Origin of the sequence: Bradyrhizobium zhengyangense (assembly GCF_022012435.1) — a bacterium.
GTDB lineage: Bacteria > Pseudomonadota > Alphaproteobacteria > Rhizobiales > Xanthobacteraceae > Bradyrhizobium > Bradyrhizobium zhengyangense.
In genome coordinates this window covers 733,274-843,878 of record NZ_JAKLUA010000001.1, presented here as the reverse complement: position 1 = coordinate 843,878, position 110,605 = coordinate 733,274, and the positions used below count along the sequence as shown (strand labels likewise).

The following is a 110,605-nucleotide window of genomic DNA, read 5'->3' as shown; positions in this document are numbered from 1 at the left end:
CCATTAACCATATCGACGGCATCGTTAACCATTCAATAACAGGGAACGAGTCGGCCGCTATGGAGGCTGCAGCAAAAGTCCAACGCCAAATGGTGCGCCTGCGCGGTCGCTCCTACGTGGCCTTCGTGTTCGTGCCGACGGTTCCGATCCAGGACTGGCTCCAGGAGATCGACACCACCATCGCGCGCTCGCCGGGCTTCTTCGCCGGACGGCCTGTGGTGATCGACCTGTCCTCGGTCGATCTCAGCCAAGCCGGCATCGGCCATCTGCTCACCAGCCTGCAGGACCGCAACATCCGCGTGCTCGGCATCGAGGGCGTGGACGAGGGCAGGCTGACCCCGTCGATGCCGCCGCTGCTGTCGGGCGGGCGCAGCTGCGTGATCGAACCGACGGCCCCGAAGAAGCCGGAGGCCAAGGCCGAGAGCAGGCCGACCTCGCTGCTGCTTGAGAGCCCCGTGCGCTCCGGCCAGACCGTGATATTTCCGGAAGGCGACGTCACTATTCTGGGCTCGGTCGGCTCCGGCGCCGAGGTCGTCGCCGGCGGATCCATCCATATCTACGGCGCGCTGCGCGGCCGCGCCATGGCGGGCGTTAACGGACACACGAGCGCGCGCATCTATTGCCAGAAGATCGAGGCCGAACTGCTTGCAATTGATGGATTTTATCAAACTGCGGACGACATCGACAGCGCCTTGCGCGGCAAGCCGGCCCAGGCCTGGCTGCAAGGCAACACCATGCGAATTACTGCGCTGAACTGACCAGAAGGAGATATTTGAAATGGCCAAGGTACTGGTCGTGACATCAGGCAAGGGCGGCGTCGGCAAGACGACCACGACCGCCGCGTTGGGAGCTGCGCTGGCGCAACGCGGCGACAAGGTCGTCGTCGTCGATTTCGACGTCGGCTTGCGCAACCTCGACCTCGTGATGGGCGCCGAACGCCGCGTGGTGTTCGACCTCATCAACGTGGTGCAGGGCGTGGCAAAGCTGCCGCAGGCGCTGATCAAGGACAAGCGGCTGGAGAATCTCTGGTTGCTGCCGGCCTCGCAAACCCGCGACAAGGATGCGCTCACGGAAGAGGGGGTCGGCAAGGTCATCGCCGATTTGCGCAGCCGCTTCGACTGGGTAATCTGCGACAGCCCGGCCGGCATCGAGCGCGGCGCCTCCATGGCGATGCGCTTTGCCGATGAGGCCGTGATCGTCACCAATCCGGAAGTGTCCTCGGTGCGCGATTCCGATCGCATCATCGGCATGCTGGATTCCAAGACCGTGCGGGCCGAGAAGGGCGAACGGGTCGAGAAGCACATTCTCATCACCCGCTACGATCCCTCGCGCGCGGCGCGCGGCGAGATGCTGACCATCGACGACATCCTGGAAATCCTCGCAACGCCCTTGCTCGGCATCATCCCGGAGAGCCAGGACGTGCTGCGCGCCTCCAATGTCGGCACGCCAGTGACGCTGTCGAACGCCGAAGGCGCACCCGCGCGAGCCTATATCGACGCGGCGCGCAGGCTGTGCGGCGAGACCATCGCCATGCAGGTGCCTGTTGAGCGCAAGGGCTTCATGGATCGATTGCTGCGACGGAGGGCTGCATGAGCATGGGTCTGCTCCGGCTTCTCCGCGGCAACAAGGCATCCGCACCCGTCGCTCGCGAACGGCTGCAGATTCTGCTTGCCCATGAACGCGGAATGCGCGGCCAACCCGATCTGCTCGGTGTGCTGCGTGAGGAAATTTTGGCCGTCGTCTCCAAGCACGTGATGCTGGATCCGACCAAAGTGATCGTACGGCTCGAGCGCGGCGACGAGGTCTCGACCCTCGAGGTCGACATTGAGGTGCCCAACGATTTCGAGCGCAAGAAAGTGGCGGTCGGGTAGGGGTGCCCGGCCGACGCCGCTCCCGATTTGGGGTGGGTGATAAGGCGGTCCGCTGGGCACAGCGGGCCGCCTTCGTCGTTTGCAGATGAGCGGAACGAGACGCGCTATTCGGTCGTTGTCACCAAACCGCGGAGCGCCGAGCCGGGCGCTGCGGTGTCCTCATAACGGGAGAACGCCCATGATGTCCGAGGTCCAGGTTCACACCGTCGCCCGGCAGATGCTGGAACAGCATGGTTTCGCGGCGATTGCCAAGGCTGCCGAACAGGCGCAGGCCTGCGAGGGGCGTGGGGAGGCTGACGAGGCCAAGGAATGGCGTCACATCGCCGATGCCATGAAGATCATGCGGGGCCCGGCCCACAGCTGAGCGCCGTCAGGTCTTTCCGGTTCCGTCCTTGATCATGTCGAGGACGCGGCTCGCCAGCGCCTCGACCACGAATGGCTTTGTCAGCACCTGCATGCCGGGCGCGAGCTGTCCGTTGCCGATGATGGCGTTCTCCGCATAGCCGGTGATGAACAGAACTTTCAGCTCCGGACGCGTGAGACGCGCCGCATCCGCGAGCTGGCGGCCGTTCATGCCGCCGGGAAGGCCGACATCGGTGACGAGCAGGTCGATCGTCGCATCCGATTGCAGCATCCTTAGTCCGGTCGGGCCGTCATGGGCCTCGATCACGCTGAAACCGATCTCCTCCAGCGCGTCCGTCAGCAGCATCCGGATCGACGGCTCGTCGTCGACGATCAGGATGGTGTGGCTCGCCTGCGGGCGCTCTGAGGTCTTGCTGGCGAGCAGAGACGGTTTGTCATCGTCCTTGCCGTAATGCCGTGGCAGATAGAGGCACATGGTCGTGCCCTGGCCGACCTCGGAATAGATCCGCACCTGTCCGCCGGACTGGCGCACGAAGCCGTAGACCATGGAGAGGCCGAGGCCGGTGCCCTGGCCGATCGGCTTGGTGGTGAAGAACGGATCGAAAGCGCGCTCGATCACCTCGGCGGGCATGCCGATGCCGGTGTCGGTGACGCAGAGCGAGACATATTGCCCGGGCTCGAGATCGCGCTCGCCCGCGCCATGTTCGTCGAGCCAGCGATTGGCGGTCTCGATGGTGATGCGGCCGCCGCCCGGCATGGCATCACGGGCATTGATACAGAGATTCAGGAGCGCGTTCTCGAGCTGCGAGGCATCGATCAACGTGGCCCACAATCCGCCTGATGTGACGACCTCCAAGGCGATCTCGGGACCGACGGTGCGGCGGATCAATTCCTCCATACCCATCACGAGCCGGTTCAGGTCCGTCGGCCTCGGATCGAGCGTCTGCCGACGCGAAAAGGCGAGCAGGCGGTGGGTCAGCGCGGCCGCGCGCTTGGCGGCGCCTTGCGCTGCGTTCACATAGCGGTCGATCTCCTTAATGCGGCCCTGGCCGATCCGTGTCTGAAGCAGTTCGAGCGAGCCGGTGATGCCGGTGAGCAGATTGTTGAAGTCGTGGGCGATGCCGCCGGTGAGCTGGCCGACAGCTTCCATCTTCTGCGACTGGCGCAACGCCTCCTCGGCCTGACGCAATCGCTCCTGCTCCCGCAGGCGTTCGGTGACGTCATAGACAAACTGGTAGGCACCGATCAGCTGACCGTCGCCATCGCGCAGGCAATTGAAACGCATCTCGTAGGATCTGCGGGCGCGGCCCGGGTCGCCGAACTCGCCGATTTCGACGAATTCCTCGCCCGCAAGGGCCCTGGACCAGACGGCCTTGATAGCTTTGCAGTGCTCCGGTTGATCCTCAAGCAGTTGAAGCATGTTATCACCGACCTTCGGCATGGTACCGAAAATACGGTGAAATTCGTGGGCAGAGGCGCTGTTGATCGCAAGCCAGCGGAAGTTGGGGTCGACGACCTGCACGAAGGCGTTGGTGCCCTCGACGATGTCGGCCATGAGCTTGCGTTCGGCCAGCGCCGCGACCACCCGCGCCTCCAGCGTTTCGTTGAGCTGCTGCAGCGCCTCTTCGGCGCGCTTGCGCTTGGTGATGTCCTGGAAAAGCACGGCGACCTGCTTGCGGCTGGCTGGTTCAACCCGGAAGGCGGCGAGCTCGAGGTGGCGGCCGGTCGCGACCAGCTCGCGCTCGAAGCGGATCGGGAGGCCGGTACGCAGGACGCCGCCGTAAAGCTCGACCCAGCCGTCGGCTTCATCCGGGACCATCTCGCGGACCTTCTGGCCGACCACGTTGGGAATGCCCGCATGCTGGGTGTAGGCGGGATTGGCCTCGACATGGACGTAATCGCTGAGCGGACCATGAGGACCGTCGAAGAACTCGATGATGCAAAAGCCTTCGTCGATCGAGTTGAACAGCGTTCGATAGCGCTCCTCGCTTTCGGCGAGGGCGGATTCGACCTTCTGGCGCTCGCTGACCACGGCGATCCGCTGGGCCTTGAGGCGTGTGTTTTCCTCCTCAAGCGCCTTCAGGCGGCGTTGCAGGTCCTCAAACTCGATCGAATCCACAAGCGCTCGCGGGGTTGGCGTTTCCAGGACAGCTCTCCAGCCTGTCCACGCATTCTATTGGGCGGGGGCCCCGCGGCAAGCCGTCCACCTTAACCCGACCGGAACCGGCCGGGTTCCCCTAGGATCGGCAGCTCAGCGCTCGCCCTGCTCGGCGCCTTGCGGCAACGGCTTGTGCTGGGTCTGCGGCTGCGCCCGCTCGCCGGTCTCCTTGCAGGGAAGCTGCTCCCAGGATCCATCCGGCCCCTGCTGATAGGCGCTGCAGGACGAAGAGGCCGCCTTGTCCTCGCCCTTCTGGGCGTCGGCATTTCTCGCCAGCGCTGGCGCTGCCAGCACGGCGCTCACCGCGAGCGCACCGGCGAAGACAAGATGAGGTATCCGCATGGGGTTCTCCGGGTTGAATACGACCCGCATGCTGGCCAGGAATGTGACGATTATGGGCCGGAGCGTCGGTTCCGCCGCGGCGTGCTTAACGGCCAAGCTAGGCCTAGCCGCCCTTGCTGCGGATCAGACCGGCGAGGCTGGTCTTCTGCTTTTCGCACCAATTGCTCATGCCGAGCCGGCGCTGGTCGAGGTCGGTCGTCTGGGTTGCGACCGCGACCTCCGCCATGATGTCGTCGGCCTGCTTCTCGCCCATCTTGCCGCCGGTGTGCATCCAGGCAATGGCCTTGCGCACCTGCTCGGTGGTGCCGTCGGGCAGTTGCATCTGCTGAGCCTTCTGCACCAGATCCTGATAGACCACGTCCGTACCAGGGCACTCGACCTTGGCGGCGAAGGCCTGCAAGACCATCGTCACATAGTTCGAGCGGGTGTGGTCGTCAGCCGCCTGGGCTGGAGCTGCGATCAGCAACAGGCCTGCCATCAGAAAAGGGGCGCGCATCCCTAGGTCCTCCTCGTTTTTTGAGGAGGCTAGCGTCCTGAGGGCCGCTCCGCAATGGTGGCGGGGCGCGATTGTTGCCTGTTCGTGCGGTGCAGGCGCTTAGCGCCGCCAGGCCGGCACGGGATCGAGCGGCGTGCGATAGACCTCTTTATGATCGCGATCGGTGACGCGCACCGAGCAACCTTTCCGCTGCAGCTCAGGCTTCACCTGCGACAGCTCGCTTGCGAGTTGAACGGCACGATCAGAGGCGACCTCGATGTCCTCGAGGATGATTCCGCCCTGGTTCTTGAACTCTTCACCGTCAACGAGATCGAAGGAATAGTAAGGCATCCGAATTCCCCGGTGTGACGACCCAGATCTTCACAGGAAGGCTTCAACGGAAGTCTTCGACACATGCTGGATCGTAGCACTGAGTCGATCTCCAACCGATGAACGGAGCGCGCAATCTCTGTGCGTATGGCGCAGAAATGATGTGCAACGTTCGGGTGCTTTAAGATTTTATTAAATATAACAGCCTGATCATAAGGCATAGAATTGCAGCAGAACCGGGCTCCGGGAACCGGCAGCTGCAAGAGAAGGCCGGCGGCATAAATCCCGACGGCCTTTTCTCTTTGCGCACGTTCGCGCATCACCGTAGTCGCACGGACTCACATCGTCACGTCGAGTCGGACAGCTTGCGTCGTCGATGGATGCGGCTCTAGCGCAGCGGCATCGGCGGACGCACGACGGGTCCGTCATCATCAGCAACAGCTTGTGTCGTCGCGACCGGCGGCGCGACCGGTGGCGGCGGCACCGCGGCAGCCTGCGAAGGCGGCGGAGGTGCTAAGGGCGCGGGCGCGTAAGCCGGCGCGTAGGTGTGCGACACCACGGGCTTCGGTTTGCGAACAGGCATCGGCGCCGGAGCGCGCGGCGGCAGCGCCGACACGCGTGCGGGCGGATTGACCGGTGATTTCGCCTCGGCGATCGGCTTGGGCGCTGGCGACTTCGCCATCTCGCGCACCATCTGTTCCTGACCAGCCTTCAACTCGGCGATGTTGGCCTTGAGCTGCTCGATCTGCTGCGCCATCGCGGCGATGTCGCGCGTCATCGATTCCACTGCAGGCGCAGCATCGGTTTGTGTAGCTGCAGGCGCGGCGGGCGCGGCAGCGGCCGTGGCAACTGGCGGGGCGGGCGGTAGCACCGTTTGATCAGCGGTCTGATCCTGCGCGACGGGCGGTGCCGCCTGCGCGGCTGCAACCGGTGCTGTCTGCGACGTCGAAGGTAGCAGCGACGCCAGGGTCGGCGTCCATTCGGCGAGCATCTGCGTCGCAGTGTCGCCGTGCTTCTCCCAGGCGATCGTCGCGGCGGCACTGCCGCCCGCAAACAGGAACGTGAGGAAGGCGCCGCGGAGCCATTTGCCTGCGGCCGATCGCTTCGGCTCGATGCGATCGTCGCTTGCGGTGACGCGGACGGCGGTGTCGACCGAAGGTGCAACTGCTTGGGGCGCGGCTGCTTGCGGCTCCGATACGGGACTGAACTTCGGCTCGATCGTGAATTTCCGCTCCAGCGGGAATTTTGGCTCGGGACGCGCCGTGAACTCCGGTGCCAGCGTCGGCGCCTCGCTGCCCACGCGCGACGCTTTGATCACGTCAGGCGAAATCTGTACCGCGTCATGCGGATCGTTGTCCTTGACCGTGTCCTTCACGATCTCATCGACGATCTGGCGGCTGTTCAACGTCGCGAGCATTGCAGCTCCTTATGACCCCATGGTCGTCCGCATTGGCGCGAGCCGATCTGTTGCTTGAGCCCATCCGAACTCTTTGCCCCACGAGTCCAGCCGGATTTGACCAAAGCAAGGCGAGGCGGTGGAGACATCGCGACCGTCTTCTGCCAGATGTGGTGATGGAACCTGATGTGCGGAACACAGGCATGTGTTCCGCATTGCCTTGTTTTCAGCACGATTTGGGCAGCATCTGCGCCTGCTGGGGGTGCTGCTATCCGCTATCGGGGGGCCGGTGGTGCCAAGATATCTCCTCGTTTTGTTCGTTGCTGCGTTGCTGCCGCTCGGCGGCTGCATGCAGACGACTCTCTCGCCATCGACGGATGCGAGCATGACGGCGCGCGACCGTCAGCTGCTCGCGCACACGCCTTACGCCCAGGCGAATGTGCCCGAGCAATATCTCCGTCACATCGTCGATTATCCGCGCAAGGAGCAGCCGGGCACCATCCTGGTCGATACCGATGCACGCTACCTCTATTACGTGCTGCCCGACGGCAAGGCGATCCGCTATGGCGTCGCGGTCGGCGAGGAGGCGATGGCCTTCTCGGGTGTGGCGCGCGTCGGCCGGCTGGCGGAATGGCCGGACTGGGTGCCGACCCCCGAGATCCAGGCGCGATTGGGGCCCTATCCGGCGCGCGTGCCCGGCGGCCCCGCCAATCCGCTGGGTGCGCGTGGCATCTATCTCTATGTCGGCAACAAGGACACGCTCTACCGCATCCACGGAACCAACCAGCCGGAATATATCGGGCAGGCGATCTCGTCGGGCTGCATCCGGATGCGCAACGAGGATGTGATCGATCTGTTCGACCGGGTGAAGCTCAACGCGACTGTCGTGGTGCTGCCGCCAGGACAAAACGCGCAGATCGAGTCGAGGTCGAGCTGGCGCGGATAAGGCAACCGATCTGACCTGTCACGTCGGTCGCTTCACCGAAGCTTGATGGCGCGGCCGGCGACGGGATCGCCGCAAAGGTGAATTGCTTCACAGGCGTTTTGCTGCAGTTGCGCTATGCCTCCATGGCTCGTTGCCATTGGAGGCATCATGCAAAATTTCATTGAACAATTTGATGAGAACGATCGCCGCATCGTGCGCCGGTGGCGTTTGGCCACGCTCGGTTTCTATGGATCGATCCTGGCCGGACTGGTCGTCTACGCAGCGCTGCACTGGACGCCCGAGGTGAATTACGCCTCGGTCGATTCGGTGGCCCACGCCAAGCTTGCGGGCGCGTCGAGTGGCGGCGGACCCACGCCGTTCGCGCCCTAATTGTCGGGACGGGCGATACGCCATTGCAGCGTCGTGGCGTTGCCGTTGGCATCGCCCGGCGCCTTGTCGGCCGGTGAGGTGTAGAGCGGGCGATAGCGGTACGCCCACATCTTGCTGCCGTCCTCACGGTTGATAACGGTAAAGTCGCCGATGGGCTTGGCTTCGGCGGTTGCTGCGAGTGGCACCCAGTTTTCGGTGCACTTGCCGTTGCAATTCGACGTCTTGCCGGTGGTGTCGCGCTCGTAAGTGTAGAGGGTCATGCCCTTGAGATCGACGAGCTTGGGGCCCTGCTTGGTCAGGATCACCCTCGCGGGCGCGGTCGTCGCGTCGGGCTTCGGCGGAGGAGGGGCTTCGCCGCCGCCGTGCCCGTTCGCGAGCGCATGGCCGGCGGACAGCGCGATGACTGCGATCGCAAGGACGAACCTGAACATCCGAAACTCCAACCCGGCAAAGTTAATCGCGCGTTAAGCGCCGAATTGGCAGCGACGGTAGCAGCCGAAGGTTAGTTCCTGGTTTCACCGGCCTGCGACATCTACGTATCCGGGAACCGGTCATGCCTTGATATCGCGCAACGGGGCGCGGCTGAGGTCATTGCCGGCGGCGATGGCCTTGCGCAGCAGCCTCATCAGTTCCTCGCCTTCCCTCGCGCTGAGGCCGCGGAGCATGATCGCTTGGGCGGATTCAACCGCCGGCGTGATCTTGCGCAGCGTGCGACGGCCCTCGTCGGTGATCTCGAGCTCGCGGGCGCGACGGTCGCGGGGGCTGGCGCGGCGCTCGGCAAGTCCCTTCTGCACCAGCCGATCGACCACGCCGGTGATGGTGGTGCGGTCATAGGCGATCAGGCCGGCGAGCGTGACCTGGTCGAGCCCCGGATTGGCCTTGATGGTCGCGAGCGCCGCGTACTGCACCGGGGTGAGGTCGAAGCCGGCTTCGCCGACCTCGGCCAAAAATACCGCCACCGCGATCTGTTGAAATCGCCGCGCCAGATGGCCGGGCATGTCGTTGTTGTCTTTCACCGAATTCTCCATGAGGGCAGGGACGGCGGCGGATCATTGACGAGTATACTGATAGTCAGTATACTGATCAATATCGAATAACTCGTCAACGGGAGAGGTGCGCATGCAATTCCATCTCAACGGATTCCAGCCGGGCGACCCTGAAATCGCCGATCCCGCAGAGCGCGTGCAGGTCCCAGGGGCCGCAGGCGCCGTGCCTGGCGAGGTCGATGTCCTCATCGTCGGCTGTGGCCCTGCGGGCCTGACGCTCGCGGCGCAGCTCGCCCAATTCGGCGACATCAAGACCTGCATCGTCGAGCAGAAGCCGGGCCGACTCGCGGTCGGCCAGGCCGACGGCATCGCCTGCCGCACCATGGAGATGTTCCACGCCTTCGGCTTCAGCGAGCGCGTGCTGAAGGAAGCCTATTGGGTCAACGAGACGACGTTCTGGAAGCCGGACGAGCAGGCAGCGGAGAAGATCGTCCGCAGCGGTCGTGTGCAGGACGTCGAGGACGGGCTGTCGGAATTCCCGCACGTCATTCTCAACCAGGCGCGCATTCATGACGGCTTTCTCGACGTCATGCGCAAATCACCGGCCAAGCTCGAACCCTATTACGACAGGCGTCTGCTCGACCTCCAGATCGATCCGGCCGCAGGTCCCGACGATCACGCGGTGACCGTGCGCCTTGAACGTAGCGACGCGGCGAATGAAGGCAAGGTCGAGACCATCAAGGCGCGCTACGTCGTCGGCTGCGACGGCGCGCGCAGCACGGTGCGCAAATCGATCGGCCGCGAGCTGCATGGCGATTCCGCCAACCACGCCTGGGGCGTGATGGATGTGCTGGCGGTCACCGATTTCCCTGATATCCGCTTCAAGACCCTGATCCAGTCGGCGACGGATGGCAGCCTTCTCATCATTCCGCGCGAGGGCGGTTATATGGTTCGCATCTATGTCGAGCTGGCAAAACTCGATGTCGGCGAGCGCGTCGCCAATCGCAACATCACGGCTGAAGACGTGATTGCGAAGGCGCAGCGAATCCTGAAGCCGCATACGCTCGAGGTGAAGGAGATCGCCTGGTGGTCGGTCTACGAGATCGGCCAGCGCCTGACCGACAAGTTCGACGACGTGCCTGAGGCCGAGATCGCGACGCGTCAGCCGCGCATCTTCATTGCGGGGGACGCCTGCCACACCCATAGCCCGAAGGCCGGGCAGGGCATGAACGTTTCGATGCAGGACGCCTTCAATCTCGGCTGGAAGCTTGCGGCGGTGCTGCGGAAGCAGAGCGCACCAAGCCTGCTGCATTCCTATTCGGCCGAGCGGCAAGCAGTGGCGAAGGAGCTGATCGACTTCGATCGTGAATGGGCCGGGATCTTGGCCTCGGCGGCGAAGGCCGGCGGCGCCGATGCAGCGAAGACACAGGATTATTTCGTCAGGCATGGCCGCTACACGGCGGGCACGGCGACGCATTACGCGCCGTCGATCCTCACTGCCGCGCCCTCGCATCAGCATCTCGCGAAAGGCTTCGTCATCGGCAAGCGCTTCCATTCCGCGCCTGTCATCCGGCTTGGCGATGCCAAGCCGGTGCATCTTGGCCACGCAGGGCAGGCGGACGGACGCTTCCGCATCTATGCGTTCTCGGGCGCGGAAGATCCGAGCGCGGCCGGTTCCGCCATTCGCGCGCTTTGCAGTTTCCTTGCCGAAGCCAGGCAATCGCCGGTGAAGCGATACACGCCTGCCGGCGCCGACATCGATGCCGTGATCGATCTGCGGGCGGTGTTTCAGCAGGACCATCGCGAGCTTGCGATCCAAGCGATGCCCGCGCTGTTGCTGCCACGCAAGGGGCGCTACGGTCTGCTCGACTACGAAAAGATGTTCTGTCCCGATCTCAAAAGCGGCCACGACGTCTTCGCCATGCGCGGCATCGACCGGAAGGCCGGCTGCATGATCGTGGTGCGCCCGGATCAGTACGTTGCGCAGGTGGTGCCGCTCGATGATTTTGCTGCGCTGTCAGCATATTTCGACGGCTTCATGTTGCAGAAGACCTGACGCATGCTCCGCCGATGAACGGCGGATGAATATCGAACTCAGTGCAAGGTGCGCATCTCACTCTTTTGGCGGATGCGACGCTTGCGAGCGGAACGCTTTCTTCCGCTCGCGCGTTCCGCCTCTCAGAGGAGGACTTCGCCATGAGACTGAGAACCGCTTTAGTTGCCGCATTGCTGCTTGCACCGACGGCCGCACTGGCTGCCCCTGGGATCGTCACCGTCTCGACCGGCTTGCGCGCCGGCCCGGGTGCGGGCTTTCCGCTGGTTGATCGCGTCCCCGAAGGCGCCCGCGTCAACATCCATGGTTGCCTGCGCGGCAACGCCTGGTGTGACGTGAGCTTCTCCGACGACCGTGGCTGGGTATCGTCGCAATATCTCGAATATCTCTACCGCAATCACTACGTCTATCTCCCCGACTATGTCGACGAGGTCGACGTGCCGGTCGTTCCCTTCGTGCTGAGCTCGTACTGGTCGAGCTATTACGAGGGACGTCCCTGGTATCGTCGCCATGCCTACTGGAATAGCTACTGGACTTCGCATGAGCGCTTCGCGACGCGGATGACGATCGATCCGCACGCCGCCCGTATCGGCCGTGCGGCGACGCGCGACGCTGCGGTCGCGTTGGGCCGCGATGCGCACGCCAAAGACAACATCAAGGGCAATGTCGCGGTCTCCGGGCGCGACGCCGTGACGGCGCGGCATGATGCGGCCATCGCCAAGCGCGATGCTGCGGTTGGCATCGATCGGAATCGCGCCGAACGAAGCCAGCGCTTTGTCAATGAGCGCACCGCCGTGCAGGCGCGCAATCCCCGCGATGCGCAGGCGCGCATGATGCACCAACAGGCGGCAAGCCGTGCCGCGCTACGCGCGCAGCCCACGGCGCGTGTCCATGAAGCACCGCGCATGTCGGCCGCACCCGCTGCCCGACCCGCAATGCCGCATATGGCTCAGCCCAATGTGAGCCACGGCGCGCCGATGAATGCCCATGCGCAGATGCCGGCGCCGCGTCCGGCTGCGCCTGCGCCGGCAGCCGCGATGCCGCATCCGGGCGGCGGCGGCGCTCCGCACGTCAACGCCGCTCCGCATGGTGGCGGGGCGCCCGGCGGCCATGAAAAGCACTAAGCTCGCCAACGAAAGCCCGGCGCTCACGCCGGGCTTCTTGTTTGGGTTGGCGCGAGTTCCGTGCGCGTACAATTTAAGACGGTTCTTCGCGGGCAGATTTCATCGAACGTAAGATGTGTATCCAAAGATGTAAGCATCCACTCGGGGCAGCGGGGCTACGGGAGGATGATGACGATGAGACAGAACCAGGCGGAGTCGCGCCGTCAAAGTGTCGCGAAGCGGTCGATGACGAGAGAGGCCAAGCAACTGGCCGGCCTGATTGCCGGCTTGCGCAAATCCCTCGACGGCATCCACAAGGAGCGGGCGAGCACAAAACTCTCCGGAGCCGAGATGGGAATGCTCGACGAGCGCCGCAACAATTTGTTGCTCACCATTGCTGCCCTGGACGACCGTTTGTCGGCGGTGCAGGGTCTGATAGATCTCGGCCGGCCGCATGTGATCCGCGTCCACTAGAGCGGATCCCGGGCGCTATCGGTTCTGTCGCGGCGGCGATAGGCCGGAGCCTGGCTGGCAGCCCTGCACCTGCGCAATCGCAGGCGAGCCCTTCAACCAGCTCCAGGCAAGCAAAATCACATTCAAGATGCGGTCCATGACGAGGCGCAACCGCTCCGAAGGGGCGGGTGCCGGCTCACAATGCTGCCGCGGACGGCACCAAATTGCCACGCTCCCGGCGAATTGCCGCCAAAGGCCGCTGCCACGACGAGATCGGGTGCAGGGCAACGCAAGGGGATGCGCATTGGCCTACAAGATGATCGCAGAACGCGACAATGAGAAGTACAGTTTTGCCCGCGAGAGCCGATTGCTCATCGTGGCGAAGGCGAAGGTTTGGGCAAGCGAGGGGTGGCGGGTCGTCATCACCGATCAGGACGGCAAGGACTACGCGCCGCCGGAATTCGATCAGTTGCTGGCGGCTTGACCGCAGGACGGGCTAGGGGACGACATTGAGATCGCCATTTCGACCGGGGCGCGAGGTCATCGCGCCTCTGATGTTTCTTGGGACCGTTGCTGCGGCTGCCGCAGTGCTGACGACGCCGTTCGTCTCCGCGCAAAATCTCGACGCGGGCAAACCGCCCGAGAAGCTCTTCGCCGACGGCTGCTCGGCCTGCCATCGCAGCCCGCGCGGGCTTGCCAAGGGGCGCTATGCTCTGACGCTGTCCTGGTTCCTCCAGGATCATTACTCGGCCGGCCCGGATACGGCGAAGGCGCTCGCGGCCTATCTGGTATCGGTCGACACCCCGCCTCCGGGCCCTGCGGCGAAGCCCGGACCCAAGTCAGCGAAATCCAAACCGCGTCCGCCCAAGCCTGCTGTGCAGGGCCAATAGTCGCCCGACTACTGGCGCTGATAGCTCTGCGCGATCAGGCGGTCATGCACGGCGCGCAGGTCGGCGTTCATGCGGGTCTGTCCCGTCGTGACGAAGGACAGCCAGGCGCCATCGGCGGCGAGACGGACGATCTGGAGCCCCAGTGTTGCGTCCGTGGCGCGATGCCGTTTCAGGCGCGCTTTCATCCACTCGTTCCAGAGCCGGCGCAAAGACGGATCGGTGACGGCCACCATGCTCAGCGTCGCCCAGGGCGTTGTGAAGCCAAAGGCCTTTCCGGTGAAGACGGCATTCACATAGGCGCGCGTAAAACTGCCACGCGGATTCGGATCCGCCTCGATGGCGGCGTCGATCTCGGCATCGACGCGGCCGAGCAGATCGGCGAACAGGCCTTCGATCAGCGCCTGCTTACTGCCAAAATGGTGAAACAGCCCGCCCTTGGTGACGCCGGCAGCGGCCGCCACCGCCTGGACCGTGATGCCGGAGACGCCGTGGTCCGTGGCGATATCAGCCGCGCAGTCGAGCAAAGCGCGCCGCACCTGCTCGGGCTGCTTGGTGCGGGTGTAGGCGCTTGCAGGCATCAATGCGCCGTGGTCTGCGAGAACAGGTTGATGACGACGACGCCCGACACGATCAGGGCAATGCCGGCGAAGGCTGCGGCGTCCAGCATCTGGCGGAACAGCACGAAGGAGACGGTGGCGGTCAGGATGATGCCGACCCCGCCCCAGATCGCATAGGCGATGCTCAAGGGGATCACCCGGATCGCGACCGACAGCGCATAGAACGAGGCGACATAGAACAGCACCATCGCCAGCGTCGGCCAGGGCCGCGTGAACTGCGCGGACTGCTGCAAAAAGGCCGATGCCGTCACCTCGAACACGATGGCGAGAGCTAGTGCGGCATAGGAGGTGAAAGCAGACGTCATGGCGATCTCGAGCGCGCGGAAAGATACCGCGCGGTAGGTATGTTCAGCATGCGCAACGTGGCTTTTGTCGGGAGCAAATATCACGTGTGAGTGACGGGCCTGCGACAAGGCAAAACCTGAGGGATTTGCGCGGTCGACGGCACAAAACCGCCGCACGACGGATCGTCCGGCGGCTTCGGGATGCGCGATATGTTCGATCCGGCCCTAACGGATCCGCACGGACAGCTCGACATCCTCTGCGAAGGGTGTGGACATGTAGCCGCTGCCGGGCGCGCGCACGCGCGCCAAATAGTCGGGGCTGTCGTCGGCGTTGTCGGCCACGATGATTGCGCCCGGCCTCAAACGGTCTTCGACCAGATCGAGGATATCAGGATAGAGCGCCTTGGCGCCGTCGAGCAGCACGAGGTCGATCTGATCTGGTAGATCGACGCACAGCGTCTTCAGCGCATCGCCTTCGCGGATTTCGACGAGATCAATCAGCCCGCCGTCCCTGAGGTTCTCGCGGGCCCGCGCGGCCTTGGATGGTTCGAATTCGCTGGTGACGAGGCGCCCGCCACCATTGTCGCGCAAGGCTGCAGCCAGATGCAGGGCCGAGATGCCGAACGAGGTGCCGAACTCGACGATCGCCTGGGCGCGCGAACTGCGCGCCAGCATGTACAGCAGGCTGCCGGTCTCGCGCGAGACGGCGAGCGGCGCGTCCTTTAGGCGTGCGTAGAGGTCGCGGTAACCGGTCTTGCTTCGCATCATCCTGACGCGGTCGGCGTCGGTCACATCGGCGAAGGCGGCTTGCAGGTCGCCGCGAGCTGCTTCGTCCTGGTCGAACAGACGATCCAGCAGCGGTGCAAGCGATGTGATTGTTGGGGTGGTCATTTGGTCTCTCCGAGGTTCACGGCTGAGCGCGTGCTTGCGTGCGAATTGAAATACGACTAATTCGTCGCATTTCCTATTCGCATTCCCCGGGCGCTCCATGGCTGGTCGTCGAAGTCGTTCAGTTTCTTCACGAAAACAGCCGCAACAGGCGCGCTCCAACGAGCTCGTTGCGGCCATTCTCGACGCCGCGGTTCAGGTTCTGACGAAGGAGGGCGCACAACGCTTCACCACCGCGCGGGTGGCTGAGCGGGCCGGGGTGAGCGTCGGCTCGCTCTATCAATATTTTCCGAACAAGGCGGCGATCCTGTTCCGCCTGCAAAGCGACGAATGGCGCAGCACGAGCGAGCTTCTGCGCGGCATTTTGGCTGACAGGACGCAGCCGCCTCCGGCGCGGCTGCGCGCGCTGGTGCATGCCTTCATTCGCTCGGAATGCGAGGAGGCCGCGATCCGCGGCGCCCTCAGCGATGCCGCGCCACTTTATCGCGATGCGCCCGAGGCGCAGGAGGCGCGCGCGGCGGGCGAGGGCATTATCGCGGCTTTCATGCGCGAAGCGCTGCCAAAGGCCTCGGAGGCTACGCGCGAACTCGCCGGGGAGCTGATCAAGACGACGTTGGCTGAGGTTGGCAAACGGTTTTCGGAAACACCGCGCGGCGAGGCGGAGATCACTCGTCGCGCTGATGCGCTGGCCGACATGTTCTGTGCCTATCTCGGTGAGCTGGCGTACCGCGGAAGTCATCCCTGACATCTGCGTTTGCGGGCCAATATCGTTCGAGATCGCGGGGATGTTGGGATAGCCTCGCGCACCGTCCTTTCAGATCGAGTCCGCGCCAGGCTTGCCACTACAGGTTTTTGATCCTACGGACTCCTCGCATGCTCGTCATTTCGATTCAAAGCCAGGTCGTCCACGGCCATGTTGGCAACAGCGCGGCGGTTCACGCCATGCAGGCGGAGGGCGTCAACGTGGCCGCCGTGCCGACGACGCTGCTCTCGAACCATCCGCGCTATCCGACCTTGCGCGGGCGGGTGCTCGACGCCGAGCTGATCGCCGATCTGCTGAGAGGCGTCGAGGAACGATGCCTCGTCGATGAGGCCGCTGTGCTCGTCACCGGCTATCTTGGCTCATCCGACAATGCCGTTGTCGTCGCCGATTTCGTCGAGCGGGCGCTGTCGCGCAATTCCAAGCTCCTCTATCTCTGCGATCCCGTGATCGGCGACGACGGTCGCGTCTATGTCGCCGACGGAATTCTGGATGTGGTCCGGCGCCGGCTGGTGCCGGCGGCGCACGTGATTACGCCGAACCAGTTCGAGCTCGAGCTGCTCGCCGGCGTCAAATCTGCTGATACCGAGGGCCTGCGCGCCGCGGCGGCCGCGCTTGCCGGGCAACGCCGGATCGATGTCGTCGTCACCGGCTGCACGCTCGCGGACACGCTGGCGGGGCAGGTGGAGACGATCCTGTGTGCTGACGGCCAATTGTCGCGCTTCGCAACGCCGCGCTTGCCGATCCGACCCTATGGCACCGGCGATCTCCTGACCGGCCTGATCGCGGCGCATCTTGCCAAGGGCACGGCGATCGAGGCGGCGGTGCGGCTTGCTGTCCGGACTATTTTCGCCGTGCTCGTTCGTACGCAAGCAGCAGGATCAGCCGAGATGCGTCTCGTGCCGCTGCCTACGTCAGGCACTTAAGATCGGGATCAGGTCGTCCGCTTCGCGGACGATTGCGCCGACTTTTGCGATTTTGCGGAGCTCTTCTCGCGTGCAACCTGCGCCTTCGATGGCTTGGCCGATGACTTGACTGATGACTTGGCGCTGGCCACAACGCGCGCCTTTTTAGATTTGGTGTTGGCGGCTTCCTTGCGGTCGGTCGAGATGCCGCGCTTCGAAATATATTCCGGACCATCGATCGGGCCGACATGCGGCGGATCGTGGTCGAGATAGGGCCGGCCGATGCCGAGCGCCTTGCCGTTGGTGTCGACCCATTTCCACAGCACTTCCGTCGAGGCCCAGCGCTGGGCACGGTTGTTGCCCTGGGTGCTGACGATGTCAGCCGCGAGGCCGTGGCCGTAGCCGCCGCGCAGGCTGCCGCCGTGATAGGAGCGGTTGGACGCCGCCTTCAGGCCGCTCGCAATCTCCTGGCGATAGTCGTCACGGAACGCGCTTGTGATTCCGGGTGAGAGTCCGGCGGCTTCCGCCGCGAGCAGCATGCGGAACAGCTTCTGCTTGAAGCTCTTGTCCATGCCGCCGATGACGTAATCCATCAGCGGCATGTTAACGTGCTCGGCAGCCTTCGGGTCTTTCCAGGCAAAATCCTCGTCGACGAGTTTTGTGAAGCTGCGCATCACCGTGACCATCTTGCCCTTGCGCTTGATGGTGACGGCACGGCGGTCCTGGACCTTGATCGAGTCTTCCTTCGGTGTGCGCTGATAGAGCGCCCAGAGATAGCGATCGACGCAGGCATCCATCGAGAAGCATTCATCGAGCACGGCCACCGTGTCGGCCGGCGGCGAGGCCTTGCTCTCGGCCACGGGCCCGCTCGCGATCGCGGCGGGCGACAGCGCGTCCTGTGGGACGACGTCGCCGGGATCGGCGGAGGCGAGCTTGATTGTGGGCTCCGCTGCGGGCGCAGCCTCACTCACGGCAGGCGCGGCTTCGTTGGTGACGGCCGCAGCTTCGCTCGCGGCGGGGGCCGGTTCGGGCGCGACCTGAGGCGCGGGCGACGCTACAGGCAGCACTTCGGTCGGATCGGCCGAGGCGAGTTGGACGGCGGGAGCGGGGGCTTCGGGCGGCGGCGCTTCGACCAGCGCTACGCTCGGTGTCGCGGCCGCGGCGGCGGCGATGTCGGCGGTCAGCGCGATACCATCGTCGATCGTTGCGGCACGCGGGATGTCGGCAAGTTCGAGGCGGGTGAGATCTTTCGCGTGGGAAACTGCGGCTGCATTAGCGCCGCTGTTCTCGATCAAGGCCGGGGCATAAGCAGAAAGGGACAGAGCCAGCCAGCCGACCATCACGGCCGAGGGGCACGCAACAGCAACAAGAAGAGACCGCCGATCATTCATGATCCCTGCCTCCAAGGTTCGCGAACGAACCAGATTGCATAGCCAAGCACGCGGCGCGTCAATTGTTTGAGGGATGATGTGGCGGCGCAATGGCGCAAATCTCCCAAATCAGGCTTTTCAAGCCGGTGTTGCGCAAATGCAACTCGGGTTCCCGGAGGTTCCCATCGCGCCGGGGGCGGAAAAACCAGAAAATTCGGCTTCATTTGCCTATCAAATTGGATGGTGCAGATTTACTCAATCTTGGATTGTGACGATGCATTCCTCCCGTGCCGGCAACGTCCGGTTGATCTGGGAAGGACATGCTTGTGAAATTGAAATGCCTGTTGATTGAATTTGCGGCCGATGAATCCGGCGCCACCGCGATCGAATACGGCCTGATTGCAGCGGGCATCGCGCTTGCGATCATCGAGGTGATTTATGCGCTCGGCACCAATCTCGTCGCAAAGTTGCAATCCCTGGCGACGGCATTGAAATAGACCGTTCGCGTTAAGCATACCGGTATGCAAAGCTGGTGATGTTGCGTTGCGGTAAAGCATGTCGCAATGCAGCAAATGTGGCTTACATGGGCTCCGAACTTCTCTTTGGAGCATCACCATGAACAAGAAAACGATGTCGATCGCAGTTGCTGTCCTCGCTCTTGCGGGCTCGACTGCCACCTTCGCTGCCGAGTTGCCGTCTTACGAGGCTAACGGCATTCCAGCGTCCCCCGTGCAGGTCCGCGTGCTCGGTGCCACCCATGTCGAGCAGCAGGTGACGGCGCCTGCCACCAGCATGACGGCGCTCCAGGCCAGTGTGCTGACGCCGCGCAAGCAGAAGACTGCGAATGTGACCACGGGTTCCGCCCGGTAAGCTGACATTACGCTGGGCTAAAAGCTCGGTGGCAAAGCGTTCACGACGTCAATGGCCGGGCTTGTCCCGGCCATTTTTTTGCGTCGTCTCTTCTCCGTCGTCGACAGCGTGATCAATCACACTGCGCGCGATCCGGCTCAGTTTGCCTATCGATGCGCTGACTGAGAATTCTTCAGTAAAAAATTGTCTCGCATCGCGCGACTTGTGTACCGCGGTTCAAAACGAGTGTGATCTGCTTAATAGTTGTTTTGCTGGTCGCGGCGCTTGATGCGGGCGCCGCATATTGGCGGCCAAGAATTGTTTTTGATAATGGAGCCGTCATGCCCGTTGCACAGAAAGCCGTTGTTACCGCCACTTCGCCGCGTGAGTTCATTGTTCGCCATCTCGCGATGTTCGCAGCCGCCGCGCTGTTCGTATTCGTGCTCAGCCTGACCTATGGGCTCGATCTCAGCCCCGGCTTCTTCTGAACGGCTCCACGCTCCGCTTGCGCGTTGCGCGCAGGCTCGACGGCGAACGGCCATAGAGCTCGGCGAAAGCGGCGTTGAAGCGGCGCAGGCTACCGAAGCCCGACTGAAACGCAATGTCCGTCATGGTGTGATCGCCGCTGTCGAGCAGGCGCTTGGCGCGCTGGACGCGGAGCGTTTTGGCAAGCTGCTGCGGTGTTGCGCCGATATGGCGCTCGAACAGCCGTGCGAGATGGCGCGATGAGATGCCGAGCCGTGTCGCGAGCGTCACCACGTTATCCTCGTCGAGCGCCCCCTCATTGATGAGCTTGACCGCGCGCGCGACCGTCGCGCGGGTGCCGTTCCAGGCCGGGCAGAACGGCGCGGTCTCGGGGCGGCAGCGCAGGCAGGGGCGGTAGCCGGCAGCCTCGGCCGCCGCCGCTGTCGGATAATATGCGACGTTGCGCGTCAGCGGGTGCTTGGCCGGACAGACCGGACGGCAATAGATTCCCGTTGTCTTCACCGCGGTGAAGAAACAGCCGTCATATTTGGGATCGCGGCGCAGCCGCGCGGCGTTGCAGGTCTCGAAACTCAGCATGAGCGCATGATAACGCATGCCGGCACAGACGAAAGCGCCGCGGGATGACCGAGTCCGATTGTGGCGAGCCGCGGCCCAGGTCCCGGCCTAGAACGCGCCCCTCACGCCAACACAAGCGAGGAAGCGCATCGTGACCAGCCCGAAGGACATCGTTCTCAACGCCTGGAAAACCTTTTCTTCACGCGATGCGGATCGCATTGTGGCGCTGTTCACCGAGGATGCCGAGTGGATCGCGCCGAAAGGCAATGCCACGGCGGTTGCGCTCGACCACACCGACCACATGGTCGGCGCCAGGCAGATCGCGCGCTTCATTGCGGGGGAGATGCACAGGATGTTCTCCGCAATCGATATCGCCTTTCGCGGCGTGTACGCCGATGGCGATGTCGTGATCGTGGAGGAGCGGATGCGCGCGACGCTTGCAGACGGCAAGCCGTACGAGAACGAATATTGTTTTGTGTTCACCCTGGCCGGCGACCGCATCCGCGAGGTGCGGGAATACATGGACACGCGCAAGGGATGGCGCATGGTGTTTGGCGAGGAGCCGCGATGATCGGGCCATCGCGTGCCAGCCCTGCAGTCGCGTGGGTTGAGCCGATGCGCGCACTGACATAAGGCTGCCCCATGGATCAGCGGACGAGCGGCGCTGACGCTCTCACTCAGACGAACGATCGGACGCCGGCGCTGCTTGGCGTTGTCTGCGGGCTGTCGGCCGCGCTGTTCTGGGCGCTCGGCTTTGCCGGCACGCGGCATGGTCTGAAGGTCGGATTCACGCCGGTCGATCTCCTGGTGCATCGCTACGTCTGGTCCGGCATCGCCTTCCTGCCGCTGGTCTTGCGCGCAGGCATCTCGGACCTCTGCGGCATCGGCTGGGGCAGGGGACTTGCGCTGATGGTGCTCGGCGGCCCCGTGATGTCGCTGATCTCCTACACCGGGTTCCTGTTCGTGCCGCTCGGCCATGGCAGCGTGATCCAGCCGTCCTGCGCGACCCTCGGCGGCCTGTTGCTGGCTGCGCTGTTCCTCAAAGAACGGATCTCCGTCTCACGCCTGACAGGTGCGATCGTCATCGTTGGCGGCCTCGGCGTGATCGGCGCGGAATCGATCGGCCATATCGGCATCGACGGCGTGCAGGGCGATCTGATCTTCGTGCTGACCGGTTTGATGTTCGCCGGCTTCGGGGCGCTGCTGCGGCACTGGCGCGTTTCGGCGGTGTCGGCCGCGCTCGTCATCAACGTGCTGTCGTTGCTGCTGCTGCCGATCTACATCGCGACGGTCGGTCCTGCCCATATTGCCGCGATCGGCCTCACCGAGAACGCGATCCAGGCGCTGGCGCAGGGCGTGCTTGCGGGCCCTGCGGCGCTTTATCTCTTTGCCGTCTCGGTCCAGCGCCTCGGCGTCGCCCGCGCGGCCGTGTTTCCGGCCTGTGTGCCGGCGCTCACGCTGCTCACGGGATGGCTGCTGCTCGGCGAGCCGCCGACGATGCTGCAGGCCGCAGGTCTCGTGATTGTGCTGTGCGGATTCTACCTCGCGCAGAGGCAGAGGTAGCGCGGGCGGCGACTAACCGCTCTTCGGGGGGCTGCAGGTGACGGTGCAGCTGTTGAAATCACAGACGAGGAGCTGCTTCTTCGCCGGACAGGCCTTCAGGCTGCTGATCGGTTTGGGGGAGCCGCCGGGGACGACCATTTCAAGCGTGGTGCAGTTGCCATAGCGGGAGCAGGAGCCGCTCGGGAAGAGAATGTCGGTGCAGCGACAGGTCTGCGCCGCGTTCACCGGTGTGCTGCCGATGAATGCGATGGGTGCGACGACGAGCGACGCGGCCAGGACGAACTGACGGAATTGCATGACGGCCTCCCTATGATTGTAAAGTACGCGGCAAGTTACCACAGGGAAGGTTCCGCGCTTGTGAAGCGCCTCACAAGGCTGCGCGCGCGACGCCGCGCGTCAGAGCCAGTCCTTCACCCTTGGAGAGCAGGCCTTCTTGCGCGGGTTCCAGACATAGTCCGGTCCGCCGCAGGGCGGGCGGGGGCGCGTCGTGACCGGACATTCATTCCAGACCCGCGCGCCGGATTCCCAGCCATCGACGACGCAAGCGCCGAAAATGCTGGTGTGGCAACCGGGACCGCAGAGGCCGTCGGCGTTCGCCGCGGTGACCGCGCCAAGCAGCAGCACCGGTGTCGCAAACGTCAGCAGGATTCGTGGAAAGATCTTCATGATGCGCTCCTCCGCCAGCCGCGCGGAGCATAGCACCAAATCCGCCGGCCGAGAACGGCACCCGCGGCCCGCCTGCATGCGAGCGCCGCCTCAGGCCTTCTTCACGAACTCCGACTTCAGGTTCATGGCGCCGATGCCGTCGATCTTGCAGGCGATGTTGTGCCCGTCCGTGGCGTCCTGGAGACGGATGTTGCGGACCTTGGTGCCGCCCTTGACGACCGAGGACGAGCCCTTGACCTTGAGGTCCTTCATCACGATGACGCTGTCGCCATCGGCCAGAACATTGCCGTGCGCATCGCGCACGCCGGCCTCGACAGGCGCATCCAAGGTCGCGCCGGCGACCGCGCTCCACTCATGGCCGCACTCCGGGCAGATCCAGAGGTCGCGATCCTGATAGGCGTGTTCGGAGCGGCAGTGCGGGCATTGGGTGGCGTCGGTCATGATGGTCTCGGTCTCGGAGCTTGGGAGTGGAAGGTGGCGGGCCGTCAGCGAAACAACGCGACGAAGATCACGTAGAGCCAGCCCAGGATCCCGTGGATGATCGCCCACAGGATCGAGTGATTGTTGGTGTAGGAGATCGCGATGGCGAGCGCCGAGCCGAAGCCTACACCGTATTTCGCGCCCTCGACGCGGACGCCGTAATAGCGATTGCCGTTCATGCTGGTCTTTCCCGCAAGATTGCGCTGCCATCTCTTCCTATGCGCATTGCAGCCGCCCCTTGACGCAGATCAATTGGCCGCCGCGCGCGCCGACTTAGGCTTATCAAGTCACCGCAGCGAAGGCGAGGTCGGAGCAATGTCGCGCAGCGTTCGAATTTATGTCGGCCTTGCCGTCCTGATCGCGTTGTCGGTGCTGTTTCTCCTGGGCGTCGTCCACACCGCGGCCGGCGCATCCGGGCTTTCCCCGCGCAAGGTCGCTGAAGGACATCGCCTCGCGCAGGCCTGGTGTCAATCATGTCATGCCGTCGAGCCTGACATGGCCGGGTTCTTCGACCTGGCCCCGAGCTTCCAGGCCGTCGCCGACCGCAAGGGCACCACCGCGCTCTCGCTCAAGGTGTTCTGGCGGACTAGCCACCACGACATGCCGAACCTCGTGATCGCCCCCGATCAGGCCGATGCATTGTCGGAGTATATCCTGAGCTTGAGAGGCAATTGACGGCGGTGATCGATGCAGATCGATCTTCGCGAAAACAACCCCATGCACAGTAGAAATGCCTGCGCTTTTCGGATTTCGGCGATCCCGAATAATCCTTGACCCGTCGGGCAAAACAGGCGCATGATGGCAGGGTGGGCCAGTGCGATGGTGCTGCTCCATCCGGGCTACAAATTGCTGCTCAGGACTCCATGAACCGCGCCGTGCCTGATACCCGGATCGAGCTGCCTTTGGCCGGACCGATCTCGGCGCGGATCAGCGAGCGTGCGCCCATGTCTTCGCCCTGGACGATGTCGATGGCGCCGCCATGCGGCCAGCCGATGTCGCGCAGATGGCCGGCGAACGCGGCGGCGGCCGCGCCGGTGGCGGGATCCTCGACGACGCCGCCGGCGGCAAAGGCATTGCGCACATGGAACAGGCGCGGCGTCTCCACGCTCACCAGCGCGATGGTGATGAGGCCTTCGCGCGCCATCAGCGCGCGGCCGCGTTCGAAATCATAGGCCATGCGCGCCAGCGCCTCGCGCGATCGCAGGGCCAGCAGGACATGATCGGCCCCGCCGTGAATCTTCGCCGGCGGAAGTTTTGGGTCGAGATCGCTGCTGGCATAGCCGAACAGGCTCAGCAATTCGTCCCGCAGCGAGGCATCGAGCGGTGCGCTGCGCGTCGACGGCGACTGCAATGCGGCCGCGATGGTGCTGCCGTCGCGCCGGCCAGACACGGAGATGACGGCATCGTTCAGATGCAGCTCGAAAGTCCGCTCGCCAAAGCGATGTGCGAGCGCGGCGCCGAGCGCGATGGTGGCATGGCCGCAGAACGGCACCTCCATCGTTGGCGAGAAATAGCGGACACGCCAGGCTTCGCCTTCGGGCGCGACAAAGGCGGTCTCGGAGAAGCCGACCTCAGTCGCGATCGCCTGCATCTCAGCGGCATCGGGCAGGGCATCGCCGATCCAGACCCCGGCGGGATTGCCGCCCCTGATGCCGTCGGAGAAGGCGGAGATGCGGAGGACGTTGGTCATGAGATGATCCTGTTGGCGGGGCGGCAGCCTTCGGCGATTTGGGCTACGAAGGCAAGGCTACTGTTCAAGGCTACTGTTCGCGGGCGTTGCGCGTAAAGTAGGCGTGAATTCTGACGGCTTGCCGAACAGGCCAGTTCGGCTTTGCCCCGACGAGCTGGCGAGTGACCGCTTCGCGCAGCGCATGCAGGTCGAAATGAAGACCCGCCCAGCCAAATGCAATCGCGATGGAAAAGAGGCCGTAAAAAAACTCGGCAGTTGTGACCGGCTGGTGGGTCAGCAGCTTCGCAAACGGCGTTGCGCTTTGAATGCCGGCCAGGGCTGCAATGAACTTGATCAGGCTCCAGACCACGAACTGCTCGATATGCCAGACGTATTTTGGTGCAATGGCGGCGCCGAATATGCCGGCAAGCAGGTAGGTCAGCAGTTGGGGGCCCACACAGACGCCCACGATTGCGCCGATGAGAAGGAGCTCCTCCCTGGTGCCGGTGAGATAGCCGTAAATCGAGGTGCATATGCTCTCGTAGTCGCTGCAAACCTTTGTGAGACGATCGTGGTTTGGGGCTGCAACGATTTCCAAGGCAAGGAAAAGCAGGAAGAAAAGCGAGTTGATGTACCAGATCAAATAGAGTTCGCGGGCGTGCCGCTTTCTCAGGCGGCTCGCTGTGCATAGCGCGGCGATGGCTGCAGCGATGACGGAGACCAGGCCCCAGCCGCCCCAATCCGCCATTTCAACATCTCCGGCAGCAAGAGATCGTCATGAGATACGTTCGATCGCCGACCTTGTGCTTAGCGCCGTCCCGCACAGTAGCCCAAACCCATGCAGGTCGTCCCGCCGATCGTAAGGGCGCCACTGCCCAGCGCACCCGCGGTTCCTTTCCAGTTGCTGGTTTGGTCGTCTGGGCTGGACAATCCAGAATTCTCGATCGGCATCAGCCGATTGGGCATTTGGGGAGGTCTGTCGGCGTCAAAGAGGTGGGATGGCCATTCATCCTGCAGCCTTGGAGCCGGCGTCGGGATTATCCTCTCATAGATGTAGGGGTGCTCGATCGGCCGAACCACCGGGCTGGTCTCCAGCTTCCAGAAGTTCTGCATCGCCCTTGTCGACGCCTTGCCCGCTTGGACAAGCAATCCGGTCATTTCGGCGATTTCCGCAGGGGGAGGAAGTTTCCCCGCATAGGCCCCGGTGCCGGGTGCACAAACAATGAGAATTGCAGAAGCAGCAAGTATTTTCGCACGCATGGCGGTCCCTCCATGAGCAAATGACTTTGACTGCAAATTATTCGCCAGCTCGGATGGACGCCCGCTGCAGGGCTACCATGCTTGTAATGTTGCTTCTGCAATCCGCGGGGCAAAACGCCCCGGAGAAGCAATATGTCCACCTGCATCTTTGGCGTGTGACGGGGATGATCGGTTCATAACGCCGTTCGAATTGGTCTTCACGGTTGCGCGATTATCCGAAGAGGATGTCCGGTACAGGCTTATTGCGCTGCGCAATTCTGCTGCTCGTTGAGGTTACGCGCTACCCCCGCAACCGTTACCGGGAGCAAGCCTCGCATAAGCGCCCCTTGCGATAACGGCATCCACTTTAATCTCGAGGAGATTCTGCAATGCCGATCGCGGGGCAAAAGCTGGCCTTTGTCATGGCCTCGTCCAACCATGGCACCATGATCGTCAACCGCTTCGACTATCGCATGGTCGGCCCTGACCGCGGCTACGGTGTCGGCTATCAGATCCTGGAAGCGGCGGCTTTCGATCCCGGCGAGGTCAAGATCGCGCTGGAATTGCTGGCCTTGCGGCGCAAGCACCATGGCGACGGCATCATCGCCATCGATTGCGGCGCCAATATCGGCGTGCACACGATCGAATGGGCGTCGGCCATGACCGGCTGGGGCTCGGTGATCGCGGTCGAGGCGCAGGAGCGGATCTACTATGCGCTGGCCGGCAACATCGCCATCAACAACTGCTTCAATGCGCTCGCCGTGCACGCGGCCGTGTCGTCGGAGCCGGGCACGATGCAGGTGCCGAACCCGAACTACTTTACTCCGTCGAGCTTCGGCAGCCTGGAGCTGCGCCCGCGCCCCAGCAACGAATTCATCGGCCAAGAGATTGACTACACCAACAACACGGTGCTCGTGCGCAAGATGACGCTGGACGAGCTCAATCTGCCGCGCGTCGATTTCATCAAGATCGACATCGAGGGCATGGAGATGGAGGCGCTCACCGGGGCGCGCGAGACGGTCAGGGCGCATCGCCCGATCCTGCTGATCGAGAAGATCAAGACGGATCTGCGCCAGCTCGAGCAATGGCTTGATGACAACGGCTACCGGTTGATGACGCTCGGCATCAACATTCTCGCCATTCACCAGAGCGATGCGTGCCTGAAGGAGATCAATGCAGCGCAAGGTGCCGGCCGGCAGCCACACGCGGCTTAAGGGAGGGCGGAGGTCTGGGTGAACTGCCGTAGAGTGGGCAAAAGCGCAAAGCGCCGTGCCCACGATCTCTCTCGGTCACAAACAAGGCGAGACTGTTCGCGCGGCGGCCTACCACCAATACGGCCAGCGCCATCCCTCATAGCGAATATAAGACGGCACGAACGGCGGGCCATAGGGATCGACGCGGTCGTCTTCGGGCCGATAGCGATAGCGTGGCACGACGTTGTAGTCCCACGGCGTCGGCCTGAGCACGGGTGCCGTCACGATGAGCCGCTCCTGGGGCGCGCGCACGACGACGGCCTTCCGCGGACGTGCCTCGGCAGCGGACGTGCCAAGCAACACCAGGGCCGTTCCGAGAGCGCAGGCGATTGTTTTGATCTGCATGTGTTGGCCTCCTTGCTGGAAGAGTGCAAAAGGACGCCCGGCAAGGCAAGCTAATTCCTCCGCTGAACCTTTTGGGCCGCCGGCCGTTCTCTGTGTCAATGGAGAACGAATACAATGATGTTTGATTTGCGGGCCATGGCGATCGCGGCAAGTTTCATTCTGGCGCCCATCGCGGTGGCGGCGGCCGAGGGTCCGCAGGATCAGCCTGCAAAGCCGGCCACGAGCGCGGCCGACCATGCCGGTCCGGCCCATCCGATCCGCGTTATCCTTGCGGCTCCCTGGGAGACAGCCCCGTCCTCGTCAGGCGCACAGGTCACGGTGCAGAAATAGTGCCGTAGGGTGGGCAAAGGCGCCCTTGCGCCGTGCCCACGGTCTCTCTCGGGTACAAGCAATGCGTGGGCATGCTTCCGCCTTCGCTCTGCGAGCTACGGCGGCCGCTTTGCCCGCCCTACGACACCGAGATCGCCGTTTTCGCGTTAACCCCCGCGACAGCTGTTGCCATCACCGCGCTTCCACGGGTTGCCCTGGATATCGGGCCTCTGTACCTTCTCGTTGCAGATGAGCTGATGTTGCATCCATGGATTGGCTGAAATGACCGTCGTTGAGGGCGTGGTTGCAGAGGAGGGATCCGGCCGGAACAAGGCGCCGAAAATGCCGCCCGGCGTGCTGGTCGAAGGCCCTGTCGTCGACGCCAAGTTTCGCGATTCCTACATCTCGTTCGCCCTGATGATCGCGGGCTCGATCGGGGCGCTGATCTGGGCTTTCACCTACGGCCTTGGACGCGTGGAGATCTCGGTCTTCCTCGGCATGTTCATGCTGACGACGATGGGAATCGGCTTCATGCATCGCTACTTCGTCCACCGCAGCTATCGCTGCGGTCCTGTGATGCGGACGATCCTGGCTGCGATTGCCACAATGGCGGTGCAGGGCTCGATCCTGAAATGGGTGAGCAACCACCGGCGGCACCATCTTCACTCCGACAAGCCCGGCGACGTTCACAGCCCTTACTATGACGGCTTCGGCCACCGCATCGAAGGCTTCGCCAAGGGGATGGGGCATGCGCAGGGCGGCTGGGTGTGGGACCAGGCAACCACCGATGCCGAATACTACGCAAGGGATATCCTGGCCGATCCTATCGCGATGTTCTTCACCAGGACGCGCTGGTACTGGTACGCGCTGTCGGCGCTGATCATTCCCGGCGGCATCGGCTATGCGGCCGGCGGCGTGCACACGATGATCGGCTGCGTGCTGTTCTCCGGCCTGTTCCGCAGCTACATGATGACGATGGCGACCTCGCTGGTGAATTCGGTCTGCCACAGCGACGGCCGCTGGGGCTATCGCCGCTACGAGCTCGACGACGGCACCACCAACGAACTGGTCACGACGCTCATCACCTTCGGCGAGGGCCTTCACAACAACCATCACCGCTTTCCGCGCGATGCGTATCTCTCGCACGCCTGGTACGAAATCGACATCAACGGGCTGATCATTTTGGGATTGGGGAAGCTCGGGCTGGTGACCGATATTTTCATTCACCCGGAGAACGAGCGGCGGCGGGACTGAGCGGGTGGCCGGCAATCAATAGCGGCCGCCGCTGCCTTTTTGCTGCGTGATCCAGTCCGACAATGTTTTCGGGGACGATTTCGCAGGCCGGCCCGGTGATGCCTTCGGATTGTCGCGGACGCCTTTCGTCGGACGGGTACGCGGCACTTCGGTTGCGTTGACGCCCCTCAAGACAGCCGTCGATGCCTCTGCGGCTTCCTTCTCGAGGCGCAACTGTTTCAATCGCGCCATCTTGATGCGCTCTGCCTCGACCTCGGGCCCCTCGGACAGGAACTTTCTGTGCTGCGCAAGCTCGGCCGGAACCACGACACCGAGAATGGTGGTCTCGCCGAGCGCCTTGCAGGCTTCGAGCCGCTGCAATCCCTCGACCAGGACGAGGCGGTCTCCCTCGGTTCGGACGGAGATGGGGGCCTGTTGCCCGATGTCCAACATGCTTTCCGCGATCTCTTCCACGATCTCGGGCTTGATGTCCTTCTTTCTCTTCGTCGGAACGAAGATTTTCTCGATCGGGAAGCTTTCCGGCTTGGACATCGCTTGTCCTCCGCGTCTAACCGGTTCCGTTGCAAACCCGGTGGGGTGGGAAGTGTAGGGGTGAAAGGCGCGGTCGCAAAGGTATTTCGGGCGGCGTGGCTGGGGGACTAAGGATCGAGCGGACCTGGCTGATTTGGGAGCCGGCTGCGCAGCAAGTTCACCAGCTCGGCGATCTTGAATGGTTTGGTCAGGATGTAGTCGAATCCGACGCGCTTCATGTTGTTCATGTTGGCTTGCATAGCATCCGCAGTCAGCGCGACGACCGGAATGTGCGCGGTGGAAGGATCTTCGCGCAGGCTCTGCAGAACGTCGAATCCCTTGCCGTCGGACAGGTGAATGTCAGTGATGACGAGATCGGGCTTCACCGATCGCGCAATGGCGATCCCGTCCTTGACGGTCTGCGCATCGAGCAAGCGGATGCCTCCCGCATTTTCGACGACGCCACGCATCAATTCGAGATTCGGGATCTTGTCCTCGATATAGAGAACCGTATTCCGCGCAAGTGGGGTGGCTGCAGGCAATGGCGTCGCAACCTTCGCTGACGTCGTGGCGCCCTCATCGGCGGCCGGCAGGTCGACCCAGAATTTGCTGCCTTCTCCTTCGGTGCTATCGAAGTCGATGCGACCGTTCATTGCCAGCACCAGCCGGCGAGTGAGAGCAAGACCGATGCCGGTCCCCTCGACCTGGGTGAGTTCGGCGCCGAGGCGATTGAACGGCTGGAAAATCTGGTCGCGAAGCGCCGGACGGATGCCCGGTCCGGTATCCCGGACGATGAAGCGGACCATGCTGCCGACCGGGATCGCCGACAGCTGAACCCAGCCGCCCGGGATGTTGTACTTGATGGCGTTGCTTCCGAGATTGAGCAGGACCTGGATCAGACGGGTCCGGTCGGCGGTGACGAGCGGAAGGTTTGCCGAGGTGTCCACCGTGAAGACAATGCCGCGCTTGCGGGCCTGGAGCTCCAGCGTGCGGCTCGCTTCGGTCATGATTTCCAGGCAATCGAGCGTCTCGAGGTCGAGCTTGACGTGTCCGGCCTCGAGGCGGGCCATGTCCAATATATCATTGATGACATTTTCGAGATGCTCGCTCGCCGTCATGATGTTCTCCGTGTAACGAATCCGGCGATCGCGCGCGAGCGCATCTCCCGCCCCGTGCAGCAATTGGGCGAAGCCGGAAATGGCGCCGAGTGGCGTTCGCAACTCGTGGCTCATCGACGCCAGAAATTCCGATTTCGCGCGATTGGCTTGTTCGGCCACCTGCTTTGCGACCACTGCCTCGCGCGTCTCCGCTTCTCTCTGGAGGCGTTCGCGCTCGCGCAGCGCAATCAGGTGCGAGGCTCTGACCAGCGCCTGGCCGACCTCGTCGATCTCGATGATGTCGGTGACGGGAATCGACGGCAGTCCCGGTGACCCCAGTGCAAGGGCCGGGGCGCTGAGCCTCCTGATCGAACGGCTGATGCGGGCACCGAAGATCGCGGCCGCGAGGCAGCCCATCGCAAGCATGGTGCCGGCAATTGCAGCGTTGAACGCGATCGATTGCCGGGCATCCGCAGTCAGATCGGCGAGCGGTATGCCCATGCCGACCGTCCAGCCGGATCGGGGGGAGCGGCTGAAGCTGCTGAAAATCGGGATGCCTTCGACCGTCGTGGTTTCGATGCTGGCCTCGGCGACTTCCGTGAAGCGCCGGACGAATTCAGCCGCGCCCTTCTTGCCGATGAACTGGTCCGGGGCATGCGTGCGCGCGACGATGATGCCGGTGCCATCGAAAATCGCAGCGACCCAGCTCGGCGGAATATTCTGCCTGCGCAGGATCCCGCTCAGGCGATCGGGGGTGATGCCCATGGCCAGCGTGTAGATGATCTTGCCGTTCGCGAGCACCGGCACCTCGACCACGAACACCCAATTGTCGACGACGGGACCGAGGAAAAGATCGGAAACGACGGGTTCGCCGGTTTCGAGGATCCGCCGCACGACGTCGGGCTGTCCATGCCGGGGCAGGGGAGCGCCAAACGGCCGCAGCGTATTGAGGACCTGCTGCGCCGCGGGATCGGTGAGGACGATGTTGGTGCCGGTCAGAACGGTCAGCGCCTCGCGCGCCTGGCCATAGAAGCCCTCGAGGTTGCCGGAGGAGAGATGAGGCGATGTTGCGAGCGCCTGCAGCGCGGATTGCACCCCGTACAACTCGGCATCGACGGCCTGGATCAGCGCGCGGGTGGTGGCAACCGTGCTCTGACCGACAGAAGCGGTATTTTGCCGGTAGGAATGCACGATCATGAAGCCCGCCGCCAGCGTCACTGGCAGAACGCAGGCGATGACCAGGCAGATCAGCCAGAAGCGAATGGTCCTCTGATGCCACATGACGCTCTCGCGCCGGCGCGCAACGATGCAACGTCGTTGCGCGCCGGTGGTCCCACTTGGGAGATTCGACCGTCACTGACGATCGAAACAGAGTTGTCATGACCGTTAGCGACTCACTGGGTCTTGATCCAGCGCAAGATATGTCCGATCGGTCGGAAAGAGTGCTACGAGCGCCAGCGTCCGCGCGCGGCAATCCTCGGGGGATCAACCGTGCGCGACACAACCATTGCGATAGATCGCAGCGCGCAGCGTGGATTGAGCTCTTTGCGAAACCCATCATCTCTCGCCCACGCCCCCAAAAGTCAGACCGCAGATGTGAATTACGCCACAGACGGCGGCCATCCAGTCTGCTTATCTGTCGCCATCACGCCTCTCATGCGCGCGCTTGGCATTGCGCATCGGGCGCCATCGCATTTCGAAACTGTTGGGTGATCGCTATGGGCGTTTTTCATCGCACAGCCATGCTTTGCAGCTGGTTCATCGAGTCCACCATGAGCGGGTGTACCGAGAGATTTCGCGTGCGCTGAACAAGCGCACAGAGAGTTTCCCGAGGCCCCGCCGGTGACGGACGGGGCCTTTTCATGTTCGCAATCTGCCCATTCCGGATCGGCGGCGCCTTCGCGAGAAGGAGGCAGGGTCATGTGGAAGTATGTTGGACCCGATTTCGCTTTCGACGTGGTGAAAGGAATGGTCGCCGGAATAGCCTCAATGGCCTTTCAGGTCGTGGCGCCGCGAACCTTTCGTGCCGCAAAGCAGTTTCGCGCGCGCTGGGCTGCGAGGAGGGCGGCGAGGCGGGCCGCGAGGCAGGCGCGTCGAGATGCGGTGGCGGATGACGAGCGGTGAGGGGCTGATGGTCCGGATGGAGCGCGTAGGGTGAGTTGGGCGTAGCGAATCCCATCAACAGTCGGGGTGGCGTGATGGGTTTCGCAATGGCTCAAGCCATCCTTCGGGCTTTTGCCCGAGAGAGGTTCACCTATGCTGCATGTTCCGGGGATCGCGTCACGTCGCCACGTCCGGCAAGGAGGCCTGCAACGGATATGTCCTCGTCAAGCGCTTCCCAATGCAAACCGACGCGGCTGAGTTCGACCTGCTCGCGTTCGGCGGGCGTCGCATGCAGCAGACGCGGAAACCATGCGAGCGGTATGCCGAGTGTCCGGCCGTCGGACAGTTCGACCCACATCGTGTGCTCGTCGAAGCGAACGCTAGTTGCCGAAATGGTCATGCCAAGCCTTCAGAAGAAGATCGCGGTTGTCTTCTACCACGCGCAGGATATTCGAAAGTTCCCGCGGATTGAAGCCATAACTGTCGGCGATTGATATGGCGGGCTCAAGCCAGATCTTGGCGTCCCGGCCGCCGCCTTTGACGTGGACATGCGGCGGCTCGGGTGGCTGGCCTTCGTTGGAGAAGAAGTAGTAGCGCAAGCCGCCCTGGCGCAATGCAACTGGCATCTTGGCCTCCGGGCGGCTTGCGCTATTGGTCTTAGCTGCACCCCGTCGTGCTGCCGCACGTATCGCACTTCATGCAGGTGCCATTCCGCACCAGCGTGAAGTTGCCGCACTCTGAGCACATCTCGCCCTCGTAGCCCTTGGCCTTGGCTTCCGCGCGGCGCTCGGCCTTGCTGGGAGCCGCGACCGTTGCGGCGCTGCCGGCCTTGCTCCACTGGAGCGCCTCGAGCTTCTCGGTTGGCGAGAGGTCGTGGGCCACTTCCTGCTTCAGCGCGACTGCGCCTTCGAGGACATCGCCGACCCGCGCGCTCGCGCCGTGTGAGGCCAGCGCCGTGACCTTGCTGCCGCCTGACGGAGCGTTGTCGCTGCCGGAGACGACCGCAGCCGAGCCGCCGCGCATCACCACAAGATTGTCGGTGCGGGAGCGGGTGAGGCCGCGCGACACCAGCTTGGAGGCGTGGTGGCCCGTGTTCTCATCAGGCTCCTTGCCTTCCTCGACGCCCTTGCCGAGCGCGTCGAAATTCGACTCGGTCGGATCGACATGGGCGAGATCGAAGCGCGACATGTAGCTCACCGCCAGTTCGCGGAAGACGTAGTCGAGGATCGAGGTCGCGTACTTGATGCTGTCGTTGCCCTGCACGGGGCCCGCCGGCTCGAAGCGGGTGAAGGTGAAGGCGTCGACATATTCGTCCAGCGGCACGCCGTATTGCAGACCGAGGGAGACCGCGATCGCAAAATTGTTGATGAAGGAGCGGAGCGCTGCGCCTTCCTTGTGCATGTCAATGAAGATCTCGCCGAGACGGCCGTCGTCATATTCGCCGGTGCGCAAATACACCTTGTGGCCGCCGACGACCGCCTTCTGGGTGTAGCCCTTGCGACGATCCGGCATCTTCTCGCGCTCGCGCATCACGATGATGCGCTCGACCAGCTTCTCGACGACCTTCTCCGCAACTTGCGCGGTGCGCGCCGCCATCGGCTTCTCGTGCAGCATCTCGACTGCATCGTCCTCGTCCTCGTCATCGCTGATGAGCTGCGAGTTGAGCGGCTGGCTGAGCTTGGAGCCGTCGCGATAGAGCGCGTTGGCCTTCAGCGCGAGCTTCCACGACAGCATGTAGGCGGACTTGCAGTCCTCCACCGTGGCGTCGTTCGGCATGTTGATGGTCTTGGAGATCGCACCCGAGATGAAGGGCTGGGCAGCGGCCATCATGCGGATGTGGCTCTCGACCGACAGGTAACGCTTGCCGATCTTGCCGCAGGGATTGGCGCAGTCGAACACCGGATAGTGCTCGGCCTTGAGGTGGGGGGCACCTTCCACCGTCATCGCGCCGCAGATGTGGACGTTGGCCGCCTCGATCTCGCGCTTGGTGAAGCCGACGGCCTGGAGCAGGTCGAAGCCCGGAGCCGCAATGGCTTCAGCGCCGATGCCGAGCTGGTCGCGGATGAAATCTTCGCCAAAGGTCCACTTGTTGAAGGCGAACTTGATGTCGAAGGCGGTCGGCAGCGCCTTCTCGACCTTGGCGATGGCTTCATCGGTAAAGCCTTTGGCCTTAAGGGTCGAGGCGTTGATGCCGGGCGCGTTGGAGAGCGAGCCGTGGCCGACGGCGTAGGCTTCGATCTCCGCGATCTCGCTCTCGCGATAGCCGAGCGCGCGCAGCGCCGCGGGGACCGCGCGGTTGATGATCTTGAAGTAGCCGCCGCCGGCGAGCTTCTTGAACTTCACCAGCGCGAAATCAGGCTCGATGCCGGTGGTGTCGCAGTCCATGACGAGGCCAATCGTGCCCGTGGGCGCGATGACCGTGGTCTGGGCGTTGCGATAGCCATGCTTTTCGCCAAGCTCGAGCGCCGCATCCCAGGCCGCCTGCGCGTGGGCAACGAGGTCGGCTTGCGGGCAGGAGACGAGGTCGAGCGGGACCGGGTTGACGCTGAGCGCCTCATAGCCGTTGGATTGGCCATGGGCAGCGCGGCGGTGGTTGCGGATCACGCGCAGCATGTGCGCGGCGTTCTTCTTGTAGCCGGGGAAGGTGCCGAGCTCGGCCGCGATCTCGGCCGAGGTCTTGTAGGTGATGCCGGTCATCACAGCGGTCAGCGCGCCGCAGAGCGCACGGCCTTCCTTGCTGTCATAGGACAGGCCCATGGTCATCAAGAGGCCGCCGATATTGGCGTAGCCGAGGCCGAGCGTGCGGAACTCGTAGGAGAGCTCGGCGATCGCCTTCGACGGGAACTGCGCCATCATCACGGAGATTTCGAGCACGATGGTCCAGAGCTGGCAGAGGTGCTCGTAACCCCCAACGTCGAACTGCTTGGTCTCGGTGTTGTAGAAGGTCAGCAGGTTGGCCGAGGCCAGGTTGCAGGCGGTGTCATCCAGGAACATGTACTCGGAGCACGGGTTCGACGCGCGGATGTCGCCGGACGCCTTGCAGGTGTGCCAGTCGTTCATGGTGGTGTTGAAGTGCAGGCCCGGGTCGGCCGACGCCCAGGCGGCGTAGCCGATCTTCTCCCAGAGGTCGCGCGCCTTCAGCGTCTTCGTCACCTTCTTGGAGGTGCGGGCGTTCAGATTCCAGTCGCCGTCGGTCTCGACAGCGCGGAGGAAGTCGTCCCGGAGCGAGACCGAGTTGTTGGAGTTCTGGCCGGAGACCGTGAGATAGGCTTCGCTGTCCCAGTCGGTGTCGTAGGTGTCGAACTGGATGTCCTTGTAGCCTTGCTTCGCAAACTGGATCACACGCTTGATGTAGTTGTCAGGCACGAGGCTGCGGCGCGCGAGCTTGATCTCGCGGCGGAGCGCTGGGTTCTTCTCGGGGTCGAAGCAATCGTCGCCCGAGCCTTCGCAGTTCACGCAGGCCTTCAGCACCGCTTTCAGATGCTTCTGGTTGATCTTGGAGCCGGTGACGAGGGCGGCGACCTTCTGCTCCTCCTTCACCTTCCAGTCGATATAGGTCTCGATATCGGGGTGATCGACGTCGACGACGACCATCTTGGCCGCGCGGCGCGTGGTGCCGCCCGACTTGATCGCGCCGGCAGCGCGGTCGCCGATCTTGAGGAAGCTCATCAGGCCGGACGAGCGGCCGCCGCCGGACAGCTTCTCGCCTTCGCCGCGCAGGCGGGAGAAGTTGGAACCGGTGCCGGAGCCGTATTTGAACAGGCGGGCTTCGCGGACCCAGAGATCCATGATGCCGCCCTCGTTGACGAGGTCGTCACCGACGCCCTGGATGAAGCAGGCGTGCGGCTGCGGATGCTCATAGGCCGACTTGGACTTGGTCAGCTTGCCGGTGAAGGGGTCGACGTAATAGTGGCCCTGGCCGGGGCCGTCGATGCCATAGGCCCAATGAAGACCGGTGTTGAACCATTGCGGCGAGTTCGGCGCGACCATCTGCATGGCGAGCATGTAGCGGAGCTCGTCATAGAACGCCTGCGCGTCCTCGTCGGAGGAGAAATACTTGCCCTTCCAGCCCCAATAGGTCCAGCAGCCGGCAAGGCGGTCGAACACCTGCTTTGACGAGAGCTCGCTGACATAGCGCTCCTTCTCAGGCAGAGCGGCCAGCGCCTCGGTGTCGGGCACGGAGCGCCACAGGAAGGAGGGGACGGATTCCTCCTCGACCTTCTTCAGGCGCGCGGCAACGCCGGCCTTGCGAAAGTACTTCTGGGCGAGCACGTCGGAGGCGACCTGCGACCATTCGGCCGGGACCTCGACGCCGTCCATTTTGAACACGACCGAGCCGTCGGGATTCCTGATCTCCGACGTGGTCAGGCGGAATTCGATTCCCGCATAAGGTGACTGTCCCGAAGTGGTGTGGCGCCGCTCAATCCGCATGGTCTTGCCCCGTCCTTATCTTTGACCGGATACGCCCCTCGTTGAAGGCGTCCGGGTCGACATTTCGTTTCGCGTTTCCTTCAGGGCCTTGTCAGGCCCTTGAGCACCGCAGTTCAGCCGGTGGATCCGGCCCAGTTTCTCCCGACGTGATTGATCGATGCGCGCACCGATCATCCGCCGGCATGTCCAGACACATCCGCCCCCAAGGGGATGAGCCCGACATGCGTTCAAACGCCCCACAACGTCACAACGCCACTAGATGCCATCCGAGCCTGTTGCCGGCCCGTTCTGGCGCCCGAAAAATCCGCCTGCCGAGGGCAGACAAGCCCTCATCCCGCTGCCTTCGTCTGGCCTGGCGGAGTGCAGTTATGCGGACCCTTTGGGGGAGTGCCGGCGGGACGCAAACTCACTCGCGCCGAACGGTCCGAAAGCTAGGACTCTCCAAAGCGCCCGTCAAGAACTAGTGCGAGTTCCTGAATCAAATACTAAATATGGTGGATTGCGGGGGATAACAGGGGGCAATGCCCGCACCTGTCTGGACCCAAGTATCAGTGAGTCCTCAGGGATTCCCAACCGAAAAAATTTGCATCCCGTGATGATCCGGACCCTTCATCCCGCTGTTCACAGGGCAGGTATATTTTTGGCCGATGGGATTGCGTCAGGCAGACTCACGTAATGGTACGGAAGCTGAGGGCAGGCATGCCCCCCGAGGTGGTGGTCGGCCGCACGAATCCGCGCCAAGCTGACCTCTGATTTTGCCGGACTGCCCCCATGCTTGATTCGACTCGCCCGGTGATGCGGCCACGCATCGCTCCGGCCGGCCTGATGTTCCTCGCCATCACCTCGATCGGCTGGGGATTCAATTGGCCGGTCACCAAATTCCTGATCGGAGAGCTGCCGCCGCTCACCTTGCGGGGCGTCACCGGCGTGCTTGGGGCGATTCTGCTCGCCGCGCTGGCGCTGGTGCGCGGCGACAGTCTGAAGGTTGCCGTCGCGATCTGGCCGCGGCTGCTGACGGCGGCCGTCCTCAACGTCACCGGCTGGATGGTGCTGATGGGACTGGCGCTGCTCTGGCTGCCGGCCAGCGAGGCGGCGCTGATCGCCTACACCATGCCGGTCTGGGCCTCGCTGATCGCCTGGCCCGTGCTCGGCGAGCGGCCGACCGTGCTGCGCACGCTGGGCCTGGTGATGGCCTTTGCGGGCCTGGCCTCGATCATGGGCGGCAACGGCATTGCCGCCAGCGCCGAGAAGGCCCCTGGTATCATCATGGCGCTGTGCGGCGCGCTCGGCTTTGCCGTCGGCACGGTATTCTCGAAGAAATACCCGATCCACCTGCCGCCGGTCACGGCCGCCGCCTGGCAGATCGGCATCGGCTGCCTGCCGATCTCGATCGTGGGCCTTCTGGTCGAGACCTCGCATCTGGACAAGGTGACGCCGACAGGCTGGTGGCTGCTGATCTATTCGACCGTGGTGCAGTTCTGCATCGCCTATGTCAGCTGGTTCGCAGCACTCGCCCGCCTGCCGGCTTCGGTGGCGGCGATCGGGACGATGGCGGTGCCTGTCATCGGCGTCGTCGCATCCGCGATCGCGCTGCACGAGCCGCTCGGACCGGGCCAGATCGCTTCGCTGATCTTCACGCTGGCGGCCGTGGTGCTGGCGACGCGCTAGCCCGCCGGCATCCCGCTGCCGCCGCCCAGCGCCTTCCGGATCATCTCGGCGAGCTGGTTGCGACGATACGGCTTGGTCAGCAGCATCACGCCGTCATCGAGCTTGCCGTGATGGACGATGGCGTTATCGGTGTAGCCGGAGGTGTAGAGCACCCGCACACCCGGCCGGCGTTTTGCCACTTCGTCGGCGAGCTCGCGGCCGCTCATGCCGCCGGGAATGACGACGTCGGTGAAGAGCAGGTCGAAGGCCTGGCCGGCGTCGATCAACTGCAGCGCCGTCTTGCTGTCGGCGGCGGCGACGGTCTTGTAGCCGAGGCTCTGGAGCTGGGCGGTGACGAAGGTGCGCACCAGATTGTCGTCCTCGACGACAAAGATGGTCTCGGCGCCGCCTTCGGCCTGCGGCCCAATCGGGCTTGTTGCTTCCACTACGCCCTGGCCCGGCGGCAGATAGAGCTTGATCGTGGTGCCGTGGCCTTCCTCACTGTAGATCTTGATGTGGCCGCCTGACTGCTTGACGAAGCCGTAGACCATGGAGAGGCCGAGACCGGAGCCTTTGCCGACCTCCTTGGTGGTGAAGAACGGCTCGAACGCGTTGTCCTGCACGCTCTGCGGCATGCCGGTGCCGGTGTCGCTGACGGCGAGCATGACGTAGGGGCCGGGCGTGACGTCCGCATTGGCCTGCGCATAAGCCTCGTCCAGCACGACGTGATGGGTCTCGAGCAGCAGCTTGCCGCCGTTCGGCATGGCATCGCGGGCGTTGATCGCCATGTTCAGCACGGCATTGGTGAGGCGGGACGGATCGATGTGCGAGGTCATCGGTCCCTTTTCGAGCACGGTCTCGATCTGGATCTGCTCGCCGAGCGTCGGGCGCAGCAGTTTTGCGATGTCGGCAATGGCGGCGTTGATCTCGACGTCGCGCGGCTGCAGCGGCTGCTTGCGCGCGAAGGCCAGCAAGTGCTGGATCAGGTCGGCGCAGCGCGCGGCGGCATCGTCGATCAGGCGCGCGGTGCGCTGCAGCTCGGGCTGATCCTTCAGCCCCGCCACCAGCGTCTCGGTATTGCCCGAGATCACGGTCAGCATGTTGTTGAAGTCGTGCGCGACGCCGCCGGTCAGCTTGCCGATCGAGTCGAGCTTCTGCGACTGATACAGCTGCCGCTCGGTTTCACGCGAGGCGGTCGCGTCGTGATAGACCAGCACCGCGCCGGAAACGTTGCCTTGCCCGTCGCGCATCGGCCGGCCGCTGATCATCAGATGGCGCGTGCCGTTGCCGCTGTGCGGGCGGACGATCATCTCGAGCGCTTCGAACTCGTCGCCGCGCAGCACGCGCGCGGAAGGCAGCTCGTCGGATTTGAGCGGCGTGACGCCGTCGCCGTGGAAGACGTCGGACAGCACGCGCAGATTGCCAAGGCTCATGCCAGCCCGATGCAGCAGCATGCGCTCGGCCGCCGGATTGGACAGCAGCACGGTGCCTTCCTTGTCGATCACCAGCACGGCCTCCGCCATGCTGCGGAACGTGCTCTGCAGCACGTTGACCGACAGGCGCAGTTCGTCATGGGCGGTGACGAGGTGCTCGGTGCGTTCGGCAACGGCGGCCTCGAGCGCCACCTTGGCCGCCTGCGTCTGCTCGAGGGAGCTTTGAAGCTGCACGGTGGCACGCTGGCTCTCGCGCATCACCATCACGACCAGCAACAGGATCACCAGGGCGCCGGCGACGTCGATGCCGAGCAGCACGATGCTGGTGCGGCGGGAATCTTGCGATCGCGCGCTGAGCAACCGTTCTTCCCCCGAGCTCAGGCGGTCGAGGTTACCTATCACCGTGTCCATCAGGCTGCGGCCTTCGCCCTTGCCATTGAGCGCGGCAATGGCCGCCTCATCGTTCGCCGCGCGCATGCGCATCGCTTCGGCGGCGACTTCGACCCGGCGCAGCACCAGCGGCTCGGTGGCATCGAGCAGCGCGATCTGATCAGGATTGTCGCGCAAGCCGCGCTTGAGGTCGGCGAGGGCGGGCGCGATCTGGGCGTGCGCCGCCTGGAATTCGTCATTGAAGCTCGAGCTGCGGTAGATCTCGTACCCGCGCGCGGCGCTTTCGGCGTGGCGGATCAGGGCGCGGAGATCCGAGATCTTCTTCAGCACCTGGACGGTGTGGCTGACCCAGGCGGTGTCCGACCGCGACTTGACGTCGAGACCGATCGAGGCCGCGGTGATGAGCAGGAGAACGGCAAGTCCAGCACCGAGAATGACGCGCTGCGAGGGGATCAAGGGGCCTCTTTCTGGTCCTTCGGCGGCGCGCTCTCGCCGAGGCATTCCCGGATCGTGGTCAGCAGCGTTTCGGGCGTGAAGGGCTTGCGCAGGCAGCGCGCCGCGCCGAGCTCCAGCGCCATGCGCAGGAAGTCCGGGGAGGGCGAGGCGGACGAGGCGAAGGCGTAGCCCGACATGGCGATCAGCGGAATCGCCGGTGCGCGTTCGTGAAAGATGCGGATCGATTCAAAGCCGCGCATGTGCGGCATGAAGATATCGACCAGCATTACGTCAAACGGCTGCGCTTCCAGCGCAGCAAGCCCGGTTTCGCCGCCGTCAGTCAGCGTGACGTCGAAGCCCTGGCGCAGAAGGAGGACCTCGATGGTCGCGCCGACCATCGGATCGTCATCGACCACGAGAATACGCGGCATGACCTTTCCCAGTAGATCGAAGTCCCCACAGCGATTGGTGATATAGGCGAATCGTGTGCCGGGTCAATTTTGGATTGGGCCGAAATGGATATGCACGGAGCAATGCATAGCGCCTTTGCGAGTTCCTGATTATCCGCGGTCGGTGAGGCAGGCGAATTCCGTCGGATTTCAATGACAGGTTGAGGCAAATGCGCGCAATCGGCGAAGGCTGTCCCGTGAGATCGTCATTCGCCCAGCCTACGCGATCGATGGTGGTCGTCCTTGTTGCCCAGCAAATCAAGGGCGGCACCGATGATCCGGCGCCGCCCTTGAATGATGAGCGTCAGGTCGCCTTACGGGCAGGGATGGCGTAGGCCGTCATAGCCGAGATAGGTGCCCGAGGCCGGGTCATAGGACCGATAGCGCTGGGCGCAATAGGCCGACGAATCGCCTCCTGTATCGGGCACCACGGCGACGGACGCGCTGTCGTCATAATAGCCGTCGTCATAGTAGTTATCGCCGTAATACGGGCCGCCGCCATAATAGGCGTATGAGCCGAGGCCGCCGATTGCTGCGCCTGCCGCGAAGCCCGGCCAGAAGCCGCCACGGTGGTGCCAGCCGTTGCCATGCCAGTTGCCGCCGCCATTCCAATGTCCGCCTGATGCCGCGAAGTTGCGGCCACCGCCGTTGAATGCGACTCCGCCGTTCGGGCGCGCGGCCGCTGCGAAGCCACCGCCGCCCCCACCGAAGTGGGCGCCGCCGGAGAAGCCGCCCATGCGGGCACCGCCGCCACCGAAATGTGCTCCACCGCCGCCGCCGGCAAAATGACCGCCTCCACCACCGTGGCCACCATGGCCTTGGGCGAAGCTCGGTGTCGCCATCGGAAGGACCAGCGCCAGTGCTGCGGCAGCGCTCAAAACTCTCAGACTTCTCATGTTCAACTCCTTTTCCAGCAAGCAAACCCGCGGAAAGGGCCGTTGTTCCTGGGTTCACGCCGCTGTGCGCGTAATGTCCAGATTTTCACGCGGCGGCTGTACCTGGCATGAACCGATTGTGCGCGCTCTGCGGCAGCGGTGCGCGCCGGGGGCACCGCGCGTGGCGTAGAGCATGGCCGCACTGGGCGAACTGGACATTTGGCCGTCCGGATGGCATCAGGACCCCACGAAGCAGGGCCCTTGCCGCATGAAACAATTCTTCCTGAAGCTCTTCACCTGGTGGAACGGCCAGACCTTTGGCACCCAACTCTGGACCTCCAGGTTCGGGGAGCTGGTCGGCCAGGACGAGCAGGGCAACCGCTACTACCGCACCGCCGGCGGCAAGATCGATCCGACGCTCGGTTTCGAGCGGCGCTGGGTGATCTACAACGGCTATGCGGAAGCAAGCCGGATCCCGACAGGCTGGCACGGCTGGATGCATCACGTCGTCGACACCCCGCCGACCGAGGAGAACTACCAGCCGCGTGAATGGCAGAAGCCGCACCAGCCGAATCCGACAGGTACGGCCAAGGCCTACCGTCCGGCTGGATCGACGCTCGCCAGCGGCAAGCGCCCGAAGGCGACCGGCGACTACCAGCCCTGGACGCCCAGCTAGCTCAGGCCATCTCCATCTCCGGATTGGATGCACTCGCATCCTGACGACATCGCTGTGGACAACGGGATCAGCGGGGATGCCGGCTGACGGGCCGTTGCGTCCGCAGGTGCGATGCGGCTCAATGAACCCATCTTACGGAGATGGGAGACCATCGCGTTCGGTTCGGGCAACAGTTCGCGACTGTCCCGAAATGCAGCGGCCGCCGAGGAAGGACTCGATCGGGAGATAGGCCCCCGGTTTGGAAGCTCCGACATCGCCCGATGAGAATGTGCGCCGCCGTGAGACAGGAAAGGCCGCTTGGGAAACCAGGCGGCCTTTTTCTGTTGGGCGCTCGCAATGACGACGTGATGCAGCTGTGCGCCGAAACTCCAGTCGCGTGCCCCGGACGCAGCGAAGCGCTTCTTCAGCGGTGCAGCGTTGCACGCTGCACCGCGTCCGTGACACGAGAGCCGCGTTTACACCAACCGCTCAGCCGCCCGCTTGGCGGCATCGAGGCGGCGCGCCTGGAACGGCGCGACGCGCTCCTTCATCAGCGCAAGGACCTCGGCCGGGGCCGTATCCGGCGAGCCGGCATTGAAGGGCGGAGCGGGATTGTATTCGAGGCGGAGCTGGATGGCCTCGGCGGTGGTGCGGTCGACCAGCAGGGACACCAGCGTGAGCGCGAAATCGATTCCCGCGGTGACGCCGCCGCCGGTGACGCGGTTGCGATCGACGCAGACGCGCGTCTTCGTCGGTGTCGCGCCGAACAGCGCCAGCATCTCCATCGCGCTCCAATGAGTGGCGGCGTTGTAGCCTTTGAGAAGCCCGGCCGCGCCCAGCACCAGCGATCCCGTGCACACCGAGGTGACGAATTTGGCGCTGGAAGCCTGCCTGCGCACGAAGTCGAGAGTTTCCTCGTCGTTGAGGAGAGCATCGGTCCCGAAGCCGCCGGGGATGCAGATCACATCCAGTTGCGGGCAGTCGGCGAAGGTGATGGTCGGCGTCAGCATCAGCACGGAATCGCTCGGCACCGGATCCAGCGTCTTCCAGATCAGGTGCACGGTCGCGCCGGGGACAGATGAAAACACCTGCAGTGGCCCGGTGAAGTCGAGCTGGGTGACGCGCGGAAACACCAGAAGACCGATCTGGAGCGATGCCGACATGAGAGCCTCCGAAGAAGAGCTTGACGGGCGCAAGATGGCATGCTGCCCTCCTGTCCAAAATGGCGTATTTCCCTCGCTTTCGGACATAACCATGATCGGCATCCTGATCTTCCCGGATTTCCAGCTGCTCGATGCGGCAGGTCCCATCTCGGTGTTCGAGATCGCGGCGCGCGCCAGTGGAAAGCCGCTTGCGCTGCGGGTGCTGGCGCTGAACGCCGGCGCCGTGCGCTCGTCCTCCGGCGTCGAGATGATGGCGCGCGATTTCAAATCGGCGAACGCGATCACGACGCTGGTCGTGGCCGGCGGCGCCGGCGTGTCGGCGCCGGCGCGATGTCCTGTGACCCTCGCTTTCGTGCAGCGGCTGGCCAGGCGCGGCGTGCGGATCGCCAGCGTCTGCTCGGGCGCCTATGTGCTGGCGGAAGCCGGCCTGCTCGACGGCCGCCGCGCCACCACGCATTGGGGCCGCACCCGCGAATTCGTCGCGCGCTATCCCAAGGTGAAGTTCGAGCCGGACCAGATCTTCACCCGTGACGGCAATGTGTGGACGTCGGCGGGTATCAGCGCCGGCATCGATCTCGCGCTGGCGATGGTCACCGAGGATCATGGCGAGGAGATCGCGCAGGCGACCGCGCGCCAGCTCGTGCTCTATCATCGCCGCAGCGGCGGCCAGTCGCAGTTCTCATCGCTCCTGGAATTGAAGACGCCGAACGGCCGTTTCGGCGCATTGCTCTCCTGGGCTCGCGAAAATCTCGATGCGCCGCTCACCGTGGAGAATCTCGCCGATCGCGCCGGCATGAGCGCGCGGCATTTCGCCCGCGCCTTTGCCGCGGAGACCGGCACGACACCTTCGAAGGCGATCGAGCGGTTGCGGATCGAGGTCGCGCGCGAGCGCGTGCAGTCCTCGCGCGAGGCGATCGAGCGCGTGGCGGAGACGACCGGCTTCGGCGATCCCGAGCGCATGCGCCGCGCCTTCATCCGCGCCTTCGGCCAGCCGCCGCAGGCGCTGCGGCGCGCGGCGCGGGCGGGGTAAGGGGCATCGCATCATGTGGACGAAATCGATCGGCTTGGTCTTGTTCGTCACACTTGCGATGACTGCATTTTGCCTTGGGCAAGTCGCGAGGCGGCGCTTTCCAAGAACCTACAATACTATCGACAAAGCCCTGTCCGGCGTCGAACTGGTGTTTATGGTCGTCGTGTTTTTCGGACTATTTTACTTCGCGCGCTGAAGGTCACGGCCGGGCCTCCAGCTTTTCGGCCACAACCGCGGGGGCTGAGATGTCCGTCCGCGTCAGCCGCCGCGCGATCGGCGTCAGCAAGTACGGCGACAGGTGGATCGGAAACTGCGTCATCGCGAAATAGAGCCAGGTCGTCGGCGGCAGCGCGCCTGATGTCGCCGCCAGCATCAGGCCGAGATTGCGCTGTGACACCATCAGGCCGAGCGCCAACGCGCGCTCAGTGCCAATGCGGCGGAACAGCACCGTCGTGACCGCGAGCAGCGTGAAATAGATCGCGAAGGACAGGGCTGCGAGGCTGATGGTGAAGACCGGTTGTGCCATCAGATCGCCGACGACGTCGCCCATGATCGCTGACGCGAAGACGAAGAGGATGATGATGTTGAAGCCGTCGATCGGCTGCTTGTGGCGCTGGATCGCCTCCGTGCCGAACAGCCGGCGGATGATCGTCGCTGCCAGCAGCGATGCTGCGAGGACGCCGAGTAATTTCAGTCCGAGCGTGAGCGGGGAGATGCTGAGCATGCCACCGAGAAACAGGCTTGCAAACAGCGAGGCGGTGAACGGCACGATCGCGGTTGCGGTCACCAGCGTGACCAGCACCAGCGTCGCGTCGAGGCCCATCAGGGCTGCGAGCGCCGGAGAGGCCATCATCGGCGAGGCCATGCTCTGCAGCATCAGCGCCAGCGCCAGGCCGGGCGCGCGGTCGGTGAGACCGGTTGCGTGTGCGACGAGGCCAACGATGACAGGCACGCCGATCGTGGTCCAGGCGGTGGCCGTCGCCACCAGCGCCGGCCGGCGCAGATGGCCATAGAGCGCCGTGAGATCGACCCGCATGAAGGAAATGCAGAGCAGGACGAGGATTGCCTCGGTGACGTAGGGACGCAGCAACGCGCCGAGCGGCGGCACGGCTGCGGCGATGAACACGATTGCAGCGACGGCGCGCGTACCCTGACTGCCGAGCCAGCTCAGGCTGCGCAGCGGAAGGGTGAAGATGGATCGAAGCGCTGAAGACATCAGGATGATGGCTTTGTCAGCCCAATGTCTTCAACCATGCGCCGATCTCGCTCACGGCAACATTGGCCTGTTGCAGCAATTTGCCCATGGTGAAGAAGCCGTGGAACTGGCCGGGGAAGTGCCTGGTGGTCACGGGCACGCCGGCCTGCTTCAGGCGCGCGGCGTATTCGTCGCCTTCGTCGCGCAGGGGATCGGCACCGGCGGTGAGCACATAGGCCGGCGGCAGGCCGGCAAGGTTTTCGGCGCGCGCAGGCGAGGCGCGCCAGTCATGGATGTCGGCGGCCCCGTTGAGATAATGGTCGCGGAACCAGCGGATCACCGAATGCGTCAGCAGCACGCTGGTCTCGGGCTCGCTGTGCGAGCCGTGCGTCATGGCGAAGTCGACGGCGGGATAGATCAGCACCTGGCCCGCGAGCTTGGGGCCGTTGCCGTCGCGCGCGGCCAGCGCGACGACGGCTGCGAGATTGCCGCCGGCGCTGTCGCCGCCGATCGAAAGCCGCGCTGGGTCGATGTCGAGCTCGCGCGCATTCGCGGCGATCCATTTGGTCGCGGCAACCGCATCATCGGCGGCGGCCGGAAATTTATGCTCGGGCGCGAGGCGGTAGTCGATCGCGATCACGATCAGCGCGCCTGCATCAGCAAGCTGCCGGCAGGCCACGTCGTGGCTGTCGAGGTCGCCGATCACCCAGCCGCCGCCATGGAAGAACACCAGCGCGGGCGCCAGGCCGTTCTGGAGCCGCGGCTGCTTCGGGACGTAGATGCGTGCGGGGATCGTGCCATGGGGAGCCGGGATCGACAGCGGCGCGACGCGGGCCAGCTCGGGCGGCTCGGGATTGGTGACCAGGCGGGCCTGGAGGTAATAGGCGCGCGCCTCTGCTGCGGTCAGCGTCTCGTAGGCGGGGCGGCCGGCGTCCTGGAACGCTTTGTAGACGGCGGCGGCATCGGGATCGAGCACGATGGGCATGGGGGAACCTGAGGTTTCTGGTTATCGTTGGACGTCGTTTCCGGGACGATGCCCGCTTCGGCCCCGGGGAGAGGCCTCCAACTATCCCATCGGTGGACCGGGATGGCCAGCCGGCGGCGGGCGGGGCAGGAATGCCGCCCTTTCCCCGCCGTATTCGCCGTGTTAACCGGTTGGCCTGCGAGCGGCGGTATCCCCTGTAGAATGTCCAACAAGCCCGATTCGCTGTTGAAGCCGCGCGAGATGTTCAAAACCTTTACCCTGACAGGCCTTGCGGCGCTGCTGGCTGCCACCGCGCTGACGGTTGCAACGCCGGTGCAGGCGCAGATCGGCACGATCTTCTCCGATCCGCCGCCGCTGCGGCCGCCGGGGACCATTCCCCGTGGCGGGCAGCCGCAACCGGCGCCGACCCCCGACGACGACGAAGAGGTGCCCGAGCTGCCGCCGCAGGGCCGCGTGCTGCCGTCGCGCCCGATGCCGCGCCAGGGCAATGCCATGCCCGGACCAGTCGAGACCCAGCCGCTGGCGCCGCCGCCGGGCACGACCGTTGCGCCCCAGAACCAGCCGCCGGCCGTGGCGGTCGCTCCCCCTGGCGGACCTGCCCAGCCGGGCGCGGCTCCCGGCCAGCGCCAACCGCAGCAGAAGGGCGCGACCCAGCAGGGCGCCGTGCCGCAGGCGCCGGCGAGCCTGCAGCCGGGCGACGAGGTCGTCACCGAGCCGCCGGCCCAGAAGATCGTGAACAAGAAGGCGACCTTCTCCGGCCTCGACAAGATCACCGGGCGCATCATCAATTTCGACGAGGATATCGGCGAGACCGTGCAGTTCGGCGCGCTGCGGGTGAAGACGGATGCCTGCTACACACGGCCCGCGACCGAAGCCGCCAACACCGATGCGTTCGTCGAGGTCGACGAGATCACCTTGCAGGGCGAGGTGAAGCGAATTTTCTCCGGCTGGATGTATGCTGCGAGCCCCGGCCTGCACGGCGTCGAGCACCCGATCTACGACATCTGGCTGACCGACTGCAAAGAGCCGCAGCAGACCATTGCGACCGCGGCGCCTGATCCCGCGACCAAGCCGGCCGCGCCGCCGCCTCCGCCTGCCGCGCAGAAGAGGTCCGCGCCCAAGCAGGCCGTGCAGCAGCGTCCACCGCAGCCTCTGCCACCGCCGCAGCCAGCCCCGCCGCCACCTCCGCCGCCGGAGCAGCGGCCTGGCCTGTTCGGTATTCCCGGGTTTGGCAGCCGGTAGGGCTGATTTACTGCCGCGAGGCGATGATCTCGAGTGCGCGCGCGCCCGGGATCGCAGCACCGCCAGACAGTCTCAGGAAATCGCCGGGCTCGCCGGCGAGCGCCTTGTCGAGCAGCGCGGTGTAGCGCCGCCGCGAGATTTCGACCGCACCAAAACTCTTCAGATGCTCGGTGACATATTGCGTGTCGAGCAGTTCGAAGCCGCCATGGATCAGCCGCGCGACCAGATGCACCAGCGCGACCTTGGAGGCATCGCGCGCTGTGTGGAACATGCTCTCGCCGAAGAAGGCGCGCCCCAGGCTCACGCCATAGAGACCGCCGACGAGATCGTCGCCCTGCCAGGCCTCGACGCTGTGGCAATGGCCGAGCTCGTAGAGGCCGCCATAGAGGTCGCGGATGCGCTTGTTGATCCAGGTGTCCTCGCGGCCCGCTTGCGGCGCGGCGCAGCCGGCGATGGTTGCCTTGAACGCGGTGTTGACGGTGACGCGGAACGCATCCGAGCGCACGGTGCGCGCCAGGCGCGAGGCGACGCGAAACCCATCGAGCGGGATCACGCCGCGCATTTCCGGCTCGACCCAGAACAGGGTCGGATCCTCGGCGCTCTCGGCCATCGGAAAGATGCCGCAGGCATAGGCCCGCAGCAGCACGGCCGGCGTGATTTCAGACGAGGCGGAGTCGCGCGAAGTCATGATTACGACAATAGCAGGATCGCAACGCCGGTGCGACGGGCGCGGACGGGCGCATCAGCCCGCCGCAGCGGTGTTCGCTTTGCCGGGAGCTTCGGGCGTGCGGCGGAACCGCAGGATGATGCGGGTTCCGGAATGGTTGGGATCGCGCTCGACGTTGGCGTCGAGCTTGGAAGCCATGGCCGCGACGATGCGCTGGCCCATGCCGGTGGAGCGCGGATCGGCCTTGACGGCATCGCCGACGCCGTCGTCGCTGATCGACAGCACCAGATCCTCGCCCTTCGAGGTCAGCTCGACATGAATGGGGCCTGCGCCATCGGGATAGGCGTATTTCACCGCGTTCATCACCAGCTCGTTGACGATGATGCCGACGGCGACGGCGCGATCGGGGTCGATCTCGATCGGCTCGGCCTTCACCGTCAGGCGCGACATCCGGTTGCCCTCGGCGGAGCGGCGGAGGTCCTCGAGCAGGGAGTCCAGATACTGGTTGAGCATCACGCTCTTCAGATCCTGCGAGGTGTAGAGGCGGCGGTGCACCTGGGCGACGGCGGCGACGCGGCCCATCGCGTTGGTGAGCGCGGCCTTGACCTCGTCCTGTGCGGCGGAGCTGGCCTGAAGATGCAGCAGCGAAGCGATGATCTGGAGCGAATTGCCGACGCGGTGATTGACCTCGCGCAAGAGCAGCTCGCGTTCGGCGGCAAGCGCGGCGTAGCGGTCGCGCGAGGCGTGGATCTCGGCCTCGGCTTCCTCACGCGCGCGTTGCAACTCGGCCTGGCGCAGCGCGCCTTCGGCCGCGACATGCAGCAGCGGAATGAAGTCGCCCTTGACGTCCTTGACCAGATAGTCCGCCGCGCCCGCTTTCAGCGCGGTGACGGCGATGCTGGAATCCTGCGAGGCCGTGACGAAGACCACGGGCGGGGCGTCCGGGATCGCCATGATCTGCTCGAGCGTATCGAGCCCGTCGAGACCCGGCATGTACTGGTCGAGCGCCACGACATCGATGCAGCCCTGTACTGCCGCGTTGCGGATGCGCTCGAGGCCTTCCTCGCCGCTCGCGGCATGAACGACCTTGTAGCCGCGCCGCGTCAGGCCGCGGTCGACCAGGCGCGCCAGCGCGTCGTCGTCGTCGATGTAGAGCAGGGTTGGCGTGCGCTGGGTCATGTGGCGGCGGGCGGGACCTGGATGACCGAGAAGAACAGGCCGAGCTGCCGGATGGCGTTGGCGAAATTCTCGTAGTTGACGGGTTTGGTGATGTAGACGTTGCAGCCGAGCTCGTAGCAGCGCTTGATCTCCTGGCTGTCGTCGGTGGTGGTCAGCACCACCACGGGCGAGGCCTTGAGATATTTGTTTTCCTTGATCTGCTTCAGGATATCGATGCCGCTCATGTCGGGAAGGTTGAGGTCGAGCAGGATCAGGAGCGCGTTGCCCTTCTGGGCGAGCCCGGTGCCGTCGGGGCCGAACAGATGCTTCATCGCCGAGGTGCCGTTGGTGAAGGAGAGGATCTCGTTGTTGACGCCGGAGCGGCGGATATTGCGCTCGATCAGCCTGGCGTGGCCCTCGTCGTCCTCGATCATGATGATGGTGACTGGCAATGTCATCGATCCGCGTTCCGGTTGCTCGCATTCCAATTGATGGGCAGCGTGATCGTGAACGTGCTGCCCGCGTTCAGTTCCGACGATACCGACATGGTGCCGCCGAGGCGGCGCACAAGTGCACGTACATGGGCAAGACCGATGCCCTGACCGGGCTTGTCCTGGGTTCCCGCCCGCCGGAATAGGTCGAAAATCCGCTGATGATCCCTAGGATCGATACCGCGGCCGTTATCGCTGATTTCGAAGATAGCGTAGCCGAGTTTGGTCCGCCCGCGAATTCTGATCTCGCCGGGAACCCCGTTCTTGAGGTACTTGATCGCGTTATCGATCAGATTGGAGAAGATCTGTTCCAGCGCAAGGCGGTCACTGACAATATTCGGCAGCGGCTCGATGTGGATCTCGGCCTGGGCTTCGGCCGCCTGGTGCGCCAGCGAGGAGACGATGGCCTCGATGAAATCGCGCGTGTCGATGCGTTCCGGCTGAAACTCGCGCCGGCCCTCGCGGGTGAGGTTGAGGATCGCCGAGATCAGCCGATCCATCCGGGCGATCGAGGATTTGATGAAGCCGAGCGCTTCGGAAAAGTCCGCCGACATCTGCTTGTCAGCGTCCTCAAGGGGGACCTCTGCAACATCGAGCGGCGGGCCGCCTGCCGGCACGCCCGTGAGCCCTCCGATCCGTCGGAAGATGTCCTTGCCCAATTCCTCGAGCTCGCTGGTGAAGCCCATGATGTTGACCAGCGGCGAGCGCAGGTCATGGCTGACGATATAGGCAAAGCGCTGGATCTCGTCGTTGGCTTCACGCAGGTCTGCGGTGCGCTCGTCGACAGTGGCTTCCAGGTTGACGTTGGAATCGCGCAGCCGTGCCTCGGCCTCGTCGCGGCTGCGCGCCGAACGCCGCACCAGCCAGATCGAGACCAATGCCAGGACGACGACGAGGCCGGAGCCGATGCCGGTGAGCGATGCAGCGAGCGTCTGGCTGTTATCGGCGTTGACCGAGCGGAGGCGGAACAGGCGCTCCTCCTCGCGGATCATCGCGTTTGCCTCGCGGCTGATCGTGCTCGTAGTATTGGCAGCGGCGGCCTCGCGCACCAGCGCGGCGGCTTTGTCGAGCTGGCCCTGCCGGACGAACTCCATCTCCTGAGCGAACTGACCAAGCCGGGTCTCGATTGCCGCGCTGAGCTTCTCGATGCTCTCGCGCTGAGCCGGATTGTCTCCGGTCAAGCGCGTGATCCTGTCCAGCGCGGGCACGATTTCCGCGACAGCCTTTTCGTGGTCGGCCTTGAAGTTCTCGCCCTGAGTCAGGAGATAGCCGCGCGCGCCGCTCTCGGCCCGCCGCAATTCGAGCAGCAGCGCGTTCAGCTGGTTCTCCACCTCCAAGGTATGAACGACCCATTTATTGTCGCCGCGGGCCTTGTTGACGAGATAGACCGACCCTGCACTGATCGCGGTCAGCACGACGAGGCCGGCTGCGAACAGCAGGATCTGCCAAAATGCGCGACGTCGCTGCCCCTCGGCGGTCACGACAATCTCGCTCGATCATATCTGGAAATCAAAACGCCCCCTTGGAACTAGCCCACCGTCCAAAACGCGATGGGGGCCAAGGGGTTCCCTGAAGGCCAACGATTATTTCCCGGCCGGTTCCGTCTTGCCGGCGAGGTACTGTTCCAGCCAGTGGATGTGGTAGTCGCCGTTGATGATGTCGTCCTGGCGGACCAGGTCGCGGAATAGCGGCAGCGTGGTCTCGATCCCTTCCACCACCATCTCGTCCAGCGCCCGGCGCAGGCGCATCAGGCATTCGGCGCGGGTCTTGCCGTGGACGATCAGCTTGCCGACCAGCGAGTCGTAATAGGGCGGGATCGTGTAGCCCTGATAGACCGCCGAATCGATGCGGACGCCCAGCCCCCCGGGCGGGTGATATTGCGTGATGCGGCCCGGCGAGGGACGGAAAGTCTCCGGGTTCTCGGCGTTGATGCGGCACTCGATGGCGTGGCCGATGATCTGGATCTCGTCCTGCCTGGCCGGCAGCTCGCCGCCTGCGGCGATGCGGATCTGCTCCAGCACGAGGTCGATGTCGGTGATGCTCTCGGTGACGGGATGCTCGACCTGGATGCGCGTGTTCATCTCGATGAAATAGAACTCCCCGTCCTCGTAGAGGAACTCGATGGTGCCGACGCCGAGATATTTCATCTCACGCATCGCCTTGGCGCAGGTCTCGCCGATCTTGGCGCGCGCGGCCGCAGCCAGCACGGGCGAGGGGCCTTCCTCCCAGACCTTCTGGTGACGGCGCTGCAGCGAGCAGTCGCGCTCGCCGAGATGGATCGCGCCGCCGCGGCCGTCGCCGAGGATCTGAATCTCGATGTGACGCGGCTTCTGCAGGTACTTTTCCAGGTAGACGGAGGCGTCGCCGAAGGCGGATTTCGCCTCGTTGGCCGCCGTCGAGAGCGCAATCTGCAGATCCGCCTCGCTCTGTGCGACCTTCATGCCGCGGCCACCGCCGCCGGCGGCCGCCTTCACCAGCACGGGAAAGCCGATCTTCTTCGCGATCGCCATCGCGTCGTCGTTGGGACCGACCGCACCGTCGGAGCCGGGCACCACGGGGATGCCAAGCCGCTTGGCGGTCTTCTTGGCCTCGATCTTGTCGCCCATCAGGCGAATGTGCTCGGCCTTGGGGCCGATGAATTGCAGATTGTGCTCGCCGAGAATCTCGGCGAAGCGCGCGTTCTCCGACAGGAAGCCGTAGCCGGGATGCACGGCGTCCGCGCCTGTTATCTCGCAGGCCGCAAGCAGCGCGGGAACGTTGAGATAGCTGTCCTTTGACGGCGGCGGCCCGATGCAGACGCTCTCGTCCGACAGGCGCACATGCATGGCGTCGGCGTCGGCGGTGGAGTGCACGGCGACGGTTGCAATCCCGAGCTCCTTGCAGGCCCGCAGGATGCGAAGGGCGATCTCGCCGCGATTGGCTATGAGGATCTTGTCGAACATGGTGCCTCAGCGGGCGAAAGTCGCCACTCGCTTATTCAATGATGACCAGCGGCTCGCCGAACTCGACCGGCTGGCCGTCTTCGACTAGGATCTGCGTCACGGTGCCGGCTCGGGTCGAGGGGATCTGATTCATGGTCTTCATCGCTTCGATGATCAGCAGGGTCTGGCCGACCGAGACCTTGGAGCCGACCTCGACGAACGGCTTGGCGCCTGGCTCCGGCGCCCAATAGGCAGTGCCGACCATCGGAGAAGTCACGGCGCCCGGATGTTTCGACATGTCCGCGCCAGAAGGAGCAGGCGCAGCGGCCGGTGCTGCGACGAGCGCGGGCGCAGCGGCTGCGACCGGCATCGGCATGGTCGCGGCGACGCTGATGTTGCGGGCAACGCGCAGGCGCAGGCCGGCGCGCTCGATCTCGATCTCGGTGAGGCTGGTCTCGTCGAGCAGCAAAGCGAGCTCGCGGACGAGCGCGGAATCGTCACTGGAAAACTTTGCGGCTGCTTTGTCGTCTGGCTGGCGCGCCATGTTCTTTGATCCGAATGTTCTGGGTGAAGAGGGGGCGTCAGGCTTTGGGCTTGATGCCGAGCTTGGCGGCAAGGCCCTGGATGGCGAGGCGGTAGCCCTCGATGCCGAAGCCGCAGAGCGAGGCGAAGGCCGCGCGCGCGGTGTAGGAGTGGTGACGGAAGCTCTCGCGGGCGTGGATGTTGGTCACGTGCACTTCGACCGTCGGGATCTGTACCGCGAGCAGCGCGTCGTGCAGCGCGATCGAGGTGTGCGAATAGCCGCCGGCGTTGATGATGATGCCCTTCATCTTGCGCCCATGTGCCTCGTGGATGAAGTCGATCAGCTCGCCTTCGCGGTTGGACTGCCGGCAGTCGGCCTTGAGGCCGAAGCTCGCCGCGGTCTCACGGCACAGTTTCTCGACGTCGGCCAGCGTGGCATGGCCATACTTCTCCGGCTCCCGTGTCCCCAACATGTTGAGGTTCGGTCCGTTGAGAACGAGGATCGTGTCGGTTGCTGGTTCGGCCATTCCAATCCCGGAAAGGTGTTTCGGCGTGGCGGGGGTTATAGGTAACAAAGTGACCTAGGGGAAGCCTTGAAGGGCCTCGGCGAGGACTTCAGGCACCTCATCCAGCGTGCAAAAATCTGTGCGGAAACTACGGAAATTGCTTGTTAACCAGTTCCAATCGTGGCTGCGGTCCCAGGCGGGTGGGGACGGATGCCCCATAGGCCAAAAGCCCCTGCCGATGGCTCGGCAGGGGCTCATTTGGGCATCGGCGAAGCTGGTTAGCCTTCGATGATGTAGACGATCTCGCGCGTCTGCGGACGGACAATAATGTACTGGCCGTGCACGAAGATCACGTCATAGCCGCGCCATTCCGGGTAGATTTCGACAATCCGCTGCGGGAGCGGGTGGAAGTGGACGGACGCCGGAATCGTCGTGCCGACCGCAATATTGAAGTTGACGTTCGTCGTCTCTTCAATCTTCTCGGACTTGATCGCCGAGACGATCTGGGTGCGCTTCTCCGCCGGCGGCGCAGCGGTCGCCGAGGTGGCGGCGTTGCCGGTCGTCGTCTGCGACTTGCTGTCGGTCGTAGCCGGACGGTTCTCGGCATTGTTGCTCTTGGCGGCAGTGCCGGCCTTGTTGTCCTCAGCCTTCATGTTCTTGCTGTCGGACTTGGTGGTCGAGTCAGAGCTCATGCTCTTGGACTTGTCCTGCGTCGACTTGTCCTGTGCGCTCTGGGCGTGTTCACCCTTCGCCGCGCCGGCCTTTTCTTCAGCCGCGTTCTTGTTCATTGCGCCGGACTTTTCCATCCCGCCGGATTTCTCCGCGGTGCCGGATTTCTCCATCGCACCAGACGACTTCTCTTCGCCTTGCTTCATGGAGCCGCCGGCCTGACCCACCGTGCCCTTCTGCGGGCTTGCGGATTCCTTGCCCATGGTGCCGTGCTCGGCGCCGCCCGATGGCTGCGAGTGCTGCGTCGGCTGCGCGCCGGCGCCGGTGTCGTTCTTCATCGTGCCTTGTGCGTTCGCCAGACCCGTGCCTGCGATCAGCGCGAGTGCGGCAACCGAGATCATAAAGCGGTTCGACATCGAATTTCTCCTCACGTGTTTCTTTGCGTCATTGCCCGCGCCGACAACGGGAGGAGGTGTCACTTGTTCCGGAACATCTGCTGTTCCCCGGCATTTGTTTCCTAAATGCGGGATGAACGTTCGCGCCGGATTCACGCCAGGATACGTGCTGAGCTTGGCCAACGAAAAAGGCCGGCTTCTCAGCCGGCCTCGTTGCGCGCGTGAATTGTAGAATACGTGATCAGCAGGTCGCCTGTCAGCAAGTCGCTTTGCCGCAGCGGGCGACGCCGATCTTTTCCTTGAGGCCGTCGAGGCCGACGGCGCCGACCACGATCTGCTTGCCGATCACGTAGCTCGGCGTGCCGTTCATGCCCATCGCTTCGGCCAGCTTGAAGTTCTCCTCGATGGTGGCGCGCACCTCGGGGCTTTGGATGTCCTTCTCGATCCTCGCGGTGTCGAGGCCGGCTTCCTTGGCCGCCTGCATGGCGCGCGCCTTGTCGGCCGCACCGCGACCGCCGAGCAGCTTCTGGTGGAAATCGAGATACTTCTTGCCGGAGGGATCCTGCATGCGCACTGCAACCGCGACCTGCGCGGCTTCGACCGAACCCTGGCTCAGGACCGGAAATTCCTTGAGCACGACCTTCAGCTTGGGATCGGACTTCATCAGGTCGAGCATGTCGCTCATCGCGCGCTTGCAGTAGCCGCAATTGTAATCGAAGAACTCGACGAAGGTGACGTCGCCGTCCTTGTTGCCGAGCACGACCTGGCGCGGCGAGTTGAAGATCGCATCCGAGTTCTGGGCGATGCTGGCTTCGTGCTTCTCGCTCTCTGCCGCGGCCTGCCGCTTGCTGAGCTCGGTCATGGCCTCCTCGAGCACCTCGGGGTGGGTGACGAGGTAGTTCTTGATGATCGCCTCTATGTCGGTGCGCTGGGCATCCGAGAAGCTCTCGGCCGAAGCCGGTCCCGTTGCGCCGAAGATGGCGAGCGCAAACAGTGCGGGAGCAAGCAGGCGCAGCGAAGGCATTGGCAAATCCTCTTATCCAGAGCAGGTTTCGAAATAACGTCCCGGCGGACTTAATGGTGGTGTCGTGACGTCAAAGTGGTCAATCGCGTGATCAGGCGTCGTTCTAGTTCCGTGGCGGCTTCGATGCCACGATGTCGTCGGCCCTGACCCATCCGGGCGTGCCGACGGCGAAACGGGTTTTCGCGCGCGTGGCGAGTTCGCGAGCGGTCTTGTTGTCGCCGCGCAGATAAGCGGCCTGGGCGGAGGCGAGATCCGCCTCGGCATAGTCTCCCTTCCGGCCATAGGCCATCGCGAGCTGGGTGAAGCCAATCGGCGCCTCGGGCTCGCGCGCCACTGCTGCACGGAGAATCTTGATGGCGTCGTCCGTGTAGGCCTTATTATCGGTTCCAACCAGAGCCTGCCCAAGTAACATCTCGATGAGGGCCGAATTGTTGGAAAGCGCGACGGCCTTGCGCAGGGGCGCAATCGCATCGGCGGGTTTGCCGCTCTCCAGAAGGGCCTGGCCGCGCACCTCGTAGAAATACGGGTTGTTGGGCTGGACCGCGATCAGGGCATCGATCTGGGCGAGGGCGCTGTGCAAGTCGCCATGCAGATAGGTGCTGATGGCGCGGGCATAGCGCGCTGGCAGGCTGTCATTGGTCAGGGGGTAGCGGCGATAGACCACTTCCGGCCGCTCCATGAAGGCGGAGATCTTGGCGCGCACCATATCATGGCGGAGCTGGAGCGCGGGATCGTCCTTCTTGTCCCAATAGGGACTGGTACTGGCGAATTCCTGGAGCGATGCGACGCGCTCTGCAGGCATCGGGTGCGACTGCAGATAGGGATCGGCGCCGCGCGCTGCGAACAGGCTTTCGCTGGTGAAGCGCTTGAAGGTCTCGTACATGCCCTTCGGCGATTGCTGCGTCGCGGTCAGGAATTTCACGCCGGCGCGGTCGGCGTTCTCTTCCTGCTGGCGCTGATAGGACAGCAGCGAGCGGCGGATCATCTCCTGCGGTCCGGCAACCGCAGCCGCGCCGGCATTGGCCAGGCCGTTATTGCCGTTGTTGCCGCCGCGGCTGGCGCCCGCCGCCATGGCGCCTGCGCCGAGCAGCATGGCGATGATCATCTGCGTCTGCGCGTTGGCGAGCTGCTCGCGCATCTTGGCCAGATGGCCGCCGGCCAGATGCCCGGTTTCGTGCGCAAGCACGCCGATGAGCTGGTTCGGCGTCTCCGACTGCAGGATGGCGCCGTAATTGACGAAGATGCGGCGGCCATCGGCGACGAACGCGTTGAACGAGTTGTCGTTGATGATCACCATCTGGATGTTCTGCCTCTCCAGACCGGCAACGCGCAGGATCGGGCGCGTATATTCGCGCAGCAGCTGCTCGGTTTCCGAGTCGCGCAGGGTCGGCGGCCCGCGGCCTTCCTGCGCCTGCGCCGCCGGGATCGGCAGCAACGCGATTGCAGTCGCCGTAATGAGGGCGGTGAGGGCGGAGGCCTTCTTGCGCAATGCGATCTGGAGCAACATCAAACGGGCTTGCAAGCGGACTTGGATGCAGTTTTGTGATTGGTTTTGGCGATTGGCGGCGGACCGGATACGCGATATGCCCTTATGAGCCGTATAATGCGGCTAGTCTGGGGCGCAAGCGCCCTGTTTTCCGGCCCGAACGGACCGGTTCGCCAGCGAAATAGCAGAATTCAATGCACGATGCGACATTAAGGAACCGGGTGGGGCAATGGCTCGAGCCCTCCCGCCGCAGCGATGTTCCCCCGTTCATGGTGATGGACGTGATGGCCGCGGCGGCCCGCATGGAGGCTGCCGGCGGCCATGTCATTCACATGGAGGTCGGCCAGCCCGCAACCGGCGCGCCGAAGACCGCGATTGCGGCCGCTCAGGCCGCGCTTGCGACGGGGCGGATCGATTACACCTCGGCGCTCGGCATTCCCAGTCTTCGTGAGCGCATCGCGCGTCATTATCGCGACGCCTATGGCTGTACCGTCAGCCCGGACAGGATCGTGGTGACCACCGGCTCCTCCGGCGGTTTCATTCTAGCTTTCCTGTCGATGTTCGAGCCCGGCGATCGCGTCGCCGTCACGGTGCCGGGCTATCCGCCGTATCGGCACATCCTCACCGCGCTCGGCTGCGAGCCGGTGTTGATCGAGACCACCAACGAGACGCGCCACGCGCTCACCGGCGAGGCGCTGCTCGCCGCCCATCGCAAGGCGCCTTTGAAGGGCGTGCTGGTCGGAAGCCCCGCCAATCCGACGGGAACGATGATGTCCCGCGAGGCGCTGACCGGTCTGATCGCCGCCGCGGAAGCTGCCGGCATTCGCTTCATCTCCGACGAGATCTATCACGGGCTCGATTACGCGTTTCCTGCAGTGACGGCGGCAGCGCTGTCCGACCATGCGCTCGTGATCAACTCGTTCTCGAAGTATTTTTGCATGACGGGCTGGCGCGTCGGCTGGATGGTCGTGCCGGACATTCTGGTGCGCCCGATCGAGCGGCTGCAGCAGAACCTTTCGATCTCGGTGCCCTCGCTCTCGCAGATCGCGGCAGAGGCCGCCTTCGACGGCGCGGCCGAGATGGAGGAGATCAAGCATGGCTATCAGGAGAACCGGCGCATCCTGATCGAGGGATTGCCCAAGGCGGGCCTCGCCAAGTTCCTGCCGGCGGATGGCGCGTTCTACCTCTATGCCGATGTCTCGGATTTCACCTCCGACAGTTTCGACTTCGCCAAGCAGATGCTGGAGAAGGCCCATGTTGCGGCCACACCGGGCGTCGATTTCGATCCCGTTCACGGCCGCTCGTTCATCCGATTCTCTTATGCGCGCTCGCGTCAGGAGATGCAGGAGGCAGTTGACCGGATCGCTCACTGGCTTAAATAGCCGCCAGTTTTTGCTAGCCTTCCGGAGTGCATCTTGTCTGACCGAACTGTCCAGCCCGCCGCCACGTCGCGTTCTCCTCTTGCCGCAGTGATGTGGCCCGCCCGGCCCGGCGAAGCCGTCGGGCATTTGCGCGCTTTCGTGCTTGTTACGCTCGGCTCCGCATTGATGGCGCTATCAGCCAAGGTGAACCTGCCGCTGCCTTATGTGCCCATGACGCTGCAGACGCTGGTCGTGCTGACAATCGGCGCGACGTATGGCTGGCGCCTTGGCAGCGCAACCATGATCGCTTACCTCGCTGAAGGCGCGATGGGGCTGCCGGTGTTCGCTGGCCCTGTCGGTGGAATTGCACCGCTGGTCGGCCCGACCGCCGGCTATCTCCATGGCTTCGTGGCTGCCGCCTTCATCACGGGCTGGCTCGCCGAACGCGGCTGGGATCGCAATGTCGTGCTGCTGTTCGCGGCAATGGCGGTCGGCCATGTCGTCATCTTCATCGCCGGCTTCGGTTGGCTCGCCTATGGCATTGGCCTCGGCGGAACCAAGGCCTGGGTGGTCGGTGTCGCGCCGTTCATCGCGGCCTCAATCATCAAGAACGCGCTCGGCGCTGCGCTGGTGCCGGCGGCGCGTCGGATCGTCGACCGTCGCGGCTAGATTTCGCGTTACGGAATGTTCCAATTGACAGGGCCGGCCAAGTTGATCTTGGCTGGCTCTGAGCTTTTGAGGGGGAGTGAAACAATGACAACGACAACGATGGCTGGCGCGCCGGCTGCACCTGTTGCCGCCAAGCCATGGTATAAAGTTCTCTATGTCCAGGTGCTGATCGCCATCGTGCTCGGCGCCATCGTCGGCTGGCTGTGGCCGTCCGTCGCCACCAATGACTGGATCAAGGCGCTCGGCGACGGCTTCATCAAGCTGATCAAGATGGTGATCGCTCCGATCATCTTCTGCACAGTGGTCTCCGGTATCGCGCACATCCAGGATGCCAAGAAGGTCGGGCGCATCGGTGTCAAGGCACTGGTCTATTTCGAGGTCGTGTCGACATTCGCGCTGATCATCGGCCTCATCATTGGCAACGTAATCAAACCGGGCGCGGGCTTCGGCAGCGCGGCGGCCAATGCAAATGCCGTTGCCAACTTTGCCAAGCAGGCGGAAGCCCAGAAGTCGGTCGACTTCATCCTCCATATCATTCCCGACACCGTGGTCGGCGCCTTCGCGCAAGGCGAGATCCTGCAAGTGCTGTTGTTCTCGGTGCTGTTCGGCTTCGCCATCATGGGCCTCGGCGACCGCGGCCACGTGATCCGCAGCTTCATCGACGACGCCGCGCACGCGGTGTTCGGCGTCATCTCCATCGTGATGCGCGCAGCGCCGCTCGGCGCCTTCGGCGCGATGGCCTTCACCATCGGCAAGTTTGGTACCGGTGCGATCCTCAACCTGATGGGCCTGATCGCGACGTTCTACCTGACCGCCGCGTTGTTCGTGTTCGTCGTGCTCGGCATCATCGCGCGGATCGCGGGCTTCTCGATCTTCAAGTTCCTGGCCTACATCAAGGACGAATTGTTGGTCGTGCTCGGTACCTCGTCCTCCGAAAGCGCGCTGCCGACCTTGATGGAGAAGCTGGAGCGGCTCGGCTGCTCGAAGTCGGTGGTCGGCCTCGTGGTACCCACGGGCTATTCGTTCAATCTAGACGGCACCAACATCTACATGACGCTGGCGACGCTGTTCATCGCGCAGGCGCTTGGCTACGACCTCACCTTCAGCCAGCAGCTCACGATCCTGGTCGTGGCGATGCTGACCTCGAAGGGCGCGTCCGGCATTACCGGCGCGGGCTTCATCACGCTGGCGGCGACGCTGGCGGTGGTCGATCCGCGCCTCGTGCCGGGCATGGCGATCGTGCTCGGCATCGACAAGTTCATGAGCGAGTGCCGTGCGCTGACCAATCTCTGCGGCAATGGCGTCGCCTGCGTGATCGTCGCCTGGTGGGAGGGCGAGCTCGATCGCGACAAGCTCAACGCGCGGCTGGCCCAGCAGATCGATCCGACCGACATGGAAACCGCCGTCACGACGGACTAGCCGGATTTAACGGCGCTGCGCCGTTAAACCTTGAAGTAATAGGGCTGGTCGAGATCCTCGATCAGCCCTTTTTCTTTCGGCTCCCAGCCGAGAGCCGCGCGCGTCTTCGCGCTGGACGTCGGCACGTCGACGGCCGCAAAGCGTGCGAACCAGCCGAAATGCGCCTCGGCTTCCTCTGCGGATTTCGAGACCACGGGCACGCCGAGCCTCTTGCCGATCACCTCGGCAATCAGCTTGAACGGCACGCCTTCCTCGGCGATGGCGTGATAGCGACGCGCGGATGCGCCTTGCTCGAGCGCAAGGCGGTAGACGCGTGCGGCATCGATGCGATGCGCGGCCGGCCAGCGGTTGTTGCCCTCGCCGATATAGGCGGCCACGCCTTTCTCGCGCGCGATCGCGATCAAGCGAGGGACGAAACCGTGGTCGCCTTCGCCATGGGTGGTGGGCGGCAGCCGGACGATGCCGGCGCGCACGCCTTGCTTCATCAGGTCCTCGGCAGTTGCTTCCGAGACGCGCGGAAAGTGGCGAGCTGCTGCATCGTCCTCGGTCGCGAGCCGCCCGGGTGCGAGCAGCGCAACGCCTGAGGTGACGATGAGCGGGCGCTCGGAGCCCTTGAGCTCTTCGCCGAGCGCCAGAATGGCGCGGCGGTCGAGCTCGCAATTCTCGGCGAATTTGGAGAAGTCGTGGTTGAAGCCGAGGTGCAGCACGCCGTCTGAGGCGGCCGCGCCGCTGCGCAAGGACGCGAGGTCCTCCAACGAGCCGCGACGGACCTTGGCACCCATTGCAGTGAGGGCGGCGGCGCCCGCGTCGGAGCGGGCGAGGCCAGTGACGCTGTGACCGGCCGCGATCAGGTCGGCAGCGACGGCGGAGCCGACGAAGCCGGTGGCGCCAGTGACGAATACATGCATGAGCAGGTCTCCAGTTGGCTGGAGCCAGCATCTGCGTTAGGATTATCCGGGTAAAGTAGTGATGTTATCAGGGTATAATAGCTAACGGGATGAGCGAGACCACCAGCGACAATCTGCTCGGGACCTATCTGAAGGACCGCCGTATCAGGCTCGACGCGGCCGCTTTCGGCTTTGGCGGCAGCCGAAGGCGTACCCCGGGGCTGCGGCGCGAGGAGGTGGCGCTGCGGGCCAATATCAGCCCGACCTGGTACACCTGGCTGGAGCAGGGCCGGGGCGGCGCGCCGTCAGCCGATGTGCTCGACCGGATCGCGCGTGCGCTGATGCTGACCGACGTCGAGCGCGAGCACCTGTTCCTGATCGGGCTCGGCCACCCGCCAGAGGTGCGCTACCAGGCAAGCGAAGGCGTCTCGCCACGTCTCCAGCGCGTGCTCGATGCGCTGGAGACGAGCCCCGCCATCATCAGGACGATGATCTGGGACGTCGTCGCCTGGAATCGCGCGGCGACCATCGTGCTGACCGACTATTCCTCGCTGTTGCCCAAACAGCGCAACATCCTGCGCCTGATCTTCTGCGAGCCGCGGGTGCGCGCTGCCCAATATGATTGGGACAAGGTCGCGCGCTTCGTGGTCGCTGCGTTCCGCGCGGATGCGGCGCGCGCAGGCGCGGTCTCGCATGTCGCCGAATTCGTCGACGAGATGTGCCGCGAGAGCCCCGAATTCGCAAAGCTATGGGCCGACAATGACGTCCGCTCTCATGGCGAGGGCGTCAAGCATCTGCGCCATCCCGTGCTCGGCCCGATCGCGTTCGAATATTCGGCTTTTGCGGTCGACGGCCGGCCCGATCTCGGCATGGTGGTTTACAACCCGGCGACGCCGGAAGACACCCGGCGCATCAAGGCCGTTTTGGCCGCGAGGTCGGACGGCTAGAACCGCTCCGGCCGGTACGGCGTCGGATCGATCGACGGCGTCTCGCCGTTCATCATCTCCGCGAGCAGGCGTCCGGTGGCGGGTCCCAGCGTAAAGCCCTGGTGGCCGTGGCCAAAATTCATCCAGAGGCCGGGATGTCGCGGGGCGCACCCGAGCACCGGCACCATGTCAGGCGTGCAGGGGCGGGTGCCGAACCACGGCTCCGGTTCGGCGCGCTTGCCGAGATCGATCAGCTCGCGCGCGGAGGCTTCGGCACTGGCAAGCTGCACCGGCGTTGCCTGCGCATCCGGGCCCGTCAGTTCCGCGCCTGTGGTGATGCGGATGCCCTTGGCCATCGGTCCCATGGCGTAGCCCTGGCCCTTGTCGACCAGCGGCAGATCGAGCGTGGCGCCGCCGGTGTAGTGCATGTGATAGCCGCGCTTGCGCACCAGCGGAATCCGGTAGCCGAACTTGTGCAAGAGATCCGGCGACCATGGCCCGAGCGTGACGACGGCGTTGGCGGCATCGATGCGGCCATTGTCGGTGTTGACGGACCATCCGGTCGCAGTCTGCTGAAGCGACTGCGCATCGCCGAGCACGATTTGACCGCCAAGGCGCTCGAACAGCTCGGCATAGGCGGTCACCAGGGCGCCGGGATCGGACACGGTCCAGGTATCGAGCCAGTGGATCGCGCCGGGAAGATCGTTGCGCAGGATCGGCTCGGCTTTTGTCAATTCGCTGCCCGAGAGCACGCGAAAATTGACACCGAACTCGCGGTGGTCTGCTTCCGCCTCCTTGATCGAGTGGTCGAGCGCCGCGGCATCGCGGAACACTGCGCGATACCCGGCGCGGCGGATCAGATTATCGGCATGGGCCTCGCGGATGAGGACATCGTGCTCGGGTGTCGCATAGGCGATCAGGCGAGCCCAGGCCGCGATCGCTTCGCGATGCCGCTTCGGCGCCGAATGCCACCAATAGCGAAGCAGCGGCTCGACGTGACGATGCAGCGAGGAAAGGCTGTAGCGCACGTCGTTGGTGCGGCCGGTCGCGATGTTCAGCAGTGACGCGAGGTCGCGCGGCATTGGATAGGGCCGCACGGCTTCGGCCTGGATCATGCCAGCATTGCCGTAGCTGGTTTCGCGGCCGGGCTCCCTGCGGTCAACCAGCGTAACCGTCCAGCCGCGCTGGCGCAGATGCACGGCAGCACCGACCCCCACCATGCCGCCGCCGAGAATGATTGCGCTTTGCATCGGCAAACTCCTGTCAGGCCGGCTTCGGCGTGAATTTGGGCTGCGCCGTGTTGATGGTCGCGGCGACGACGACCGACATCGCCGTCATCGCGACCAGGAAGCCGAAGGCCGCGTCGAATGATCCGGTGCCCGTCACGATGAAGCCCATGATGGCAGGGGCAACGAAGCCCGCGCTCTGGCCGCCGAGATTGACCATGCCGATGCCCGATCCGATCTGGTCGTCACGCAGCAGCTTGGTCGGAAGCGCAATCACGGAGGCCAGGACGAAGGATTTGAAGAAATAGACCACCGATTGATAGACGATCAAGGCGGTGATCGTCTCCGCCTTGTACATGGCGTAGAGGAAGATGCCTGTTAACGCGGAGCTGCCGATCAAGAGATATTTTTCGCGCTCGGCGAAGAACGTGGTCATCACCCAGCCGCCGATTGCGGTCGCGAATGTCGCCATCACGAACGGGATCGGCGCCACGACGCCGACGGTCTTGAGGTCGAGCCCGCGCTGCTGGAGCAGATAGAGCGGCATCCAGGAATCCAGGCCCTTGTTGACGCAGCTCAGGCCGAACCACACCACCATGAGCTGCCACAGCAGCGGATTCGCCATGAGCTCGCGCATCGGTGCGCGGGGCTTTGCCGTCACCGGTCCGACGCCGATACGCGCAAGGTGCGGAACGAAGACGATATAGATCACCGCGAAGACGATGCCGGCGATGCCGATCGTATTGAAGGCGTGACGCCAGCCCAGCCAGACGATCAGCGGCGCCATGATCAGCGGTGCGACCATGCTGCCGGCATAATTCGACGACAGCAGCAGCGCCGACATTTTGGGCCGGCTGTCCTTCTTGAACAGCTCCGCGATGGCGCGGATGCTCGCCGGCGGAAAGCCGCCCTCGGCGATGCCGAAGATGAAGCGGATCGCGAGCAGCGAGGTCAGCGACCAGGCAAGGCTCGTGAACGACGTGAACAGCGACCACATGACGATGGTGACAATGACGACGTATTTCGAGCCGAAGCGGTCGGAGAGCCATCCGCCGGGCACCTGCATCGCCGCGTAACCCAAGAAGAACGCGCTGATGACAATACCGAGATCGGCAGCCTGGAGATTGAAGTCCTTGCCGATCTGCGCCAGCGCCAGAGAAATCGCGGCGCGGTCGATGTAGGAGATGCAATAAGCGAGATAGAGCAGGACGAAGGCGACGATGCCGGTCTTGCGGTTCGACAATTCGTCCATGCTGATCTCCGAGATGCCGGCGAGCCGGCGTTGATGCCTGCTTGTTTGATCTATTCCCGGGCTATTCCCAGGCGAGGAAGCCGGGCGCGGCCGATAGCGGCGGCGCTGCGGCGAGCCGTGCGAGGTTGGGCAGGGGCCGGCACATTTGCGGATCGTTCGCGAATGCAGCCTCGATGCCGGCGGCGACCGAAAGCACGACGGCGTCGCCGCCGCGCGGACCGACGATCTGGAGGCCGAACGGCAGGCCGGCTTCATCAAGGCCGAGCGGAACGCTGATCGCGGGGTGGCCGGGGAGTGTGACGGCGTAGGCGAGCGCGAGCCAGTGGAAGTAGGACTTCGTCGCCACGCCGTCGATCTCGGCGGGATAGAGCTCCGACCATGGCCGCGGACTGAGGGTGATGGTCGGGCTGATCAGCACGTCGCAGGTTTCGAAGAAGCTTTGATAGGCGCGATAGATCCGCGTCTGGGTCGTCGCGGCGCGCCCGTGGTCCTCGAGCGTGTAGCCCAGGCCTTCCTCGACATTGGCGCGGACATTCGGGCCGAGCATCTCGGGCCGCTCTTTGTAGTTCTTGCCATGCATCGCCAGGAACAGGCCGGCGCGCAGCACCGCGAAGGCATCGTCGGCGCCGGTACAGTCGGGCGTCGCCTCGCGGCTCCCGGCGAACAACGGCGCGAGCTTGTTGACGCGATCGCGGAAGACGCGACGGATGGCTTGCTCGGTCGGCGCAAAGCCGAAATCCTCGGTGAAGGCGAGGCGCAGCTTGCCGAGCTCTGCAGTGCGCAGCGCGGCCCAGCGCTCAGCGCGTCCGCGCACGCGTTCGCCAGGCAGCGTGTAGGCGAGCGGATCACGTGCGTCGTCGCTCGCCATCACCGACAGCATCAGCGCGGTATCGGCGACATTGCGCGCCATCGGTCCGTCGGTCGACAGGTTGGACCAGCCGAAGGCGCGCTTCTCGCTTGCCACGAGACCGTAGGAGGGGCGCATCCCGACAACGCCGGAGAAGCCGGCCGGATTGCGCAAGGAGCCGCCAGTGTCGGAGCCCGAGGCAAGGGGTGCCATGCCGCAGGCGAGTGCGACCGCCGAGCCGCCGGAGGAGCCGGCCGGTGAGCGCATCGGATCGAACGGATTGCCGGTCGCGCCGAACACGGGATTGCGGGTGTTGCCGCCCGCGGCCCATTCCGGCGTGTTGGTCTTACCGAAGATGATGGCGCCGGCGGCACGCAAGCGCGCGACCGAGCCCTGGTCGGCGGCCGGCACGTTGTCGCGGAGCAGCGGGCTGCCGTAGGTCGAGCGCATCCCGGCGGTGTCTTGCGTGTCTTTGATCAGGACGGGGAGCCCGTGCAGGGCGCCACGATCCTCGCCGCGCAGGATGGCCGCCTCGGCTTCCTTTGCCGCTGCGCGTGCGCCCGGCTCGTCCAGTGTGACAACGGCGTTGACGGCGGGATTGACGGCGGCGATGCGCGACAGACAGGCGTCGAGCAATTCGACAGGCGAGATCGCCTTCGCGGCCAGCAGGCGGCACAACTCAACGGCGCTGGTATCGCACAGGTCAGGCAAGGCCAATCCCTTTCAGATTATGAAAACGATTTAGCATATCGGAAAGTGGCCTCAGCGCACCAATATTCGTCAAATCTAGGTATTTAATGCACAAATCCTGGCCCGACTGCCCGGATGGTCGCCAAGGCTGTACGGGAGGGGTGCTTTGGCCGAAAAGATTAGGCGGATAGGTCAACAATTTCTCTCGCGCCGTGATAGGCTTATTGCATGAGCGAGATCACGACATCAGAAGGCGCGAACTCCCAGCTCGGCCATTGTCTCAAGGCCGCCCGTCAGGCGCGCGGCCTGACCCTCAAGCAAGTGGCGGAGCGGACGGGCATGGCGCTCTCGACCCTTTCAAAGGTCGAGAACGGCCTGATGTCGCTGACCTACGACAAGCTGCTTCAGTTGACCTCAGGTCTGAAGATGGAGATCGCGGAGCTGTTCAATCCCGCGGTCGCGGCGCCCGCGCCGGGCCGGCCGGTCACCGCGCGCCGAAGCATCAGCCGGGCCGGGCAGGGCCAGCTGATCAACACGAAATTCTACACTTACACCTATCAATGCACCGACCTGATCGGCAAACGCATGGTGCCGATCGTCGCCGAAGTCCGCGCACGCTCGCTGGACGAATTCGGTCCGCTGCTTCGTCACGCCGGCGAAGAGTATTTTCTGGTGACGAGCGGACGCGTCTCCGTCCACACCGAGTTCTACGCACCGGAGATCCTGGGCGAGGGCGACGGCATCTATCTCGACAGCACCATGGGCCACGCCTACCTCAACGCCGGCGAGGCGGCGTCTGCGAAAGGTGTCTGTCTCTGCACCAGTGAAGCGCCCGATCTCTACGACCAGCTCCGCCAGATCGCATCGCGTGATGTGGCCTCGCTTGGCGATGACGAGCTGCCGCCGTAGCGAACTGACGAGGCATGAAAACGAAAACGCCCGGCTTTTTGGCCGGGCGTCTTGCATTAGTTGTTCGGCCTACTCGCCGCCGCCGAAACGGCGCGACCACCAGCCGGCGCGGCGCGGGGCCGCCGGCGTCTCGGCAGCCGCTTCCGGTGCGGGCTCCGGGGCAGGCGCGGGCGGAGCAACCGGCTCCGGCGCTGAATCAACCGGGGTTGCCTGCTCGCTGCCCGACGACAGGAAGCTCACCTTCTCGCGGACTGTCGAGCGGCGACGTGCCGCCTTCTCATCGACGACGGGCTCTTCCTCGGCGACAGCAGCAGCGGGTGCGGCATGAGCCGACCCTTGGACCGGCGCTTCAACCGGCGCCTGGTGGAATTGAGGTTCGGGCTGAGACGTCTCGTGCTCGACCGGGGCGATCGGTTCCGAATGCGCAATCGGCGGAGCGGTCTCGCTGCCGGCGCTGTCGAAATCGGCCACCGCGTCGGTTGCCTCCGACGGAGGATTGCCGCCGAGCTCGTCCCCGATCGATCCGGCGAGACCGTCCTCGTTGCCGCCGCGCCGGCGGCGTCCACCCCGACGGCCACGCCGGCGACGGCGCTCGCCACTGCCCTGCTGCTCGCCGCGCGCGGCCTGCTCCTCGCCGTCCTCGCCATCCTGCTCGGACTCGCCATCCTCTTCGCCTTCGCCGGCGGCCAGAGCCGGCTCCGGAAGCGTCGTCGGGCTGTCCTCGCGAAGCTCACCGTCGCGCTGACCGCCGCGACCGCGCCGACGGCGGCGGCGCTTGCGGCGCTGGCCGTCCCCATCGGCCGCGGCTTCACCTGACGCCTGTTCCTCGCTGAGACCTTCAGTCTCGTCGGTCTCGACCTCGGATTCGGTCTCAAGGTCGAAACCGTCCTCCTCGTCATAGGCCTCTTCAGCCAGCGGCGGCGGGCTTGCGGCCGCCTGTGTGGCCAGCAGCGCCTTGGCGGCTTCCAGCGTATGCACCTGCTCGCCGCGGTCGATCACATAGGCTTGCGGGCCGCTGACGCTGGGATCGGCGATCACGGACAGCGTGACCTTGAAGCCGTTCTCGAGGTCGCGCAGATGGCCACGCTTGTGATTGAGCACATAGAGCGCGACGTCGGTGCGGGTGCGGACCACGAGATTGTGGGTCGCGCCCTTCATCAGGATCTCTTCGAGGCCGCGCAAGAGCTGCAGTGCCACCGAGGACACCGAACGCACGTGGCCGGTGCCGCCGCAATGCGGGCAGGGATCGGTCGAGCTCTCGAGCACGCTGGCGCGAATGCGCTGGCGCGACATCTCGAGCAGGCCGAAATGCGAGATGCGTCCGACCTGGATGCGCGCGCGGTCCTGCCGCAGGCAATCGGACAGCTTGCGCTCGACCGCACGGTTGTTGCGCTTCTCGTCCATGTCGATGAAGTCGATGACGATCAGGCCGGCGAGATCGCGCAGGCGAAGCTGGCGGGCGACCTCTTCGGCCGCTTCCAGATTGGTCTTGAGCGCGGTGTCCTCGATATGGTGCTCGCGCGTCGATCGTCCGGAATTGACGTCGATCGAGACCAGCGCCTCAGTCTGGTTGATCACGATGTAACCGCCCGAGCGCAGCTGCACCGTCGGCGAGAACATCGCATCGAGCTGGCTCTCGACGCCCATGCGCGAAAACAGCGGCTGGCCGTCGCGATATTGCCTGACCGCGCTGACATTGGCGGGCATCAGCATCTTCATGAAGTCGCGCGCTTCGCGATAGCCGGATTCCCCGGCGACCTGAATCTCGTCGATCTCCTTGTTGTAGAGATCGCGCAGCGAGCGCTTGATCAGCGAGCCTTCCTCGTAGACCAGGGTCGGGGCCTGCGACTTCAGCGTCAGGTCGCGCACCGTCTCCCACATCCGGATCAGGTACTCGAAGTCGCGCTTGATCTCGGGCTTGGTGCGCGCGGCACCCGCGGTGCGGAGGATGATGCCCATGCCCTCGGGCACGTCGAGATCCTGCACCACTTCCTTCAGGCGAGAACGATCCTGCGCACTGGTGATCTTGCGGCTGATGCCGCCGCCGCGCGCGGTGTTCGGCATCAAGACGGCATAGCGGCCGGCGAGCGAGAGGTAGGTCGTCAGCGCTGCGCCCTTGTTGCCGCGCTCTTCCTTGACCACCTGCACCAGCATCACCTGGCGGCGCTTGATGACTTCCTGGATCTTGTACTGGCGGCGCGGACGGAAGGTGCGCTCCGGAACCTCCTCGAGCACGTCGTCACCGCCGACCGACTCGACGTGTTCCTCTTCGGCTTCCTCGCCGTCTTCATCGTCCTCGTCGTCGTCTTCGCCAGCGTCCGCAGCCTCGGCATGGGGCGCCTCGACCGCTTCGCCGGCGGCGTAAACGGCATCGGCCGGCTCGGTGACCGAGGTCACGATCTCGGCAAACGCTTCGCCATGTCCTTCGACGGCGCGAGCTTCGTGAGACTCGGCAACGGTCTCGGCCGCAACGACGGGCTCGGCACCAACAGCCGCGACAGGCGCGGGCGTCTCGTCGGCGTGATGATCGTGCTCGTGATGATCATGCTCGTGGTCATGACCATGGTCGTCATCGTGCGCGTGCGCATGATCATGGTGGCCGTGATCATCGTGCTCATGATCGTCATGCCCGTGATCGTCGTGATCATGGTCATGATGGTCGTGGTCGTGACCCTCGTGGTACTCGCCGTGATGCTCGGCATCGGCGTGCAGGTGCTCGCCCTCATGCGCCGTGCCTTCGGCGTGCTCCTGATGGGGCTGGCCCTCGACCGGCTGGGCGGCGGGATCGCTACCTGCGTCGAGACCCTCGACAATGTCGCTGCGGACGCGCTCGCCGTGACCGCGGCGGCGGGCATTGCGGTGGCGTGAGCGGCGACGGCCGTGGGAGCGGTTCTCGCTCTCTTCCTCGGCTTCGCGATGGGCCTGCTCTTCGGCCTCGATCAGCGCCTGCCGGTCGGCGACCGGGATCTGGTAGTAGTCGGGATGGATTTCGCTGAAGGCGAGGAAGCCGTGGCGGTTGCCGCCATATTCGACGAAGGCGGCCTGGAGCGAGGGTTCGACCCTGGTGACCTTGGCGAGGTAAATGTTCCCGCGCAGTTGCTTGCGTTGCGCGGTCTCGAAGTCAAACTCTTCGACGCGATTGCCGCGGACCACGACGACCCGGGTCTCTTCCGGGTGGGTGGCATCGATCAACATCTTGTTGGGCATGTCTTAACTCTTGGCGGCGGCGGGCGCGGTTCACCGTGGGCGCGATCTGCGCTGCCGGGTGACGCGACGGTCCACCTGATTCGGGGGTGAGGGGAAGGCCGAAACGCCGTCTCTCGCGCCTTGCCGAATCGGAAGCCTCAGAACCGAAGCGGCGCGCGGGATTTTCACTCCGCAGCGTCGCGAAAGGTCCTTCAGAATTCGTCGGCACAGTCTGGCGCATCAAGCGTCGGCCCGTATGAAACGTTGGGCGGCGGGGCCGCCCCTAATCAGTTGCTGCTGGCCAGGCATGGCGCGTGCGCGCTCGCCCTGGATCAAGAACCGCCTCCTCTGGATTAAGGAGGTGGGTAACTGGCCGCGTCGCTGTCAAAACTGCCCCGGAAACAGTGTGGTAACCGGAAACCGTTCGCCGCCGGAGCTTGCCCTGGTCCGCCTCGCTGCCGCGCACCGCGCTGGTCGTTGAGGGGAACAGAAAAACGCTGGAATTCCCGAACCTTGGGAGCTCCGGCGCTGCACCGGGAGGCTGAATGCGACACAACCGGAAATCATTGGCCGTCAGCATTCCGTACATACGAGGAATGAGCCATCCGTGCAAGGGAGCGTCGCACGCCGGTCACAGTCCGGGAGTTTTGCGTTTCTGTCATTAAGGACTGATTAACCCTGTGGTTCTATTGCGTTAAAGAGGGCTGCTCGGAGGCACGGATTCGGTGGCGAGCCGCACAAATCAACGGGTTTTGCTAGGATTTGCGCTTCTATGCGCCTCAGCATTGCCATGCGCCGATTCCTCGCGCCTGAGCGCGGCGGAGGGCCCGTCGCAACCCTCTGCTGCGGCAGCAAATTTTCCTGTCGCCACAGCCGCGCGCCTAGCCGGTGACGGCAAGCAGACCCGCTTCATTCTCGACCTCGACCAGACCGTTACCTTCCGCACCACGACGCTTGCCGATCCTTATCGGGTGGTGGTCGACGTTCCCCAGGTCAATTTTCAGCTGGCTCCCGGAACAGGAGCCGGGCGAGGGCTGGTCAAGGCCTTTCGGTACGGGCTGGTCATGCCCGGCGGCTCCCGAATCGTGTTCGACCTGACCGGCCCCGCCAAGATCGCCAATTCCTACGTGCTCGACGCGGCCAACGGCCAGCCGGCCCGACTGGTGCTGGAGCTCGAGGAGGTGGATCGTGCGGCCTTCGTGCAGACTCCCCCTCCGGAGAATCATCCCGAGCTGCGACCGACAATTGCCGCCGTTCCGCCCACGACCGTTCCCGCCGCGCCAGAACCGGCGCAGCAGAAGCCGGCAGCGCCTTCAGATGGCCGCCCGGTGGTCGTGATCGATCCCGGCCATGGCGGCATCGACAACGGCACCCAGTCGAGCGGGGAGAGCGAGAAGAATCTGGTGCTGGCCTTTGGCCTCGCGCTACGCGACCGGTTGGAGAAATCAGGCAAGTACCGGGTGGTCATGACGCGGGACGACGACACCTTCATCCCGCTCAACGACCGGCCCAAGGTCGCCCGCAATCTGAACGCCGCGCTGTTCGTCTCGATCCACGCCGATGCGCTGCCGAAGGCCGAAGGCGATGCCCAGGGTGCCACCATTTACACGCTGTCGGACAAGGCCTCCGACGCCGAAGCGCAGCGGCTGGCCGATGCTGAAAATCGCGCTGACGCGATCGCCGGCTTCAACCTGGCGGAAGAGCCGACCGATGTCGCCGACATCCTGATCGACCTGACGCAGCGGGAAACCCGTACCTTTTCAAGCCGTTTTGCTCATCTGCTGATGGGCGAAATGAAGTCGACCATGCGAATGCACAAGCATCCCCTGAAGTCGGCCGGCTTCCGGGTGTTGAAGGCGCCCGACGTGCCCTCGGTGCTGGTCGAGATCGGCTATGTCTCCAACAAGGGCGATCTTGAGCACCTCGTCTCCGAGGGGTGGCGGTCCAAGGCTGTCGGCTCGATGGCCCAGGCGATCGACACGTTCCTGGCCAAGCGGATGGCGACCGCGGGGGCCGGGAATTAAGAAGGGAATGCCTGTTCCGTTGTTAAGCCCTAGTTTGGCCACAGCGGACGCCTTATAAAAACAACGCAGGGGGTTCCGGAATCGACGAGAATCCCGTTCGGCAAGCGTCTTTCGGTCCGGCATCAATGGTATTCAGTAGGCCGGTGAATTCGCGACGTGAGGACGGCGCCCGTTTGGGGTGCTTTGGGCTGATCCTGGGATTGAACGGATAAACACATAATGCGCTTGCTTGTGCGGTTCATGGGCTTCCTGTTTGCCGCGGGAACGGTGGTGTTCCTTGTCGGTGTCGGTGCCGTGGCAGGCCTGATCTGGCATTTCTCCAAGGACTTGCCCGACTACTCTCAGCTTCAGGATTACGAGCCGCCGGTGATGACCCGCGTCCACGCGGTCGACGGCTCGCTGCTCGGCGAATACGCCAAGGAGCGGCGCCTGTATCTGCCGATCCAGGCGGTGCCGAAGCTCGTGATCAACGCGTTCCTCGCCGCCGAAGACAAGAATTTCTACGAGCATGGCGGCATCGACTACACCGGCATGGCGCGCGCAGGCGTGCTGTACCTGCAGAATTTCGGCTCCAACCGCCGTCCGCAGGGTGCCTCCACGATCACCCAGCAGGTCGCCAAGAATTTCCTGCTGACCAACGAGGTCTCCTTCTCGCGCAAGATCAAGGAAGCCTTGCTCGCGATGCGCATCGAGAAGACCTATTCGAAGGACAAGATCCTCGAGCTGTATCTGAACGAAATCTATCTCGGCCTCGGCGCCTACGGCATCGCCGCCGCCTCGCTGGTGTATTTCGACAAGTCGGTGAATGAGCTCACCGTGGCGGAAGCTTCCTACCTCGCAGCGCTGCCGAAGATGCCGGCGACGCTGCATCCGGTTCGCAACCGCGATCGCGCCATCGAGCGTCGCAATTACGTGATCGACCGTCTCCAGGAGAACGGCTGGATCAAGCAGGCTGACGCCGACAAGGCGCGCAAGGAGCCGCTGGTCGTCACCAACCGTTCCAACGGTGCCCACACCTTCGCCGGCGAATATTTCGCCGAGGAGGTTCGTCGCGACATCTTCGAGCGCTACGGCGAGAAGAAGCTGTATGAGGGTGGCCTGTCGGTCCGCACCACGCTCGATCCGAAGATCCAGGTCATGGCGCGCAAGACCATGGTCGCCGGCCTCGTGAACTATGACGAGCAACAGGGCTATCGGGGCGCCATCAGCAAGCTCGATATTTCGGGCGATTGGGGCGTGAAGCTCGCGGAGATCAAGTCGCTCTCCGACATCTCGCCATGGCGCATGGCGGTGGTGCTGGAAACCAGCGACCAGTCGGCGCGCATCGGCTTCCAGCCGAACCGCGAGCTCGGCGGCGCCGTCAGCAAGCAACGCGAGACCGGCCTCGTCACGCTTGACGGCGTGCGGTGGGCGAGGGCGACCCAGGGCAACTTCAAGGGCAAGACGCCGACATCAGTGGCGCAGGTGCTTCAGCCCGGCGACGTGATCTATGCAGATCCGCTCTACAGCAAGGAAGGACAACCGGTCGAAGGCCAGTATCGCCTGCGCCAGATTCCCGAAGTTTCGGGCGCGATGGTGGTGATGGACCCCTGGACCGGACGCGTCCTCGCGATGGTCGGCGGCTTCTCGTTCGACCAGAGTCAGTTCAACCGCGCCACGCAGGCCTACCGGCAGCCGGGTTCGTCGTTCAAGCCGATCGTCTATTCGGCAGCGCTCGACAACGGCTATACGCCTTCGACCGTCGTGCTCGACGCGCCGATCGAAATCGACCAGGGGCAGGGCGCAGGCGTATGGCGGCCTGAAAACTTCTCGGCGAACAAATATCAGGGACCTGTGACGTTGCGGAACGCGCTGCGGCAATCGCTCAACACGGTGACCGTGCGGCTCGCGCAGGACATCGGCATGCCCCTGATCGGCGAATATGCGCGCCGCTTCGGCGTCTATGACGAGCTGCCGAACTATCTCTCCTACGCACTCGGCGCCGGCGAGACCACGGCGATGCGCATGGTCACGGCCTATTCGATGATCGCCAATGGCGGGCGCCGCGTGAAGCCGACCTTGATCGACCGTATCCAGGACCGCTACGGCCACACCATCTTCAAGCACGACCAGCGCGAATGCCGAGGCTGCGATGCGCCGGGCGGCTGGAAGAACCAGCCCGAGCCGCAGCTGATCGACCGCCGCGAGCAGGTGCTCGATTCCATGACGGCCTATCAGATCACCGAGCTGATGGAAGGCGTGGTGCAGGCCGGCACCGCAACCGTCGTGAGGGAAGTCGGCAAGCCGATCGCCGGCAAGACCGGTACGACCAACGAGGCCAAGGACGCCTGGTTCGTCGGCTTCTCGCCTGACGTCGCGGTCGCCATCTACATGGGCTACGACAAGCCGCGTCCGCTCGGCAAAGGCAATGCCGCGACCGGCGGCCATCTCGCCGCGCCGATTGCGCGCGACTTCCTTAAGCTCGCGCTCGCTGACAAGCCCGCGGTTCCGTTCAAGGTGCCGGCCGGCATCAAGCTGATCCGTGTCGTCGCCAAGACCGGCATGCGCGCCGGTCCCGGCGAGAGCGGCGGAACCATCCTCGAGGCTTTCAAGCCCGGTACGGCGCCGCCGGACAATTACTCGGTCATCGGCGTTGCCGACGCCGACGGGCGCGGTGGCGTGCCGCCGCCGCAGCAGGCGCCGGATTCCGGCTTCTTCATGCGGCCGGGCACCGGCGGGCTGTACTAGGGCCCTGGGATAACAGCACTGAGTTGAAGCTCCGGCGGTTGCGCTTTGCAGCCGCCGCCGCTACATCCCCTTCAGCGCGATGAGTTATCGCGCTCTATTTCTTGTTTGCGCATGATCTTTTCGGGAAACCGCTGCACACTTTCCCGGATCATGCGCTAGCACGCGGGATTCCGCGAAATCAGAGAACGATATGCGCGCCGAAATCGAACGGTTGGTAGAAGAGATCAAGCAGTCAGTCGGGCTGCTGAGGAGGCATCTTTGACGTCGAGAAATCGACGGCGCGCCTCGCTGAGCTGAACAAGCTCGCAGAAGATCCCAACCTCTGGAACGATCCCCAGAAAGCACAGAAGCTGATGCAGGAGCGTACCTCGCTGGAGGACTCGCTCTCGGGCATCGGCAAGGTCGAGCAGGAGCTCGAAGACGATATCGGGATGATCGAGCTCGGCGAGGCCGAGGGCGATGACGGCGTCGTGGCCGAAGCTGAAGCTGCGCTCAAGAACCTGAAGAAGGAAGTGGCGCGACGCGAGCTCGAGGCGTTGCTCTCGGGCGAGGCCGACCGCTTCGATTCCTATCTCGAAGTCCATGCCGGCGCCGGCGGCACCGAGAGCCAGGACTGGGCGCAGATGCTTTTGCGCATGTACACGCGCTGGGCCGAGACGCACGGATTCAAGGTCGAATACCTCGAAGAGTCCGAAGGCGAAGAAGCCGGCATCAAGTCCGCGACCATCCAGGTCTCCGGTCACAATGCTTATGGCTGGCTGAAGACCGAAGCAGGTGTGCACCGCCTGGTGCGCATCTCGCCGTTCGACTCCAATGCGCGGCGCCACACCTCGTTCTCGAGCGTGCAGGTGTTTCCTGTCATCGACGACAGCATCAAGATCGACATCAAGGAATCCGACGTTCGTACCGACACCATGCGGTCGGGCGGCGCCGGTGGTCAGCACGTCAACAAGACCGAATCCGCGGTGCGCCTGACGCACATTCCGACCGGCGTCGCGGTGGTCTGCCAGGCGGGCCGCTCCCAGCACAAGAACCGGGCGCAGGCCTGGGACATGCTGCGTGCGCGCCTCTACGAGATCGAGCTGAAGAAGCGCGAGGAGAAGGCCGCCGCCGACCAGGCCGCCAAGACCGATATCGGCTGGGGCCACCAGATCCGCTCCTACGTGCTGCAGCCCTATCAGATGGTGAAGGATTTGCGCACCGGCGTGCAGACGTCCGACACGTCGGGCGTGCTCAACGGCGAGCTCGACGAGTTCATGGCCGCGACGCTCGCGCAGCGCGCCTTCGGCACCCCCGGCGCTGACATCGAGGACGTGGACTGATCATGACCCGCGTGGCCTTCATCGGGCTTGGACGGATGGGCCACGGCATGGCTGGCCGTTATCTCGATGCCGGTTTTACGGTGACGCTGTGGAATCGCAGCAAGTCAAAAGCCGAAGACCTGATCGCGCGCGGCGCAAAGTGGGCGACCTCGCCTGAGGATGCCGCGATCGACGCAGACGCCGTGGTGACCATGGTCGCCGACGACGAAGCCTCGCGCTCGGTCTGGCTCGGGCCCAACGGCGCCGCCAAGACCGCGAAGGCCGGCACCATCGCGATCGAGTGCTCCACCGTCTCCTATGACCATGCGCGCGAGATGGGGCGCGAGCTGAGCGCGCGTGGCCTGATCTACATCGATTGCCCCGTGACGGGATTGCCGGATGCGGCAGCGGCCGGAAAGCTGACACTGCTGGTTGGCGCCGAGGCGGCCGACCTCGGGCGCGCGCAGCCTTTCCTCGAACCGATCGGCTCGACCATCAGGCATTTCGGCGCCGTCGGCTCCGGCACGGTCTACAAGCTGATCAACAACCTCATGGGCGCAATCCAGATCGCCGGCCTTGCCGAGGGCCTCGCGATCGCCGAGCAGGCTGGGCTCGACATGAAGCTGGTGCTGGAGTCGATCCAGGCTGGCGTCGCCGCAAGCCCGCAAGTTCAGCGCCATTCCAAGCGCATGGTGGCCCGTGATTTCAGCGGCGCGACGTTCACGGCTGCGCTGCGGCACAAGGATGCCGCCTATGCCGTGAAGCTCGCCGAGAGCCTGCTGGCCGACAAGCCGCTGGTCTCGCGCGCCGCCGTCGAGTCTTACGCGCAGGCAAAGGCCGTGATGCCCGACGACGACGAAGGCAAGATGATTGAGCTGGTGTCGCGGCCGAAAAAGTCATCTTAACTGGAATTCGACTTAGCTGGAACTCGACATGGGGCAGGCTCGGTCGGAACACGGTCTCGGCATTGCCCTCGTCGCTGCGGCGGCGATTGCCTGGAGCACGGCGCCGTTCTTCACGCGGCTGCTGCCCTTCGATCCCTGGACCATCTTGTTCTGGCGCGGCTTGTTCGGCGGCAGCCTGATCACCGTGCTTCTCGTCCTGATGCAGGGACCGGCTGCGCTCCGGCAATTGGTGGTGCCGGGACGCGGCGGCTTGCTCGTCGCGGCATTGTCCGCCACCGGCATGATCTCGTTCATTCCTGCGCTGCAGATGACCAACGTCATGAATGTTGCGGTGCTGATCGCGACGCAGCCGTTCGTCGCCGCCGCGCTGGCATGGCTGTGGCGGGGCGAAGCCGCAACCTGGCGTACCCTGATCGCGAGCCTCGTCGCCTTTGCCGGCGTGGTCATCACCGTCGGCGGCATCAGATCTGGCGCCGATATCAGCGGTGTGGCCCTAAGCTGCTTGATGGTGCTCGCCATCTCGGCCATGACAGTCGTCGTGCGACGCCACAGGGAGACCTCGATGGTGGCGGCGGCAGCACTCTCGAATTTCATCGGCAGCCTCGTCAGCCTGCCGCTCGCCCATGACATCGCCCATATCGGCGGCCATAACCTGGCGATCCTCGCGATGTTCGGCTGCCTCCAGGTCGCGCTCGGCCTGACCTTCTATATGCTGGGCTCCCGATTGCTGCCGTCGGGGCAGGCGTCATTGATCGCGACGCTGGAAACGCCGTTAATGGCCTTCTGGATCTGGGTGGGCTTTGGTGAGGTGCCGGCCGCACATGCGCTGATCGGCGGCGCACTGGTGATCGGAGCGGTCGTGGCCGATATCGCGGGCGATGCGCGCACACGTCGATCTGGCACGTAATTTATCGGAATTCGGGTGGCAGCATGAGCCGCGTGGTCCTAGGCGAGCTGGCTGGACCGCCGAGGTAAACGTCATGCTCCCGAACGACATCAGGATCGACGCGCGAGACTGGTCGCTGCTTGCCGTGCTCTCGATTCTCTGGGGTGGCTCGTTCTTTTTCAACGGCGCCGCGCTCCGCGAATTGCCGCCGCTGACGCTGGTGTTCCTGCGTGTCGTTCTCGGCGCGACCATGCTGGTGCCGCTTCTGCGAATGCAGGGGATCGGCTTTCCCAAAGGCGTCGCCGGCTGGACACCGTTCTTCGTCATTGGGCTGTTCAACAATGTCCTTCCGTTCTCGCTGATCGTGATTGGCCAGACCTTCATTCCAAGCGGGCTGGCGTCGATCCTTAACGCCACCACCCCGCTGTTCACCGTGATGGTGATGGCCGCAGTGGGCGAAGAGGCGTTGCAGGCGCGGCGGGTGGCTGGCGTCGCGCTGGGACTCCTGGGCGTGATCATCCTGCGCGGCTGGGGGATCGAGACGCGGACCGGGCAGGGGCTCGGCATCCTGCTCTGCCTTGGCGGCGCGCTCAGCTACGGCTTTGCGGCGCTCGCCGCGCGGCGGCTCCTGAAGGACTCAGCCCCGCTCGGCACCGCGACGTTTCAACTGATGGCGTCGACGGTGATGATGGCGATTGTTGCTGGTGCGGCGGAACAGCCATGGCGTCTGCCCGTGCCGGATGTGACGACCTGGCTCGCTGTGCTTGGCCTCGCTGCGCTATCGACCGCGCTCGCCTATATCATCTTCTTCCAGATTATTCGACGCTCGGGAGCGACCAATGTGATGTTGGTGACGTTGCTCATTCCGGTGACCGCGATCCTGCTGGGATGGCTGGTGCTGGGTGAGCCGATATCCATGCGTGAGATCGCCGCGCGATCGTCATCGGCAGCGCTTTGCTCGTGATCGACGGACGGGTGCTGACAATGTTGCAGCGCGCTCGATAAGTTCCCAAGCGGCGTTTCACTTCACGGAAAATCCTGTCGCTTGCCAGCGGCCTGTCGCCTTGCGACACTCTCTTAAAACAAGAACGATAAGATACAGGGAGAGACCAATGCCGGGTCGTCGCGAACACCTTGCTGCCCTCGCGGTGCTTGCTGCCGCCGTGCTCGCCACCACCCCGGCCTCGGCGCAAAAGCAATACGACCCCGGCGCCAGCGATACCGAAATCAAGATCGGCAACATCATGCCCTACAGCGGGCCGGCGTCGTCCTATGGCGTGATCGGCAGGACCGAGGCGGCGTTCTTCAAGATGATCAACGATCAGGGCGGCATCAATGGCCGCAAGATCAATTTCATCAGCTATGACGATGCCTATTCGCCGCCGAAGGCGATCGAGCAGGCGCGCAAGCTGGTCGAGAGTGACGAGGTGCTGCTGATCTTCCAGGCGCTCGGTACGCCCTCGAACTCGGCGATCATGAAGTACATGAACGCCAAACGAGTGCCGCAGCTCTTCGTTGCCTCCGGCGGCACCAAGTTCGGCGATCCCAAGAACTTTCCGTGGACGATGGGTTTTCAGCCCAACTACCAAAGCGAGGGGCGGATCTACGCAAAATACATCCTCGACAAATTCCCGACCGGCAAGATTGCGGTGTTCTGGCAGAACGACGACGCCGGCAAGGACCAGTTCAAGGGCCTGAAGGACGGCCTTGGCGACAAGGCCAACATGATCATCGCCGACAAGTCCTACGAGGTCAGCGATCCCTCGATCGACTCGCAGATTGTCGCCCTGCACGATTCCGGCGCCGACATCTTCTTCTCATGGGCGGCGCCGAAGGGCTCGGCGCAGGCGATCCGCAAGGTGGGTGAGCTCGGCTGGAAACCCAAATTCTTCCTGGCCAATACAGCAACCTCCATCGCCTCGGTGCTCAAGCCCGCCGGGCTCGAATATTCCAAGGACATCATCTCGACCGCCTATCTGAAGGACCCGACCGATCCGACATGGGACAAGGATCCGGCGGTGATCGCGTGGCGGGCGTTCATGGACAAGTATTATCCTGATGGCGACAAGGCCAACGCCAACAACCTCTATGGCTACGTGCAGGCCGAGGCGATGGCGCAGGTCCTGAAGCAGTGCGGCGACAATCTCACGCGCGACAACGTCATGAAGCAAGCGGCCAGCCTGAAGAATTTTCACACCGACTTGATGCTGCCCGGCATCGTGGTCAACACCTCGCCCGATGACTATTTCCCGATCGAGCAGATGCAGCTGATGCGCTTCAACGGGCAGGCCTGGGAGCTGTTCGGTGACGTCATCACCGGCGAGGTCGGTCACGAGCACAGCCAGTAATCAGGCCGGCCGGCGGATGCCACTAAGGGCCGACGCGCGGCACTTAGCCCGCGCTCAGCCGTACGCCGGCGCGCAAGAACTTCTGCGGGTCGACGGCTTCGCCGTCGATGCGGGTCTCGTAGTGCAGGTGCGGGCCGGTTGAACGACCGGTCGAGCCGACGAGGCCGATGACCTGGCCGATCCTCACGGTCTCGCCGACCTTGACGTTGATCTCGGAGAGATGGCCGTAGCGGGTCGACAGCCCGTTGCCGTGATCGACCTCGACCATGCGACCGTAACCACCGGACCAGCCGGCCGAGACCACCTTGCCGTTGGCGGTGACGCGCGCGGGATCGCCGGTCGCGGCGCGGAAGTCGAGACCGGTGTGCATCGCGGGCCGGCCGAGGAAGGGATCGCTGCGCACGCCGAAGCCGGAGGTAAACTCGACTTCGCCGACGACCGGTTTGCGATAGGGCACCTGCGCCAGCGTACGATTGAGCCGGTCCATTTCGGCGCGCGTGACATTGATGCGATAGAGCTGCTTCTCGAAGGGGCCAGCGTTTGCCGTGAGCTTCACCGGCACGAACGGGCCGCCCATCGGAGCGCGCGGCACCGCGGCCTCAAGGCTGGAAAGGTTCAGGCCGAGGTCGCTGACGACGCCGCGCATCCGCCGCATCCGCGAATCCATGCCTTCCTCCACGGCGCTGAGCGCCGCGACCTGGCGGCGCTCCACCTGATCGAGCGAGTTCGTGAGCCGGACCAGGACATTGTCAAAGCCCTGGTTCTTGGCGAATTGATTGACCGGCGGGGCGATCACGGCGGGGGCGCGCGATTCCAGCCGCGCCTCACGGTCGGGCGGCGCCACGAAGATCACGGTATCGCTGATCGGCGACGGTTTTGGCGTGCCCTGGGTCGTCTGGTTCGCCTCGCCGCGCTGCGGCGCCGCGCGTGGGATCGATCCGGTCACGTCCGGCATGGCGCCAAGCGCCGTGGCCCGGGACTCCAGCGCCGTCTGGCGCTTCATGATCTGGTCGAGCTTCTGGTCGAACTGTTCCTGGTCGAGCAGTTGCCGGCTGGTGGTGCGGTCGACCTTGGCGCGCAGCTCGGCGATGCGGTCTTCATAGGCGTATTGCATCTCGGCCTGGCGGGCGATCAGCCGGGTCAAGACGTCGTCGCGAAAAGCGAAATAAGTGGCGGTCGCCGCCGACCAGAGCCCGAGCAGAACGACGGTGCCGACCACGATCCAGAACACCACGGGCCCAAGCCGGACCTGCTTGCCGTGATGCACGATGGTGTAGGCGTCGTCGGCCGCGGGCAGGGGAATCGCTGCAGCTACCGCGGCCGCAGGCCGACGGTGGAAGGACCGTCCGTGGTCGTGCGAATGATGCTGGGGGTACTGCGAATATTGGGCAGAACTTTTCGACATCGGCACTCCCGCGCCGGTCGGAACGGTTCCTTGCGGCTTAATTGCCGCAGCAATCTGGGCCGGTCATGGTTAATTTTCCGGAAACGGGAACGCTCGATTTTAACGGGCTGGTTAAAGACTTCTTGCCGCAGCCAGCACATCGTCGGCATGGCCGTCGACCCGGACATTGCGCCAGATCCTGGCTACCTTGCCATCGGTGCCGATCAGCACCGAGGTACGAAGAATCCCGAGGAAGGTCTTGCCATACATGGATTTTTCGCCCCAGGCGCCATAGGCCGCCAGCATCTCATGCTGCTCGTCCGAGATCAGGGGGATGCCAAGGCCGTGCTTGTCGCGGAATTTCTCCTGGGCCTTTAACGGGTCGGCCGAAATCCCCAGCACCGTAGTGCCGGCGGCCGTGAAGTCGCTCTTGAGGCGGGTGAAGTCGATCGCCTCACGGGTGCAGCCCGGCGTGTCGGCGCGGGGGTAGAAGAACAGGACCAGCTTCTGGCCGGCATAGTCCGAGAGAGTGACCACATCGCCGCCGTCGCGGGGCAGGCGGAACGCGGGGGCCTTCTGGCCTTCGGCCAGAGCCGATTTGGCTCCCGACGTCGCAGCCGCAGGCCTGGAGGCCTTTTCAGAAGATTTTAACCGTTTCGATGCGGCCTTATGCGATGCTGGTTTTGCGCCTGTCTTGGTTGATTTGCCTGCCGATGCCGGCTGTGTTTTCGCGCTACGCGTTTGAGTCGTTGCCCGCGCTTTCACGGGCTTCTTTTTAGCGGTCAAACTGCCGGAGGGCGTTTTGGACGATTTCTTTCGGGATTTCTTGGACATACGCCTTCCTTTCGTCGCTTTCGGCGGGTCAACCAAAGCGGTATTGCAGCTCTCGTCCGGTGTGCCGGATTCGCGCCCTCGGCTGGGCAATTTTGGCGGCGACGGAGTATGGTTACAAGGAATTCCACGCACCACCCCACTGCTCGTTGAACGCGCTCCCGGGGCGAGATGACGAACAGCAGGAACATTAGAGGTATGGCGGCAATGCCGGGGCGGGGAGTGTCCATTCCCGTCGATGGCGGCGGTCCCGGCGGTGCTCAGTCCTATGATGGGCGCCTGTATCGAGAGGCAATGGCAAGGAATACGTCGCCCCAAGATCACACCCAGGATCACAATCGGGACTTCGATCGACACGCCGGCCGTCACGAACAGCCGGAATGGGACGAGGCCGACTGGGATCGGGACCAGGAAGAGGAGGCGGGCCACCGCGCACGCCGCCTGTTGTCGCGTTCCAACTCGCGCTTTCGCGTCGGTGGCGATTTCTCGGCGTTGCGGCGAGCGCTGCCAAGCGGCCGCTGGCTGCGGCGGATGGCTATCCTTGTCGGCACCCTGATCGTCATCTTCGTCGGTTGCTTTGGTGCGCTGTGGTGGCGGCTTGGCGCAGGTCCGATCAATCTCGACATGGCGACGCCTTGGCTCGCCGCCGCCATCGAGGACAATATCGGCCACGGCAACACCGTGGAGGTTGGCGGCACCCAGATCGAGCGTGCGGGGCGGATCCGGATCGCCGTGCGCATCCGAGACATCATCGTTCGTGACCATGACCATGCCATCGTCGCCAGTGCGCCGAAGGCCGAGGTGAGACTGTCGGGAGCCGCTCTTCTCACCGGTCGCCTGCGCGCCGAAAGCCTGAACCTGGTCGATGCCGAACTTGCAATCCGGATCGCGCCCGATGGCACCGTCACGGTCTCTGCCGGCGACACGGCGAAGCCGCTGGCAACCGGCGTCGCGTCCAAGAAGGAAGCAGGGCTGCCGCCGACATTCCCGCGTAACGGCGTGCCGCCGCCGCCTTTCGGGATGGCACCCGCAACGCCGGACGCAACCCAGGCCGCGCCTCAACCGGCCGCGCAGAGCGGCATTCTTCAGGGCCTCGACTGGCTCGATAGCCTGAGCATGACCGGCCTCGACGGCCAGAACCTCAACGAGATCGGTCTCAAGAACGGCAATCTGATTGTCGACGACCAGCAGCGCGGCAGCAAATGGACGTTTGAGAACATCACGCTCAGCCTGCGCCGGCCAAGCCAGGGTGGTGTGGCGCTCAGCCTCGGCGAGGAGGGCGCGCACCCGTGGTCGCTGCGCGCCACGATCGGACCCAGCGAGAATGGAGTGCGGTCGGTCGACATTCGCGCCGACAAGGTCTCGACCTCGAACATCCTGCTCGCGTTGCGCGTCAAGGACCTGACCTATACGGCCGATTTGCCGCTGACCGGCGAGCTGAAAGGCGAGCTCGGCCGCGACGGCGTGCCGACATTCTTCCGCGGCAAGGTCACCATCGGCGCGGGCAACATCATCGACACCGACACGCCCGATTATCCGATGGCGATCGACTCGGCCGAGATCAATATCGAATGGGATGCCAATCGACGAGTGCTGGTCGCGCCGTTCAAGATCATTTCGGGCGCGAACCGTCTGACGCTGCTGGCCCATCTCGAGCCGCCCAACGGCACCGTGAACGACTGGCAGCTCGGCTTCAGCGGCGGTTCGATCCTGCTCGGCGGCATCGACAACGAGCCGCCGCTCGTCTTCAACCGCATCGCGATCGGCTTCCGCTTCGACACCGACCACAAGCGCATGCTGCTGACGCAGGCCGATATCTCCAACGGCGAGATTGGCGTCGCCGGCACCGGTGCGATCGACTATTCCGGGGAGCCACGCCTGACGCTCGGCTTTGCGGGAACGCCGATGTCGGCCTCCGCCTTGAAGCGGATGTGGCCGACGCTTGTGGTGCCGGAGTTACGGCAATGGGTGATCGAGCGGATCGAGCGCGGCACGCTCCAGCGCATTGAGGTCGGCGTCAACTCGCCGACGCGTAACCTTCCGCGCAAGGGGCCGCCGATTCCCGATGATGGCTTGTCGGTCAACATCGTGGCGAGCGGCGTTGCGGTTCGCCCCGTCGACGGCATGCCTGTCGTGCACGACGCCGATCTCAAGGCGCACGTGACCGGACGCACGGCCACGGTGAATATCGCCCAGGGCATTGCCGACACGCCCGCAGGCCGCAAGATCACGATTTCCGACTTCACCTTCGAAGTGCCTGATATGGCGCCAAAGCCGTCGCCGTCGCGGACGCGTTTCCGTGTCGAAGGTCCGGTGCCGGCGGCAGCCGAAATGCTGTCCAATGATCGGCTGAGCGATCTGTCGTCGACCGTCGTCGATCCCAACACCAGCAAGGGCACGTTCACGGCGAACATCCAGCTCGGCCTGCCGGTGAAGGGCGAGCTGACCAAGGCGGACACCGTCTACGCCGTCACCGCCGATCTCAACGGCTTCAGCGCCGAAAAGCTGGTGATGAACCAGAAGCTCGAGGCCAACAATCTCAAGGTCCTCGCCAACAACGGGGGTTACCAGGTCAAGGGCGACGTCAAGATCAACGGGCAGGCGGCCTCGCTGGACTATCGCAAGGCGACCGATGGCGATGCCGACGTCAAGCTGCAGACGACGCTGGATGATGCCAGCCGCGCCCGCCTGGGCTTTGACCTCAGTCCGGCCGTCAGCGGCTCGGTGCCGGTCAAGGTGTCGGGCAAGATTGCCGGCGGTCCGGACGCAACGACCAAGCTCGGCATCGAGGCCGACCTGACGTCGGTCAAGCTCGACAACATTCTTCCAGGCTGGGTCAAGCTGCCGGGCAAGGCGAGCAAGGCGACGTTCAAGGTGGTACCGACGGCGCAATCGACACGGCTCGAGGACATCGTCATCGAGGGCGGCGGCGCCTCGATCAAGGGCTCGCTCGAAGTCGATCCGAACGGCGACCTCATGAATGCGAACTTCCCGGTCTACTCGCCGTCAGACGGCGACAAGACGTCGCTCAAGGTGGAGCGCGGTCAGGACGGCGTGGTGCGTGGCACGATGCGCGGCGATGTGTTCGACGGCCGCGGCTTCCTGAAGTCGGCGATCTCAGGCAATTCCAAGGACGACAGCAAGAGCAAGCTCAAGAACGTCGACTTCGACATCGATGTGAAGCTTGGCACGGTCGCCGGATTCAACGGCGAGACGATGCGCAGCGTCGATGCCAAGATGTCGAAGCGCAGCGGGGCGATCAAGGCGTTCACGCTGAGCGGCAGGATCGGCCAAAACACCCCGGTGGCGGCGGACTTGCGCGGCGGGCGCGCGCAAGGCAGCCGCGAGGTGATCTATCTCCAGACCAATGATGCCGGATCGCTGCTGAAGTTCACCGACACGACCAACAAGGTCTTCGGCGGCCAGATGGTGGTTGCCATGGAGCCGCCGACGTCAGAGCCTACGGCCAGGGAAGGCCTGATCAATGTGCGCGACTTCGCGGTCAGGGGAATGGATCAGCTTGATCGCGTCGCGGCGGGTGCCCCTAATGGCGCGCAGAATGGCGTGACCTTCACGGCGCTGCGCGCGGAGTTCACGCGGCAGAACGGCGCGCTCACGATCCGCGATGGCGTGGTCAAGGGACCGATGATCGGCGCCACCATCGAAGGCTCGGTCGACTTTCCCGGCAACCAGGTCTGCATGAGCGGCACCTTTGTGCCGATGTACGGCGTGAACAACATCTTCGGCCAGATTCCGTTGTTCGGCCTCTTCCTGGGTAACGGCGACAAAGAGGGATTGATTGGCGTGACCTACGAGGTTGTCGGTACGCCGGCGGCGCCGGTGATGCGCGTCAATCCGATCTCGGCGATGGCGCCGGGCCTGTTCCGCAAGATATTCGAGTTCAACACCGGCAAGCAGAACTCGCCGATCGACGAGCTACCGTCGGCGCAGTCCGGCGACACGGGATCGGCAAGGCCGTTATCGAGCGGTTGCAGCCTGGCGCGGCAGCGCTAATCAGGCCGCCTGCCGGGACGTTCGCTTCGGAAAATCGACATTGGGGTATGGACGCCCGTGCCGGACCTGCAATGAACCGATTAGTTCACCGCCTCATCATGTCCGCGCTGCTTGCTGCGGCCCTCGTCCTGATCTGGAACGTGCTGGGCTCGCGTTGAACCGGCACCGGCGGAACGCCGGCGCCGGTCTGGTTGCGCGCGCGTCAGCGCCGCGCGAAAGCGCCGCCTGTTGCTTCGCTCTCCTTGCCCAACAGCGCATCGACGCTGACCACACCGCCGCCGGCGGCAGCGAGGTAGAGGCAAGCGAAGCAGAACAGGATCGCCTCGGTACCGCCGTTGAGCAGCGGCAGGAACACCGCCGGGCCCTCCTTCGAGATGTGAAAGACGTGACCGAGGAAATAGGCGAAGGCCATTTCACCGGAGAGGACGAAGGCCGAGAGGCGGGTGAACAGTCCGATCATCAGTGCTGCGCCAAGCACGAGCTCAATCAGGCCGGCCGTCCAGATCAGCGGTGGCGGATTGGCGAACACGGCCACCTGCGGAATGTGGAAGAGCTTGGTCATGCCGTACTGGAACAACAGCAGTCCAGTGATGAAGCGAAACAGGCTCAAGAGAACCGGTTGATAGCGAGAGAGATAAGGAAAGTTCATTGGTTTGTGCCCTCCATCCAATGCTGCGACTAGGATCGCATTCGGTTCCGCCCTGCAAGCTGCGCCAGGTCAATTCGCGCTGACATTTTTGTCATGTCGGACAAAACACCGCAGGCTGTGGTTTCAGCCGCGAGTTGTCTGCATTTTTTAAGCGTCTACGCGCGGTGCCCGCCCGTAGTTCCCCGGTGACACGTAAGGGTGCAGGTTACCTCCGGGAGACCTAGCGCCGCAAGGCGGGCACAATCAGAAATGGAATCATCCCGAGGACAACGCTCGCAAGTGCGAAGACGAGCAGCGCATTGTAGCCGTGCGTGGCGTCGTGGATCAGACCGCCGCTCCAGGAGCCGAATGCCGAGCCGAGGCCGCTGCCGATCGAGATGGTGCCGTAGATGGTGCCCACGCGCTTGCCCTGAAAGATCCGCATCGCGGTGGCGCTGATCAGGGGGCCACGCGAGCCCATCATGCTGCCGAAGCAGACGACGAAGCCGGTGAGCAGGAAGATGTTCGGCGAGTATTGCAATAGCCAGAGCAGGACGATGCCGAGGATCGAGATCGCGTAGCTCAAGAGCACCGAGGGCCGGCGCCCGATCAGGCCGTCGAGCGCGGAGACACCCAGCATGCCGAACACCAGCACGACGCCGGAGAAGCCCCAGGCGGTCGCGGCCTGCAGCGGCGGGAAGCCGGCGTCGATCAGATAGGCCACGATCTGGGCCGCGATCGCGTACATGCCGACGGCAGTGAAGAAGAAGGTCGAGAACAGCGCCCAGAAAGCGTGGTGGCGCATTGCGCCGAGGAGTGTCCAGCCGTTGTCGACGAAATCAGGGTCGGTCTTCTTGGTGACGTAAGGCGAGCCCGCCGCGAACAGCCGCCACGGCAACAGCAGCAGCGGCACCAACAGCCCCAATGCTGCAAAGCCGAACAGCTGGTACGTGTCGCGCCAGCCGATGTGATCGATCAGGAGCTGCGAGGCCGGCAACAGCGCCAGCACGCCGCCGCCCATCGCCGAATACACCACGGACATCGCGGTCGGCAGCCGTGCTCCAAACCAGCGGCCGAGCAGGATCGAGTTCGGCACGATGCCGATGAAGGCAACGCCAATGCCGACGCAGAGGCCGATCGAGACCTGGAACTGCCAGAGATGCTGGGCGTGCGCCGCGATCAGGAACGCCGCGCCGAGCAGCAACAGGCCGAGCGCATAGACGATGCGTGGTCCCGAATGATCGAACAGCCGTCCGACGAAGGGGGCGGTGAGGCCGCTGGCAAGCCAGGTGAGCGAATAGACCGAAACGATCTGTGCGCGATCCCAGCCAAAACTCTCCGAGATCGGCTTGAGGAATACCGTAAAACTGTCGCCGAGCCCGCGGCCGAGAACGGCCAGCGTGAAGCAGAGCGCGAGCACGGTGAGTGCGATGCGCACGGCGCCTTCCGGCATCGCCGCGGCGCCGCCCTTGCTCGCCTTCGCCGACGTTTCCTTGGGCGTGTTCTGATCCATTGCCCATCAGGGAGCGCGCATCCGCGCGCCCTGACAAGCATCAAAAGCTCATACGCCTATGCAGGCCTGATGAGGACGTGCTTCTTCTTGCCGAAGGACAGCTTGATCACGCCTTCAGGCGTCAGGTTGCCTGCCGACAGCGCCATCTTCTCGTCGGCGACTGCGACGTCGTTGACCCGCAGGCCACCACCCTTGATCTGGCGCCGTGCCTCGCCATTGGAGGCAACGAGGCCTGCCTTGACGAAGGCGTTGAGCACGCCGAGGCCGGCCTCCAATTCGCCGCGCGGAATTTCCACCGTCGGCAGGCTCTCGGCGAGTGCGCCTTCCTCAAAAGTGCGGCGCGCGGTTTCGGCCGCTTCGTTGGCGGCATCGCGTCCGTGCAGCAGCGCGGTCGCCTCCGTTGCGAGCACCTTCTTGGCCTCGTTGATCTCGGAGCCACCGAGCGCTTCGAGCTTCTTGATCTCGCTCATCGGCAGCGTCGTGAACAGCTTCAGGAATTTGCCGACGTCGGCATCCTCGGTGTTGCGCCAGTACTGCCAGAAATCATAGGGGCTGAACTGGTCGGCGTTGAGCCACACCGCGCCTTGCGCAGTCTTGCCCATCTTGGCGCCCGACGCAGTCGTCAGCAGCGGCGTCGTCAGCGCGAACAGCTGGTGCGTGCCCATGCGGCGGCCGAGATCGACGCCCATGATGATGTTGCCCCACTGGTCCGAGCCGCCCATCTGCAGATGACAGCCGGTGCGCTTGGCGAGCTCGACGAAGTCGTAGGCCTGGCAGACCATGTAGTTGAACTCGATGAAGCTCATCTCGTGCTCGCGCTCGAGGCGCAGGCGCACGGAGTCCATCGTCAGCATGCGGTTGACCGAGAAGTGACGGCCGACGTCGCGCAGCATCTCGATCCAGTTCAGCTTGGTCAGCCACTCGGCGTTGTCGAGCATGATGGCGTCGCTTTTGCCATCGCCGTATTTCAGCACCTTCGCGAACACGCCGCGGATCGATTCCTTGTTGGCCTCGATCTCGGCAACGGTGCGGATCGCGCGCGTCTCGTCCTTGCCGGAGGGATCGCCCACCATGGTGGTGCCGCCGCCCATCAGCGTGATCGGCTTGTTGCCGGACTGCTGCAACCAGTGCAGCATCATCATGGTCAGGTAGTTGCCGATGTGCAGCGAGCGGGCGGTGCAATCGTAGCCGACATAGGCTGTCGCCTCGCCCTTGGCTGCGAGCGCGTCCAGCCCCTCGAAATCGGAGCATTGGTGGATGAATCCACGTTCCTGAAGCGTGTTGAGGAAATCCGATTTAAATGCGCTCATCTGTCGGCGTGCCTGACAATTCTTGGTTTACTGTTTTGGGAGCAATTTAAGGGTCTTACCTGGGAACTCGATTGCTGCCCGCCACTTGGCGCTGTGGCATTATAAGATGTGTCCCTCTGGCACAAGATCGGCATGCCGGAGGGGATGTTTGAGGACGCTGATCCCATGATGTTGACGGCACTCGGTTTGATGAGCGGCACCTCGCTGGACGGGGTGGACGTCGCGCTGATCGAAACCGATGGAAAGCGGGTGCAGGCGTTCGGGCCCTCTGGCTACCGGCCCTACAACCCGGCGGAGCGCAATTTGCTGCGCCAGGCGCTGAGCGAGGCGGTGAACCTGGCGCAACGCGATGCCCGGCCGGGTATTCTGGGCCAGGCCGAGCGGGTGGTGACTCGCGCCCATGCAGAGGCTGTCGCCGCCTTCGTCGCCCAGAACCGGATGCGGCCTGAGGACATCGACATCGTCGGCTTCCACGGCCAGACCGTGCTGCACCGGCCGGAGCGACGGCTAACGGTCCAGATCGGCGATGCGCCGGCGCTGGCCAAGGCCATCCATATCCCTGTGATGTATGATTTCCGCGCCGCCGATGTCGAGGCCGGGGGGCAGGGCGCGCCGTTCGTGCCGGTCTACCACCGGGCGCTGGCGCAAGCGCTGGAGCGCGAGGGGCCGATCGTCGTGGTCAATATCGGCGGCGTCTCCAACATCACCTATATCGACGGCAACGACACGCTGATCGCCTGCGATACCGGGCCTGGCAACGCGCTGCTGGACGATTTCATGTACCGCATCATGAACCAGGCGTTCGATGCGGAAGGCAAGTTCGCAGCGCTCGGCAAGGCGGATGAAGACTGGATCGCGCGAGCGCTGGAGCTGCCGTTCTTCGCAAGTCCGCCGCCGAAATCGCTCGACCGCAACGATTTCGCGGCGTTGAAGCTCGGCGATGTGCTGCCTGCCGATGGCGCCGCGACACTCACCGCCTTCACCGCGGCCGCGATCGCGCGCGTCATTCCGCTGCTGCCGCGGCGGCCACGAAGCTGGATCGTCTGCGGCGGCGGCGCGCGCAACCTCACCATGCTGCGCATGTTGCGGGAGCGAGTGGGGACGGCCACCGTCGAGGCCGCCGAGGCGCTGGGCTGGGCCTCTGATGCGATCGAGGCGCAGGCCTTCGGCTTCCTCGCCGCGCGCGGCCTGAAGGGTCTGCCACTGTCGTATCCGGCTACCACGGGCGTACCGATGCCGATGACGGGCGGGGTGATCGCGCGGCCTTGAGATCACGGGTGATTGATGCAAACGCATCGATCTTGACGTGTTCATGCAGGTGCATCTATATTGGATGCAGTTGCATCGAACTATTGGGATCACACCATGACGGCCTCACTGAAACTGATCAGCCACAAGCTTTGTCCCTATGTGCAGCGGTGCGAAGCTGCATCCGGTTGATCCGTTGAAGCGAGCCGAGCACCGCGCCTGGATGGAGTTCGGTTCAGCGATCCTCGGCGATCTCTGGGGGCTGGAGACCACGACAGATCCCGCCACATTCGAAAGCAAGCGCCAAGCGCTGTCGGCGAAATTTGCGCGCGTCGAGGCTGCGCTCGGCACGGGCCCATTCTTCGCCGGCGAGGCGTTCAGCCTGGTCGACGCGGTGTTCGCGCCGATCTTCCGCTATTTCGATCTGTTCGACGAACTGACCGAGCACGGTATCTTCCGCGATGTGCCGAAGGCCCGGGCCTGGCGCACCGAGCTCGCGCAGCGCCCGAGCGTGCGAGCTGCCGTCAGTGCGGACTATCCGCAATTGCTGCGCGCCTTCCTCGTTCGCCACGACGCGCATCTGCTCAAGCTTGCGGCCTGAGCGCGGATCGTGCTGGTCCTGACGGGGATTGCCGCGCTGAAGCTGGCCTAGAGCTCCGCGGCCATCTTCGCCAGGGTGGCGATGGTGTTCATGTTGCGCGCGGTGCCGGTCTTGGCGGCGGGGATCACGAGTTTCGACGTTCCCATGCCGTCGCCGTAATGCACGTAGATCTCGCGGCGGCCGAGCTTGACCTCTTCGTCCTTCTGGCCGCGAATTCCGGCAAGTGTGTCCGCGGGCGGCGCCTTGTCGAGGAAGATCGCGACCGTGCGGTTGGGCGCCATTTTGGGAAACGGATTGGCGGCCAGAACCTCTGCCATCTCGGCAGCGCCGCGCACGAGCACGCCGACCGGCGCGCCGGCGTAGGCGTGCAAGCGTTTTTCCAGCGCTGACTTGACGGCGGATTCCGATTTGCGGCTGGTGAAAACCACATTGCCGCTGGCGATGTAGGTGCGCACGGCACCGAAGCCGAGCTCTTCGCACATCGCCTTGAGCTCGGTCATCGGCAGCTTGCCGGTGCCGCCGACATTGACCGCGCGCAGCAGGGCTACAAACGCGGTCATGTCATTCTTACTCTTACCGCACGTTGGCGAGGCGCATGTCGAGATAGGCCGTGATGGTCTCCATCAGCGGCTCGAGCTTGGCGTCGAAGAAGTGGTTGGCGCCGGGGATGACCTGCTGGTCGATCACGATGCCTTTCTGCGTCTTCAGCTTCTCGACCAGCGTATTGACGTCCTTCGGCGGCACTACCGCATCCTTCTCGCCATGCACGATCAGGCCCGACGACGGGCAGGGTGCAAGGAACGAGAAGTCGTAGAGATTGGCCGGCGGCGCGATCGAGATGAAGCCCTCGACCTCGGGACGGCGCATCAAAAGCTGCATGCCGATCCAGGCGCCGAAGGAGAAGCCGGCGACCCAGCAGGCGCGCGCCTCAGGATTGATGGTCTGCGCCCAGTCGAGCGCGGCCGCCGCATCCGACAATTCGCCGGTGCCGTGATCGAACGAGCCCTGGCTGCGGCCGACGCCGCGGAAGTTGAAGCGCAGCACGGAGAAGCCGCGATGAGCAAAGGCGTAGTAGCACTGGTACACGATCTGATGGTTCATCGTGCCGTGAAACTGCGGATGCGGATGCAGGATCATCGCGATCGGCGCGTTCTTCTGCTTGGCCGGGTGATAGCGGCCTTCGAGACGGCCAGCGGGGCCGGCAAAAATGACTTCAGGCATCGAGGATCTCTGGATTGACTTGCTGGAGACGTGACCCTTGGCAATCAACCGATTGTAGCCTCATCGGCAGATGCCGACGAAAGCGCGAATGGAAGGATGAGAAGGCGTGCGCCTCGCGGTGATGCGCAGACGGCGCGCGGTGACTTGACGGTGCGCGTTCTAACATAGGCTGCGGGGCAAAAAGCAAGCATCTTCGACATCTGCCAATCTGCTCAAGACCTTAGCGGGTCATGGCAGTACGACGTTCGGCATGGCCGGGATCGAGCAGAGGCTGGCGTTGAGGCGGCAACCGGTTGGAATCACGATCGTTTATCGGTTACTGGGCGATCCGGACGGTGATTCACTCAGGCGCGCCGCGGCCTCCGAGCGAGGCGACGACGGGCCGATAGCGGCGGCTGCCGCCGAGCGTCTTGCCGTTGTCGAAGGTGAGCTCGAAATCTCCTGACGGCTTGAAGTCCACGCCGCTGACACGGTCGAGATTGGCAAGCCGGGTGCGGTGAACGCGCACGATGGCGAAGCGGGCCAGCTCGCTTTCGGTCGCGGCAAGCGTCCCCCGGATCAGGTGCTGAGTGCCGTTGGCAAGGCTGTACTCGATGTAATTGCCGGCGGAGGCGACCCACAGGATGTCGCGCGGCGCGACACGAATCCGGCTGGTGCCGTCCCGGAGCCAGATCAGATTCGGGGACGGTTGCTCCAGCGAAGCGGCCGGATTGGATTGGGCTTCCCGCGCGGCCTTGCGCAGCTCACGGCGGCTGTCCATCAGCCAGAGCGTCGCCCCAATCAGCAATACGGTCACGGCGTCCTTGCGGAACTCGTAGAGGATTGATGCCAGCGAGAAATGGAAATCGTAGGTGCTGCCCGTGAGCCAGAGCATGAGCTTTCGTAAGCTGACCATGCCGGCGATGTGGAGGGCCGAGAAACCGAGCAGGGCGATCGCTGCGATTCCGATCCGCGTCGCCAGGGACGCGGTTCCCCGCATGCGCTGGACGGAGAGCATCAGGATCGGCACCAGCGCCAGAATGACAATGATGCTCGACATCTCCCAGAACAGGCGACGGCCGATATCGGCGCTGTCGCCGCGCCAGGCGGCGTCCTGTGCGCCGGAGAGCGCATTGACGATGCCGATGGCGAGGGCAATAGCGGCGATCGCAGCGAACGTCGTCCAGTCGCCGCTGATCCCGCGGCGCCAACCGCTCGTCCCTGGGGACGACGCCTCGTCCCCTCGCGTTCGGTTCTGATCCCAAAGCGCCTCGACGCGCTCCGTTTCCGGCGCATTTTGGCCGTCAGCCATGGCCCCAAATCCGCTGATATCGAGAGCCTAGGGAGCAGAGATCCATGTCAACACTACAGCAAGCATCAGGTTCGGAACGACGCATCGATCTGGACTGGGTGCGGATTTTAGCCTTCGGGCTTCTAATCTTCTACCACGTCGGCATGCTCTACGTGTCCTGGGGATTTCACATCAAGAGCGAGCACCGGCTGACCTTCCTCGAGCCGGCGATGCTGGTACTCAATCCCTGGCGGTTGTCGCTCTTGTTCCTTGTCTCCGGGGTCGCCAGCCGCTTCATGCTGGGCAAGCTCCGGCTCGTAGCGTTCGCCGGGGCGCGGTCGGTGCGGCTGCTGATCCCGCTGGTCTTCGGAATGCTCGTGATCGTGCCGCCGCAATCCTACCTGCAGATCGTCGAGGCGCTCGGATATCCCGCTGGTTTTGCCGACTACTATCTCTACCACTATCTGGCGTTCAGCGCGCAGTTCTGTCCGAACCCCTGCATCGTGCAGCCGACCTGGAACCACCTCTGGTTCGTGGTCTATCTCTGGGTCTACACGATGGCTCTGGCTGGCGTGCTGGCGCTGTGGCCGGCCGCCGCGGATTGGATCGGCGAGAAACTGGCGGCCGCGCTTGCTGGTCCGTGGCTGCTGGTGTTGCCGTGCCTGCTGTTTGTGGCCTGGCGGCTATTCTTGTCGCCAATCTTCCCCTCGACGCATGCCCTGTTCGGTGACTGGTACAACCACGCCGACTACGCGACCTCGTTCCTGATCGGCTTCCTGCTCGCGCGCCAGGGCGGCATCTGGCACGACATCGAGCGGCAACGGTGGACGGCGCTAGTGCTCGCAGCCGTCTGCTTCGCCGTCTTTGTTTTCGCTTACGCCGGCTTGTTTCCGCGATCGCCGATGCTCCGTTGGAGCGCCGGATCGGCCTATGGTTGCTACCAATGGGTTGCGATGGTCGCCGTGCTCGGCTTTGCGCGCCGCCATTTGACGGCCGATGGAGCCGCGCGCCGCTATCTGACGGACGCGATCTTTCCCTATTACATCGTCCATCAAACCGCGATCATCATGATCGCGCACGCGCTGCAAGGCAGCGGGCTGTCTGCGGCAAGCGAGGCCACCATCGTGATATCAGGCACCGCGCTCACCTGTGCGGTGATCTACGAGGTCGCGCGGCGGATCTTCTGGCTGCGTCCGTTGTTCGGTCTGCGCATGGAGCCGCGCTCTGTCGCCGGGATCGCGCAACAACTGCCGGCCTGATGCGCGGCAGCGCCCGATTGGCGAGCGGACAAAAGGTGCTAAGAGGGCGCCATGCCAAGCCGTGTCTATCTCGACTGGAATGCGACCACTCCGCTGCGTGCCGAAGCGCGCGCACCGATGCTGGCCGCTTACGAGCTGATCGGCAACCCGTCCTCGGTTCATGCCGAGGGGCGGGAGGCGCGGCGACTGGTCGAGGAGGCCCGGGCCGCGCTGGCCGGGGCCGTGGGCGCGCTGCCGCGGAATATCGTTTTCACCTCCGCTGGTACCGAGGCTAATGTGCTGGCGCTGTCGCCCGGCTTGCGGGGCCGATCGGGCCAGCCGGTGCGGCTGCTGCTGGTCTCTGCGGTGGAGCACGCCTCGGTGCTGGCAGGCGGGCGGTTTCCGGCAGAGAGCGTTAGCCAGATCAGGGTCACGCGCTCCGGCGTGGTCGATCTCGACCATCTCCGTGGACTGCTCGCCGACGGCCCGACGGCACTGGTCTCGATCATGGCAGCCAACAACGAGACCGGGGCGCTCCAGCCGGTGGCCGAGGCGGCAGGGCTGGTCCACGAGGCCGGCGGCCTCCTGCATGTCGATGCAATCCAGGCGCTCGGCAAAATTGCGTTCAATATTAACGCGGTAGGCGCGGACCTTGCGACCTTTTCTGCGCACAAGATCGGCGGCCCCAAGGGCGTCGGCGCGCTTGTCGTGGCCGAGGGGCTTGCCGGTTTGGAACCGGTGCTACGCGGCGGTGGGCAGGAACTCGGCCGGCGGGCGGGAACCGAGAACGTCGCGGGGATCGCTGGCTTCGGCGCGGCGGTGAAAGCTGCCCTTCAGGCTCTGCCTGAGGATGCGGAGCGCATGGCAAGCCTCAGGGATCGCTTGGAAAATGGCCTTCGCGGGATTGCCGGAGCGACTGTCTTCTCTGAAGATGTGATGAGGTTGCCAAATACCGTATTGTTCACCGCGCCCGGGCTGAAGGCCGAGACCGCCGTGATTGGATTCGACCTCGAAGGCATCGCCGTGTCCTCGGGGTCAGCCTGTTCCTCCGGCAAGGTCCAGCCGTCCCACGTACTCTCGGCGATGGGGTACGATGCCACCGTAGCCCAGGGAGCGGTGCGCCTCAGTCTGGGCTGGTCCACGGAACCTGAGGACATCAATAGGGCGTTAGAGGCTTGGCGAAAGCTCGGTAATACCCTACTTAGAGCCTAAGCGACGAAACACGGCTCGAACGGTTCTAAGCCCGTGCTTTCGGCCAAAAAACATCGTAATACTCGTCCGAGTTTGATCCACCGCGGTCCTTGAAACCGCGAGCGGAGGATAGAATGCCAGCCGTCCAAGAGACGGTCGAGCGCGTCAAGCGCATCGACGTCGACCAGTATCGTTATGGGTTTGAGACCCAGATCGAGTCCGACAAGGCCCCCAAGGGGCTGTCAGAAGACACCGTCCGGTTCATCTCCGAGAAGAAGAACGAGCCCGCCTGGATGCTCCAGTGGCGGCTTGAGGCTTACAGGCGCTGGCTGACCATGACCGAGCCGACCTGGGCGCGCGTCGACTATCCCAAGATCGACTTCCAGGACCTTTATTACTATTCGGCGCCGAAGCCGAAGAAGTCGATCACCTCGCTCGACGAGATCGACCCGGAGATTCTGAAAACCTACGAGAAGCTCGGCATTCCCTTGCGGGAAGTCGCCATGCTCGAAGGCGTCGAGCCCAAGGTGGGCGAGGAAGACCCGGCCAAGCGCAAGATCGCGGTCGATGCGGTGTTCGATTCGGTCTCGGTCGCAACCACCTTCAAGGCGGAGCTGAAAAAGGCCGGCGTGATCTTCATGCCGATCTCGGAGGCGATCCGCGAGCATCCTGAATTGGTGCAGAAATATCTCGGCTCGGTGGTTCCGACCTCAGACAATTTCTATGCGACGCTGAACTCGGCGGTGTTCTCCGACGGCTCGTTCGTCTACGTGCCGCCGGGCGTGCGCTGCCCGATGGAACTGTCGACCTATTTCCGCATCAACGAGCGCAACACCGGCCAGTTCGAACGCACGCTGATCATCGCGGACAAGGGCTCCTACGTCTCCTATCTCGAAGGCTGCACCGCGCCGCAGCGCGATGAGAACCAGCTGCACGCGGCTGTCGTCGAACTCGTCGCGCACGACGACGCCGAGATCAAATATTCGACGGTGCAGAACTGGTATCCCGGCAATTCGGAAGGCAAGGGCGGCATCTACAATTTCGTCACCAAGCGTGGCGACTGTCGTGGCAACCGGTCCAAGATTTCCTGGACCCAGGTCGAGACCGGCTCCGCCATCACCTGGAAGTATCCGAGCTGCATTCTGCGCGGTGATAATTCCAGCGGCGAGTTCTACTCGATCGCGATCTCGAACGGCTTCCAGCAGGTCGATTCGGGCACCAAGATGATCCATCTCGGCAAGAACACGTCGAGCCGCATCATCTCGAAGGGCATCGCCGCCGGCAAATCGCAGAACACTTATCGTGGTCTTGTTACGGCTCACCGGAAAGCCACCGGTGCGCGCAACTTCACCGCGTGCGATTCGCTGCTGATCGGCGACAAATGCGGCGCGCACACCGTGCCGTACATCGAGGCCAAGAACTCGTCGGCAACGTTCGAGCACGAAGCGACGACCTCGAAGATCTCCGAGGACGTGCTGTTCTACTGCATCCAGCGCGGCCTTTCGCAGGAAGAGGCGGTCGGCCTCGTCGTCAACGGCTTCGTCAAGGACGTGCTGCAGCAGCTGCCGATGGAATTCGCGGTAGAAGCGCAGAAGCTGATCTCGATCTCGCTTGAAGGGTCGGTCGGCTAATTGCCGACCCTCGCGGCGCGCTTAGGCGCTCCAACATCATCTGATTAAACTGGATACCAAGATGGCTTTGCTTGAAGTGAAAGACCTCAAGGTTCGTGTCGAGGAACGTGAGATCCTCCACGGGCTGACGCTGACCGTGAACGAGGGCGAGGTGCACGCGATCATGGGGCCGAACGGCTCCGGCAAGTCGACGCTCTCGCACGTCATCGCCGGCAAGCCCGGCTACGAGGTCACCGACGGCCAGATCCTGTTCAAGGGCGAGGATCTCTTGGAGATGTCGCCGGACGAGCGCGCCGCCAAGGGCGTGTTCCTGGCGTTCCAGTATCCGGTGGAGATCCCGGGCGTCGCCACCATGACCTTCCTGCGCACCGCGCTGAACGCGCAGCGCAAGGCCCGTGGCGAGAGCGAGTATTCGACGCCGGACTTCCTGAAGAAAGTCCGCGAAGTCTCGAAGTCGCTGAACATCCCGCAGGACATGCTCAAGCGAGGCGTCAATGTCGGCTTCTCCGGCGGCGAGAAGAAGCGCAACGAGGTGCTGCAGATGGCGCTGTTCGAGCCGAGCCTCTGCATCCTCGACGAGATGGATTCGGGCCTCGATATCGACGCGCTGCGCATCGCAGCCGACGGTGTCAACGCGCTGCGTTCGCCGAAGCGCGCGATGGTCGTCATCACCCACTATCAGCGGCTACTCAACTACATCGTGCCCGACGTGGTGCACGTGATGTCGAAGGGCCGTGTCGTGAAGAGCGGCGGCAAGGAATTGGCGCTGGAGCTGGAAGCGTCCGGCTACGCCCAGTTCGAGGACGCCGCGTAAGGAATTTTGCGATGAACGTTGCTGTGGCAAAGACCGGGAACGGCCGCGCGGTGAGCGATCTCTTCGCCAGCGCCGAAGGCCGCTTGCCGGGTTCGCCCGATGTGATCGCGGTGCGCCGCGAGGCCTTCGAGACCTATGAACGTCTCGGCCTTCCGCACCGCCGGATCGAGGAATGGAAATATACCGACCTGCGCGCGCTGGTCGGCGAGGTGCTGCCGCTGGCAGCCGCGCCTGATGCCGCCGCGCTGAAGCGTGCCGCTGAGGCTGTGAAGGCCCATGCGATCGAAGGCGCCCGCAAGCTGGTGCTGGTCGATGGCGTGTTTGCGGCTGACCTGTCCGACACCAAGGCGCTCACTGCTGAGGTGGGGTTCAGGACGCTCCGGGAGGCGCTGGAGAAGGATTCTGGTCTCCTGAAGACTTCATCCACTGATGCTGTGATCGCGCTCAACGCGGCGATGGCGACCGATGGCGTGGTCCTGTCGATCGCGAACGGCGCACAGCTCTCCGCACCGATCCAGATCCTCCACATCGCGACCGCCGCGTCCGCATCTAGTTTCACCCGTTCGCGGGTCGCGATCGGGAAGGGCGCCCGCGCCACCATCGTCGAGAGCTTCGTTTCGGCGGGCGCCAAGGCCTATCAGGTCAACGACGCCGTGATTGTCACGGTGGGTGACGGTGCCGACGTCGCGCATATCCGTCTGATGGACGACGCGGCCGATGCAGCGAACGTCTCCTCACACTTCGTCACCGTCGGCGCCAACGTCAAATTCAACTTCTTCAACATGACCACTGGTGCGGCCGTCAGCCGCCTGCAGGGTTTCATCACCCTGGCGGGCGAGGGCAGCGAGCTCTCGGCCAATGGCGTCAACCTGTTGCAGAAGACCGAGCATGGCGACACCACGCTGGTGGTCGACCATGCCGTGCCGAACTGCGTCAGCCGCGAGATCTTCCGCGCCGTGATTGACGATCGCGCCCATTCGGTGTTCCAGGGCCGCATTATCGTTCGTCCCGATGCGCAGAAGACCGACGGCAAGATGATGACCCGCGCGCTGCTGCTCTCGGACGAAGCCGAGGCCGACAACAAACCTGAGCTCGAGATCTTTGCCGACGACGTTTCCTGCGGCCACGGCGCCACCGCCGGCGCGCTGGACGACAGTCTCTTGTTCTACCTGAAGGCCCGCGGCCTGCCCGAGAAGCAGGCCCAGGCGCTGCTGATCCAGGCGTTCGTCGGCGAGGCGATCGAGCAGATCGCCGACGATGTCTTGCGCGAGCACGTGATCGGCATCGCCGAGCGCTGGCTGGAGCGCCGGTCATGAGCACGCATCCCGCAGTCAAGAACGGCGCCTATGACGTCGCGCGCGTGCGGCAGGATTTTCCGGCGCTCGCCATGCAGGTCTACGGCAAGAAGCTGGTCTATCTCGACAACGCGGCGTCCGCGCAGAAGCCGAGCGTCGTGCTCGATCGCATGACGCAGGCCTATCAGTCCGAATATGCCAACGTTCATCGCGGGCTGCACTATCTCGCCAATGCCGCGACCGAAGCCTATGAGGGCGGTCGCACCAAGGTGGCGCAGTTCATCAACGCGCCGCGAACAGAAGAGGTGATCTTCACCCGCAACGCGACGGAAGCGATCAATCTGGTCGCGTCGTCCTGGGGCGGGCCGAACATCGGAGAAGGCGACGAGATCGTCATCTCGATCATGGAGCACCACTCCAACATCGTGCCCTGGCATTTCCTCAGGGAGCGCCAGGGTGCCGTGATCAAATGGGCGCCTGTTGACGACGAGGGCAATTTCCTCATCGACGAATTCGAGAAGCTTCTGACGCCCAAGACCAAGCTCGTCGCGATCACGCAGATGTCGAATGCGCTCGGCACCATCGTGCCGGTCAAGGACGTCGTGAAGATCGCGCACGCCCGCGGCATCCCGGTGCTGGTCGACGGCAGCCAGGGCGCGGTGCATCTGCCGGTCGACGTCCAGGACATCGGCTGCGATTTCTACGTCTTCACCGGCCACAAGGTGTATGGCCCGACCGGCATCGGCGTGCTCTGGGCCAAGTACGACCACCTCGTCGCGATGCGTCCCTTTAACGGCGGCGGCGAGATGATCCGCGAGGTCTCGCGCGAGATCGTCACCTATGGCGATCCCCCGCACAAGTTCGAGGCAGGCACGCCGGCGATCGTCGAGGCCGTGGGCCTTGGCGCGGCCATCGACTATGTCAATTCGATCGGCAAGGAGCGCATCGCCGCGCACGAGACCGACCTCACCGCCTATGCCCAGGAGCGCTTGCGCGAGATCAACTCGCTGCGGCTGATCGGCACGGCGCGGGGCAAGGGCCCGGTGATTTCCTTCGAGCTCAAGGGCGCACATGCCCACGACGTCGCCACCGTGATCGACCGTCAGGGCATCGCGGTGCGCGCCGGCACCCATTGCGTCATGCCGCTTTTAGAGCGGTTCAACGTGACGGCCACCTGCCGGGCCTCGTTCGGCATGTACAATACGCGGGAAGAAGTCGATCATCTGGCACAGGCGCTGCTCAAGGCGCGGGATTTGTTCGCATGAGTGACACGGCCGAAATCAAAGCCAACCCGATGGAGACGCATTCGGCGCTGCCGCCGGAGGAGACCGAGCGTCTCACCCGCGAGATCATCGCCGGGCTCAAGACGGTGTTCGACCCGGAAATTCCGGCCGACATCTATGAGCTCGGCCTGATCTACAAAGTCGAGATCAAGGACGATCGCTCCGTCGACGTGCAGATGACGCTGACGACGCCGAACTGCCCGGCCGCGGGCGAACTGCCGACCATGGTCGAGAACGCGGTCGCCAGCGTTCCCGGTGTCGGCGTGGTCAACGTCAAGGTGGTCTGGGAGCCGGCCTGGACGCCGGAACGCATGAGCGACGAAGCCCGCCTCGTGCTCAACATGTGGTGACGCGTACTCTCGACATTGAATTTGCACTCCAAGGGACCACATCTCTGACATGACACAGGTCACACCAGCATCCACTCCGAAGCCGCGGCGCCCGCGCCCGCAGGTGATGCGGCTGACGGACACCGCTGCCCAGCGCATCACCGAGCTGACCCAGCGCGCCGACTCCGAGATCGTGGGTCTGCGCGTTGGCGTGAAGAACGGCGGCTGCGCCGGCCAGTCCTACACGGTCGAATACGCCCACGAGATCCGCCCGACCGACGAGGTCGTCGAGGACAAGGGCGTTAAGATCCTGGTCGATCCCAAGGCCGTGCTGTTCCTGCTCGGCACCGAGATGGACTACAGGGCCGACAAGATGCAGGCCCAGTTCGTCTTCAACAACCCCAACCAGATCTCTGCCTGCGGCTGCGGTGAGTCGGTCGAACTGCGCCCGGCCAAGATCGACGGGTAGGCCCTCCCCAATGCTCTTGTGTGCCGGCCGCGCTGCCGCGCCCTTGCGCTGCTGCGTAGAGCCGGGACCCACGCTATAGTCACCGGTGCAATGTGACTGGGCCCCGGCTCGGCAGCGCCATAGCGCGTCGAAGACGCGCGTAAACGCGCTTATGGCACGCTGCGCTGCGTCCGGGGCACGAGGGTGGCGCCATGGACCGTGAATTCCTGATCGACCTGTTCGCCGATTTCGGTCCTGTCACCATCCGAAAAATGTTTTCCGGCCACGGCATCTCCGTCGATGGCGTCAACTTCGCGCTCGCCTTGCGCGCTGGCCTGTTCTTCCGCGCAGACGAGGTGACCATCCCGGACTTTGAGGCGGAAGGCTCAAAACCATTCCAGTACTCCACCCGCGCAAAGACCGTGCTGGTGAACTCCTACTGGGAGCTGCCGGCACGGCTGTTCGACGATTCCGAGGAGCTGGCGCAATGGGCGAGGGCGGCGCTTGCTGCCGCCCAGCGCGCGAAGGTGAAGAAGCGGCCGAAGAAGAAAGCGGCGGCGAAGACGGCTACGAAAAAGGCAACGCCGAAGAAGCCCGCGGCGAAGAAGCGGTCGGCCAAGAAGACGGTGCGGTAGGGTGGGCAAACCGACTTGTCCGCCGTAGCTCGAAGAGCGAAGGCGGAAGCGTGCCCACGTTAGGATTATGACCGCGTGAGACCGTGGGCACGGCGCAAGAGCGCCGAGACCTCAATCCGCGGCCTTGGTCAGCCCGACCCGCATATCCTTGGCCACGAACACGCAGGTGCCGTCGGCGATCACACGCCCATCCGCAATTCCGAGCACCAGCTTGCCGCGGCGGACCATGCGCATGGCGACCTCGTAGCGCACCGATCGCGCCGCCGGTGTGATCTCGCCCGTGGCCTCGACCTCGCCGACGCCGATGGCGCGGCCCTTGCCCGGTGAACCCGACCAGCCGAGCCAGTAGCCGATCATCTGCCACATGGCGTCGAGCCCGAGCGTGGGCGGCATGATCGCATCGCCGCGATAGTGGCAGTCGAAGAACCAGTGGTCCGGCACAATGTCGAGCTCGCCGACGATATGGCCCTTGCCGTATTCGCCCCCATCCAGGCTGATCTCGGTGATGCGGTCCATCATCAGCATCGGCGGGGCCGGCAATTGCGCGTTGCCCGGGCCGAAGTAACCGCCTTCGCTCGATCTCAGCAACTCGTCCTTGGTGTAGGACGGTTGCGGCGTGTGAAAATCATGAGGATTGGGCAAGTGACAAGTCCTCGCGGTCGACTGCATTGAGGTCGCGAGGAAGATGTCGTTCGTCAGGTTGGAATGTCAAGCGGAGCCGGATCTCGCCGCCCGCTGACCTTCTCATGCCACCCGGTTGTGCGTCTCGACCGCGAATTCCGGATCGACTTCGCAGATCACGCGATTGCGGCCGTTGCGCTTGGCGGCGTAAAGGCAGGCGTCCGCGCGCTCGATCAGCGCATCGGTGTCGTCGCCCTGCTTCAGCAGGGAGACGCCGACTGAAATGGTCACGCGGCCGAGGATTTCGCCGGTCGACTTCTTCTTCAGTTCCTTCGCCATCACGGCGCGGCGGATATGATCGGCGACCGTAAGCGCCTGGCGCAGCGCCGTGTTGGGCAGCACCACCGCAAATTCCTCGCCGCCGTAGCGCGCGGTGATATCCTGGCCCTTGATCGTCTGCTTCAACGACAGGCCGACCAGCCGGAGCACCTGGTCGCCGGTGAGATGGCCGTAGGAATCGTTGAACGATTTGAAGTGGTCGATGTCGAACAGCAGCAGCGACAGCGGCTCGCCGCTCGCAAGTGCGCTCTGCACCGCCATGCCGATCATGCGGTCGAAATATTTGCGGTTGCCGAGACCCGTCAGCGGATCGGTGAGGCTTTCGGCGCGGATCGCTTCCAGGCTCTGTTGGAGATTGCTGATCTCGTTCTTGGAAAGCGTCAGCCGGTCTTCCAGCGCCTTGTTGGTCTCGCGCATTTCGCCGGTCGAACGCAGCAGCGTTTCGACGATCGTCTTGATCTGCTCGCGGCTGTTGGCCGAGGATAGTTGCGCCGTCGCGCCCGTCAGGCTGGCGTCGTAGGAGCCGGTCATGCCGAGCGCGTCGCTCAGCACCGTCATCACGTCGTCGATCTCGCCGATGACGCGCGCCCCGACCTTGTCGATGCGGTCGGTCGTTTTGATGTGGGAGAGATAAGTGTCGTAGATTTGCTCGAGATCAATTTCGGTCAGCTTGCCGTTGCGGGCCAGCGTCTCGTTGATGATCTTGTTGAGCGGCGCGTTATAGCCGGTCGCGTAGACGTACCAGATCTCGTAATTGCGGGGAATTGCAGTCTGCTTCAGCGATCGGATCTGACCGAGCGCCACCTCGGCGAACGCCATCGTGCGTTCGTGTTCATCGAGCACTTTGACCACAGAACATACCCCACAGCGGTCGGTGCGCCCATCGACCGCAGCAATGCTTAAATTATGTTCGTAGGCTAACGGACGATGATGAACGGTCGGTAAACGTTCGGCCGTTCAACTCACGCGTGTATCGCGGTGTCAGGCTCCGGCGGGAGAGCGGACCGGCCGCAGCAGGAATGCCGGGAGATGCGAGTGATCGCCGGGCTCGGTGTCGGCTTCCCGCTGCCGACGGGGCTCGGGGCGGCCGATCGACGGCACGTGGGAATTGTTGGCCTGTTGGCGCGAGCCGTGGCGGGCCTCGGACGATGGACGCGCTTCGCGCTGTGGCCTTGCCTCGCGAGCAGGCCGCGCTTCGCGCGCGGGCCGAACTTCGGCAGCAGGTCTTGTATCCGACGAAGGCGTCGCCTCGGAGGACTGTCGCGCCTCGCGCGGCTCGTGGCTGCGCTCGCGGTCGCGACCGCGCTGCGGCTTGCCGCGTCCGCCGCGGGAACGTTCACGATCACGTCCGCGCGCTTCGCGCGGACGGTCGCTCTTCTCACCCGAATCCGCATGCACCTCATAGTCGCCTTCGGCGCGGGGAATGCTCTGGCCGATTAGCTTTTCGATCGCAACCATCGACTTCTGGTCGAGCGGGGTCACGATCGAGATCGCGGTGCCGGTGCGGCCGGCTCGGCCGGTGCGGCCGACGCGATGGACGTAATCGTCGGGATGGTGGGGGACGTCGAAATTGAAGACGTGGCTGACCTCGGGAATGTCGAGGCCGCGGGCGGCGACGTCGGAGGCGACCAGCAGCGGCAGTTCACCCTTGCGGAACTGTTCAAGCGCCGCCATACGGGCCGGCTGATCCATGTCGCCATGCAGGGCGCCGACGCTGAAGCCGTGCTTCTGAAGCGATTTGTGAACGACCGCGACTTCCCGCTTGCGATTGCAGAAGATGATCGCGTTCTTGAGATCCTTGGCCTCGCGCAACAGGCGGCGAAGCAATTCGCGTTTCTCATGCGCCTCGCGCCCGGCCGGTACCTGGGACTGCGTGACCGTGACAGCGGTGGTGGCCGGCTTGGAAACTTCGACCTTCTGCGGATTGTGCAGGAAGGTTTCGGTGATGCGCCGGATTTCCGGCGGCATGGTCGCGGTGAAGAACAGGGTCTGCCGCGTGAAGGGGACCAGCTTGCAGATGCGCTCGATGTCAGGGATGAAGCCCATGTCCAGCATGCGGTCGGCTTCGTCGATCACGAGCAGCTCGACGCCGGTGAGCAGCAGGCCGCCCCGCTCGGTATGGTCGAGCAGGCGGCCCGGGGTGGCGATCAGCACGTCGACGCCGCGCGTCAGCTTGGCATCCTGGTCGCCGAAGGAGACGCCGCCAATCAGGAGGGCGACGTTGAGTTTCTGGCCGGCGCCGTAGCGGTCGAAGTTTTCCTTCACCTGCGCCGCGAGCTCGCGGGTCGGCTCCAGGATCAGCGTGCGCGGCATGCGCGCGCGGGCGCGGCCCTTTTCGAGGATGGTGAGCATCGGCAGCACGAAGGCCGCGGTCTTGCCGGTGCCGGTCTGGGCGATGCCGAGCACGTCCTTGCGTGCAAGGACGTGGGGGATCGCCTGTTCCTGGATGGGGGTCGGGGTGGTGTAACCGGTGGCCGCCACTGCGGCGAGGACTTTTTCGGACAGTCCGAGATTTGAAAAGGACATTGAGCCTCTGGTCGAAACCGCCGTTCGGAATCGAGGGTAATAAGGCTGGTCGCGTTCCACCCCGAAACGGCGCGCTCTCAAAGAAGCTGGGGGTGCTGACTCACGCGAACAAAGCGCCAAGCTCAGGAATCGGTTTTCGATCTGAGCCGCGTCGCTCCGGAACATAGGGCGGAATCGGCCAAAGTCAATGGAGCAGGCGCGGGAAGGTCCTAAAAACCCTGAGGTTTTTGCCCAAATCACGGGCGGGGCTCGGCTTTTCGGCTGCAGTGGCCGCGCGGGTGGTTAACGCCCCCCTGCGACCTGGGCACGAAAATCACCGGGCGCCATGCCATAGGCGGCGTTGAAGACTCGGTAATAGGTCGCAAGGCTCTCGAAACCGCAGGCGGTGGCGATGTCGGCGATCAGCCGCTGCGGCGCTTCGCTTATCAGGTGGCGGCTTCTCTTGAGCCGCTCCTCCGTCACGGTCTGGGAGAAGCTGCGCTCGGCAACCTCGAACAGCATGTGCAGATGGCGCACGGAGACGCCGAGCAGGTCGGCCACCCGTGCCGGCGCCAGATCCGGGTCCTGCAAATGGCGCGCGATCAGACGCCGCGCCAGCGACAGGCGGGCGGTCCGCAGCGCAGCCTGTCCGCGCCGGCTGCCCGGCCTGACGATGCCGCGCTCGATCAGCGCCAGATGCCCGAGCGCCTGCACCAGTGGGACGGCGCCCGGCGAGCCTTCGGTCGCGGCCGCCTCGCCGAGATCGGCAAAACAGGCGTCGAGCAGGGGCGCCAGCGTGGCATCGTTGAACGTCTTGGGCGCAAGCTCGCGCATGCGCCTGTCCTGTGTCTCAAGGCCGCTGACCGGGATCTTCAGGATGCGCAGATGAAAGCCGGCTTCGCCCAGCGGCCGCGTGCGGTAGGGCAGGTCGGTATGGCTGGTGGCAAAGCTGCCATTGCCAATGGCGAAATCGCTCGAGCGCATGCCGCCGAACCAGCCGCCGCCGCCCAGCTGCTGGTAGACGCAGATGCTGTCACCCGGCGCGTAGCTGATGTCGGATGGGCTCCGTTCGACCGCATAGGGGGAGGCCTTCAGCTCGACCAGGCCGCCAGTGCCGACCTGGGTCAGCGAGAACGCCCCGTAAAACCCTGTGCGCTGTTCGCGCTCGAGCTCAGCGGTGACCCCGAACAGTCCCTTGGCGCGGACCTCGCGCCAATAGTCGAAACGGTCATGAGGTTCGACTTCGTCGGTACACCAGCGATACACGGCAGCCCCTCGCTTGCGCGCAATTGCCCTAGAAAAAGCAGATTCCAGCGGAATCTGCCATAGGCCAGATGATGGAACCACGGGGACCATCAGGTTGAACCGGCATTGCGGCTGGACCGACTATCACATCAACGGCGTAAGGTTTCCGCAGGGAGCCAATGGGAAGCCGTTTTGCAACGGGATATCACGATGACGCGTCGGGTCTTCAGAATTCTGGCCGCGCTGGGCCTGGCAGCGAGCCTCAGCGGCATCGCAAGCGTTGCGCATGCCGAAAAGCGCGTCGCGCTCGTGATCGGCAACAACGACTACAAGAACGTGCCGAAGCTCGTGAAGGCCGTCAACGACGCCCGCACCATGGGCGACACGCTGAAGCAGCTCGGCTTCCAGGTGATGGTCGCTGAAAACCAGAACCGTCAGCAATTCACGGAGACGCTGCTCGCCTTCGACCGGGTGATCGAGCCCGGCGATACCGCGTTCTTCTTCTATGCCGGCCATGGCTTCGAGATCGCGGGCCAGAACTATCTGCTGCCGACCGACGTGCCGGCGGCGACCGAAGGCCAGGAAGAGCTGGTGCGCGATGCCTCCATTCTGGCCGATCGTGTCGTCGAGCGTCTCCAGAACAAGAAGGCGCGCACCTCGATCCTGGTGTTCGACGCCTGCCGCAACAATCCGTTCGAACGTTCAGGCACGCGTGCGGTCGCCGGCGGTGGTGGCCTCGCGC

The 110,605-nt window shown here is 64.3% G+C and carries 111 protein-coding genes and 2 pseudogenes (1 of these 113 only partly in view); 55 read left to right on the top strand and 58 right to left on the bottom strand.

All coding sequences use genetic code 11. The annotated features are described in order from the left end of the window. Nucleotides 1-59 precede the first annotated feature (59 nt). From minC to L6637_RS04100, 4 genes are all read left to right on the top strand, one after another. Nucleotides 60-758, top strand: a complete 699-nt coding sequence (gene minC / locus L6637_RS04115; protein ID WP_237858154.1) for a septum site-determining protein MinC — start codon at nucleotides 60-62, stop codon at nucleotides 756-758. Between the two features lie 19 nt (nucleotides 759-777). Continuing rightward, nucleotides 778-1,593, top strand: coding sequence for a septum site-determining protein MinD (gene minD, locus L6637_RS04110; protein WP_237858153.1), 816 nt, complete (start codon nucleotides 778-780; stop codon nucleotides 1,591-1,593). Beyond that, nucleotides 1,590-1,871, top strand: a complete 282-nt coding sequence (gene minE / locus L6637_RS04105) for a cell division topological specificity factor MinE (RefSeq protein WP_128952114.1) — start codon at nucleotides 1,590-1,592, stop codon at nucleotides 1,869-1,871. The genes minD and minE overlap by 4 nt, the downstream gene beginning before the upstream one ends. Before the next feature lie 178 nt (nucleotides 1,872-2,049). After that, entirely contained in the window at nucleotides 2,050-2,235 is a 186-nt protein-coding gene (locus L6637_RS04100) for a hypothetical protein (protein ID WP_094974415.1), read from the top strand. 6 nt (nucleotides 2,236-2,241) lie between these two features. On the opposite strand, the gene L6637_RS04095 is transcribed toward L6637_RS04100, so the two are convergent. The 5 genes from L6637_RS04095 to L6637_RS04075 form a co-directional block, all read right to left on the bottom strand. Next, nucleotides 2,242-4,353 carry an ATP-binding protein gene (locus L6637_RS04095; protein ID WP_237869287.1) on the bottom strand — a complete coding sequence of 704 codons (2,112 nt, stop codon included), beginning with the start codon at nucleotides 4,351-4,353 and terminating at the stop codon, nucleotides 2,242-2,244. A 132-nt stretch (nucleotides 4,354-4,485) separates the two neighbouring features. Further along, nucleotides 4,486-4,734: a hypothetical protein gene (locus L6637_RS04090; RefSeq protein ID WP_237858152.1), complete on the bottom strand. Its 249-nt coding sequence runs from the start codon at nucleotides 4,732-4,734 to the stop codon at nucleotides 4,486-4,488. A 103-nt stretch (nucleotides 4,735-4,837) separates the two neighbouring features. Next, nucleotides 4,838-5,230: a hypothetical protein gene (locus tag L6637_RS04085; RefSeq protein ID WP_237858151.1), complete on the bottom strand. Its 393-nt coding sequence runs from the start codon at nucleotides 5,228-5,230 to the stop codon at nucleotides 4,838-4,840. A 99-nt stretch (nucleotides 5,231-5,329) separates the two neighbouring features. After that, nucleotides 5,330-5,560 carry a DUF6894 family protein gene (locus L6637_RS04080; RefSeq protein WP_057757659.1) on the bottom strand — a complete coding sequence of 77 codons (231 nt, stop codon included), beginning with the start codon at nucleotides 5,558-5,560 and terminating at the stop codon, nucleotides 5,330-5,332. A 367-nt stretch (nucleotides 5,561-5,927) separates the two neighbouring features. Then, complete coding sequence (locus L6637_RS04075) at nucleotides 5,928-6,956, bottom strand: hypothetical protein (RefSeq protein WP_237869285.1); 1,029 nt, start codon at nucleotides 6,954-6,956, stop codon at nucleotides 5,928-5,930. 271 nt (nucleotides 6,957-7,227) lie between these two features. Here L6637_RS04075 and L6637_RS04070 point away from each other — a divergent pair, with 271 nt between their 5' ends. Together L6637_RS04070 and L6637_RS04065 are read left to right on the top strand one after the other, a co-directional pair. Then, nucleotides 7,228-7,881: a L,D-transpeptidase gene (locus tag L6637_RS04070; RefSeq protein WP_237869283.1), complete on the top strand. Its 654-nt coding sequence runs from the start codon at nucleotides 7,228-7,230 to the stop codon at nucleotides 7,879-7,881. Nucleotides 7,882-8,028: 147 nt separating this feature from the next. Continuing rightward, nucleotides 8,029-8,250, top strand: a complete 222-nt coding sequence (locus L6637_RS04065; RefSeq protein WP_237858148.1) for a hypothetical protein — start codon at nucleotides 8,029-8,031, stop codon at nucleotides 8,248-8,250. Here L6637_RS04065 and L6637_RS04060 read toward each other — a convergent pair. Both L6637_RS04060 and L6637_RS04055 read right to left on the bottom strand, forming a co-directional pair. Beyond that, on the bottom strand, nucleotides 8,247-8,681 hold the full coding sequence (locus L6637_RS04060; protein ID WP_237858147.1) for a COG4315 family predicted lipoprotein: 435 nt from the start codon (nucleotides 8,679-8,681) through the stop codon (nucleotides 8,247-8,249). The genes L6637_RS04065 and L6637_RS04060 overlap by 4 nt on opposite strands. A 120-nt stretch (nucleotides 8,682-8,801) precedes the next feature. Then, nucleotides 8,802-9,266 (bottom strand): MarR family winged helix-turn-helix transcriptional regulator, encoded by a 465-nt coding sequence (locus tag L6637_RS04055; protein ID WP_237858145.1) that lies wholly within the window; start codon nucleotides 9,264-9,266, stop codon nucleotides 8,802-8,804. Between the two features lie 103 nt (nucleotides 9,267-9,369). Between L6637_RS04055 and L6637_RS04050 the strand changes: the two genes are divergently transcribed. The 5 genes from L6637_RS04050 (at nucleotide 9,370) to L6637_RS04030 (ending at nucleotide 13,735) form a co-directional block, all read left to right on the top strand. Further along, on the top strand, nucleotides 9,370-11,292 hold the full coding sequence (locus L6637_RS04050; protein ID WP_237869281.1) for an FAD-binding monooxygenase: 1,923 nt from the start codon (nucleotides 9,370-9,372) through the stop codon (nucleotides 11,290-11,292). A 140-nt stretch (nucleotides 11,293-11,432) separates the two neighbouring features. Next, a complete protein-coding gene (locus tag L6637_RS04045) occupies nucleotides 11,433-12,413 on the top strand; it encodes an SH3 domain-containing protein (RefSeq protein WP_237869279.1) in 981 nt (326 codons plus the stop codon). A gap of 174 nt (nucleotides 12,414-12,587) precedes the next feature. Beyond that, a complete protein-coding gene (locus tag L6637_RS04040; protein WP_164934154.1) occupies nucleotides 12,588-12,866 on the top strand; it encodes a hypothetical protein in 279 nt (92 codons plus the stop codon). A gap of 256 nt (nucleotides 12,867-13,122) precedes the next feature. Further along, nucleotides 13,123-13,329 (top strand): hypothetical protein, encoded by a 207-nt coding sequence (locus L6637_RS04035; RefSeq protein ID WP_338076515.1) that lies wholly within the window; start codon nucleotides 13,123-13,125, stop codon nucleotides 13,327-13,329. A gap of 25 nt (nucleotides 13,330-13,354) precedes the next feature. Beyond that, nucleotides 13,355-13,735 (top strand): hypothetical protein, encoded by a 381-nt coding sequence (locus tag L6637_RS04030; RefSeq protein ID WP_377802654.1) that lies wholly within the window; start codon nucleotides 13,355-13,357, stop codon nucleotides 13,733-13,735. 8 nt (nucleotides 13,736-13,743) lie between these two features. Here the strand turns inward: L6637_RS04030 and L6637_RS04025 are convergent, their stop codons facing one another. The 3 genes from L6637_RS04025 to L6637_RS04015 all read right to left on the bottom strand — a co-directional run bounded on the left by L6637_RS04025 (nucleotide 13,744) and on the right by L6637_RS04015 (nucleotide 15,527). Then, complete coding sequence (locus tag L6637_RS04025) at nucleotides 13,744-14,313, bottom strand: TetR/AcrR family transcriptional regulator (protein ID WP_237869277.1); 570 nt, start codon at nucleotides 14,311-14,313, stop codon at nucleotides 13,744-13,746. Further along, nucleotides 14,313-14,657, bottom strand: a complete 345-nt coding sequence (locus L6637_RS04020; protein ID WP_237869275.1) for a DMT family transporter — start codon at nucleotides 14,655-14,657, stop codon at nucleotides 14,313-14,315. The genes L6637_RS04025 and L6637_RS04020 overlap by 1 nt, the downstream gene beginning before the upstream one ends. 204 nt (nucleotides 14,658-14,861) lie before the next feature. Further along, nucleotides 14,862-15,527, bottom strand: a complete 666-nt coding sequence (locus tag L6637_RS04015) for an O-methyltransferase (RefSeq protein ID WP_237869273.1) — start codon at nucleotides 15,525-15,527, stop codon at nucleotides 14,862-14,864. A gap of 97 nt (nucleotides 15,528-15,624) precedes the next feature. On the opposite strand from L6637_RS04015, the gene L6637_RS04010 reads away from it, so the two are divergent. Both L6637_RS04010 and pdxY read left to right on the top strand, forming a co-directional pair. Beyond that, nucleotides 15,625-16,269, top strand: coding sequence for a TetR/AcrR family transcriptional regulator (locus tag L6637_RS04010; protein ID WP_237858136.1), 645 nt, complete (start codon nucleotides 15,625-15,627; stop codon nucleotides 16,267-16,269). A gap of 128 nt (nucleotides 16,270-16,397) precedes the next feature. After that, complete coding sequence (pdxY, locus tag L6637_RS04005; protein WP_237869271.1) at nucleotides 16,398-17,210, top strand: pyridoxal kinase; 813 nt, start codon at nucleotides 16,398-16,400, stop codon at nucleotides 17,208-17,210. Between the two features lie 8 nt (nucleotides 17,211-17,218). On the opposite strand, the gene L6637_RS04000 is transcribed toward pdxY, so the two are convergent. Then, a complete protein-coding gene (locus tag L6637_RS04000; protein ID WP_237869269.1) occupies nucleotides 17,219-18,580 on the bottom strand; it encodes a M15 family metallopeptidase domain-containing protein in 1,362 nt (453 codons plus the stop codon). Between the two features lie 76 nt (nucleotides 18,581-18,656). Between L6637_RS04000 and L6637_RS03995 the strand changes: the two genes are divergently transcribed. The 4 genes from L6637_RS03995 to L6637_RS03980 all read left to right on the top strand — a co-directional run bounded on the left by L6637_RS03995 (nucleotide 18,657) and on the right by L6637_RS03980 (nucleotide 19,896). After that, the gene (locus L6637_RS03995) at nucleotides 18,657-18,911 is read left to right on the top strand and encodes a hypothetical protein (RefSeq protein WP_237870045.1); all 255 of its coding nucleotides are present in this window, start codon (nucleotides 18,657-18,659) and stop codon (nucleotides 18,909-18,911) included. Next, nucleotides 18,892-19,056, top strand: coding sequence for a Flp family type IVb pilin (locus L6637_RS03990; RefSeq protein ID WP_212328575.1), 165 nt, complete (start codon nucleotides 18,892-18,894; stop codon nucleotides 19,054-19,056). Before L6637_RS03995 ends, L6637_RS03990 begins: the two co-directional genes overlap by 20 nt. 118 nt (nucleotides 19,057-19,174) lie before the next feature. Beyond that, nucleotides 19,175-19,429 carry a hypothetical protein gene (locus L6637_RS03985; RefSeq protein WP_237869267.1) on the top strand — a complete coding sequence of 85 codons (255 nt, stop codon included), beginning with the start codon at nucleotides 19,175-19,177 and terminating at the stop codon, nucleotides 19,427-19,429. A 320-nt stretch (nucleotides 19,430-19,749) separates the two neighbouring features. Continuing rightward, on the top strand, nucleotides 19,750-19,896 hold the full coding sequence (locus L6637_RS03980; protein ID WP_237858130.1) for a hypothetical protein: 147 nt from the start codon (nucleotides 19,750-19,752) through the stop codon (nucleotides 19,894-19,896). On the opposite strand, the gene L6637_RS03975 is transcribed toward L6637_RS03980, so the two are convergent. Beyond that, nucleotides 19,877-20,470 (bottom strand): bifunctional transcriptional activator/DNA repair enzyme AdaA, encoded by a 594-nt coding sequence (locus L6637_RS03975; RefSeq protein ID WP_237869266.1) that lies wholly within the window; start codon nucleotides 20,468-20,470, stop codon nucleotides 19,877-19,879. The two genes, L6637_RS03980 and L6637_RS03975, sit on opposite strands and share 20 nt — an antisense overlap. Before the next feature lie 130 nt (nucleotides 20,471-20,600). Between L6637_RS03975 and L6637_RS03970 the strand changes: the two genes are divergently transcribed. Further along, nucleotides 20,601-21,020 (top strand): nuclear transport factor 2 family protein, encoded by a 420-nt coding sequence (locus L6637_RS03970; protein WP_237869264.1) that lies wholly within the window; start codon nucleotides 20,601-20,603, stop codon nucleotides 21,018-21,020. A gap of 71 nt (nucleotides 21,021-21,091) precedes the next feature. Next, nucleotides 21,092-22,012 carry a DMT family transporter gene (locus L6637_RS03965; protein ID WP_237858125.1) on the top strand — a complete coding sequence of 307 codons (921 nt, stop codon included), beginning with the start codon at nucleotides 21,092-21,094 and terminating at the stop codon, nucleotides 22,010-22,012. Nucleotides 22,013-22,024: 12 nt separating this feature from the next. Here the strand turns inward: L6637_RS03965 and L6637_RS03960 are convergent, their stop codons facing one another. From L6637_RS03960 to L6637_RS03945, 4 genes are all read right to left on the bottom strand, one after another. Next, the gene (locus tag L6637_RS03960) at nucleotides 22,025-22,309 is read right to left on the bottom strand and encodes a hypothetical protein (protein WP_237858123.1); all 285 of its coding nucleotides are present in this window, start codon (nucleotides 22,307-22,309) and stop codon (nucleotides 22,025-22,027) included. A gap of 99 nt (nucleotides 22,310-22,408) precedes the next feature. After that, the gene (locus L6637_RS03955; RefSeq protein ID WP_237858122.1) at nucleotides 22,409-22,678 is read right to left on the bottom strand and encodes a hypothetical protein; all 270 of its coding nucleotides are present in this window, start codon (nucleotides 22,676-22,678) and stop codon (nucleotides 22,409-22,411) included. A 90-nt stretch (nucleotides 22,679-22,768) separates the two neighbouring features. Beyond that, on the bottom strand, nucleotides 22,769-23,119 hold the full coding sequence (locus L6637_RS03950) for a zinc ribbon domain-containing protein YjdM (RefSeq protein WP_237858119.1): 351 nt from the start codon (nucleotides 23,117-23,119) through the stop codon (nucleotides 22,769-22,771). Nucleotides 23,120-23,163: 44 nt separating this feature from the next. Beyond that, entirely contained in the window at nucleotides 23,164-23,337 is a 174-nt protein-coding gene (locus tag L6637_RS03945; protein ID WP_018644642.1) for a hypothetical protein, read from the bottom strand. Nucleotides 23,338-23,473: 136 nt separating this feature from the next. On the opposite strand from L6637_RS03945, the gene L6637_RS03940 reads away from it, so the two are divergent. After that, a complete protein-coding gene (locus L6637_RS03940; RefSeq protein ID WP_237858117.1) occupies nucleotides 23,474-23,833 on the top strand; it encodes a c-type cytochrome in 360 nt (119 codons plus the stop codon). Between the two features lie 178 nt (nucleotides 23,834-24,011). On the opposite strand, the gene L6637_RS03935 is transcribed toward L6637_RS03940, so the two are convergent. From L6637_RS03935 to L6637_RS03925, 3 genes are all read right to left on the bottom strand, one after another. Beyond that, on the bottom strand, nucleotides 24,012-24,848 hold the full coding sequence (locus L6637_RS03935) for a PhzF family phenazine biosynthesis protein (RefSeq protein ID WP_237869262.1): 837 nt from the start codon (nucleotides 24,846-24,848) through the stop codon (nucleotides 24,012-24,014). A gap of 70 nt (nucleotides 24,849-24,918) precedes the next feature. Then, nucleotides 24,919-25,575, bottom strand: a complete 657-nt coding sequence (locus L6637_RS03930; protein ID WP_237869260.1) for a hypothetical protein — start codon at nucleotides 25,573-25,575, stop codon at nucleotides 24,919-24,921. Between the two features lie 59 nt (nucleotides 25,576-25,634). After that, complete coding sequence (locus L6637_RS03925; RefSeq protein ID WP_237869259.1) at nucleotides 25,635-26,087, bottom strand: hypothetical protein; 453 nt, start codon at nucleotides 26,085-26,087, stop codon at nucleotides 25,635-25,637. A 368-nt stretch (nucleotides 26,088-26,455) separates the two neighbouring features. Here L6637_RS03925 and L6637_RS03920 point away from each other — a divergent pair, with 368 nt between their 5' ends. Continuing rightward, nucleotides 26,456-27,280, top strand: coding sequence for an FkbM family methyltransferase (locus tag L6637_RS03920; protein WP_237869258.1), 825 nt, complete (start codon nucleotides 26,456-26,458; stop codon nucleotides 27,278-27,280). A gap of 108 nt (nucleotides 27,281-27,388) precedes the next feature. On the opposite strand, the gene L6637_RS03915 is transcribed toward L6637_RS03920, so the two are convergent. Continuing rightward, entirely contained in the window at nucleotides 27,389-27,664 is a 276-nt protein-coding gene (locus L6637_RS03915; RefSeq protein WP_237869257.1) for a hypothetical protein, read from the bottom strand. Between the two features lie 114 nt (nucleotides 27,665-27,778). On the opposite strand from L6637_RS03915, the gene L6637_RS03910 reads away from it, so the two are divergent. Together L6637_RS03910 and L6637_RS03905 are read left to right on the top strand one after the other, a co-directional pair. Next, a complete protein-coding gene (locus tag L6637_RS03910; protein WP_237869256.1) occupies nucleotides 27,779-27,994 on the top strand; it encodes a hypothetical protein in 216 nt (71 codons plus the stop codon). Nucleotides 27,995-28,255: 261 nt separating this feature from the next. Next, nucleotides 28,256-29,227 carry an acyl-CoA desaturase gene (locus tag L6637_RS03905; protein ID WP_237869255.1) on the top strand — a complete coding sequence of 324 codons (972 nt, stop codon included), beginning with the start codon at nucleotides 28,256-28,258 and terminating at the stop codon, nucleotides 29,225-29,227. A gap of 15 nt (nucleotides 29,228-29,242) precedes the next feature. On the opposite strand, the gene L6637_RS03900 is transcribed toward L6637_RS03905, so the two are convergent. From L6637_RS03900 to L6637_RS03880, 5 genes are all read right to left on the bottom strand, one after another. Beyond that, complete coding sequence (locus tag L6637_RS03900; RefSeq protein WP_237869254.1) at nucleotides 29,243-29,758, bottom strand: ParB N-terminal domain-containing protein; 516 nt, start codon at nucleotides 29,756-29,758, stop codon at nucleotides 29,243-29,245. A gap of 107 nt (nucleotides 29,759-29,865) precedes the next feature. Next, entirely contained in the window at nucleotides 29,866-32,115 is a 2,250-nt protein-coding gene (locus L6637_RS03895) for a hybrid sensor histidine kinase/response regulator (protein WP_237869252.1), read from the bottom strand. 973 nt (nucleotides 32,116-33,088) lie between these two features. Further along, a complete protein-coding gene (locus tag L6637_RS03890; RefSeq protein ID WP_237858099.1) occupies nucleotides 33,089-33,337 on the bottom strand; it encodes a DUF2442 domain-containing protein in 249 nt (82 codons plus the stop codon). Beyond that, the gene (locus L6637_RS03885; protein WP_237858097.1) at nucleotides 33,318-33,563 is read right to left on the bottom strand and encodes a DUF4160 domain-containing protein; all 246 of its coding nucleotides are present in this window, start codon (nucleotides 33,561-33,563) and stop codon (nucleotides 33,318-33,320) included. Before L6637_RS03885 ends, L6637_RS03890 begins: the two co-directional genes overlap by 20 nt. Nucleotides 33,564-33,594: 31 nt before the next feature. Further along, the gene (locus L6637_RS03880) at nucleotides 33,595-37,368 is read right to left on the bottom strand and encodes a vitamin B12-dependent ribonucleotide reductase (protein WP_237869251.1); all 3,774 of its coding nucleotides are present in this window, start codon (nucleotides 37,366-37,368) and stop codon (nucleotides 33,595-33,597) included. A gap of 771 nt (nucleotides 37,369-38,139) precedes the next feature. On the opposite strand from L6637_RS03880, the gene L6637_RS03875 reads away from it, so the two are divergent. After that, on the top strand, nucleotides 38,140-39,036 hold the full coding sequence (locus L6637_RS03875) for a DMT family transporter (RefSeq protein WP_237858094.1): 897 nt from the start codon (nucleotides 38,140-38,142) through the stop codon (nucleotides 39,034-39,036). Here L6637_RS03875 and L6637_RS03870 read toward each other — a convergent pair. From L6637_RS03870 to L6637_RS03860, 3 genes are all read right to left on the bottom strand, one after another. Continuing rightward, nucleotides 39,033-41,294: a CHASE3 domain-containing protein gene (locus L6637_RS03870; RefSeq protein WP_237858093.1), complete on the bottom strand. Its 2,262-nt coding sequence runs from the start codon at nucleotides 41,292-41,294 to the stop codon at nucleotides 39,033-39,035. The two genes, L6637_RS03875 and L6637_RS03870, sit on opposite strands and share 4 nt — an antisense overlap. Continuing rightward, the gene (locus L6637_RS03865; protein WP_237858092.1) at nucleotides 41,291-41,704 is read right to left on the bottom strand and encodes a response regulator; all 414 of its coding nucleotides are present in this window, start codon (nucleotides 41,702-41,704) and stop codon (nucleotides 41,291-41,293) included. The genes L6637_RS03870 and L6637_RS03865 overlap by 4 nt, the downstream gene beginning before the upstream one ends. Nucleotides 41,705-42,036: 332 nt before the next feature. Further along, nucleotides 42,037-42,618: a BA14K family protein gene (locus L6637_RS03860; protein ID WP_237858087.1), complete on the bottom strand. Its 582-nt coding sequence runs from the start codon at nucleotides 42,616-42,618 to the stop codon at nucleotides 42,037-42,039. A 247-nt stretch (nucleotides 42,619-42,865) separates the two neighbouring features. Here L6637_RS03860 and L6637_RS03855 point away from each other — a divergent pair, with 247 nt between their 5' ends. Then, complete coding sequence (locus L6637_RS03855; RefSeq protein ID WP_237858085.1) at nucleotides 42,866-43,273, top strand: NADH:ubiquinone oxidoreductase subunit NDUFA12; 408 nt, start codon at nucleotides 42,866-42,868, stop codon at nucleotides 43,271-43,273. 455 nt (nucleotides 43,274-43,728) lie between these two features. Here the strand turns inward: L6637_RS03855 and L6637_RS03850 are convergent, their stop codons facing one another. Further along, entirely contained in the window at nucleotides 43,729-44,415 is a 687-nt protein-coding gene (locus tag L6637_RS03850; RefSeq protein WP_237858083.1) for a DJ-1/PfpI family protein, read from the bottom strand. 91 nt (nucleotides 44,416-44,506) lie between these two features. On the opposite strand from L6637_RS03850, the gene L6637_RS03845 reads away from it, so the two are divergent. Both L6637_RS03845 and L6637_RS03840 read left to right on the top strand, forming a co-directional pair. After that, nucleotides 44,507-45,445, top strand: a complete 939-nt coding sequence (locus tag L6637_RS03845) for a GlxA family transcriptional regulator (protein WP_237858081.1) — start codon at nucleotides 44,507-44,509, stop codon at nucleotides 45,443-45,445. Between the two features lie 13 nt (nucleotides 45,446-45,458). Next, nucleotides 45,459-45,641 (top strand): hypothetical protein, encoded by a 183-nt coding sequence (locus L6637_RS03840; RefSeq protein WP_237858079.1) that lies wholly within the window; start codon nucleotides 45,459-45,461, stop codon nucleotides 45,639-45,641. Nucleotides 45,642-45,644: 3 nt separating this feature from the next. Here L6637_RS03840 and L6637_RS03835 read toward each other — a convergent pair whose 3' ends face one another. Together L6637_RS03835 and L6637_RS03830 are read right to left on the bottom strand one after the other, a co-directional pair. Next, nucleotides 45,645-46,661, bottom strand: a complete 1,017-nt coding sequence (locus tag L6637_RS03835; protein WP_237858076.1) for a Na+-dependent transporter — start codon at nucleotides 46,659-46,661, stop codon at nucleotides 45,645-45,647. 16 nt (nucleotides 46,662-46,677) lie between these two features. Next, a complete protein-coding gene (locus L6637_RS03830; RefSeq protein WP_237869250.1) occupies nucleotides 46,678-47,625 on the bottom strand; it encodes an alpha/beta hydrolase in 948 nt (315 codons plus the stop codon). Between the two features lie 201 nt (nucleotides 47,626-47,826). Between L6637_RS03830 and L6637_RS03825 the strand changes: the two genes are divergently transcribed. After that, on the top strand, nucleotides 47,827-48,867 hold the full coding sequence (locus L6637_RS03825) for a DUF2155 domain-containing protein (RefSeq protein ID WP_237869249.1): 1,041 nt from the start codon (nucleotides 47,827-47,829) through the stop codon (nucleotides 48,865-48,867). Nucleotides 48,868-48,874: 7 nt separating this feature from the next. On the opposite strand, the gene aat is transcribed toward L6637_RS03825, so the two are convergent. The 10 genes from aat to L6637_RS03775 form a co-directional block, all read right to left on the bottom strand. After that, entirely contained in the window at nucleotides 48,875-49,555 is a 681-nt protein-coding gene (gene aat, locus L6637_RS03820) for a leucyl/phenylalanyl-tRNA--protein transferase (protein ID WP_237858070.1), read from the bottom strand. Between the two features lie 54 nt (nucleotides 49,556-49,609). Next, on the bottom strand, nucleotides 49,610-50,713 hold the full coding sequence (locus L6637_RS03815; RefSeq protein ID WP_237869248.1) for a sensor histidine kinase: 1,104 nt from the start codon (nucleotides 50,711-50,713) through the stop codon (nucleotides 49,610-49,612). Then, nucleotides 50,710-51,150, bottom strand: coding sequence for a response regulator (locus L6637_RS03810; protein ID WP_237858063.1), 441 nt, complete (start codon nucleotides 51,148-51,150; stop codon nucleotides 50,710-50,712). The genes L6637_RS03815 and L6637_RS03810 overlap by 4 nt, the downstream gene beginning before the upstream one ends. Next, entirely contained in the window at nucleotides 51,147-52,664 is a 1,518-nt protein-coding gene (locus L6637_RS03805; RefSeq protein ID WP_237858060.1) for a sensor histidine kinase, read from the bottom strand. Before L6637_RS03805 ends, L6637_RS03810 begins: the two co-directional genes overlap by 4 nt. A 102-nt stretch (nucleotides 52,665-52,766) precedes the next feature. Beyond that, on the bottom strand, nucleotides 52,767-54,125 hold the full coding sequence (accC, locus tag L6637_RS03800) for an acetyl-CoA carboxylase biotin carboxylase subunit (RefSeq protein ID WP_237858057.1): 1,359 nt from the start codon (nucleotides 54,123-54,125) through the stop codon (nucleotides 52,767-52,769). A 31-nt stretch (nucleotides 54,126-54,156) separates the two neighbouring features. Beyond that, a complete protein-coding gene (gene accB, locus L6637_RS03795; RefSeq protein ID WP_237869247.1) occupies nucleotides 54,157-54,648 on the bottom strand; it encodes an acetyl-CoA carboxylase biotin carboxyl carrier protein in 492 nt (163 codons plus the stop codon). A gap of 37 nt (nucleotides 54,649-54,685) precedes the next feature. Next, complete coding sequence (gene aroQ / locus L6637_RS03790) at nucleotides 54,686-55,153, bottom strand: type II 3-dehydroquinate dehydratase (RefSeq protein WP_237858053.1); 468 nt, start codon at nucleotides 55,151-55,153, stop codon at nucleotides 54,686-54,688. Between the two features lie 257 nt (nucleotides 55,154-55,410). Then, nucleotides 55,411-56,217 (bottom strand): DUF1236 domain-containing protein, encoded by an 807-nt coding sequence (locus L6637_RS03785; protein ID WP_237869246.1) that lies wholly within the window; start codon nucleotides 56,215-56,217, stop codon nucleotides 55,411-55,413. 235 nt (nucleotides 56,218-56,452) lie between these two features. Beyond that, complete coding sequence (locus L6637_RS03780; protein WP_237858052.1) at nucleotides 56,453-57,220, bottom strand: DsbA family protein; 768 nt, start codon at nucleotides 57,218-57,220, stop codon at nucleotides 56,453-56,455. A gap of 103 nt (nucleotides 57,221-57,323) precedes the next feature. Further along, nucleotides 57,324-58,727 carry a M48 family metalloprotease gene (locus tag L6637_RS03775; protein WP_237869245.1) on the bottom strand — a complete coding sequence of 468 codons (1,404 nt, stop codon included), beginning with the start codon at nucleotides 58,725-58,727 and terminating at the stop codon, nucleotides 57,324-57,326. A 173-nt stretch (nucleotides 58,728-58,900) separates the two neighbouring features. Here L6637_RS03775 and L6637_RS03770 point away from each other — a divergent pair, with 173 nt between their 5' ends. The 3 genes from L6637_RS03770 to L6637_RS03760 all read left to right on the top strand — a co-directional run bounded on the left by L6637_RS03770 (nucleotide 58,901) and on the right by L6637_RS03760 (nucleotide 62,155). Beyond that, complete coding sequence (locus tag L6637_RS03770) at nucleotides 58,901-60,088, top strand: pyridoxal phosphate-dependent aminotransferase (protein ID WP_237869243.1); 1,188 nt, start codon at nucleotides 58,901-58,903, stop codon at nucleotides 60,086-60,088. A gap of 90 nt (nucleotides 60,089-60,178) precedes the next feature. Continuing rightward, nucleotides 60,179-60,736: a biotin transporter BioY gene (locus tag L6637_RS03765; protein ID WP_237859372.1), complete on the top strand. Its 558-nt coding sequence runs from the start codon at nucleotides 60,179-60,181 to the stop codon at nucleotides 60,734-60,736. An 84-nt stretch (nucleotides 60,737-60,820) separates the two neighbouring features. Further along, entirely contained in the window at nucleotides 60,821-62,155 is a 1,335-nt protein-coding gene (locus L6637_RS03760; protein ID WP_237858042.1) for a dicarboxylate/amino acid:cation symporter, read from the top strand. A gap of 23 nt (nucleotides 62,156-62,178) precedes the next feature. Here L6637_RS03760 and L6637_RS03755 read toward each other — a convergent pair whose 3' ends face one another. Further along, a complete protein-coding gene (locus L6637_RS03755; protein ID WP_237869241.1) occupies nucleotides 62,179-63,063 on the bottom strand; it encodes an SDR family oxidoreductase in 885 nt (294 codons plus the stop codon). A gap of 89 nt (nucleotides 63,064-63,152) precedes the next feature. Here L6637_RS03755 and L6637_RS03750 point away from each other — a divergent pair, with 89 nt between their 5' ends. Further along, nucleotides 63,153-63,989: a helix-turn-helix transcriptional regulator gene (locus L6637_RS03750; RefSeq protein WP_237858038.1), complete on the top strand. Its 837-nt coding sequence runs from the start codon at nucleotides 63,153-63,155 to the stop codon at nucleotides 63,987-63,989. On the opposite strand, the gene L6637_RS03745 is transcribed toward L6637_RS03750, so the two are convergent. From L6637_RS03745 to L6637_RS03735, 3 genes are all read right to left on the bottom strand, one after another. Next, complete coding sequence (locus L6637_RS03745; protein WP_237869240.1) at nucleotides 63,986-65,218, bottom strand: NAD(P)/FAD-dependent oxidoreductase; 1,233 nt, start codon at nucleotides 65,216-65,218, stop codon at nucleotides 63,986-63,988. The two genes, L6637_RS03750 and L6637_RS03745, sit on opposite strands and share 4 nt — an antisense overlap. Nucleotides 65,219-65,231: 13 nt before the next feature. After that, nucleotides 65,232-66,446 carry an MFS transporter gene (locus tag L6637_RS03740; RefSeq protein ID WP_237869239.1) on the bottom strand — a complete coding sequence of 405 codons (1,215 nt, stop codon included), beginning with the start codon at nucleotides 66,444-66,446 and terminating at the stop codon, nucleotides 65,232-65,234. A 61-nt stretch (nucleotides 66,447-66,507) separates the two neighbouring features. Beyond that, on the bottom strand, nucleotides 66,508-68,004 hold the full coding sequence (locus tag L6637_RS03735) for an amidase (protein WP_237869238.1): 1,497 nt from the start codon (nucleotides 68,002-68,004) through the stop codon (nucleotides 66,508-66,510). A gap of 207 nt (nucleotides 68,005-68,211) precedes the next feature. Here L6637_RS03735 and L6637_RS03730 point away from each other — a divergent pair, with 207 nt between their 5' ends. Next, nucleotides 68,212-68,892 (top strand): helix-turn-helix domain-containing protein, encoded by a 681-nt coding sequence (locus L6637_RS03730; RefSeq protein ID WP_237869237.1) that lies wholly within the window; start codon nucleotides 68,212-68,214, stop codon nucleotides 68,890-68,892. A gap of 69 nt (nucleotides 68,893-68,961) precedes the next feature. On the opposite strand, the gene L6637_RS03725 is transcribed toward L6637_RS03730, so the two are convergent. Then, the gene (locus L6637_RS03725) at nucleotides 68,962-71,289 is read right to left on the bottom strand and encodes an Rne/Rng family ribonuclease (RefSeq protein WP_271605431.1); all 2,328 of its coding nucleotides are present in this window, start codon (nucleotides 71,287-71,289) and stop codon (nucleotides 68,962-68,964) included. Between L6637_RS03725 and L6637_RS42565 the strand changes: the two genes are divergently transcribed. The 9 genes and pseudogenes from L6637_RS42565 to L6637_RS03690 all read left to right on the top strand — a co-directional run bounded on the left by L6637_RS42565 (nucleotide 71,224) and on the right by L6637_RS03690 (nucleotide 82,269). Next, the gene (locus L6637_RS42565; protein ID WP_338076835.1) at nucleotides 71,224-71,760 is read left to right on the top strand and encodes a hypothetical protein; all 537 of its coding nucleotides are present in this window, start codon (nucleotides 71,224-71,226) and stop codon (nucleotides 71,758-71,760) included. The two genes, L6637_RS03725 and L6637_RS42565, sit on opposite strands and share 66 nt — an antisense overlap. 12 nt (nucleotides 71,761-71,772) lie before the next feature. Continuing rightward, a complete protein-coding gene (locus L6637_RS42560) occupies nucleotides 71,773-72,189 on the top strand; it encodes a hypothetical protein (protein WP_338076834.1) in 417 nt (138 codons plus the stop codon). Between the two features lie 614 nt (nucleotides 72,190-72,803). Beyond that, nucleotides 72,804-74,102 (top strand): N-acetylmuramoyl-L-alanine amidase, encoded by a 1,299-nt coding sequence (locus L6637_RS03720; RefSeq protein WP_237869235.1) that lies wholly within the window; start codon nucleotides 72,804-72,806, stop codon nucleotides 74,100-74,102. 219 nt (nucleotides 74,103-74,321) lie between these two features. Then, nucleotides 74,322-76,829, top strand: a complete 2,508-nt coding sequence (locus tag L6637_RS03715; RefSeq protein ID WP_237858030.1) for a penicillin-binding protein 1A — start codon at nucleotides 74,322-74,324, stop codon at nucleotides 76,827-76,829. Nucleotides 76,830-77,019: 190 nt separating this feature from the next. Next, nucleotides 77,020-78,151 (top strand): peptide chain release factor 2 gene (prfB, locus tag L6637_RS03710; RefSeq protein ID WP_237858029.1). Its coding sequence is split into 2 segments (ribosomal slippage): nucleotides 77,020-77,088 and nucleotides 77,090-78,151, totalling 1,131 coding nucleotides; the frame shifts between segments, so codons are not numbered across the junction. 2 nt (nucleotides 78,152-78,153) lie between these two features. Then, nucleotides 78,154-79,035, top strand: a complete 882-nt coding sequence (locus tag L6637_RS03705) for an NAD(P)-dependent oxidoreductase (protein ID WP_237858028.1) — start codon at nucleotides 78,154-78,156, stop codon at nucleotides 79,033-79,035. A gap of 28 nt (nucleotides 79,036-79,063) precedes the next feature. Beyond that, a complete protein-coding gene (locus L6637_RS03700) occupies nucleotides 79,064-79,942 on the top strand; it encodes a DMT family transporter (RefSeq protein ID WP_237869233.1) in 879 nt (292 codons plus the stop codon). Nucleotides 79,943-80,015: 73 nt separating this feature from the next. Beyond that, nucleotides 80,016-80,926, top strand: a pseudogene (locus L6637_RS03695) (DMT family transporter). 107 nt (nucleotides 80,927-81,033) lie between these two features. Next, a complete protein-coding gene (locus L6637_RS03690) occupies nucleotides 81,034-82,269 on the top strand; it encodes an ABC transporter substrate-binding protein (protein WP_237869231.1) in 1,236 nt (411 codons plus the stop codon). A 43-nt stretch (nucleotides 82,270-82,312) separates the two neighbouring features. Here the strand turns inward: L6637_RS03690 and L6637_RS03685 are convergent, their stop codons facing one another. Then, nucleotides 82,313-83,674 (bottom strand): M23 family metallopeptidase, encoded by a 1,362-nt coding sequence (locus tag L6637_RS03685; protein WP_237869229.1) that lies wholly within the window; start codon nucleotides 83,672-83,674, stop codon nucleotides 82,313-82,315. Nucleotides 83,675-83,785: 111 nt separating this feature from the next. Next, nucleotides 83,786-84,487 (bottom strand): peroxiredoxin, encoded by a 702-nt coding sequence (locus L6637_RS03680; protein ID WP_237869228.1) that lies wholly within the window; start codon nucleotides 84,485-84,487, stop codon nucleotides 83,786-83,788. A 204-nt stretch (nucleotides 84,488-84,691) separates the two neighbouring features. Between L6637_RS03680 and L6637_RS03675 the strand changes: the two genes are divergently transcribed. Further along, a complete protein-coding gene (locus L6637_RS03675) occupies nucleotides 84,692-88,498 on the top strand; it encodes a YhdP family protein (RefSeq protein WP_237870003.1) in 3,807 nt (1,268 codons plus the stop codon). A 202-nt stretch (nucleotides 88,499-88,700) separates the two neighbouring features. Here the strand turns inward: L6637_RS03675 and L6637_RS03670 are convergent, their stop codons facing one another. From L6637_RS03670 to tyrS, 3 genes are all read right to left on the bottom strand, one after another. Beyond that, nucleotides 88,701-89,147 carry a DoxX family protein gene (locus tag L6637_RS03670; protein WP_237869227.1) on the bottom strand — a complete coding sequence of 149 codons (447 nt, stop codon included), beginning with the start codon at nucleotides 89,145-89,147 and terminating at the stop codon, nucleotides 88,701-88,703. A 220-nt stretch (nucleotides 89,148-89,367) separates the two neighbouring features. Further along, the gene (locus L6637_RS03665; RefSeq protein WP_237869226.1) at nucleotides 89,368-90,639 is read right to left on the bottom strand and encodes an MFS transporter; all 1,272 of its coding nucleotides are present in this window, start codon (nucleotides 90,637-90,639) and stop codon (nucleotides 89,368-89,370) included. A 56-nt stretch (nucleotides 90,640-90,695) separates the two neighbouring features. Next, entirely contained in the window at nucleotides 90,696-91,949 is a 1,254-nt protein-coding gene (gene tyrS, locus L6637_RS03660) for a tyrosine--tRNA ligase (protein ID WP_237869225.1), read from the bottom strand. Nucleotides 91,950-92,114: 165 nt separating this feature from the next. Between tyrS and L6637_RS03655 the strand changes: the two genes are divergently transcribed. Both L6637_RS03655 and L6637_RS03650 read left to right on the top strand, forming a co-directional pair. Beyond that, on the top strand, nucleotides 92,115-93,218 hold the full coding sequence (locus L6637_RS03655; protein ID WP_237869224.1) for an anhydro-N-acetylmuramic acid kinase: 1,104 nt from the start codon (nucleotides 92,115-92,117) through the stop codon (nucleotides 93,216-93,218). 148 nt (nucleotides 93,219-93,366) lie between these two features. Beyond that, nucleotides 93,367-93,798 (top strand): annotated as a pseudogene (locus L6637_RS03650) (glutathione S-transferase family protein); the annotation flags it as partial. 47 nt (nucleotides 93,799-93,845) lie between these two features. Here L6637_RS03650 and L6637_RS03645 read toward each other — a convergent pair. The 3 genes from L6637_RS03645 to L6637_RS03635 all read right to left on the bottom strand — a co-directional run bounded on the left by L6637_RS03645 (nucleotide 93,846) and on the right by L6637_RS03635 (nucleotide 96,310). After that, nucleotides 93,846-94,358: a DUF1697 domain-containing protein gene (locus L6637_RS03645; RefSeq protein WP_237858016.1), complete on the bottom strand. Its 513-nt coding sequence runs from the start codon at nucleotides 94,356-94,358 to the stop codon at nucleotides 93,846-93,848. Nucleotides 94,359-94,371: 13 nt separating this feature from the next. Beyond that, nucleotides 94,372-95,019: an alpha/beta hydrolase gene (locus L6637_RS03640; protein WP_008143006.1), complete on the bottom strand. Its 648-nt coding sequence runs from the start codon at nucleotides 95,017-95,019 to the stop codon at nucleotides 94,372-94,374. Nucleotides 95,020-95,359: 340 nt separating this feature from the next. Next, on the bottom strand, nucleotides 95,360-96,310 hold the full coding sequence (locus L6637_RS03635; RefSeq protein WP_237869223.1) for a LytTR family DNA-binding domain-containing protein: 951 nt from the start codon (nucleotides 96,308-96,310) through the stop codon (nucleotides 95,360-95,362). A gap of 44 nt (nucleotides 96,311-96,354) precedes the next feature. On the opposite strand from L6637_RS03635, the gene L6637_RS03630 reads away from it, so the two are divergent. The 9 genes from L6637_RS03630 (at nucleotide 96,355) to L6637_RS03590 (ending at nucleotide 105,153) form a co-directional block, all read left to right on the top strand. After that, nucleotides 96,355-97,548, top strand: coding sequence for an acyltransferase family protein (locus L6637_RS03630; protein WP_237869221.1), 1,194 nt, complete (start codon nucleotides 96,355-96,357; stop codon nucleotides 97,546-97,548). Nucleotides 97,549-97,599: 51 nt separating this feature from the next. After that, entirely contained in the window at nucleotides 97,600-98,739 is a 1,140-nt protein-coding gene (locus L6637_RS03625) for a cysteine desulfurase family protein (protein ID WP_237869219.1), read from the top strand. A 113-nt stretch (nucleotides 98,740-98,852) separates the two neighbouring features. Then, complete coding sequence (gene sufB / locus L6637_RS03620) at nucleotides 98,853-100,349, top strand: Fe-S cluster assembly protein SufB (RefSeq protein WP_237858012.1); 1,497 nt, start codon at nucleotides 98,853-98,855, stop codon at nucleotides 100,347-100,349. A gap of 61 nt (nucleotides 100,350-100,410) precedes the next feature. Further along, a complete protein-coding gene (sufC, locus tag L6637_RS03615; RefSeq protein WP_237858011.1) occupies nucleotides 100,411-101,163 on the top strand; it encodes a Fe-S cluster assembly ATPase SufC in 753 nt (250 codons plus the stop codon). 11 nt (nucleotides 101,164-101,174) lie between these two features. Beyond that, nucleotides 101,175-102,479, top strand: coding sequence for a Fe-S cluster assembly protein SufD (gene sufD / locus L6637_RS03610; protein WP_237869217.1), 1,305 nt, complete (start codon nucleotides 101,175-101,177; stop codon nucleotides 102,477-102,479). Further along, complete coding sequence (locus tag L6637_RS03605) at nucleotides 102,476-103,723, top strand: cysteine desulfurase (protein WP_237869215.1); 1,248 nt, start codon at nucleotides 102,476-102,478, stop codon at nucleotides 103,721-103,723. The genes sufD and L6637_RS03605 overlap by 4 nt, the downstream gene beginning before the upstream one ends. After that, nucleotides 103,720-104,091: an SUF system Fe-S cluster assembly protein gene (locus L6637_RS03600; RefSeq protein ID WP_237869213.1), complete on the top strand. Its 372-nt coding sequence runs from the start codon at nucleotides 103,720-103,722 to the stop codon at nucleotides 104,089-104,091. Before L6637_RS03605 ends, L6637_RS03600 begins: the two co-directional genes overlap by 4 nt. A 49-nt stretch (nucleotides 104,092-104,140) precedes the next feature. Then, on the top strand, nucleotides 104,141-104,539 hold the full coding sequence (locus L6637_RS03595) for a HesB/IscA family protein (RefSeq protein ID WP_237858008.1): 399 nt from the start codon (nucleotides 104,141-104,143) through the stop codon (nucleotides 104,537-104,539). A 191-nt stretch (nucleotides 104,540-104,730) separates the two neighbouring features. Then, complete coding sequence (locus L6637_RS03590; protein WP_237869212.1) at nucleotides 104,731-105,153, top strand: TfoX/Sxy family protein; 423 nt, start codon at nucleotides 104,731-104,733, stop codon at nucleotides 105,151-105,153. A 111-nt stretch (nucleotides 105,154-105,264) separates the two neighbouring features. On the opposite strand, the gene fabA is transcribed toward L6637_RS03590, so the two are convergent. The 4 genes from fabA to L6637_RS03570 all read right to left on the bottom strand — a co-directional run bounded on the left by fabA (nucleotide 105,265) and on the right by L6637_RS03570 (nucleotide 109,884). Continuing rightward, nucleotides 105,265-105,795, bottom strand: a complete 531-nt coding sequence (gene fabA, locus L6637_RS03585; protein ID WP_237869211.1) for a bifunctional 3-hydroxydecanoyl-ACP dehydratase/trans-2-decenoyl-ACP isomerase — start codon at nucleotides 105,793-105,795, stop codon at nucleotides 105,265-105,267. 102 nt (nucleotides 105,796-105,897) lie between these two features. After that, nucleotides 105,898-106,965, bottom strand: a complete 1,068-nt coding sequence (locus L6637_RS03580; protein WP_237858005.1) for a GGDEF domain-containing protein — start codon at nucleotides 106,963-106,965, stop codon at nucleotides 105,898-105,900. A 129-nt stretch (nucleotides 106,966-107,094) separates the two neighbouring features. Then, nucleotides 107,095-108,639: a DEAD/DEAH box helicase gene (locus L6637_RS03575; RefSeq protein WP_237869210.1), complete on the bottom strand. Its 1,545-nt coding sequence runs from the start codon at nucleotides 108,637-108,639 to the stop codon at nucleotides 107,095-107,097. A gap of 282 nt (nucleotides 108,640-108,921) precedes the next feature. Continuing rightward, entirely contained in the window at nucleotides 108,922-109,884 is a 963-nt protein-coding gene (locus tag L6637_RS03570; protein ID WP_237869209.1) for a helix-turn-helix transcriptional regulator, read from the bottom strand. Nucleotides 109,885-110,073: 189 nt separating this feature from the next. On the opposite strand from L6637_RS03570, the gene L6637_RS03565 reads away from it, so the two are divergent. Then, a protein-coding gene (locus L6637_RS03565; RefSeq protein ID WP_237869208.1) for a caspase family protein crosses the window boundary here: on the top strand, nucleotides 110,074-110,605 show its 5' portion. 992 nt of this gene lie beyond the right edge of the window; 532 of the gene's 1,524 nt are visible here — the first part of the coding sequence; it begins with the start codon at nucleotides 110,074-110,076; the stop codon falls past the right edge of the window.

What these genes read in the sequence shown, in the direction of transcription:
- minC (WP_237858154.1), top strand. Translation starts at nt 60, where the DNA reads ATGGAGGCTGCAGCAAAAGTCCAACGCCAAATGGTGCGCCTGCGCGGT.
- minD (WP_237858153.1), top strand. Translation starts at nt 778, where the DNA reads ATGGCCAAGGTACTGGTCGTGACATCAGGCAAGGGCGGCGTCGGCAAG.
- minE (WP_128952114.1), top strand. Translation starts at nt 1,590, where the DNA reads ATGAGCATGGGTCTGCTCCGGCTTCTCCGCGGCAACAAGGCATCCGCA.
- L6637_RS04100 (WP_094974415.1), top strand. Translation starts at nt 2,050, where the DNA reads ATGATGTCCGAGGTCCAGGTTCACACCGTCGCCCGGCAGATGCTGGAA.
- L6637_RS04090 (WP_237858152.1), bottom strand. Translation starts at nt 4,734, where the DNA reads ATGCGGATACCTCATCTTGTCTTCGCCGGTGCGCTCGCGGTGAGCGCC.
- L6637_RS04085 (WP_237858151.1), bottom strand. Translation starts at nt 5,230, where the DNA reads ATGCGCGCCCCTTTTCTGATGGCAGGCCTGTTGCTGATCGCAGCTCCA.
- L6637_RS04080 (WP_057757659.1), bottom strand. Translation starts at nt 5,560, where the DNA reads ATGCCTTACTATTCCTTCGATCTCGTTGACGGTGAAGAGTTCAAGAAC.
- L6637_RS04075 (WP_237869285.1), bottom strand. Translation starts at nt 6,956, where the DNA reads ATGCTCGCGACGTTGAACAGCCGCCAGATCGTCGATGAGATCGTGAAG.
- L6637_RS04065 (WP_237858148.1), top strand. Translation starts at nt 8,029, where the DNA reads ATGCAAAATTTCATTGAACAATTTGATGAGAACGATCGCCGCATCGTG.
- L6637_RS04060 (WP_237858147.1), bottom strand. Translation starts at nt 8,681, where the DNA reads ATGTTCAGGTTCGTCCTTGCGATCGCAGTCATCGCGCTGTCCGCCGGC.
- L6637_RS04050 (WP_237869281.1), top strand. Translation starts at nt 9,370, where the DNA reads ATGCAATTCCATCTCAACGGATTCCAGCCGGGCGACCCTGAAATCGCC.
- L6637_RS04045 (WP_237869279.1), top strand. Translation starts at nt 11,433, where the DNA reads ATGAGACTGAGAACCGCTTTAGTTGCCGCATTGCTGCTTGCACCGACG.
- L6637_RS04040 (WP_164934154.1), top strand. Translation starts at nt 12,588, where the DNA reads ATGAGACAGAACCAGGCGGAGTCGCGCCGTCAAAGTGTCGCGAAGCGG.
- L6637_RS04025 (WP_237869277.1), bottom strand. Translation starts at nt 14,313, where the DNA reads ATGCCTGCAAGCGCCTACACCCGCACCAAGCAGCCCGAGCAGGTGCGG.
- L6637_RS04020 (WP_237869275.1), bottom strand. Translation starts at nt 14,657, where the DNA reads ATGACGTCTGCTTTCACCTCCTATGCCGCACTAGCTCTCGCCATCGTG.
- L6637_RS04015 (WP_237869273.1), bottom strand. Translation starts at nt 15,527, where the DNA reads ATGACCACCCCAACAATCACATCGCTTGCACCGCTGCTGGATCGTCTG.
- L6637_RS04010 (WP_237858136.1), top strand. Translation starts at nt 15,625, where the DNA reads ATGGCTGGTCGTCGAAGTCGTTCAGTTTCTTCACGAAAACAGCCGCAA.
- pdxY (WP_237869271.1), top strand. Translation starts at nt 16,398, where the DNA reads ATGCTCGTCATTTCGATTCAAAGCCAGGTCGTCCACGGCCATGTTGGC.
- L6637_RS04000 (WP_237869269.1), bottom strand. Translation starts at nt 18,580, where the DNA reads ATGAATGATCGGCGGTCTCTTCTTGTTGCTGTTGCGTGCCCCTCGGCC.
- L6637_RS03995 (WP_237870045.1), top strand. Translation starts at nt 18,657, where the DNA reads ATGTGGCGGCGCAATGGCGCAAATCTCCCAAATCAGGCTTTTCAAGCC.
- L6637_RS03985 (WP_237869267.1), top strand. Translation starts at nt 19,175, where the DNA reads ATGAACAAGAAAACGATGTCGATCGCAGTTGCTGTCCTCGCTCTTGCG.
- L6637_RS03980 (WP_237858130.1), top strand. Translation starts at nt 19,750, where the DNA reads ATGCCCGTTGCACAGAAAGCCGTTGTTACCGCCACTTCGCCGCGTGAG.
- L6637_RS03975 (WP_237869266.1), bottom strand. Translation starts at nt 20,470, where the DNA reads ATGCTGAGTTTCGAGACCTGCAACGCCGCGCGGCTGCGCCGCGATCCC.
- L6637_RS03965 (WP_237858125.1), top strand. Translation starts at nt 21,092, where the DNA reads ATGGATCAGCGGACGAGCGGCGCTGACGCTCTCACTCAGACGAACGAT.
- L6637_RS03960 (WP_237858123.1), bottom strand. Translation starts at nt 22,309, where the DNA reads ATGCAATTCCGTCAGTTCGTCCTGGCCGCGTCGCTCGTCGTCGCACCC.
- L6637_RS03955 (WP_237858122.1), bottom strand. Translation starts at nt 22,678, where the DNA reads ATGAAGATCTTTCCACGAATCCTGCTGACGTTTGCGACACCGGTGCTG.
- L6637_RS03950 (WP_237858119.1), bottom strand. Translation starts at nt 23,119, where the DNA reads ATGACCGACGCCACCCAATGCCCGCACTGCCGCTCCGAACACGCCTAT.
- L6637_RS03945 (WP_018644642.1), bottom strand. Translation starts at nt 23,337, where the DNA reads ATGAACGGCAATCGCTATTACGGCGTCCGCGTCGAGGGCGCGAAATAC.
- L6637_RS03940 (WP_237858117.1), top strand. Translation starts at nt 23,474, where the DNA reads ATGTCGCGCAGCGTTCGAATTTATGTCGGCCTTGCCGTCCTGATCGCG.
- L6637_RS03935 (WP_237869262.1), bottom strand. Translation starts at nt 24,848, where the DNA reads ATGACCAACGTCCTCCGCATCTCCGCCTTCTCCGACGGCATCAGGGGC.
- L6637_RS03930 (WP_237869260.1), bottom strand. Translation starts at nt 25,575, where the DNA reads ATGGCGGATTGGGGCGGCTGGGGCCTGGTCTCCGTCATCGCTGCAGCC.
- L6637_RS03925 (WP_237869259.1), bottom strand. Translation starts at nt 26,087, where the DNA reads ATGCGTGCGAAAATACTTGCTGCTTCTGCAATTCTCATTGTTTGTGCA.
- L6637_RS03920 (WP_237869258.1), top strand. Translation starts at nt 26,456, where the DNA reads ATGCCGATCGCGGGGCAAAAGCTGGCCTTTGTCATGGCCTCGTCCAAC.
- L6637_RS03915 (WP_237869257.1), bottom strand. Translation starts at nt 27,664, where the DNA reads ATGCAGATCAAAACAATCGCCTGCGCTCTCGGAACGGCCCTGGTGTTG.
- L6637_RS03910 (WP_237869256.1), top strand. Translation starts at nt 27,779, where the DNA reads ATGATGTTTGATTTGCGGGCCATGGCGATCGCGGCAAGTTTCATTCTG.
- L6637_RS03905 (WP_237869255.1), top strand. Translation starts at nt 28,256, where the DNA reads ATGACCGTCGTTGAGGGCGTGGTTGCAGAGGAGGGATCCGGCCGGAAC.
- L6637_RS03900 (WP_237869254.1), bottom strand. Translation starts at nt 29,758, where the DNA reads ATGTCCAAGCCGGAAAGCTTCCCGATCGAGAAAATCTTCGTTCCGACG.
- L6637_RS03895 (WP_237869252.1), bottom strand. Translation starts at nt 32,115, where the DNA reads ATGTGGCATCAGAGGACCATTCGCTTCTGGCTGATCTGCCTGGTCATC.
- L6637_RS03890 (WP_237858099.1), bottom strand. Translation starts at nt 33,337, where the DNA reads ATGACCATTTCGGCAACTAGCGTTCGCTTCGACGAGCACACGATGTGG.
- L6637_RS03885 (WP_237858097.1), bottom strand. Translation starts at nt 33,563, where the DNA reads ATGCCAGTTGCATTGCGCCAGGGCGGCTTGCGCTACTACTTCTTCTCC.
- L6637_RS03880 (WP_237869251.1), bottom strand. Translation starts at nt 37,368, where the DNA reads ATGCGGATTGAGCGGCGCCACACCACTTCGGGACAGTCACCTTATGCG.
- L6637_RS03875 (WP_237858094.1), top strand. Translation starts at nt 38,140, where the DNA reads ATGCTTGATTCGACTCGCCCGGTGATGCGGCCACGCATCGCTCCGGCC.
- L6637_RS03865 (WP_237858092.1), bottom strand. Translation starts at nt 41,704, where the DNA reads ATGCCGCGTATTCTCGTGGTCGATGACGATCCGATGGTCGGCGCGACC.
- L6637_RS03860 (WP_237858087.1), bottom strand. Translation starts at nt 42,618, where the DNA reads ATGAGAAGTCTGAGAGTTTTGAGCGCTGCCGCAGCACTGGCGCTGGTC.
- L6637_RS03855 (WP_237858085.1), top strand. Translation starts at nt 42,866, where the DNA reads ATGAAACAATTCTTCCTGAAGCTCTTCACCTGGTGGAACGGCCAGACC.
- L6637_RS03850 (WP_237858083.1), bottom strand. Translation starts at nt 44,415, where the DNA reads ATGTCGGCATCGCTCCAGATCGGTCTTCTGGTGTTTCCGCGCGTCACC.
- L6637_RS03845 (WP_237858081.1), top strand. Translation starts at nt 44,507, where the DNA reads ATGATCGGCATCCTGATCTTCCCGGATTTCCAGCTGCTCGATGCGGCA.
- L6637_RS03840 (WP_237858079.1), top strand. Translation starts at nt 45,459, where the DNA reads ATGTGGACGAAATCGATCGGCTTGGTCTTGTTCGTCACACTTGCGATG.
- L6637_RS03835 (WP_237858076.1), bottom strand. Translation starts at nt 46,661, where the DNA reads ATGTCTTCAGCGCTTCGATCCATCTTCACCCTTCCGCTGCGCAGCCTG.
- L6637_RS03830 (WP_237869250.1), bottom strand. Translation starts at nt 47,625, where the DNA reads ATGCCCATCGTGCTCGATCCCGATGCCGCCGCCGTCTACAAAGCGTTC.
- L6637_RS03825 (WP_237869249.1), top strand. Translation starts at nt 47,827, where the DNA reads ATGTCCAACAAGCCCGATTCGCTGTTGAAGCCGCGCGAGATGTTCAAA.
- aat (WP_237858070.1), bottom strand. Translation starts at nt 49,555, where the DNA reads ATGACTTCGCGCGACTCCGCCTCGTCTGAAATCACGCCGGCCGTGCTG.
- L6637_RS03815 (WP_237869248.1), bottom strand. Translation starts at nt 50,713, where the DNA reads ATGACCCAGCGCACGCCAACCCTGCTCTACATCGACGACGACGACGCG.
- L6637_RS03810 (WP_237858063.1), bottom strand. Translation starts at nt 51,150, where the DNA reads ATGACATTGCCAGTCACCATCATCATGATCGAGGACGACGAGGGCCAC.
- accC (WP_237858057.1), bottom strand. Translation starts at nt 54,125, where the DNA reads ATGTTCGACAAGATCCTCATAGCCAATCGCGGCGAGATCGCCCTTCGC.
- accB (WP_237869247.1), bottom strand. Translation starts at nt 54,648, where the DNA reads ATGGCGCGCCAGCCAGACGACAAAGCAGCCGCAAAGTTTTCCAGTGAC.
- aroQ (WP_237858053.1), bottom strand. Translation starts at nt 55,153, where the DNA reads ATGGCCGAACCAGCAACCGACACGATCCTCGTTCTCAACGGACCGAAC.
- L6637_RS03785 (WP_237869246.1), bottom strand. Translation starts at nt 56,217, where the DNA reads ATGTCGAACCGCTTTATGATCTCGGTTGCCGCACTCGCGCTGATCGCA.
- L6637_RS03780 (WP_237858052.1), bottom strand. Translation starts at nt 57,220, where the DNA reads ATGCCTTCGCTGCGCCTGCTTGCTCCCGCACTGTTTGCGCTCGCCATC.
- L6637_RS03775 (WP_237869245.1), bottom strand. Translation starts at nt 58,727, where the DNA reads ATGTTGCTCCAGATCGCATTGCGCAAGAAGGCCTCCGCCCTCACCGCC.
- L6637_RS03770 (WP_237869243.1), top strand. Translation starts at nt 58,901, where the DNA reads ATGCACGATGCGACATTAAGGAACCGGGTGGGGCAATGGCTCGAGCCC.
- L6637_RS03765 (WP_237859372.1), top strand. Translation starts at nt 60,179, where the DNA reads ATGTGGCCCGCCCGGCCCGGCGAAGCCGTCGGGCATTTGCGCGCTTTC.
- L6637_RS03760 (WP_237858042.1), top strand. Translation starts at nt 60,821, where the DNA reads ATGACAACGACAACGATGGCTGGCGCGCCGGCTGCACCTGTTGCCGCC.
- L6637_RS03755 (WP_237869241.1), bottom strand. Translation starts at nt 63,063, where the DNA reads ATGCATGTATTCGTCACTGGCGCCACCGGCTTCGTCGGCTCCGCCGTC.
- L6637_RS03750 (WP_237858038.1), top strand. Translation starts at nt 63,153, where the DNA reads ATGAGCGAGACCACCAGCGACAATCTGCTCGGGACCTATCTGAAGGAC.
- L6637_RS03745 (WP_237869240.1), bottom strand. Translation starts at nt 65,218, where the DNA reads ATGCAAAGCGCAATCATTCTCGGCGGCGGCATGGTGGGGGTCGGTGCT.
- L6637_RS03740 (WP_237869239.1), bottom strand. Translation starts at nt 66,446, where the DNA reads ATGGACGAATTGTCGAACCGCAAGACCGGCATCGTCGCCTTCGTCCTG.
- L6637_RS03730 (WP_237869237.1), top strand. Translation starts at nt 68,212, where the DNA reads ATGAGCGAGATCACGACATCAGAAGGCGCGAACTCCCAGCTCGGCCAT.
- L6637_RS42565 (WP_338076835.1), top strand. Translation starts at nt 71,224, where the DNA reads ATGGGGCGCCTCGACCGCTTCGCCGGCGGCGTAAACGGCATCGGCCGG.
- L6637_RS03715 (WP_237858030.1), top strand. Translation starts at nt 74,322, where the DNA reads ATGCGCTTGCTTGTGCGGTTCATGGGCTTCCTGTTTGCCGCGGGAACG.
- L6637_RS03705 (WP_237858028.1), top strand. Translation starts at nt 78,154, where the DNA reads ATGACCCGCGTGGCCTTCATCGGGCTTGGACGGATGGGCCACGGCATG.
- L6637_RS03700 (WP_237869233.1), top strand. Translation starts at nt 79,064, where the DNA reads ATGGGGCAGGCTCGGTCGGAACACGGTCTCGGCATTGCCCTCGTCGCT.
- L6637_RS03690 (WP_237869231.1), top strand. Translation starts at nt 81,034, where the DNA reads ATGCCGGGTCGTCGCGAACACCTTGCTGCCCTCGCGGTGCTTGCTGCC.
- L6637_RS03685 (WP_237869229.1), bottom strand. Translation starts at nt 83,674, where the DNA reads ATGTCGAAAAGTTCTGCCCAATATTCGCAGTACCCCCAGCATCATTCG.
- L6637_RS03680 (WP_237869228.1), bottom strand. Translation starts at nt 84,487, where the DNA reads ATGTCCAAGAAATCCCGAAAGAAATCGTCCAAAACGCCCTCCGGCAGT.
- L6637_RS03675 (WP_237870003.1), top strand. Translation starts at nt 84,692, where the DNA reads ATGCCGGGGCGGGGAGTGTCCATTCCCGTCGATGGCGGCGGTCCCGGC.
- L6637_RS03670 (WP_237869227.1), bottom strand. Translation starts at nt 89,147, where the DNA reads ATGAACTTTCCTTATCTCTCTCGCTATCAACCGGTTCTCTTGAGCCTG.
- L6637_RS03665 (WP_237869226.1), bottom strand. Translation starts at nt 90,639, where the DNA reads ATGGATCAGAACACGCCCAAGGAAACGTCGGCGAAGGCGAGCAAGGGC.
- tyrS (WP_237869225.1), bottom strand. Translation starts at nt 91,949, where the DNA reads ATGAGCGCATTTAAATCGGATTTCCTCAACACGCTTCAGGAACGTGGA.
- L6637_RS03655 (WP_237869224.1), top strand. Translation starts at nt 92,115, where the DNA reads ATGATGTTGACGGCACTCGGTTTGATGAGCGGCACCTCGCTGGACGGG.
- L6637_RS03645 (WP_237858016.1), bottom strand. Translation starts at nt 94,358, where the DNA reads ATGACCGCGTTTGTAGCCCTGCTGCGCGCGGTCAATGTCGGCGGCACC.
- L6637_RS03640 (WP_008143006.1), bottom strand. Translation starts at nt 95,019, where the DNA reads ATGCCTGAAGTCATTTTTGCCGGCCCCGCTGGCCGTCTCGAAGGCCGC.
- L6637_RS03635 (WP_237869223.1), bottom strand. Translation starts at nt 96,310, where the DNA reads ATGGCTGACGGCCAAAATGCGCCGGAAACGGAGCGCGTCGAGGCGCTT.
- L6637_RS03630 (WP_237869221.1), top strand. Translation starts at nt 96,355, where the DNA reads ATGTCAACACTACAGCAAGCATCAGGTTCGGAACGACGCATCGATCTG.
- L6637_RS03625 (WP_237869219.1), top strand. Translation starts at nt 97,600, where the DNA reads ATGCCAAGCCGTGTCTATCTCGACTGGAATGCGACCACTCCGCTGCGT.
- sufB (WP_237858012.1), top strand. Translation starts at nt 98,853, where the DNA reads ATGCCAGCCGTCCAAGAGACGGTCGAGCGCGTCAAGCGCATCGACGTC.
- sufC (WP_237858011.1), top strand. Translation starts at nt 100,411, where the DNA reads ATGGCTTTGCTTGAAGTGAAAGACCTCAAGGTTCGTGTCGAGGAACGT.
- sufD (WP_237869217.1), top strand. Translation starts at nt 101,175, where the DNA reads ATGAACGTTGCTGTGGCAAAGACCGGGAACGGCCGCGCGGTGAGCGAT.
- L6637_RS03605 (WP_237869215.1), top strand. Translation starts at nt 102,476, where the DNA reads ATGAGCACGCATCCCGCAGTCAAGAACGGCGCCTATGACGTCGCGCGC.
- L6637_RS03600 (WP_237869213.1), top strand. Translation starts at nt 103,720, where the DNA reads ATGAGTGACACGGCCGAAATCAAAGCCAACCCGATGGAGACGCATTCG.
- L6637_RS03595 (WP_237858008.1), top strand. Translation starts at nt 104,141, where the DNA reads ATGACACAGGTCACACCAGCATCCACTCCGAAGCCGCGGCGCCCGCGC.
- L6637_RS03590 (WP_237869212.1), top strand. Translation starts at nt 104,731, where the DNA reads ATGGACCGTGAATTCCTGATCGACCTGTTCGCCGATTTCGGTCCTGTC.
- L6637_RS03575 (WP_237869210.1), bottom strand. Translation starts at nt 108,639, where the DNA reads ATGTCCTTTTCAAATCTCGGACTGTCCGAAAAAGTCCTCGCCGCAGTG.